This window comes from Lysobacter sp. A289, assembly GCF_054072675.1.
In genome coordinates this window covers 226,500-339,014 of record NZ_JBSVRN010000001.1, presented here as the reverse complement: position 1 = coordinate 339,014, position 112,515 = coordinate 226,500, and the positions used below count along the sequence as shown (strand labels likewise).

Below are 112,515 nucleotides of genomic sequence, written 5' to 3'. Positions count from 1 at the left end.
GCACACAGACAAACCACCTTCCCTTGCTCCTGCTCCACCAACACGGGCAAAACCATCCGCTCCAAACCGTATACGCTGGTTGCTTGCAGTGTTGGTGCTCGGGGTGACGGTAATAGCACTATCCGCAATCGTGAGGTTACGGATGATCTCGTCGGCAGGAGCATCCACCGCGCTGTTTCCATCCTCGTCCGCAAACACGATAAGTCGGCGCCAATCGTCGCCGGCGCAAATGGCGCCATCCGTACTCGGGCACAGCACGACACTCGAATTGCGCCGCACTGCTTCTATCTTCGCAAGCTGCATCGCCCCGACAACCTCGTTGGCGGATGCAGTCAGGCGGTTGGAATCTATCAGTCTGGAAAAGCTGGGGGCAGCCATGGTGACAACCACAGCCAACACGACCAAGGTAATCATCAATTCAATCAAGGTGAATCCAGCGCTGCCCGCACCAAGGTGACCACGCGACGGTAGTTGAGTCGGCTGATGTTGCCGGTCGAGAAACTGCATCGTCCCCTCCCCGGGGAAGCTACGGTTGCCTACATTAGGCAGGTATCCCGACAATCGCCAGCGAGTGCCGATAGGCGGCAGCGATAGCGTCGTGGACGGCTGTTCCGGCTGCCAGATCGCCGTTCAGCAGGCATGATGCAAGCTCCGTTGCCTGCCCTGCCAAACAATGCTCGATACCGACAAAGCCCCTCGCCCACTGGATGCGCTATGGCAGGCACCCGCGATTGTCTGGGTTTTGCTGGCTGGCGAGTGCCTGGCGGTGGTGCTCGCGCTGGCGCCGGGGGTGTCCGGTGACCGATGGATCCAGTTCGGTCTCGCCTCGATGGTGATCCAATGGATCGCGCTGCTGGCCTTGGGCACGTTGTACCTGTTCCGCCGGGTGTTGGAGCGAATACGGCCACAACGCCTGGCTTACATCACGTTGGGCCTGCTATTGGTCAACACTTGGCTGGTCGTGGGCCTTGCTTGGTTGTTTTTCGGTCCCGCCTGGCCAATGGGGGACTACGAATGGGCCGTATTGACCTCGCAGTTGACCGGCATCGTGCTGGCCGTCGGCCTCCTAGGCCTAGCCGCCTTCCAGAACCATTGGCGCGGCCGGCTCCACGCGGTCCGCGCCAAGCAATCCGAGTTGCAGGCCCTGCAAGCGCGCATCCGGCCGCACTTCCTGTTCAACACGCTCAACACCGGCGCGGCACTCGTGCATGAGCGGCCGGAGGAGGCGGAACGCTTGCTGCTGGACCTGGCCGACCTGTTCCGCGCGGCGCTGGCGGGGCCGCGGCAGATATCGCTGGAAGACGAGCTATCGCTGGCGCGGCGGTATCTGGAGATCGAGGCGCTGCGCTTTGGTGATCGCCTGACGATTGGCTGGCACTTGCCGCGCGAGTTGCCGGCGGTGACGGTACCGGCGCTGTCGATCCAGCCGCTGGTGGAGAACGCGATCCGGCACGGGGTGGAGCGGATGGCCAGCGGGGACATTGACGTCAACGTGAGCACCATGCCCGACACGGTTGTGGTGCGGATCAGCAACCCGCTGCCACCGGCGGGCGGGCTGTCGTTTGCCGGTCACCAAGTCGGGTTGAACGCCTCACAGGTTCGGATCGAGGCATTGACCGGCGGCCGCGGCAGCGTGCAGACGCAGGTCGAGGCCGGACGGTTTATCGCCACGGTGCGGTTGCCGGTCGAGGGGTGAGCGTCGAGGTTTTTCGGCGCTTGAATATCAAAGTCCATGGATCCCCGCCTTCGCGGGGATGACGGTCAAAAGGGGGGATGAGGATCAAAAGCCGAATTGCCCAGGCCTGCCTGGGCGGCAGGCAGCTCAGGCGACGACCCGATAACACGGCTTGTAATCCCCGGCAATCTTCATCCGGCGCTGCTCGACGAAGGCGCGCAGCAGGCCGTCCAGCGAAGCCATGATCTCGGGGTCGCCGTTGATCTCGAACGCGCCGTGCTCTTCGATCCGGCGCATGCCGTCTTCCTTGACGTTGCCAGCGACGATGCCGGAGAACGCGCGGCGCAGGTCGGCGGCCAGTTCATGCGGCTTGCGGCCGTGGTGCAGGTCCAGTGCGGCCATTGCTTCGTGGGTCGGGACAAACGGCCGCTGGAACTCCAACGGCACGTTGACCGACCAGTTGAAGAAAAACGAGTCGCGCTTCTCCAGGCGGTGGTCGCGCACCTTGTGCACGCCGTTGGCCATGCGCCGGGCTGTCGCGACCGGGTTGCCGGTGATGATCTCGTAGCGCTTGGTCGCCGCATCGCCCAGGGTCAGGCGAATGAACTTGTCGATCTGCTCGAAGTATGGCGCCGAGGCGGTCGGGCCGCTGAATACCAGCGGGAACGGTACGTCGGCGTTCTCCTCGCGCAGCAGGATGCCCAACAGGTACAGGATCTCCTCGGCGGTGCCGACGCCACCGGGGAACACGATGATGCCGTGGCCGATGCGGATGAAGGCCTCCAGCCGCTTCTCGATGTCCGGCATGATCACCAGGTGGTTGACGATCGGGTTGGGCGACTCGGCGGCGATGATTCCCGGCTCGGTCACGCCGATGTAGCGCATCCGGCGCTTGCGTTGCTTGGCGTGGGCGATGGTGGCGCCCTTCATCGGCCCCTTCATCGCGCCCGGGCCGCAGCCGGTGCAGATGTCGAGGCCGCGCAGGCCCAGGTGGTAGCCGACCTCCTTGGTGTAGAGGTACTCCTCGCGACTGATCGAGTGGCCGCCCCAGCACACCACCAGGTTGGGGTCGGCGGGCAGCAGCACGTGCGCGTTGCGCAGCAGGCCGAATACCGCATCGGTGATACCGCTGCTGCTGTCCAGGTCACGACCGGCATCCACGCCGAGGTCGATCGCGTGATAGGCCAGGTCGCGCACCACGGCGGCCAGCAGTTCGGCGACGCCGCGGATGATCTGGCCGTCGACGAAGGCCATCGCCGGGGCATGTTGCAGGTCGATGCGCACGCCGCGATCCTGCTGGTGGACCTGGATATCGAAGTCCGGGTACAGCTCCTGCGCGGCACGCGGGTCGTCCGAGGCGCTGCCGCTGGTGAGCACGGCCAGCGCACAACGGCGCAACAGGTCATGCATGCCGCCGGCCGACGCATCGGCAAGGCGCGCGACTTCCGCACGCGACAGCAGGTCCAGGCCACCGCGTGGATGGATGCGGGCATTGACAGTCGGCAGGGTCGCGTTGGTGGGGGCGGTCATTGGGTTCCCTTGATTATGGTTCTTATGGTGGACGACTTTAGCGCACACAAAAACGGCCGGGTTGCCCCGGCCGTTGGATTACTGCATTCCGAGTGTGATCAGAACTTGTACTTGAAGCTCAGCATCGCCGACCAGCGCGAGATACCCGGGTTGGAGCGGCCTGCACCGTCCTGGATGTTCTCGTTGTCGGTGGAGCCGCTGAAGTTGTAGATGTACTTGCCGGTGTCCGGATCGATACCGGCGTAATTGGCCACGCGGCGGGTCGCATAGAAGCCGTAGTCCTCGACCACACCCCAGTCCTTGTTGAGCAGGTTGCCGAAGTTCATGATGTCCAGCGCGATCTCGGCCTTGTGGCCCTTGAAGAACGCCGGAATCTCCTGACTGATGCGCACGTCGAAGGTGTTGACCCAGCTGGCCCGGAACTCGTTGGCCGGAGCCACCTGGCCACGGTAACGCTGCAGCTCGGGGGCGCTGGTCGCCATCCAGTCGAAGAACTCCTGCTCCATCTCGGCGCCACCGGTCCACATCACGTCACCCGGGCCCGACGGCACGTAGAACAGGTCGTTGGTCTCGGCACTGTCGCCGTTGACGTCGTTGTAGAAGATGTAGCTGTACGGACGACCCGCGCGGCCTTCATAGAACATGCCGACGCTGGTGGTGTTGTCGCCGAACAGGTCCTTCTGCCAGGTGACCGCACCGGTGAAGCGGTCGCGGATCGCGTAGCGCGAGTTGTAGCCAACCGGCTCGTTGGTGTTGAACACCAGTGAGTTGTTCCAGTTCGAGGAGTTCTGCGAGCTGGTGGCCGGGCTGAACTCGGTGGCGTCGGTGTGGGTATAGCCCACGCTCCAGCCCCAGTTCTCGACCATCGGCTTGGACAGCGAGAGCGTCAGCTGACGCGCCGAGCCCTTGTTGGTGTTGCGGATCACGATCGCCTGGTTGACACCCGGGTCCTTGTTGGCGCGGTCACCGGCGCCATTGAGTCCCGCATCGATGCCGAACCGGCCGGCATTGGCCGGGTCCAGGCCCGCCGCGTTCCAGTAGATCATGCGGCCGTCCTGGCCCTGGTAGGTGGCGCCGCCCACGTCGATGCGGTCAAACCACAGCGCGTCCTTGTTCTTGGTCACCAGCAACTCGGCCGAGCCGACCAGGCCGTACCACGGCAGTTCGTGGTCGATCGCCAGGTTGGCCTTCCAGATCGACGGCAGGGCCAGGCCCGGCGCCATGATGTCGGCGGTGATCAGCGGGGTGCCAATATCGCCACCGACGACCGTCGGCGGCAGGCTCGCGTCGAACCCCGGGGTGGCGTCTCCACGGAAGTCATAGGAGTCGAAGTTCAGGCCGGTGTTCTGGAACGGGCCGGCCAGCCAGACGTTGGGGTTGCCGCCCTGGAACAGGCCCACGCCGCCGCGCAGCTGGGTCGGACGCTCACTGTCGAAGGTGTAGTTGAACCCGAAGCGCGGCTGCACCAGCTTCTTGTCCAGGGTGACGGAGTTATCGTAGCCGTAGATCTCCTGGATGCGCGGGTTGTAGATCGGGCGGTTGCCGAACTCCGGCATGTCCAAGCGCACGCCGAACATCAGGCTCAGGTTGTAATTGACCGCCCAGTCGTCCTGGATGAACACACCGGTGTTCTTGAAGTTGTACGCCGCCGGGATGTCCGCGTAGCTGCCACCCGGACGCGGGGCGCGCACCTGGTAGCGCGAGGGGTTGTTGTTCTCGAAGTCCTCGATGCTGTCGAAGGTATAGACGCCGTTGATGTCGCGACCGTAGTAGTTGAGGACGTCGTTGTCCTCATAGTCGAAACCGAACTTGATGGCGTGGTCGCCGACATACCAGGTACCCGCGCCGAACAGGGTGGTCTGCTCGGTGTCGACCACGTTGGCGTGGCGGTTGCGCTCGGTGCCCAGGTTGATGGTGTTTTCACCGTCATCGATGATGATGCCGGGCAGGTTGGCGTAGTTGGACGCGATCGACGAGTAGTCGCGACGCGAGACCTTGAACTCGGTGGTGAAGTTGTCGCTCCAGTTGCTGAAGACCTCACCGACCACGCTCTCGAAGACCTTGTCCTGGTCGTACCAGTGGCTGCGCAGCGAGATGCCACCGCTGCCGAAACCCGGGATCTGCGGCACCGACTGCTCGAGCTTGCTGTAGCGCAGCGCGGCGCGGTGATCGTCGTTGATGTTCCAGTCCAGCTTGAGCGCGTATTCCTCGATATCGGTCTCGGCGCTGGCCGGCGGGGTCATGCCACCGGCGTCAAAGCCGTAGCCCTGGGCCGCAGCCTGCACGCGGGCGATGTCGGCGTCGGTGATCTCGCCACGGCCATACGGGGTACCCACCAGGCTGACGCCCGGGGCGGTACGGGTGAACTGCTCGTAGTTGGCGAAGAAGAACAACTTGTCCTTGATCAGCGGGCCACCCAGGGTGAAGCCGTAGGTCTCTTCCTTGTCGAAGCCCTGGAACTCCTCGCCCGCCAGGTCTTCGCGAACCCAGTCACCGTCACGCATGGCGAAGTAGGCGGAACCGTGGAACTCGTTGGTGCCGGACTTGGTGACCGCGTTGACGATCGCGCCGGTGCCGCCGGCGATGGTGGTGTCGTAGTTGGCCAGGTCGATGTTGATTTCTTCGATCGCATCCATCGAGACCGGCTGCCGCATGGTCGGCATGTTGTTGGCTTCAAGGCCGAACGGATCGCTGCTGTTGACGCCGTCGATCCGGATCACGTTGAAGCGCGAGTTCTGGCCGCCGGCCGAGATCGCGCCGTCACCCTTGTCGGTCTGCGCAATGCGCGGATCCAGGCGAATGTAGTCCTGGATGTTGCGACTGGCTGACGGCAACGAATCGATCTGCTCTTGGGTAACGTTGGTGCCGGTGCCCATCTTGGTGGCGCTGAATATCTCCGAGCCAACTCCGGTGGCAACCGCCTGCACCGTCGTCAGCGTGGTGACATCGTTGTCGAGTTGCACATTAACGGTGCCCACCTGGTTCAGGGCCAGGTACACGTCGTCCTCCGAAGAGGACCCCGCACCCGCCTTGTTGATGGTGACGGTGTACGGCCCACCCACGCGCAGGCCTCGCGCGGTATAGCGCCCGCTGGCGTCGGTGGTGACGCGACTGACCGTGCCCGATTCGTCATGCACGATGGTGACCTCCGCGCCGGCAACCGGCTGGCCGTCGGCACCAGACACCTGACCACCAAGACCGGCGGAAGTGCTCTGTGCGAATGCGGGAGCAGAAGCAAGGACTACGAGCAGTCCCAGGGTGAGCTTGGACAACCGGATGCGGCTGGGGTGGTTCATGACGAAGGGCCTCGAGGCGGTGGGTAACTGGACGTAACCATCGGTGGGGCGACGGCAGGGCTTTCTTGGGTGTTGACGCAAAAAAACTGGTGGTTGCCAGTTAACGTCATATTAACATGGCGACATACTAGAGCGGATGTTTTACAGAATTATGACCGTCTCCCCCACGGTCGCTGGATCATATACCCGCCCTGCGGACCCCCGGCAAGGCGTTGGTCAGGACGCGACCGCCAGGTATCCGACCAGCCCATCAAGGAACATCTGTACCGAGATCGCGACCAGCAACATGCCCATCAAGCGCTCCACTGCGCTGAGCACGCGCGAACCGAGCCACTTGTACAGATAGGTCGCCGAGAACAGGATCGCCGCGGTCAAGCCCCAGGCGATCAGCAGCGCCAGGCTCCACTCACCCAGGCGGTCGGGCTCGTTGCTGCCCATCAGCAGTACCGCGGCCATGCCGGACGGGCCGGCGATCAGTGGGATGGCCAGCGGCACGATGAAGGGCTCACCGTCAGGCAACGCGCCCATCAGCCCCTCCGGCGGCGGGAAGATCATCCGGATGCCGATCAGGAACAAGACGATACCGCCGGCGATCGCGACCGAGTCCTGGCGCAGGTGCATCACTTCCAGCGCGTACTTGCCGCCCCACAGGAACAGCATGAGCACGACCAGGGCGATCAACAGTTCGCGCGCCAACACGAAGCGTTGCCGCTCCGGTGGCAGCGTGCGCAACAGGCTCAGGAAGATCGGGATATTGCCCAACGGATCCAGGATCAGGAACAGCAGCAGCGCAGCGGAGGCGATAGTCATGCGGCGACGCTCACGGCTTGGGTGCCCAGACCTGGCCGCGATGGATCGCGCCGGCGCTCGACAGCAGGGTCACGCAGGATTGCGCATAGGCCTGGGGATCATCGGCCAGGTGCATGGTTTCCTCGACATAGGCCTTGGCCCGCAGCGGCGTACGCATCGGCCCGGGTTGCAGCCCGCTGACGCGTACCGGCGAGTTGGCCAGTTCCGCATGCAGCATGCCGACCAGGCTGGCAAGGCCATGCTGGGCGATTCCATAACCGCCCCAGAACGCCTTGCCGACCCTGGCCAGGTCGTCGATGGCGAACACCAGCGCCGCATCTTCGGCTTTTTCCAGCAATGGCAGGCACGCCTGGCTGAGCCACCACGGTGCGGTCAGGTTGACGTGGATCGCGCGCGCGAACGCGGCCGGATCGGTATGCAGCAACGGAGTCAATCCGGAAAAGTCGGCGGCACAATGCAACACGCCGTCGAGGCGTCCAAGCTCGGCGCCGATGCGCGTGGCCATCTCGGCGTAATCATCCGGCGATGCGCCTACAAGATCCAACGGATACAGCAATGCAGCGGCGCCGTCGGCAACGATCGCATCATGGACCCGGTTCAACCCGGGCAGCTTGCGGCCCAGCAGCACCACGGTCGCGCCCGCGCGCGCGCAAGCCTTGGCCGCAACACTGCCCAAACCACCATGGGCACCGGTGACCAGAATCACGCGGTCGCGCAAGTCCGACGTGGCGGCAGCAGCCGTGCCCGGATCAGGAGTGCCTACCACCGAGTTCACTGGGCCTGGGTCTCGCTGATCATCCGCGCCAGCTCCCCCGACTCCTGCAGCTCGACAGTGATGTCGCAGCCGCCGATCAGCTCACCATGGATAAACAGCTGCGGGAAGGTCGGCCAGTTGGAATAACGCGGCAGGTTGGCGCGGACCTCCGGGTCCTCCAGCACGTTGAAGGTATGCAGCCGGGTAGCGCCGGCGGCGTGCAACGCCTGCACCGCGCGACTGGAGAAGCCGCACATCGGGAACTCCGCCGTGCCCTTCATGAACAACACGACCGGGTGGCTCTCGACCTGGGCCTGGATCCGCTCGATCACCGACATTGGCGCGCTCCTGGGTTGGCTTGCCGTGACCATTGACGGCCACGCAACATGGGGTGGGGATAGAATGGAGATTGTAATCTTTTGCTGTTCCCCAGAGTTACCTTCATCAGGAGCCCGCCAATGGCCATCGAACTGCCTCCCCTGCCCTACGACAAGAACGCGCTTGAGCCGCACATCTCGGCAGAGACGCTGGACTACCACTACGGCAAGCATCACAAGGCGTACGTCGACAACCTCAACAAGATGATCGAGGGCACCGAGTTCGCCGACATGCCGCTGGAAGACATCATCCGCAAGTCTCAGGGCGGCATGTTCAACAACGCCGCGCAGGTCTGGAACCACACCTTCTACTGGAACTGCCTGTCACCCAACGGCGGCGGCGAGCCGACCGGCAAGGTGCTGGACGCCATCAACAAGGCATTTGGTGATTTCGCCAAGTTCAAGCAGCAGTTCAGCGACACCGCGATCAAGACTTTCGGTTCCGGCTGGGGCTGGCTGGTACAGCGCGCCGATGGTTCGCTGGCACTGGTCAGCACCGCCAACGCCAACACCCCGCTGACCGGCAGCGACACCGCGTTGCTGACCTGCGACGTGTGGGAGCACGCCTACTACATCGACTACCGCAATGCGCGGCCGAAGTACGTGGAGTCGTTCTGGAACCTGGTCAACTGGGAGTTCGTTGCTTCGAACATGAAGTAACCGGACGGTTGATGCGCAACACGAGCGGCCGGGGCGACCCGGCCGTTTTTTTATTTTTGCAGATCTCCCTGCAACCTGGCGATTACCGGTGAGACTTGAGCCTCGCGCCCCAGCGCTGCGCCGACCCTCTCCAATGCGTTGACCAGCTCGTCGGTGGAGTCGGCCCGCAAGGTGGCATGGCCAACCTTGCGCCCGTCCCGCGCGGACTTGCCGTAGTCATGCCAATGACCCGACGGCTCGGCCAGTATAGGGTTGGCCTCGGGCATCGCGCCGATCCAGTTGAGCATGCAGGCGTGACCGAGCATCCGCGTGGAACCCAACGGTCGGCCGAGCACTGCACGCAGGTGGTTCTCGAACTGGCTCGTCTCCGCACCCTCAATGGTCCAGTGCCCGGAGTTGTGCACCCGCGGCGCGAGCTCGTTCGCCAGCAGTTCACCGTCCCGGCAGAACAGCTCCAGCGCCAGCACGCCGACATAGTCCAGCGCATCGGCCAGCTTGCGTGCATAGGCAAACGCACGCTCGGCCAGCGCATCGTCGACGCTCGCCGGTGCCAGGCTGGCCGACAGCACACCGTCGACGTGCCAGTTTTCGGTCAGCGGCCAGGTGCGGAACTCGCCATCACGTCCGCGCACGGCGACCACGCTCAACTCACGCTGGAAGTGGACAAAGCCTTCCAGGATCAGGCCGACCTTCGCCGCCTGCGCGCCCAGTGCCGTCCAGGCCGCGTCGGCGTCGCCCGCGGTCTTGATCCGGAACTGGCCCTTGCCGTCATAGCCCAGACGCCGGGTTTTCAGGATGCACGGCAGCCCGACGCTGGCGATCGCCTGGTCGAGCTGTCCGCGGGTATCGACCACGGCGAAGTCGGGCACCGGGATGCCGAGCTCGCGGAACAGGGTCTTCTCGGCCAGCCGATCCTGGGCGGTACCCAGCGCGCGCGGGTTGGGGAATACCGGAACCCGATCGACCAGCCATTTGGCCGACTCGGCCGGCACGTTCTCGAAATCAAACGTAGCTACGTCGATGCGGGACGCAAACTCGCCCAATGCCTCCTGGTCCACGTAATCGCCCACCACCATCGGCGCGAACTGGCCGGCGCAGGCATCGGCAGCGGTGTCCATGACCAGGAAACGCAACCCCAGCGGAGCACCCGCCAAGGCCATCATCCGGGCCAGCTGGCCACCACCGAGAATGCCGACCGTGCTCATCGACGTGGGTCGTCGTTGCGGGCGACGTCGTTGGTTTGCCGTTCCCGGAACTGGGCCAATGCCTCGCCGACCGCCGGATACTCGACCGCCAGCATGGCCGCCGCGAACAGTGCCGCATTGGCCGCGCCCGCATCACCAATGGCGAAAGTGGCCACCGGGACACCGGCGGGCATCTGCACGATCGACAGCAGCGAGTCCATGCCGTTGAGCGCCTTGCTCTGCACCGGCACGCCCAGCACCGGCACCGTGGTCTTGGACGCCAGCATGCCCGGCAGGTGCGCCGCGCCGCCGGCACCAGCGATGATGGCGCGCAGGCCGCGACCGGCCGCACTGGCGGCATAGTCGAACAGCGCATCGGGCGTGCGGTGCGCGGAAACCACTCGCACCTCGTGGGCAACACCCAGCGCTTCCAGTCGTGCGACGGCGTGCTGCATCGTCTCCCAGTCGGAGCGCGAACCCATCACGATGCCGACCAGCGGCCTCGGTGCGGTGTCTGTCATGGTTGGACCCTGCGGCAAAACGGTATTCTACCGGGCATGCACGCAAGCGCCATGCGTGTGAACATCCCGAATGAACTGGAGACTCCCACCCCATGGACCGCAAGTTGCTCGATCTGCTCGTCTGCCCGATCACCCGCCAGCCATTGGCCATGCTCGAGGGACGTGGGTTGCAAGTACTGAATGACGCGATCGCCGGCACCACGGTATCCCGGGACGACGGCAGCCCCCAGGTTGAGCCGCTGCGCGAGGCCCTGGTGACCGCTGACCGCAAACGCGTCTACCGGGTCGACGACGGCATTCCGGTGTTGCTGGGCGACGAGGCGATCATGACCGCGCAGGTCGATGGATTTCCGTCGGCATGACGGCCGACTTCCACCCGCCCCAGCGTGCGGTTGACGCCGACGTCGCCAATGCGTTGGCCGAAGACCTTGGTAGCGGCGACGTCACTGCCGCGCTACTACCCGATACCGCCGACACTGCCTACCTGCTGTGCAAGGAGGACGCCGTGGTGTGCGGGCGGCCGTGGTTCGATACCTGCCACCGCGCGCTGGACCCGCAGGTCCGGATCGACTGGAAGGTAAACGAAGGCGACCACGTGACCGCCGGCACCGTATTGGCAACACTGGACGGCCGTGCCCGCGCGCTGGTCAGCGCCGAGCGCACGTCATTGAATTTCATGCAGACCCTGTCGGCGACCGCCACCACCACCGCGAGCTACGTCGCGGCGGTAAGCGGCACCCGGGCAAAGATCCTCGACACCCGCAAGACCATCCCCGGTTTGCGCCAGGCGCAGAAGTACGCCGTGCGCGTCGGCGGCGGCACCAACCACCGCATGGGCCTGTTCGACGCGGTGATGCTGAAGGAGAACCACGTGCGCGCGTCCGGCTCGCTGACCGCGGCGATCAATGCGGCGCGCTCAGCACAACCGTCGTTGCCGCTGATCGTCGAAGTCGAGACCCTGGCCGAACTGCGCGAGGCGCTGGAGGTCGGCTGCGACCGCATCCTGATCGACAACTTCGATGCTCCCACCCGGCGCGAGGCCGTCCGGATCAACGCAGCGCACGCGCGCCGGGTGCCGTTGGAAGTCTCCGGCGGTGTCGACCTGCCCGGACTTCGCGCCATCGCCGAGGACGGCGTCGACTGCATCTCCATCGGCGGGCTGACCAAGCATGTGCAGGCGATCGACCTGTCGCTCAAGCTCGGCTCGCCGCCCGCGACGGGCTGACCATGCCGACCCTGCTGATCATCATGCTGGTCGCCGGCGCCGGCTTCGCGTTCTGGAGCGCAGGACGTGGCGCGGCCGAGCGCGCCGAAGAGGTGGGGCGCGACGCCTGCAATGCAGCGGGGGTCCAGTGGCTGGACCAGAGCGTGCATGCCATTGGTCTACGACTGTGCCGTGGCCATGATGGTTGGCTGGGATGGGAACGTACGTTCCGCTTCGACTATTCCCGCGACGGGGAGGATCGACACGTCGGCCGGCTGGTATTGCGCGGCAACCGTCTGGTGTCGTTTATCGGACCGGTCAGCCCGCCTACTTGACCACCCTCAGGTGTCCGCCACGGCGCGGCCCGGGACCGTCCGAACCATCATCGGGACCATCATCACGATCGCCATCGGCAGGCGATGCTGCGGCCGGGTCGCTGGGCACCGCACTCAGGGACGGGCGAGCGGACTCGGCAGCGCCATCATCGGTGCCGGGCCGGGCAGCACTGGCCGAGTCGATACCGGCACCATCCGCAGCGCCCGCCTCCACACCGACATCATCGGGCAAGGCCATGCCGTGCCCGGTCTCACGTGCGTAGATCGCCAGCACCGCACCCACCGGCACCGAAATTGACTGGCTGACACCGCCAAAACGGGCGCTGAAACGAATGGATTCGTTGCTCATTTCCAGCGCGGACACGGCGCGGTCGGCGATATTGAGCACGATCCGGCCGTCGCTTACTGCGCTGGCCGGCACCCGGACACCCGGCGCTTTGGCATCGACCAGCAAGTGCGGCGTCATGCCGTTGTCGGCGATCCATTCGTACAGTGCCCGCAGCAAGTAGGGGCGATGACTGGTCATCGGGAGGCTTTGTTCACTCATGTGGGCAGTTTAAGCCAACCGGCCCGGCCAGGGCACCCGGATCGATGCCCATTTCCGGAGCGATTTCCCGGATCAGCCCGGCAGCTCGTTCAGCCGCCGCTCTTGCTCGGTCAGGCTGCGTGCAAAGCCCGGGTTACGGAAAATCCGGCTACCGTAATCCTCGATGGACTTGCCGTCCCTCGGCAACGCCACGCCCAGTGACGGCAGCCGCCAGATGATCGGCGCCATCGCGCAATCGGCCAGGCTCATCTCGGCATTGAGGAAAAACTTGAACGCCTTGAACAAGGGCACCGACGCAACCAGAAGCTCTTTCAGCCGCTTGCGGCCGGCATCGGCCTGGGTCTTGGTGCCCAGCTGGATCGCTTGCACCTGTGGCACCCAGTCGATTTCCAGGCGCAACGTGGCCAGGCGCAATCGGGCCCGTGACAGCGGGTCCACGGGCATCAACGGCGGGTGCGGATAACGCTCATCGAGGTACTCGCTGACCACGCTTGCCGCGTAGAGCACCAGGTCGCGTTCCACCAGCGTCGGCACGGAATGGTACGGGTTGAGATCGATCAGGTCTTCCGGTGGATCCTGGGGGTCGACCGGAATCAAATCGTACGTGACACCCTTGGCTGCCAGCACCAGCCTTACCCGGTGGCACAACACGCAATCGTTCGCGGAAAACAGGGTAAGGGCATTACGCATACGTGGGCTCGCCGCCATTGTCGACCTCTCCAGCATCCGGAATCCGCCGGATACAAGACGCTGCCCACCCAGCGCGGGCAGTCGTCACGGCCTCGAGCAACGCACCCCCACAGCCAGCAACAATCGCCGGCTGCTCATGGACAGGTGCGTCTGACTAGTCCACGTCCCGCCAATACTCTTTGTTCAAGAGCCAGGCGAACAGCGTGAACACCGCCAGGAACAAGATGACCCACACACCCAGGCTCTGGCGCTTGAGGGCAGCAGGTTCACCCGCGTACTCGAGGAATGCAGTGATATCACGTACCGACCGATCAAACGCGGCCGGGTCCAGTGTCCCGGCCTGGGTGATGGTGAGTCCATTGACCACCTTGTCACCAGTGACCGGGTCGGGATCGCCGTACTCGGCGTGCTGCAGTCCTTGCAGCTTCCACAACGGGTTGGGCATCGCTACGTCCGGGAACAACTTGTTGTTCCAGCCCAGCGCTGCGGATTCGTCCAGGTAAAACGACTTCAGATAGGTATACACCCAATCGCTGCCGCGGGAGCGGGAGATCAGGCTCAGGTCCGGCGGCATCTTGCCGAACCAGGCGGTCGCCCCGGCCTCGGGCATCGCCACTTCGATATGGTCACCAAACTTGGCGTCGGTAAAGACCAGGTTGGACATCACCTGCTCTTCGGTCAGGCCCAGGTCGGAGGCCAACCGCGAGTACCGCAGGTACTTCAGCGAATGGCAAGCCGAGCAGTAGTTCATGTACAGCTGGGCACCGCGCTGCAGAGAGCCTTCGTCGTTGAGATTGGTCCCAGCCTGCAACAGGCCGCCGCCGCTGGCCGCAAACGCTGCGGCCGAGACCAGCATGCCTGCGACAAAAACAGTAATTCGGCCAAACATGGACTTATTCATGCATCGTTACCCGTTCCGGTACCGGCTTGGTCTTGTCGAGCTTGCTCCATAGCGGCATCGTGATGAAGAAAGCGAAGTAGAGGAAGGTCAGCACGCGGCCGATATGGGTCTCGATCGGGTCGGTTCCCGGACCCGAGCCGATCTTGCCCAGCCAGACGAAGCAGACCACCAGCATCGCCAGCATCGCCTTGGTGATCCAGCCCTTGTAACGGATCGACCTGACCTTGCTGCGATCCAGCCAGGGCACCGCGAACAGGATCGCAATCGCACCAAACATCACCATTACGCCGCCCAGCTTGTCGGGGATCACCCGCAACATCGCGTAGAACGGGGTGTAGTACCAGACCGGCTTGATGTGCTCCGGAGTGACCAGGCGGTTGGCTTCCACGAAGTTGTCATGCTCCAGGAACCAGCCACCAAACGCGGGCGCAAAGAAGATGATGAACGCGGCAATCATCAGGAACACGCCGATCCCGACCAGGTCGTGCACGGTGTAGTACGGGTGGAACGGGATGCCGTCGGCCGGCTTGTTCGCGTCCCAGCGGTTGCCCTTCGGACCCTTCTTGATCTCGACGCCGTCGGGGTTGTTGGAACCCACCTCGTGCAGCGCACCGATGTGCAGCACCACCAGCAACAGCAACACCAGCGGCAACGCAATCACGTGCAGGGCGAAAAACCGGCCCAGCGTCGCGTCGGAAGGCAGGTAGTCGCCCATGATCCATTCGGTCAGGCCCGAACCAATCACCGGGATCGCGCCGAACAGCGAGATGATCACCTTCGCGCCCCAGAACGACATCTGGCCCCACGGCAATACGTAGCCCATGAAGGCTTCGGCCATCAGCACCAGGTAGATCAGCATGCCCAGGATCCACACCAGCTCACGCGGCTTCTGGTAACTGCCGTACATCAGCCCGCGGAACATGTGTATGTACACCACGACGAAGAACAGCGATGCGCCGGTGGAGTGCATGTAGCGGATCAGCCAGCCCCACTCCACGTCACGCATGATGTACTCGACCGAAGCGAACGCCTCCGCCGAGCTGGGCTTGTAGTGCATGGTCAGGAAGATGCCGGTGAAGATCTGGTTGACCAGCACCACCATCGCCAACACGCCGAAGTAGTACCAGACGTTGAAGTTCTTCGGGGCGTAATACTCGGTCATGTGCTTGCGATAGACCGGCATCATGCCCGGCGCGCGCTCGTTGACCCAATCCATCACGCCATTGGCGCTACGGGTGAAGATGTTCGCCATGACTCAGGCTGCTCCCTGGTTGGAAGACGGGGGATCGAGGCCGACCACGATGGTGGCGTCGTCCTTGTAGTAATGCGGCGGCACAACCAGGTTGGTTGGCGCCGGCACCCCCTCGTACACGCGTCCGGCCATGTCGAATTTCGACTTGTGGCAGGGGCAGAAGTAGCCGCCTTTCCAGTTCGGGTCGAACGGCTCGGGCCGGATCTCGGCCTTCATCTCCGGCGAGCAGCCCAGGTGAGTGCAGATGCCGACCAGAACCGAGACCGCCGGCTTGATCGAGCGCAATTCCGGATGCTCGGCAATCACATACGCCGGCTGCTGTTCCGGATTCTCCGACATCGGGTCGCGCAGGTGGTCGTCCAGGGTGGGCAACGCCTGCAGGATCGCCTCGGAACGACGCACGACCCAGATCGGCTGGCCACGCCACTCGCGCATCAGGCGCTGACCCACTTCGAGTGCGCTGATGTCGACGGTGATCGGCGCACCGGCCTGCTTGGCCCGCTCGCTCGGGTTCCACGACTTGATGAACGGCACCGCCAGGAAACCGGCGCCCACCGCACCCACCACGCTGGTGGTCGCCGTCAGGAACCGGCGGCGCCCCAGGTCAGCGGGCTTGCTGACCGGGTTACTGACGGATCCACTGGCAGGATCGTGATGAGGATCATTGATCCCTGGATTGGCCATCCGGCACTCCGTAAAGCTGGTAATCGACGTTCCGCCACACGACCGACCCGATTGGTGACGGCTGGCGGCTCATAAAGGCAGGAAGTGTAACGGAAGGATGAACAGCTCGACAATCGCCGCGGCGTTTTGACACGCCCTATTGTGCTGCCCGGTACCGGTCGGCGAGCACCCCGACGCGTTTCACATAGCGCTGGGTCTCGCTGTACGGCGGCACCCCCTTGTACTTGTCCACCGCGCCTTCACCGGCGTTGTATCCCGCCGCCGCCAAGGTCAGGTTGCCGTCGAAGCGCTTCAACAGCCACGCCAGGTATTCCACCCCGCCGAGGATGTTCTGGCCCGCATCGAAGGCATTGCCTACCTTGAAGCGCCGCGCGGTGGCGGGCATCAGTTGCATCAACCCCTGGGCGCCGACCCGCGACAGCGCGTTGGGGTTGAACGAGGACTCGGCATGGATGATCGCGCGCACGATTGCCTCATCGACCCCATGTTTGCGCGCCGCCGCAGCGATCTCCGCGCGGTAGGCATCGGTATTGAGCCGGACATTGCCAAAGTTGACGCCCGAAGCGGTGCCGCACGCGAAACAGGTTTCCAGGAAGCTGTACTTGATCGTGCGCACCGGCCCCGCGCGTGCCACCCCCTGGGGACGCGCGCTGGTGTAGTGACGCACGCCATCCTTGATGTAGGAATACACCTGTCCTTGGACTCGCCGGGCGCCTTTCGACCCCGGCGTGACCGAGCTGACCGGCGCGGCGTTGGTCATCAGGCCGCCCTCGGCGCCGGTGGATGCGCCCGTGCTGATGGTGGCTGGCGGGCCTTCGGCGGAATGGGCCGCCGTGGCGCTGCCGACCGTCGCCGGCGCGCTGGGTGTTTCCGGGGCACTGACCGACGAAACGCCCGCCCCGGAAGTCGCGCCGCCGGTATAGCGGCTTATCGGGCTGCACTTGGCGCCCGAAATGCGCTTGCTGACATAGCTGCGGACCCCGTCATCACTGTCGCAGCGATATACGGTACCGGCGACCACGGGCGTGGCAGCCAGCAGGCAGGCGATCCCCAACAGTGCGATACCCCCCCTCATGTCGCGAGTCTCTCCTTTCACGCTGGCGTTGCCAAGCACCTCACCCCAGAAACGGGACGAACGCCCCGATGCGGCCGCCTCAGCGGCTAGACTATCCGGTTCCAGCCACCTCCGGCGCGGATTAACCGCCGCCCCTCCCGGAACCCGCCATGACCGATACCCCTGCCCGCGGCAAGCTTTTCATCCAGACCCACGGCTGCCAGATGAATGAATACGACTCGGCCAAAATGGCCGACGTCCTGGCCGCCAGCGACGGACTGGAACTGACCACCGACATTGAAGAAGCCGACGTGATCCTGGTCAATACCTGCTCGATCCGTGAGCGGGCGCAGGACAAGGTGTTCAGCCAACTGGGCCGTTGGAAGGCCCTCAAGGACGGCGACCGGCCGGTACTGATCGGTGTCGGCGGCTGCGTGGCCAGTCAGGAAGGCTCGGCAATCATCAAGCGGGCGCCCTATGTGGATCTCGTGTTCGGCCCGCAAACGCTGCATCGGCTGCCGGAACTGATCCGCGAGCGTCGCCAGACCGGGCAGCCGCAGGTCGACATCAGCTTCCCCGAGATCGAGAAGTTCGACCGCCTGCCGACGCCACGCGCCGATGGGCCCAGCGCCTTCGTCTCGATCATGGAAGGCTGCAGCAAGTACTGCAGTTTCTGCGTGGTGCCCTACACCCGTGGCGAGGAGGTGAGCCGGCCGTTCGAGGATGTGCTGGTCGAGGTCGCCCAGTTGGCCGCGCAAGGCGTACGCGAGGTCAACCTGCTGGGACAGAACGTGAACGCCTACCGCGGCCCTTATGGTGTGGAAGCCGATTCGAACGCGGAGCCATTGGTCGCTGATCTCGGCCTGTTGATCCGTACCATTGCCCGGATCGACGGCATCGACCGGATCCGTTTCACCACCTCACACCCGCTGGAGTTCTCCGACTCGCTGGTGGAGGCGTACCGCGACGTGGCGGAACTGGCCAACTACCTGCACCTGCCCGTGCAGGCGGGCAGCGACCGGGTGCTGGCGGCAATGAAGCGCGGCTACACCACGCTGGAGTTCAAGCAGAAGATCCGCAAGCTGCGGGCGGTGCGGCCCGGCATCTCGATCTCCTCGGACTTCATTGTCGGCTTCCCCGGCGAGACCGAGGCGGACTTCGAGAAAACCATCAAGCTGATCGAGGATGTCGGCTTCGACCAGTCCTACTCGTTCATCTATTCACGCCGTCCCGGCACCCCGGCCGCCGACCTGGAAGACCACACCAGCGATGCCGACAAGCGCGCCCGGCTGGCGCGGCTGCAGGCGCTGGTCAATGCCAACGCAAAGACCATCAGCGAGGCAATGGTGGGCAGCATCCAGCGGGTACTGGTCGAAGGGCCTTCACGGCGGGATGCGAACGAATTGACCGGCAAGACCGAAAACATGCGCTCGGTGAACTTTGCCGGTCATCGGCGGCTGGTCGGGCAGTTCGTGGATGTCGTGATTACCGATGCGATGAGCAATTCGTTGCGCGGGCGCGTTGCTGTAACCAGCAGGGACAGCGGGGCAACCATCCTTCACCGGCCATCCATGTAACGTCGATTACACTAGCCGGACGCTATCAAGGCGCCCATCCCTTCATCCACGTGAGGACATCCCATGTTGCGCACACTCATCATCGCCGTTGCCCTGTCCCTGGCCGCTCCGGCCGCATTTGCCGCCACCTGCTCGGTGGATCTGGAAGGCAACGATGCCATGCAGTTCAACAAGAAGGAGATCGACGTCAGCAAGAGCTGCAAGACGTTCACGATCAACCTGAAGCACACCGGTCAGCTGGCCAAAAACGTGATGGGCCACAACGTCGTCATCGCCAAGACCGCCGACATGAAGGGGATCGACGCAGACGGCATTAAAGCCGGCCTGGACGCCGATTACATCAAGGCTGGCGATACCCGCGTGATCGCCCATTCGAAGGTGATCGGTGGTGGCGAGAGCACCTCGATCAGCTTCGATCCGGCCAAGCTGAGCGCCGATCCGAACTCGTTCTTCTGCAGCTTCCCCGGCCACTCGGCAATGATGAAGGGCACGCTCAACCTGGTGCCGTGATTCCAGCCGCATGTTCCCTCGACGGCCGCCTTTGTCCAAAGGCGGCCGTTTTGTTGCCACGTATCATTCGTCCATGACCGTTCCAGCCAAACCCCATGCCAGGGGCATCCGCAAATCGCCGGCACTGCCCAAGCTGAAGGCCCGCCCGGCAGCCAAACTGCGCAAGCGCGGCGAGGAACGGGTCGACCGTTTCCTGGAAGCGGCGACCCAGGTCTTTCTCGAAAAAGGCTATCGCCATGCACGCCTGAGCGAGATCGTCAGCCGTGCCGGTGGTTCGCTGGCCACCTTGTATCGCGTGTTCGGTGACAAGGAGGGCCTGGCGCACGCGATCATCGAGCGGCAGGCGGAAAAATTCACCCTCGTGTTCCACGACCTCTGCCTGTCGGCCTTGCCGCCTGAAGAAGGCCTGCACCTGCTGGCCCGGCGCTTCGTGGAAACCATGGTGTCGATGGAGTCCCAGGTACTGCACCGCACCATCATCGGCGAGGGGCACGCTTTCCCCGAATTGCGCGACTGGTACTTCGAACACGCCATCGGTGCCACCAATCACATCCTGGCCGAGTACCTGTTGCAACAGGAGACTGCGGGCCGGCTGGTGCTGCCCCAAGGGCCCGAACTGGCCGCGATCCAACTGGCTATGCTGATGGTCGGCGACCTGGTGTTGCGCGTGTCCAGCGGTCATCTGGTGACGCCGGATGCAACGACCGCCACACAGGCTGCACGCGCTGGCGTGGATGCTTTCCTGCAGGGTGCCCTGCCGCGCTGAAGCCAAGGCAGAAACTCGTACCAGTTTCCACTTGACTCAGGCTGAATGTCACCTTTATGGTCGGCATGTAATTCCGATTACGCCAGCCAGCAAAGAAGGTGAGGTTCAATGCGTATTCTCCTGGGTCTGGGTCTGGCGGCAGCCGCCGCTGCCGTACTTGTCGTCGCCGGTTGGCAGGCACCCGTGGCCGCGCAAAGTACCGCTCCGACGGACAATCCATACAACCTACCCAGCACGCACTTCGGCAGCGAAGGTCCGGTCGCCGGCCACGGCTTCGATGTGCCGCCCGGTTTCGCGCATGCGCGTGTGGCGAAAAATCCGCTGGCGGCCGACGCCACGCCGATCGGCGAGCAGACCTGCAATTCCTGCCATGCCCGCGAAGAACAGAATTTCGCCCATACCAGCCATGCCCTGGGAATGAAGGTCGCGCTGGCAGCCAACCCCGAAACGCCGACCTGCGAGGCCTGTCATGGCCCGGGTTCCAAACACATGGAGAACCCCGCGGCCAAGGGCGCGATCATCGCCTTCACCAAGGACGGCGGCACGCCGGTCCCCACCCAGACCGAGACCTGCATGGGCTGCCACTCCGGCGGTCCGCGCGATCAGTGGGTAGGCTCGGTCCACCAGCGCAATGACCTGTCGTGCAGCGATTGCCACAATCCGATGGCACGCCTCTCCGCAGAAGGGCTGATGGCCAAGCCGTCGATCAACGAGACCTGTGCGACCTGCCACAAGGACATCCGCCAGCAGTTCAACCGTCGCTCGCACATGCCACTGCCGGAAGGGCAGATGGCCTGCGTGGATTGCCACAACCCGCACGGCGGCTTCAACACTGCATTGCTCAAGACCGACACCGTCAACGAGACCTGCTACCAGTGCCACGCGGAGAAGCGCGGGCCGTTCCTGTTCGAGCACGCGCCGGTACGCGACAACTGCCTGAACTGCCACATGCCGCACGGCTCCAACCAGCACGCCCTGCTGGTGGCCCCGATTCCGATGCTGTGCCAGCAGTGCCACTCCCACGTCCGCCATCCCAATGACCTGCTGACCAGCCAGTCGCTGGGCATCGGGGCCGCGCCGGACGAGCGGCTGATGGGCCGTGGCTGCATCAGTTGCCATTCGCAGATCCACGGTTCCAACAACCCCTCCGGACCGCGACTTCACAAGTAAAGGGAGTGCCGAGCCATGCACGGACATCCACGACTGCTGCCGTTATCCCTGGCAGCCCTGTCGTTGTCGCTTGCCCTCGCTCCCCTTGCCCATGCACAGGACAGCGGCACCGGCGTCGACCTGCAGTTTGGCACCGCGCTGGACCCGGCCGGCCTGTCCGCACGCAGTTGCGACCCCGATGGCATGAGCTGGTTGGCCGGCGATGCCAAACGAACGCCGACCGGCTATCTGTATGGCTGCACGCCCACCCCATACGGCCTGAACTCGACTGCCACGCTGGACGACACCTGGCTCGGGGGCGGAACGCTGTCGGTCGGCTACCTGCATCTCACGGGCGACCAGGACAACACCCAATGGCGTCGGTTCACGAACTGGGACGACGGCTTCGTGCTCAGCGCCGACTTCCGCCTGGTGCGTCCCGACCAGGGCCGCTACATCGACTTGCGCGCCACCCGTATCAACGAGGACAGCCAGTTCTATCGCGCCGTATTCGGCCAGGCCGGAAAGTACCGCGTGCAGGCGTTCGTGCGCTCGCAACCCAACATCCTCAGCGGCAACGCCCGCTCGATATGGGATGGCGTGGGCAGCCAGCACCTGACCCTGAAGGACGGCCTCACCGTCAACGGCAGCACCGTCGACCAGGTCTCGGCGGTGTCGGCAGCGCAACCTCTGCAGACCCTGAAGGTAGTGCGCGACAAGCAGGGACTGGGAATCCAGTACCTGCTCAACAAGCAGTGGACGGCCACGTTCAACGCCAGCCACGAATCGCGTGATGGCGCGCGCCCGTTTGGCGGGCCGTTCTTCTTCAACTATCCGTTCCCGGACAACGGCGGCATCTACGAGATCCCCCGGCCGATCGACGACAGCACCGTCAACGTGAATGCCGGTCTGCGCTTTGTCGGCAACGACTGGCGCATGCAGTTCGACTATTCCGGCTCGTTCTTCCGCAACGCGTACACCGGTTTCGACTACGAGATTCCGTACACCACCTGGTCGGTTACCGGTGTGCCCACCCCGCAGGTTCCGCTGGGCCAGTACTCCTACGAACCCGACAACGACTACCACCACGTCTCCGGCACCTTCAGCCGGCGGATCAAGTGGAATGGCGATTTTTCGGTAAAGGCCGCGTTTGGCACCTCGCGCCAGAACGACAGCCTGCTGCCGCCGACCAACTGCCAGGGTCAGGTCGGCATCCCGATTCCCGGCTTCCTGTATGACTGCGCGGACTGGAACACCACCGCCTCGCTATCGCGCCAGCGCGCCGACCTGGCCATCAACACCCAGCGGCTCGACTTGCGGGTGGTGCTGCAACCGGCCACCGGCCTGAGCTGGCGCTCCACCGCCAAGTTCCACCGCGAGGACTATTCGGGCACCTACTGGGCCTACAACCCGCTGACCGGGCAATACGGGTACATCGCCGAGAACGGCGCGATGGGAAGCGTGGTGCCGGGCGAGATGGGCGTGTGGGACCCGGGTGCCAATGCCTCGGTGCCGACGCGGGTACGCAACCTGCCGCTGGACAAGGAAACCTGGGAAGCATCCACCGGCGTCAACTGGCGGATGAACACCAAGAACACCCTCGGCGCGGGCTACACCTTCACCCGCACCGAACGCACCAATCGCGAGTTCGCCACTGTCCAGGACAACGAGCTCAAGCTCAACTGGACCAACCGCTCGATCGAGTGGCTGAACTTCCGCGCCAATTACACCTTCCTCGACCGCTCGGGCAACGACTACAACTCCAATCCCTACCGGTTCACCCTCTCGCACGACATGCCCGGCTATGTCCCGCCACCGGGCGGCACGCCTGCGCATACGATCGCCGAACTGCGCAAATACGACGTGGGCGAGCGCGAGCAGCACAAGATCGACCTGATGGCCACGGCGACGCTGCCCAACAACATGACCGTCAGCGCCTCGATCCGCGGTGACTGGAACGATTACGACGCCCAGGCCGGCCGGCAGCAGTTCGATACCCTCGGCACCAGCCTGCAATGGGAGTGGCAGCCCGTCCCGGGCCGGGTCGCCGGTGCGTGGTACGGCTATGACGAGTCGGACCTGGTGTTCGCCAACGCCAACGACGTGGCGATCACGCCCGACCCGAACCTCGGTGGCGCGACCTATCAGGACGGTGGCCGTTGGAGCACCAACGACCGGCAGCGCAACCATTACGCAGGCGCGAACTGGTCGCAGCGTTTCGGCAAGGCCACCTTTGATGCATCGTGGAACTGGACCTACACACGCGGCATGACCCGCTACGATTTCGCCTCGGCCGACGCGATGGCGTACCCGCAGCTGGTCGCCAGTGCCAACGGCGCGTTCCCGCCGATGATCTACCGCTCCAACTCGCTCAGCCTGTCGCTGTCGTTCCCGATCAACGACCGCATCGGGGTCCGCCTGTTCAACACCTACGAACGCGCGCGACTGTCCGACTGGCACTACCTGGGTTTTGACCAGAGCCTGGTCTACGACCACCGCGTCTACACCGATGGCGGCCCGATGGATTACAGCGTCAACATGTTCGGCGCGATGCTGGAGGTCCAGCTATGAAACTTGCAGTCCCCGTCTCCACCCTGCTGGCGGTACTGCTGGGCTCGGCCGTGGCGCAGGCTCAGGAGTCGCCAACGAGTGATTCGGCACCGGCCGAAATACCTGCAGAGGCGGAAGCCCCGCCGCTGGATTATCTCGACTTGCGTCGCGTCGCCACCATCAGTGGCGATGCCGCTGCGGGCCAGGCAAAGAGTGAGTTGTGTGCCGCATGCCATGGCCCACAAGGCATCTCGATCGCGCCGAGCTTTCCGAATATTGCCGGCCAATCGGCCGACTTCATGTATTGGCAACTGGTCGAATACAAGCGCGGCGTGAATCCCTCGCCGATGACCCCACTGGTGGCGGACCTGTCGGATCAGGACATGCGCGACCTGTCGGTGTATTACGCGGCCATGCCGGCCGATGGGGCGCCTTCAACCGGACAGGAAGCACTGGCCTCTGCAGCCGATCCGGCCCAGTTGCAGTTGGGTGAGCAGTTGTATCTGTCCGGCGATCCGGGCAAAGGTATTCCGTCGTGCCAGGGCTGTCATGGTGCCGATGCCCGCGGCCCGGCGGCGGCTGACCAGGTAAATCGCAGCGGTCATCACCCGTATGCCGGCTACCCCGCCCTGCGCGGACAGCAAGCCGTATATCTGCAGACCAAGCTGGGCGAATATCGCGACGGCGACATGGGCGATTCCACCTCCGACTTCGTCATGACCGGGGTCGCCAAGCAGCTGGATGAAGCCTCGATCCAGGCACTGTCGACCTGGTTGTCGAGCCTGCCGGAAACCGGTCAATAGCGGTCAACCGCACGACCGCTCCAAACCCGGTCGCCCGCATGTCGAGCACGACAGCGAGGGCGACAAGAGCACGCCTCCGAAAGAGCGACAGACGGCGGAATCAGGGCCCGGCCGCGCGGTAGACCACCTCGCCGTCGACATACGTGCCCAACACCGTCAGTTCACGCAACTGCGACGGATCGATCGCCAGCGGATCCTGCGCCAGCACCACGAAGTCGGCGCGCTTGCCGACCTCCAGGCTACCCACTTCATCCTCGTTGAAGCCGGCATACGCCGCGTCCAGGGTGAATCCGCGCAGCGCCTCGTAGGCCGTCAGCTTCTCCTCCGGCTGCCAGCCGCCGACCGGCAGGCCTTCGGCATCGGTGCGCGTGGTCGCCGAGTACAGGCCCAGCCGTGGATCAACCGACTCGACCGGGAAGTCCGAGCCCAAGGCAAGCCGCGCTCCGCTGTCGCGCAACTCGCGCCACGCATACGCTCCCTGGAGCCGCTGCGGGCCAATGCGATCCTCGGCCCAGGGCATGTCGCTGGTGGCGTGGGTGGGTTGCATCGATGCGATCACCTGCAGGCGTGCCAGCCGTGGCAGATCCCCGGACGAGAGGATCTGCGCATGCTCGATACGCCAGCGATGGTCGCCACTGTCGTCCTTGCCAAGTACCCGCTCATACGCCTCAAGGACCACGTGGTTGCCACGGTCGCCGATCGCATGGGTAGCAACCTGGATGCCACAACGCTTGGCTTTTTCCGTCACCTCCGCCAATTTATCCGGCTTGACCATCAACAACCCCCGGTTGCCTGGATCGTCACTGTAGTCGGCCAGCAACGCCGCACCGCGACTGCCCAGCGCGCCGTCGGCAAACAACTTCACCGAGCGCATCTGCAAACGACCCGACGGGTGCCGGTAGGCTCCGTCACGGCACAACATCGCCAGTGCATCGCCGTCACCGGCCGCCATCGCGTTGATGCGCAATGGCATCTCGCCGCGGTCCGCCAGCTGCTGGTAATGCTTCAGCCCGGCCAGAGAGACGCCCGCGTCGTGCACGCCGGTCAAGCCATGCTCGACTGCGGCTTGCATCCCCAACGCCAAGGCATGTTCCTGCGTGGCGGCATCGGGCTCGGGTTCCTGCGCGTCGATCAGTGCCATTGCCCCATCGACGAACACGCCGCTTGGCTGGCCATTCGCATCGCGCTCGATCTTGCCACCCTCGGGCTGCCAGTCGCCGGCCAGATCACGCTCCACCAGAGCCATCGCGGCACTGTTTGCCCAGCCCGCATGACCGTCGATCCGCCGCAGCCACACCGGGCGATCCGGGAACAGCGCGTCAAGGTCGGCGGCGGTCGGGAATCGCTTCTCCGGCCAGTCGTTCTGATCCCAGCCCCGTCCCAGCAACCAGGCGCCATCGGGCAGTTCGTCGGCAAAATCGCGCAGCCGTTGCAGCGCCTCCTCCTTGCTGGCGGCATCGACCAGGTCCGCCTGCAGTTCATTGAACCCCAGCCCCGCCACGTGGCCATGGGCGTCGATCAGACCCGGCACCACGGTGGCCTTGCCGACATCCAGGCGGTGGGCATCCGGATAGTCCCGCAGCAGCGCATCGCGGTCGCCAAGCGCCACAATCGCGCCCGTGTCGTCGAATGCCAACGCCTCCACACGGGGCTGCGCGGTGTCCATCGTATGGATGCGTGCCGCCGTCAGTACGGTGACTTCGGCGGCCAGCACCGGGGCGGCCAGCGGCATGACCGCGGCAAGCAACGCTGTCTTCAGCAGGGTATTCCGGATCTTGCGCGTCGCCTGCATTGCCATGCCCCTTATGAGTGAGTTCCGCCACTTTGCGAAAACCTGGCGCCGGGTGCAAGCTGACATGCCAATGGAAGACAGTTTGCCGATGGCCCCACGCACGATTCACGAGTTCACGCTGGACCCACCCGATGCCCAGCGCCTGGCCAACCTCAACGGCCCGTTCGATGCCCATATGCGGATCATTGAGCTGCGTACCGGGGTTGAAATCTCCAACCGCGGCAACGTGTTCCGCCTGGCCGGCGCGAAGGCGATGGTGCGCAAGGCCGAAAAGGTTCTGCGCGAACTATGGGAAGAAGCCGACGGCCCGATCCTGGACGAGCATGCGATCCATCTTGCCCTGATCGGGCTGGACGTCGCGCATGCGGTGGAGCAGGACATCCAGCCGCAGGAAGTCGTGATCCGGGTCAAAAGCGGAACCATCCGTGGTCGCGGCGCCAACCAGGCCCGGTACCTGCACGCCATCGCCACCAACGACATCAATTTCGGCATCGGCCCGGCCGGTACAGGCAAGACCTTCCTGGCCGTTGCCAGCGCGGTGGAGGCGCTCAACGAATCGCGGGTGCAGCGATTGGTGCTGGTTCGCCCGGCGGTGGAGGCCGGCGAGAAGCTCGGGTTCCTGCCCGGCGACCTGTCGCAGAAGGTCGACCCCTACCTTCGCCCCTTGTACGACGCGCTGTACGAGATGCTAGGGGTGGAGAAAGTACTCAAGCTGCTGGAGCGCAGCGTCATCGAGATCGCACCACTGGCCTACATGCGCGGGCGTACCCTCAACGATGCTTACGTGATCCTCGATGAGGCGCAGAACACCACGATCGAGCAGATGAAGATGTTCCTGACCCGGATCGGCTACGGCAGCACCGCCGTAGTCACCGGGGACCTGACCCAGAACGATCTGCCCAAGCACCAGAAATCCGGTTTGCAGGATGCGCTGGACGTGCTGCGCGAGGTCGACGGCCTGTCTTTCACCTTCTTCGAATCCGGAGACGTCGTGCGTCACCCGCTGGTAGCCCGTATCGTCAACGCCTACGAGGCGCGCGATACGAAGGACGTCCAGACCGGTCAGTCCAGCTGAACCACATGAGGCCCAACCCATGACCCTCGGTCCCACCGTACTCGACGTGTCAGTCAGCTACGGCCTGCCGCGCGCCGGCATCCCGGCCGCGGTCAGCTTCCGGCGCTGGGTCGCCGCCGCACTGGACGGCCGGATCCGCCAGGCCGACCTGGCGATCCGCCTGGTCGACGACAAGGAAGGCCGTGCGTTCAACCGCCACTATCGCGGCAAGGACTACGCCACCAACGTGCTGAGCTTTCCGGCGGATTTGCCCGAAGGAGTCACCCTGCCACTGCTGGGCGACTTGCTGATCTGCGTTCCGGTGGTCGTCAGGGAGGCACGCGAACAGGGCAAGCGGCTCAACGAGCACTATGCCCATTTGACCGTCCACGGCGCCCTGCACCTGTTGGGCTGGGACCACGAGGACGAGCGCGAAGCGGAATGCATGGAGCAACTGGAACGCGAGATCCTCGCCACCCTTGGCATCTCCGACCCGTACCTGATACTCGATTGATGCCCAGCCGCCCCCATTTGATGCGCTAAACTCCCCCCGACGCCCATCCCCCGGGCGTATTCATGAAACTGATCAATGTCCGAGGACGATAGTAGTACCCCCACCCATCCATCCGCGCCCGATGCGCCGGAGCGGAACGACAAACGCCGTTCCTGGTTTGACCGGATCAGCTCGGCGCTGTCGGGCGAGCCGACCTCCCGCGAGGATCTGGTGGAGCTGTTGCGCGATTGCCAGACCGACGGGCTGATCGAGTCCGACACCCTGACCATGATGGAAGGCGCGATCGCGATCTCGGACTTGAGCGTGGGCGATGTGATGGTCCCGCGCTCGCAGATGATCATGCTGCCGGCGAACGGGTCTTTCATGGACTTGATGAAGCAGGTGGTCGAGTCCGGCCATTCGCGCTTCCCGGTTCACGGCGAGGACAAGGACGAGATCATCGGCATCCTGCTCGCCAAGGACCTGCTGCTGGGAGTGGTCACCGATAACGGCCCGGCCACCATCCACCAGCTGATACGACCGGCGGTGCTGATACCCGAGTCCAAGCGGCTGAACATCCTGCTGCGCGAGTTCCGCCAGTCGCGCAACCACATGGCAATCGTGATCGATGAGCACGGCGGCGTCGCCGGCCTGCTGACCATCGAGGACGTGCTGGAGCAGATCGTCGGCGAGATCGATGATGAGCACGATGACGCCGAGGATCCGGACGCACTGATTGCCGCCCAGGCCGATGGCCAGTACGTGGTCGATGCGCTGGCCCCGATCGAGGACTTCAACGAGCATTTCAGTGCCGATTTCGACGATGACGAGTACGACACCATCGGCGGACTGGTGATCGCGGCGATCGGTCACTTGCCGGAAGCCGGTGAGGAGCTGATTCTCGGACGGTTCGTATTCCGGGTGTCCAGTGCGGACGCGCGGCGGGTGCATGCCTTCCATGTAGGCGTGCTCGGGGATGTTTGACCGGCGCGGGGGTGAACGGCGCGGAACGAGCCATGGTGTATTGATCCGACTGTGCCTGTTGGCGTTGTTGTGGTCGTGCGCATTCGCCGCCGCCGCCACGCCGCGCATTGGCGTGATCACCATGCAGCCGGGCGAGATTTTCTTCGAGCGTTTCGGCCATAACGCCGTGCTGGTTGCCGACCCAGCCGCCGGTACGGAAATTTCATACAACTTCGGCTTCTTCGACCCGACCGAGGACGACTTCATCGCCCGCTTCGTACGCGGTGACATGCGCTACCGCTTGGTGGCCCTGCCGTTGCAACAGGATCTGGCCTACTACCGCCAGGTCGGGCGTGGGGTCAGCCTGCAATGGCTGGACCTCGACCCGGCGGCCGCACAAGCGGTTGCCGACGCGCTGGAGCAAAACGCACGTCCGGAGAATGCGGCCTACAGCTACGATTATTTCCTGGACAACTGCTCCACCCGGGTGCGCGACATACTCGACCAGGCGCTGGGCGGTGACCTGCGTCGCCAGATGGGTGGCTCGCGCGGCAGCACGTTCCGCAGCGAGGCGACGCGCCTGGCATCACCGGATTTCTGGATGTGGCTGGGCTTCGACGTTGGCCTGGGACCTGCGGCCGACCGGCCACTGGCGTTCTGGGCCGAGGCATTCATTCCGATGCGACTCGCCGATGCCTTGCGCGATGCCCGCAATGGTCATGACGAACCCCTGGTCATCGAGGAGGTCGAACTGCTGCCACACCGGCTTGCGCCGGCGCCGCGCGACTTGCCGCGACCCTGGTGGCCGTGGCTGTTGGCCGGAATCGTGACCGGTGCCGGCCTGGCCTGGCTCGGCCGCCATCGACCCCGCCTGGTGGCCGGGATCGCACTGCCGTTCTGGACGGTGTCGGGACTGGTGGGCGCCCTGTTGCTGTTTATCTGGTTCGGCACCGCGCACCAGTTCGGCTGGGCCAACCAGAACCTGTTGCTGGCCAGTCCGCTGGCGTGGCTACTGCTCCCCGGCGGTTGGCGAATCGCCCGTGGCCGCAAGGGCGGACGTTGGTTCGGCTACCTGTTGACGGCGATGGTGGCGCTGGCGGTGCTGGCATTGTTCAGCCATTGGATGCAGTTGCTGCCGCAGCGCAACCTGCACTGGATCCTGCTGCTGCTGCCCATCCACCTGGGCCTGCTGAGGGCGCTGAAGCGTCGTTGAGGTGCTTGCCGGCATCCCTGTTAACGGGTCAGGATGGCACTGATGGAGACTTCAACCAGCCAGCCGCGTGATCCCAGCCTGCCGGCGAGCGTCGTCAACTGCGCCGCCTACGACCGCCACGGGGTACGCCGCGACATCGGCCTGGATGCCATCAGTGACGTGTTGGCGGTCGACGACGGCAGCTTTGTCTGGGTCGGCTTGTACGAGCCTGATGATGCGATCCTCGACAAACTGCGCGAGGAGTTCGACCTGCACAGCCTGGCCGTTGAAGATGCGACCAACGCCCACCAGCGACCGAAGCTGGAAGCCTACGACCGCTCCTTGTTCATAGCGCTGCACACGGCGCAAACCGTCGACGGGCATATCCGCTTCGGCGAGACCCACCTGTTTGTCGGCGCGCGCTACCTGGTCAGCGTGCGCCACGGTGCATCCAGCAGCTATGCGGCCGCACGGGCACGGATGGAGCGCGAACCTGAAATGCTCAAACACGGTCCGGCGGCTGCGCTGTATGCCGTGCTCGACATGGTGGTCGACCACTTGGTGCCGATCGTCGACGAGTTCGGCAATGCCTTGAACGCGTTGGAAAAAGACATCTTCGCCGACGACTTCCACAAACACACGGTCAGGAAACTGTACGACCTGAAACGCGAACTGACCCGGCTGCGGCTGGCGGTAGCACCATTGCAGGACATCCTGGGACATCTGGCGCGTCCGCGCGGTGAGCTTATCGATGAGGAGATGCAGCTGTACTTCCGTGATGTCCTGGACCATGCGGTCCGGATCAATGACCACACCGACACGCTGCGCGAGATGCTCACCGCCGCGGTCAATGTCAACCTGTCGTTGGTGACCGTGCGCCAGGGCGAGATGGTCAAACGCCTGGGCGCCTGGGCCGCGCTGCTGGCCGCGCCAACCTTGATCACCAGCTGGTACGGGATGAACTTCGTCTCGATGCCCGAGTTCAATGCCCGGTGGGGCTATGCCGTGCTGATCGGCGTGGTAGCCGTGGCGATGGGAGTGCTGTACTGGCGGTTCAAGCGCTCAGGCTGGTTGTGATGGGCTTGTTGTGACGAATCAACCGGCCATCAGCTGTAGCCCGAGCCCGGTGATATACGCGCAGTAAGTGCCCAACGCGTAACCGAGTACCGCCAGCAATACCCCGACCGGCGCCAGCGAGGGGTGGAATGCGCTGGCGACCACCGGCGCGGACGCGGCGCCACCGACGTTGGCTTGCGAGCCGACCGCCAGGAAGAACAGCGGTGCCCGGATCAACTTCGCCACCACCAGTAGCAGCAACGCGTGGACGCTGATCCAGATCACGCCCAGCAACAGCAGCATCGGCCGCTCCGCCAATGACTTCAGGTCCATTTGCATGCCGATGGTGGCAATCAGCACGTACAACATCACCGAGCCGATGTTGGACGCACCCGCGCCTTCCAGCCGGCGCGCGCGGGTGAAACTGAGCAACACCCCGAACGTGGTGGCCAACACCACGATCCAGAAGAATTTCGAATCCAGGCTGTAGTCCTGCAGCCGCCACTCCGCCGGCAGGGACTGCACCCAGGTGATCAACGGGTCGGCGAGGAAATGCGACAGCCCGGTCACCCCCAGTGCAACCGCCAGGATCAGCATGAAATCGGCCATGCTGGGGATGCGCGCGTGCTCGCTCTGGTAGCTCGCGATGTGCACCTTGAGCTCCTCGATCGCGGAGGTGTCGGCGCCGGTCCAACGGTCGAATTTCTCGGCGCGCGGCGCCAGGAACAGCAGGATCGCCATCCAGAAATACGCCACGATCACGTCGATCGCAACGAACTGGCCAAACAGCGTCGCATCGACCTCGAATACTTCCTTCATCGCGGCCTGGTTGGCGCCACCGCCGATCCAGCTGCCGGCGATGGTGGTCAGGCCACGCCAGGTTTCGCCGGCCACGGCTTGCGGATAGATCCAGCCCATTGCCCAGAACGCCACGAACGCGCCCAGCATGACCCCCACGGTACCGGTGAAGAACATGATCAGCGCCTTCGGCCCCAACCGCATGACCGCGCCGATATCCATCGCCACGCAGAACAGCACCAGCGCACTGGGCAGCAGGTAGTCACGCGCCATCGGGTACAGCCCCGACGCGGGTCCATCGATCAGACCGACGCTGTTGTAGATCGCCGGCACCAGGTAGCAGATCAGCAGCGCCGGCACGACGCCGTAGAACTTCTGCCAGAAGCCGGTGGGCCGCGACGCGGTCCAGAACACGGCGCCAAGGGTAATCGCGAGCAATCCGAGGATCGCCGCATCACCGGTGATCACGGCGGTGGTGGGTGCAGCAATCATGCAGACTCCGGTATGGAAGCAAGAACAGGACGGCCCGGCTGCATCAGCGTGCGGGTCGGCTCAGGTCAATTGACGGTTTACTGGCCCAGGTGCTGCTCGAGCCAGCCGTTGACGGTGGCGTGCCACTGCACCGAGTTGTGCGGCTTGAGCACCCAGTGGTTCTCGTCGGGGAAGTAAAGGAACTTCGACTCGATCCCCTGGCGCTGCAGCGCAGTGAACGCTCCCAGGCCCTGGCTGACGGGAATCCGGAAGTCCTGCTGACCGTGGACGACGAGCATCGGCACGCGCCAGTCGGCGACATGGCGACTGGGGTTGAAGGTCTCGTAATCGGCGTCCTTGTCCCACGGGCTGCCGCCGTTTTCCCACTCGGTGAACCACAGTTCCTCGGTAACAAAACCCATCATGCGGGTATCGAATACACCGTCGTGGTTGACCAGGCACTTCCAGGGTTCGTTCCAGTTGCCGGCAATCCAGTTGACCATGTAACCGCCGTAGCTGGCGCCCAGTGCGCAGGCATTGTCACCATCGAGGAACGCATACTTGTCCTGCGCCGCTTTCCAGCCCTTCTGCAGGTCCTCCAGCGGGCGATCGCCCCAGTGCTGGCTGATGGCATCGGTAAACGCCTGGCCATAGCCGACCGAGCCGTGGAAGTCGATCATCACCACCGCATAGCCTTGGCCGGCGTAGGTCTGCGGGTTCCAGCGGGTGCTCCAGCCATTGCCGAAGCTGCCTTGCGGGCCACCGTGGATCAAAAAGGCGACCGGGTACTGCTGGCCTTCCTGGTAGTTCCAGGGCTTGAGCACATAGCCGTGAACGGTGTCGTTGTTCCAGCCAGTGAAGGTGAACTGCTCGAACTCGCCGAAGGTCACCTCAGGCAGCATCTGGCCGGCGCTGGGAGTGAGCGCGCGCTCCGCCGCGCCGTTGATGCCGCCGACGAAAACCTGGGCGCCACTGTCCAGGCTGGCCCGGGTGAAGGCCAGCGTGCCACCGGTCAGTTGTACCGAGCCGATGCTGCCGTCGCCGGCGATCCGGGTGACACCACCACTATCGACGTGGACGGCAAACAATGGATGCTCGCCAGTGTCCTGAGCGGTCACGTAGAGGGTCTTTCCGTCCGCGGACACCGCGATGCTATCGGCGGAACGATCCCACTGCGGTGCGATCTCCCGGCGAGCGTTGGTGACAAGGTTCAACTCCATCAGCCGATAACGGTCGGCTTCGAAACCCGGGCGCGTCATGGCCCGGTAGAACAAGCTGCGACCGTCGGCGCTGAATACCGCACCGGTGTCCGTGGCAAGGTTGGCAGCAGTCAGGTTCTTCGAAGCACCGCGACCATCGGCGCTGACCTGGTACAGATCGAAATTGGTCGACCATGGCTCGCTGCGGTCGCTTTTGCGGGCGCTCATCACCAGCCACTGGCCGTCCGGCGACCAGGTGTAGTCGCTGCTGTCGCCAAACGGTCGCGCCGGGACGTCGCCAATGACATCGGTGGCAACCGCCGTAGCAGTGGTCGTCAATGCCTTGTCATCCGGCAGTGTCGCCACGAACACGCGATTCAGGCGGCCATCGCTCCAGGCATCCCAGTGACGGACGAACATTTGATCGTAGACCACCCCGGTTTCAGGGCTGGCTTCGCGTTCTTCCAGACGCTGCTTGCTGCACGCAAGGTCGCTGCCGCAATCAACGAAGGCCTCGACGTTGAACGCCACTTGTTGCCCATCGGGTGACAACTGGTAGCCGCCGACATCCAGGGCGAAGTCGGTCAATTGCCGGGCTTTGCCGCCCTCGGTCGTGACCGCATACAGCTGCGAGCTGCCCGATTGGCTGCTCAGGAAATATACGCGCTTGCCATCGGCGGAGAACGCGGGGGAATTGACGCTCCAACCTTCCGGGGTCAACCGCACCGGCGGCGCCGAGTCGCGGGTAACCAGGTTCTCGATCCACAGCGAGGACGACGCCTTGTTGGCGTCGTAGTCGGTCACGGCCTTGGCAAATACCACCAGCCGGCCATCGGGAGATACCACCGGTGAGGAAAAGCGGTCCAGCGTCGCCAGGTCGATCGGCTGCAGGCCACGAGTCTCCGCATGGGCCGGTTGAGCGATCGTGGGCAACGCGACAGCGATCAGCAATGGCAGGACGGCGTGGCTCAAACGCATGGACAGTTCCCCTTTTTTTTCAGATCCCGATGGTAGGCCCGGCAGCGCAACCGCCGCAACCGCATCAATTGGTGGCCGAAGGATCGGCTTTGGCCCCGGCGCGATAAAGCAGCCAACCCACCAACGCCAGTACCGCCAGACCCACCCATTGGCCGAAATTCAACGCATCCGGCAAGGCCAGCACGTCGGCGCGTCCCGACACCACGATGGGTATCGCGATGGCAATGCCCATCAATGCCTCACCGGTAATCAGCCCGGCCGAGAACAACACGCCGGGCCGGTGGATGCGGTCCTTACCATCCTCATCGTCGGCGGCCAGCTTGTGCCTGCGCTCCACGAAGTGCGCCAACAGGCCACCCAGGAAGATCGGCACCATCAGTTCCAGCGGCAGGTAGATGCCGATCGCGGCGGCCAGTACCGGCACCCGGAACTTCGAGCCGCGTTTCTTCAGCCATTCGTCAAGCGCGATGACCAGCGCGCCAATCGCCGCGCCCAGCCCAATCATGAACCACGGCAGCTTGCCGCCGAACATGCCCTTGGCCACCGATGCCATCAGCATCGCCTGTGGCGCCGGCAGTGGGTTGGGATGCGCGTCGGTCGGCGTGCCTATGCCATAGGCGGCCGAGAGCAGGTTAAGCACCGGCGCCATTATCAGCGCGCAGGAAAATGCACCGATGGCCAGCATCAGCTGCTGCTTCCACGGCGTCGCGCCGACCAGGTAGCCGGCCTTGAGGTCCTGCAGGTTATCGCCGCCTACTGCCGCAGCGCAGCACACCACTGCACCGATCATGATCGCGGCGACGGCGCCGATCGGCGAGTCGCGTCCGAGCAGGAAGACCAGTACCAGTGAGGCAAAAAGTATGGTGGCGATGGTGATGCCTGAAACCGGGTTGTTGGACGAGCCCACCAGTCCAGCCAGGTAGGCCGACACCGAGACGAACAGGAAGCCGGCGACGATCATGATGATGGTCATCGGGATGCTGACCAGCCATTGCCCGACGATCGCCTGGTACAGCGCACCCAGCGGGATCACGAACGCCACCAGCGCCACCAGCATCCACTTCATCGGCAGGTCGCGCTCGGTCTCTGCCACCACCTCGCCGCTACCCTTGCGCGCGGCCGCGATACCACTCTTGATCCCCGATACCAGCGACTTGCGCAGCGAGAACAGGGTCCATATCCCGCCAATCAGCATCGCGCCGACGCCGAGATAGCGGATTTTTGCGTTCCAGATCGTGAACGCCGCCTCGGCCGCGCCCTGCCCGGCCAGCTCCGCGGCCAGCACCGGGTCGGCGCTGGCGAAGAAGGCGTAATACAGGGGGATCGCGATATGCCACGACAACACCGCACCCGACACCACCACGATGCCGACGTTCAGGCCGACGATGTAGCCCACGCCCAGCAATGCCGGCGACAAGCCGGTACCCAGGTAGGCCAGGACCTTGCCGTTGCCCAGCAGGCCCGCCTGCACCCAGGCGTCGGGAATGACCCGCAGGCCGCTGCTCGCGGCGAGCTTGACCACCGATCCCACCACCGCGGACAAGGCCAGGATCTTCAACCCGGGACCCGGGCTGTCACCGGCCTTGAGGACTTCCGCCGCCGCCTTGCCCTCGGGGAACGGCAACGGATCCTCGACGATCATCGACCGTCGCAGCGGCACCGAGAACAACACACCCAGCAATCCACCCAGGCCGGCAATCGCCAGTACCCAGGAATAACGGAAGTCGTCCCAGTAGCCCAGGATGATCAACGCCGGAATGGTGAAGATCACGCCCGCGGCAATCGACGAGCCTGCCGATGCACCGGTCTGGACGATGTTGTTTTCCAGGATGCTGCCACCGCCGAGCAGGCGCAGCACGCCCATCGAGACCACGGCGGCAGGAATCGCGGTAGCGATGGTCAGGCCGGCAAACAGGCCCAGGTAGGCATTGGCTGCAGCCAGCACCACCGCCAGGATAATCGCCAGTACGACGGCGCGGAAGGTCAGTTGCGGTGGTGATGCCGTGGTACTCATCGAACGCTCCATTGCTACGTCGGCCGGGCCGGTGCGGAAAACACCGTCCTGAAAAAATGAAAGCTACCGAGGATAGCCGAGAACCCGCAGCCAGCACGCGTACCGATCGTCAGCCGACGGCCGGCACCAGACACCGCCGGAGCCCGGCTATTCGGCCTCCCCGGCACCGGCCCCGTTACCGGTGCCGCCACCCAGGCTCCGCGACAGGAAGGCCAATAGCCGGACGTAATACTCCCGGCGGTGCGACTGGAGATAGAAGCCATGGCCCTCGGTGTCGTAGTAGAGGGTTTCCACCGGCACCCCGGCGGCGCGCAGCGCACGTTCCATCATCTTGCTGTGCTCGATTGGCGCACGCTGGTCTTCGCCACCGGCGGCCAGGAAAACCGGCACCTTGATCCGGTCAGCCAGATTGTTGGGAGAGACGGCGGCAAGCTGGCTGCGATCACCAATCCACTCACGCAGGTAGGTCTCACCTGAGCCGCGCTGCTGGATATCGCCGTGGGTGTGCATCGTCGGCAGGTCGTAAACGCCGACGTAGCCCACGGCGCATTGGTACAACGATGGCTCCCGGGCGACTCCCATCAACGCGGCATAGGCACCGTAACTGGCGCCATAGATGCAGATCCGCCCCGGGTCCGCGATGCCCTGGTCGATTGCCCAGCGGGTCGCATCGGTGAGATCGTCCTGCATCGCCTTGCCCCACTGTTGCGCGCCGGCCCCGGTAAAGCTCTTGCCGTAGCCGCCGGAGCCGCGGAAGTTCAGCCGCAACACCGCATAGCCGGCGTCGGCCAGCAATTGCACCTCACTGTCAAAGCCCCAAGTGTCGCGGACGCCAAAAGGACCGCCATGCGGCAACACCACCATCGGTTCCGATTTGCCGTCCGACCCGTTGGGCAGCGTCAGGTAGCCGTGCAACGGCAGGCCATCGCGGGCGTTCAATTCAATCGGCCGGGTCGCTGCCATCTGCCTGGGATCGAACCAGTCAGCCCGGCTCAACAGCAGTTCTGCGCTCTTGGCCTGCTTGTCGAACAGATAGAAGTCGCCCGGGTTGCGGTCACTCCAGGTCTCCACCAAGGCGATGTTGCCGTCCGCGGTCTGGGAGTTGATCAACACCGGCTGGTTGCCGAAGGCCGCCTCCAGGCTGCGATACAACCTTGCCTCGTCCGAGTCCTCGTCGAAAAATGCGGTGCGCGGCTTGCCATCGTCCAGCAACACGCCCACCGGAACCGCACTGCCATTGCGATAGATGACCTGGGCCGGGTCAGCGTTGTCGTCGCGCTGAACCAGCTTGCGGGTCTGTCCGGCGATGTCGAACGCGATGATCGCGTTGGGACCGCTGGTTTGCTCGGCTTCCAGATAGGCGATCCGGTCGTCGGCGTCAAAACCGATCGGCCACTGTCTCAAGCCGGTTTCATCCGCGTCGTTGAGCAACTGCCAATCCGCGCCATTAGCGGTGCGGTAGTACAGCCGCTCCCGGTTGTCGGTGTCCATCCCGACGGCAAACCGGACGACACCCTGGTTGTCGGCCACGAACCGCGCGTTGCGCACCGGCGCACTGGCGACCTGCACACGGCGACCACTGTAGACGTCCATCAGCTCGGCGCGGGTGTACGGGTCACTGTTGAATGGACTGACCGAAATAATCACTTTCCGATCATCATTGGGCAGATCATCGACCAGGAACGCGGCGACGCGTTCAACTTTTTTCGCCTGGATCCGCGTGCCCGGCCCCGCACCCTGGACGCGCTGACCCACCAGGAACTCGACCTGGCTGCCATCGGCATTGATGGCATACAACTCACCGGTAGCCTGGGGCTGGTCGAGCGCACCCAACTTCTCGGCCATGCTGATCAGTACCCGCTCGGGGTTGACCCAGGCGAAGCCGGCAACGTGCGTGTTTGCCCCCAACACGAACGTCGCGCCGATCGAGTGGTCGCTGCGTCGCGTAATCACCAGTGCCGTGCGCTCGCCATCATCCAGCGCCACGGTGGCGGCATAGTAATCCCCGCGCGGCGAGATCTTGATCGCGTTGAAACTGTCGGTCCTGACAAAGCGCTCGACATCAACGGTTGCAGTGGTTTTTCCAACTGCAACGGCGGTCGCTTCATCGGCAGCTACGGCGGACATCGAGAACAACGCAACCGCCAACAACACAGTACTGACCATGACTTTCAATGTAGATCTCCTTTCTATCGCTTATCCAGCGGTCAACAGTGGCCGCCCCACGGCGATCAAGACCGGGAGCAGTTGATTGGCGGATAGCCGCAACGGGCACGGCGACACTCAACGGACAGGCAACGTCATGCCGCCGCCTGCTGTCCGCGAAAATTCCCGTTGACCCTGATGAAACCCCTGACTAGCGCGCCCCTGCAGGCAAGAGTACTGCATCCACCGCCGTCCGCTCTACTCGCGCGAGGCCGGCCCCAGTGTGGTGGCGAGCGCTTGCCGCCAGTCCGGAAGTTCGACCCGGTACTCGTCCCGGAGACGGTGGGTATCGAGCACCGACCACGACGGACGGGCCGCACGCGTCGGGAACTCGGCGGTGGTGATCGGTAGCACCCGTGGTGGCCGATCGATCATCCCACGAGCATCCGCCTCGGCAAATATCGCCTCGGCGAAGCCGTGCCAGTTGGTTTGACCGGCACTGACCAGATGACGCACGCCGGACTCGACGAGCCCCTGCTCCAGCACGGCCGCGGTAACGTCGGCAATCAACCAGGCCGGCGTTGGTGAGCCGATCTGGTCAGCGACCACGCGCAACTCATCGCGCTCGGCGCCCAGGCGCAACATCGTGCGCAGGAAATTGCCGCCATGCAGGCCATACACCCACGCAGTGCGCAGGATCAGGTGACGGGCGCCGGTGGCGGCAATGGCCTGCTCGCCGGCGAGTTTGCTGGCGCCATAGACGCCCAATGGGGAGGTCGGGTCGTCTTCGCGGTACGGACGCTCTGCGCTGCCATCGAATACATAGTCGGTCGAATAGTGGATCAGGCTCGCACCGACCTGCTCGCAGGCGGCGGCCATGCGTCCGGGAGCCTCGGCGTTGCTGCGGAATGCCAGTTCCGGCTCGTCCTCGGCACGGTCCACCGCGGTGTAGGCGGTTGCGTTGACCACGACGTCGGGCGCATTGCGCTGGATCAACCCGTCGATCGCTTCCGGATCGGACAGATCCAGCGCCTCACACCGGCCACCATCGGACAAGCGGCCATCGCGGGTACTGACCACCAGTTCTCCCAGTGGCACCAGGCTGCGGCGCAATTCATGGCCGACCTGGCCGTTACCACCCATCAACAGGATCTTCAACGGTTCACTCCGGTGGCTCAAACGTTGGCAGGCAACCGTCGGCAATGTCTTCCAGCAGCGGCGCTTTCATGTCCTTTGCCGACAGCACCGGTGCGCTGACCGGCCAATCAATCGCCAAGCGCGGATCATCCCAGCGCAAGCTGCGATCGGCCTGGGCGTCGTAGGTCGCGGTACACAGATAGGTGAACACCGCCTGCTCGCTGAGGGTCACGAACCCGTGGGCAAAGCCTTCGGGAATCCAGAGCTGGCGCTTGTTATGCGCGCTCAACACCACTGCAGTCCAACGACCGAAATGAGGCGATCCGCGGCGGATGTCGACCGCGACGTCCCAGACCTCCCCCTCCAGCACGGAGAGGTACTTGCCTTGCGGATTGGGCCACTGGTAATGCAGGCCACGCAGTACGCCGCGGGCGGAACATGAAACGTTGCCCTGCACGAACACCGGCTGCAGCCCGCTCTCGCGCATTCTGTCGTGGTTGAACGACTCGTAGAAAAAACCACGCTCGTCATTGAGCACCCGCGGCTCGATGACCACGCACCCGGGCAGGTCGGTCTGGATCAACTTCAATGGCAAGCCCTTCAGGCGATGATGGTCGAGACCGATACCGGGCAGACACCTACCCGGTCATGGACGGCCCGGCAGGTTCCTAGAACGGGATGTCGTCATCGGCGAAGTCCGCGCCAAAGTCGTTCGACTTGGCCGGCCCAGCCTCGCGGCGGGGCGCTTCCGGATTTGCCGCCGGTCGGGACGGACGCTCGCTGCGGTCGCCACCGCCACCACCGCCGCCTTCACCACGGCCACCGAGCATCTGCATCTCGTCGGCGATGATTTCGGTGAAGTATTTTTCCACACCGTCCTGGCCGGTGTACTTGTCGTAACGGATGGAGCCTTCGATATAGACCTGGCTGCCCTTGCGCAGGTACTCACCGGCGATCTCGCCGAGCTTGCCGAAGAAGGTCACCCGGTGCCAGTCGGTGCGCTCGATCTGCTGGCCGTCCTTGTCCTTGCGGGAGCTGCTGGTGGCCAGGCTGATCTTGGTGATCGCCATGCCGCCTTGGGTGTACTTGGTCTCTGGGTCGTTGCCCAGGTTGCCGACCAGAATCGCCTTGTTGATGCCACGTGCCATGGGTGCGGTCCTTTTGGGTCGCCACGGGCGGCGACGGGCAGTCAAGTATACCGATCCATCCCGGGCTCGCCGTCGGTAAAACCCGAACCCGCCGGTAGGGTTTGCGCGCGTGCGGTTGTGAACCCGGGCCTCGGCCAGCGTCGCAGCGGAACATCTATAATTGCTGGTCCATCGCTTCCGGTTCCCTCATGCACGCCGCCGCCAGCAACCCCGTTGTTCCCGGTCTTCCCGACATCCAGGCCCTCGCCCACGCGGACATGACCGCCGTCGATGCGCTGATCCGGCGCCGGCTGGCCTCGGACGTGGTGCTGATCAACCAGGTCGCCGAGTACATCATCGGCGCCGGTGGCAAGCGGCTGCGACCGATGCTGCTGCTGCTGGCCGCCGGCGCGCTCACCCCATCGGGCAAGGGTATCGGCGCCGAGGTTCACCAATTGGCGGCGGTGGTTGAATTCATCCACACCTCCACCCTGCTGCACGACGACGTGGTCGACGAGTCCGACTTGCGCCGGGGACGCCGGACCGCCAACGCGGTGTGGGGCAACGCGGCCAGCGTGCTGGTCGGCGACTTCCTGTATTCGCGCAGTTTCCAGCTGATGGTCGAGCTGGACAGCATGCCGGTACAGCGAATCCTGGCCGACACCACCAACCTGATCGCCGAGGGCGAGGTTCTGCAGTTGTTGCACGTGCGCAACCCGGACACCGACGAAGCCGCGTACCTGCGCGTGATCGAGCGCAAGACCGCGGTACTGTTCGCGGCCGCGACACGCCTGGGCGCCCTGCTGGCCGGCGCCGACGAGGCCACCCAGCAGCGCCTGCACGACTGCGGCCTCAACCTCGGCTACGCGTTCCAGATCGCCGACGACGTGCTCGACTATGCATCCGATGCGCAGACGCTGGGCAAGAACCTCGGTGACGACCTCGCCGAGGGCAAGGCGACGCTGCCGTTGATCCATGCAATCAGGCACTCCGATGCCGACACCGCCGCCAGGTTGCGAGCGGCCATCGAGCATGGCGATGCCGATTCATTGCCCGAAGTGCTGGCGGCGATCCACGCCACCGGCGGCCTAGAATACAGTCGCGAGCGTGCGCGCGATTACGCGAAGCTCGCCGAGCGGGCGCTGGACGGGCTGGAAGAGAACCGTCACGTGAGCGCGCTGCGTGGCCTGATCGCGTACGCGGTCAACCGCGACCATTGAGGGCTGTGTTGGATTTCATCAACTCACGCCGAGTCCAGGAATCGTACTAATCGCGTTTGGATCGAAGCCTGCCAGGGAGGCGAAATGGCGGCCGCGGGCGACATAGTCGCGATACGCGCCGAAGCTGGGGGCACCGGGGGAAAGCAGGACCACGCCCCCGCCACCTAGCGCGTGCTCGGCCTGCCGGACCGCTTCAGGCAGATCGGGCGCGGCCGCAAGCCGGAAGCGGCCGCGCGCAGCCAGCGGTTCAAGCAGCTCGTGGATCCGTGGACCGTTGGCGCCCATGGTGACAACCGCAGCCGGTGCATGATCCGCCATCGCCGCGGCAAAGCCGGACCAGTCGACACCGCGGTCATGGCCGCCGACCAGGATCGCAACCCGGCGGCCGCCGAAACACTCCAGCGCGGCCAGGCTGGCGTGCGGCGTGGTGCTGATCGAATCGTTGACGTAACTGACCCCGCCGTGCGTACCAAGCATCTGTAACCGGTGCGGCAGCGGCTGGAACCCCATCGCGTGATCGGCCAGCGCCACCGCATCCAGTCCAAGAGCCTCCAGCACGGTCAGCACCGCGCACAGGTTGCCACGATTGTGACGGCCGGGAAGCGGCAGCGCGGCGGTATCCATGACCCGTTGATCACCGCGATACAACGTGTCCTCGCGCAGGTGCCAGCCATCATCGCGTCCGAACCAATGCACGTCGCTGTCGGGCAGTGACAGCGCCGCCAGGGTGGAGTCATTGGCATTGAGCACCGCGATTGGTGGCCGCGCGTCCGTCAGCAGCCGCAGCTTGTCCTCGATATAGCGTGACTGAGATCCGTGCCAATCCAGGTGCTCGGGAAACAGGTTGAGCACGGCGGCTATCTGCGGCCGTGCACCGCTGTCGGCCACGTCGCCGGTCTGGTAGCTCGACAGCTCGATCGCCCAGTAATCCGGTCGCTGCGGGGGATCACGCGGCGCCTGCGGCCAGTCCAACAACTCCAGCAGCGGCAAGCCGATATTGCCGGCCAGCGCGGTGCGGTGGCCGGCGGCACGCAATAGATGGGCGAGCAACGCGGTGGTGGTGCTCTTGCCCTTGGTGCCGGTCACGCAAACGGCATTGCCGACTACATCGTCCGGGCCAGCCAGCTCGCCAAACCAAAGTGCGGTGCCGCCGATGAATCGGGTGCCCTGCCCGGCTGCGGCAACCGCCTCGTTGCGATATGGACTGATACCGGGCGACTTGACCACGATGTCGAAGCTCGACAAGCGCCCGGCGCTGGCATCGGTTTCCACCGCCAGCCGGGCATCTCCCAGGGCCGCTGCGTCGGCAACTTCATCATCCTGACAAAGCAGCGTCAGCGACAATTCCGGCAATCGCGAGCGGATCGCACGGTAAGCGGCGTGGCCTTCACGGCCCCAACCCCACAACGCGACGCGCTGGCCGTCAAGTTGCGAGATGCGCACGCAAGCGTTCCCACAGTCGCGGCGGAATCCGTTGCTCGTCGTCGAGCACCAGCAACGGCTCGATCCGCAGTTCGTCGGCGTCCAACTGCGGCAGGATCTCGTGGACGAAGCGTTTGACCAGCGCATCCTCTCGCCACTCGGGACGCTCGGCCAGTGCGGCCATCGCGGCGCGCGACTCGCGACCTTCACCGACGCACTCGAACGGCTTGTGGTCGCGGTACTCCAGCAAGGCGTCATAACCGGCCGCCTGGGCGGTGTCGTCCAGCAGGTTACGGCCGAGGATGCCCACCAGCCGTGGCTTGCTCATGAATGGCGCCAGCGCGAGAAACACGAAATGGCACTTCGGGCAGACCCCGCACCAGCGGTTGGTCGGGCGCTCGCCGAGAATATGGAAGTTGCGGTTGCAGCTGGAAAAATGCGCGTCGTAGTGATCGGTGCGGGTGAACTGGCGCGCAACCGCCAGCTCGCTCAACGGGCGCAGCAGCGAGTAATAGTGCAGATCGGCGGCAACGTGCTTCTCGACGTAGTCGCCAAACGCCGACTCGAAAGCCCAGCCCTTCGACCACTGGTGGTTCACCTCAGTGGTGACCGTGCCGTCATCGGTGGTGATCAACGAGCCGTAGCTGGCCGAACGCTCGTTGGAGAACACCACCTGCCCGGCCCCTTGCAACAGCGCAGCCAGCACCAGGATCGCGGAGTTCACCGCCGTCACCGGAATGTGGCCGTTCCAGGCGCCCTCGCGGTTGTAATCGAACAGTTGCGAGGCCAACGCGCGACCGACGTTCAGTGTCGGCAAGCCGGTACGTTCCGCGCAGGCCTTGATCAGCTGCGAGCCGCCGATCCAGCTGACCGTCTGCTCGACCCCGAGCGCGCGCAACGCCTCGATGCTGACCAGCGAATCCTTGCCACCGCCAATGGCCACCAGCGCGTGCTCGCCCAGACCCACCGCGGGAGCAAGGCTGGAAGCGGGCTGCGTCCCGCTCGGGAAGCGGATCCGGCCATGCAGATCCAGGCCATTGCGATACGCAAACTCACCCAGGCCATTGAGATAAACGATCTCCAGCAAGGCCGCCGTGTCGCTGTCAATGGCATACGAGTCGATCCGGATCTGCTCCGGCACCGCCGCTTTGTAATAGCTCACCCCGGCGATCAGGTGCAGCAGTTGCAGCGCCTTCTTCACCGCGGCGGCACGCGCGTCGTCCAGCAGGAATGGCGCACCCGGCACGGTGATCGTCTCCACCATTTCCGGACCGTCGTCAAACGCATAGACCAGCTGCGCCACCCCATTGGCGGGGTCGAAACTGCAGCGGACGAAACGGAACGCGTCGATCGCGTCACGCTGGAACTTCCAGTTACTCATTGCCTGTTACTCATGCCGTGTCTCATTCAATGATGTCCTCTGCCGGCAGCGCCCGCAGGTTGTAGGTGTTGGCCATCGCCATGCCGTAGGCGCCAGTATCGGCGACCAGCACCACGTCGTCCTCGGCGGTGGCGACCGGCAGCAGCCGGGCGCGGCCCAGCACGTCGCCGGTCTCGCAGATGGGCCCGACCACCTCGAAGGTTGCCGTCGCGGGGTCGTCCAGGCGACTGAGGTTGTGGATGCCATGCCAGGCGTCGTACATCGCCGGCCGCATCAGTGCGTTCATGCCGGCATCGCAGCCTATCCGGTGCACGCCATCCTTCTCGACCACCTGGGTTACCGACAGCAGCAGAACGCCACACTCGGCGGCCAGATAGCGGCCCGGTTCGACCACCAGCCGGTAGCGCGGGTAGCTGGCCTTGATCTCGTCCAGGCCAGCGCCCCATGCGACGAGGTCGAAGTCATGGGCGTCGGGCGTGTATGCCACCGGCAGCCCACCACCGATATCGATGCTTTCCACGCTGGCGGCGGTGTCTGCCAGTGCGACCAGCTCGGCATACACCTCGCGCCAGAACCGCGGATCGTCGATGCCGCTGCCCAGGTGCGCGTGCAAGCCGCTGATACGGATATCCAGCTCGCGGGCACGAGCGAGGAAGTCATCGAACTTCGCCAATGGCAGGCCGAACTTGGCGTTGACGCCACCGGTGCGGACCTTCTCGTGGTGGCCGTCGCCGCGGCCCAGGTCCAGCCGGAGCCAGATGGTGCGGCCACGGAACACTTCCGGCCAGTTCTGCAGCGCTTCCAGATTATCCAGGGTGACGGTCACGCCAAGCGCAAACGCCGCCTCGTACTCCCGGCGCGGCGCAAAACTGGGGGTGAACAACACCCGCTGCGGGGACAGTCCGGGGACATGCTGGAACACGTGTTCGAGTTCTGCCGCCGACACACATTCCAACCCGAACCCCTCGGTCGCCAGCACGCGCAAGACAGCCGGATGCGGGTTGGCCTTGATCGCGTAAAAACAACCGTCGACGGCGGTGGCTGCCGCCACTTCGCGCGCGCGCCTGCGCACTGTGTCCAGGTCGTACACATAACGCGGCGTTCCGGCGCGCGCACGTTCCAGCAAGTCCTGACGCGCACCCAGCCACCAAGGTGTCCGCCGCCGGGTCTTGCCGTGGACGATCTCCCGCCAACTGGGACCAAATACCTCCGCATCCAGGATCGGCATGGCGCCACTGCGGATCAGCTCGGCGTGCAGCACCGGCAACAGGCCATCGGCGTCCGCCTCGTCGATCACGAAGGTCAGGTTGAGGTCGTTGGAGGATTGGCTGATCAGGTGCACGCGCTCGCGCCCGAATGTCGCCCATACGTCCGACAACCGGTGCAGCAGCGAACGCATGCCGCGGCCGACCAGGGTGATCGACGTGCAAGGCACGATCACCTTGACCCGGCACACCAGAGCCAGATCGGTAGCGAGCGCCTCGATCACGTTGCTGGTGACCAGATTCTCGCTGGGGTCCAGGGAAATGGTGACGTTGGTCTCCGACGAGCCGATCAGGTCTACCGACAGGCCGTGATGCTTGAACAGGTCGAAGATGTCGGACAGGAAGCCGACCTGTTGCCACATGCCGATGCTCTCCATCGACACCAGCACCACCCCGTCGCGGCGACTGATCGCCTTCACTCCGGGCACGGTCGCGATGGCGCCTTCGATCCGCGTACCCGGCAGTTCGGGGCGTTGGGTATCCAGGATCGTCATCGGCACTCCGGCGCGGCGGCAGGGACCGATCGAACGCGGGTGCAGGACCTTGGCACCTGTGGTCGCGATTTCCTGGGCCTCGGCGTAGTCCAGTCGCACCAGCAACCGGGCCTCCGGGACTTCGCGCGGATTGGCGCTGAACATGCCCGGCACGTCGGTCCATATCTCGACCCGCTCGGCGTTCAACAGCACGCCAAAACACGCCGCCGATGTATCCGAGCCGCCACGGCCAAACAATGCGGTGCCGCCGTCGGCATGACGGGCGATGAACCCCTGGGTCAGCAGCATCGGCGCCGGTTGGGCGGCAAAGCGCTGGCCAAAGCCTGGTTCGGCCTCGCGCTTGCAGTTCACCGACAGCCGGCCTGCCCACGGGCTCTGGTTGGGCAGCTCGGCCGCTTCCAGCCATTCGCGCGCGTCGCACCAGCCGACATCCACGCCTTGGCTACGCAGATAGGCCGCGCCAAGCGTGGAGGACAGCAGCTCGCCCTGGGCCAGCATCTCGGCTTGCCAGGATAGCGACCGCTCTGCCGCACACGGCGAGCGCAACAATGCCAGCAGCCCGGCCAGCCGCGTGCCCAGCACCAACTCGGGATCCAGCCCCAACTCGACGCAAAACGCACGATGCCGGTCGATCAGCGCCCGGCCCCGGGCGTCGGCATCATCGCCGCTGCAGATCGCCTGCAGCTCATTGGTCACGCCCGACAGCGCCGAGACCACCACCAACACACGCACGCCACTGTCCGCCATGCGTTTGCAGGCCAGGCGTCCGATGGTGTCCCACCGCTCACGTTGCGATACCGAGGTACCGCCAAATTTCAACACCGCCCATCTTTGCGCTTGCGCCACCAATATGTCCTCGACTGAACCGGTAGCGCACGCCGGCCTGGGTGAATAAAACGGGTTCCCATCCTAATCCGATGCCTGCGTCGCAAGCACAGGGTGCAACCGGCGACAATCCGATGCACATGGGAATGCTGCTTGACCCACCGTCTCGACACAACCCTTTAGAATCCAGCGTCCTCCGGTTGCCCGGTTGACGCGCTGTCAGCCATTGCGCCGGCAACACCCACAGGATGCCTCACCGCAATGACGTTGCGCCGCTACTTGCAATTGGATGTGTTCGCCGACCGACCGGGCGCGGGCAATCCGCTGGCCGTGATCCTGGATACCGATGGCCTTGATGATGCGGCAATGCAGGCCATTGCCCGCTGGTCAAATCGTCCCGAGACGACGTTCGCATTTGCCCCCACGGTGCCGGGCGCGGATTACCGGATACGGATATTCAGCCCGCAGCGCGAAGTCCCGTTCGCCGGCCATCCCAGCGTGGGAACGGCGTTTGCAGTGCTGGACGCCGGCATGGCGACCGCAAAGGAAGGCCGGGTCGTGCAGGAAGGCATCGGCGGCGTGCTGCCGCTCGCCGTCCACGGCGAAGGCAGGCAACAGACGATCGCGGTGCGTACGCCGCGGGCAAAGGTGGTCGAGGTCGCTGCAGTCGACGACCCTCGGCTGACGGCCGCCCTGAGCGGCTTGGCAGCGGGCCGCCTACCCCCGGCGCTGATGGACGGAGGACGCCGCTGGTGGCTGGTCGAAGTCGCCGATGAGGCGCACCTGCGTGCCGCCACCCCCGATTGGCTTGCGATCGCCAAGCTGGCCGCCGCCACGGAAAGCATGGGGATTTGCGCGTTCGCGCGCGCCGATGACGGCCGCGATTACGATCTGGCGGTGCGCGCCTTCGTCGGCGCGGGGGCGCCGTTCGAGGACGCCGCTTCCGGCGCCGCCAATGCGACGATCGCCGCCTGGCTGGCCCACAACCAGCACCTGCCCGGCCGCGACGGCCGCTACGTGGCCAGCCAGGGACGCGAAGTTGGATTCGATGCGCGGCTGCAATTGCACGTGGACCAGGACGGTGAGGTCTGGTCCGGCGGCCGGGTATGCCCGATCGTGCGCGGCACCCTTCACTGGTAGGGCCGGTACGGGTCAGGCTTTCAGCGTCGCTTTCATCGAGATCGGCACGGCGCTCAGCGCCTTCGATACCGGGCAGTTTTCCTTGGCATCCTCGGCAATCGACTGGAAACTGGCCTCGTCGATCCCCGGCACCCGGGCCTCAACCGTCAACCGGATCTGCGATAGCGACGGCCCGCCCTCCATCGACAAGTCGACCTCCGCACGCGTGTCCAGGCTGTCGGGTGGATGGCCGGCTTCGGTCAGCTTGGCCGACAACGCCATGGTGAAGCAGCCCGCGTGGGCGGCGGCGATCAGTTCTTCGGGGTTGGTACCGCGGCTTTCATCGGTATCGCCGTCGCCGAAGCGGCTGTTGAAGCCATAACGGGTCTTGTCCATCAGGCCGCTCTGGGTGCTGAGCTGACCCTTGCCGGTCTTGAAGTCGCCTTCCCAATGTGCGGTGGCGTGGCGTGAAATGCCCATGTGCGGTTTCCTTTGGAGTGTCGGGGGAAACCACAGACTAGCGGCGGGAGTGTTAGCGCAACATGCCGACGGGACTTCCGCGCCGCCTATTGACTCGCCCGCGTGGCGGCGCGAGGCTGCAAGTCCGGCCCCGTGCCGGCCCCCCGCCATGACCGCCCGCCGAGCGCAGCCCGCTCGGACGCGCTGCGCGGACAGCCATGACGGCCTTCCACCCTTGACTGCAGGGAGAAGTCCGCTCATGTCCCATCGCACCCAGGATATCCGCAACGTGGCGCTCGCAGGCCACCCCGCCGCCGGCAAAACCACCTTGTTTGAAGCCCTGCTGCTCGCCGGCGGCGCCATCCAGACGGCAGGCAGCGTCGAACACGGCAATACCGTGTCCGACTTTGATCCGGTCGAGAAGCAACGCGGCCACTCGCTCGACATCGCGATGGCCGGCATCGACCACGACGGCATCCACCTGAACCTGATCGACACCGCCGGCTATCCGGACTTCCGCGGCCCCACGCTGTCCGCATTGGCCGCGATCGAGACCGTCGCGATAGTGCTCGACGCCAGCAACGGGGTCGACTACGGTGCGCGGCGGATGATGGCCCGGGCCAAGGCACGCGGTTTGTGTCTGGTCATCGTCATCAACAAGATCGACCACGACGGCGCCGATCCATCGCGGGTGCTGGATGAGGTCCGGCAGCAATTCGGCTCCGAATGCCTGCCCTTGAACCTGCCTGTGGCCGGTGCGACGGCGGTGATCGACTGCCTCGGCGGTACCGACACCGGCGGCCCGAATGGAAGCAGCGACCTCGGTCCGGTCGCCGACTGGCACCAGAAGATCCTCGACCAGGTGGTCGAGATCAACGAGCCCGTGATGGAGCACTACCTCGACCGGGGTGAAAGCGGCCTGTCTGCTGACGAGTTGCACGCGGCGTTCGAGCAGTGCCTGCGCGAGGGACACCTGGTACCGGTAGTGTTCTGCTCGGCGCGCACCGGCGTGGGCGTCACGGAACTGCTGGGCGTCACCAGCAAATGGCTGCCCAGCCCGACCGAAACCAATCCGCCTCCGTTCGAGAAAGTCCAACCCGGCGCGGCGCACCAACGCATCAAGACCGTGCCCGATCCCGACGCGCCGATAATCGCCCACGTGTTCAAGATCATCAACGACCCGTTTGTCGGCAAGCTTGCGGTGTTCCGGGTCCACCAGGGCACCGTGCGCCGGGACAGCCAGCTGTTCATCGACGACGGCAAGAAGCCGTTCAAGGTCGGCCACCTGTATGCGTTGCAAGGCAAGGACCGTTTCGAGATCGACCGCGCGATACCCGGCGACATTGCCGCGCTGGCGAAGGTCGAGGACGCGCATTTCGATGCCGTGCTGCATGACGACGTTGACCAGGCCCACATCCGCCTGATGCCACTGGACTTTCCGCGGCCGATGTTCGGCCTGGCGATCGACGCGGCCAGCAAGGGCCAGGAACAGAAACTCGCCGGCGCGCTGCACAGGTTGGCCGAGGAGGACCCGTGTTTCCATGTCGAACACGAGGCCGAGACCAACGAAACCGTCATCCGCGGCCTGTCCGAGCTGCACCTTCGGATCAACCTGGACCGGCTGCGCGACAAGCACGGCATCGAGGTCAACTCGCACCCGCCGCGCATCGCCTATCGCGAAACCATCAGCGGCAAGGCCGAGGGCCACCATCGCCACAAGAAGCAGACCGGCGGCGCCGGCCAGTTCGGCGAGGTGCTGCTGCGGGTGGAACCGCTGCCGCGCGGCGGCGGTTTCGAGTTTATCGACCAGGTCAAGGGCGGCACGATCCCGGGCCAGTTCCTGCCGGCGATCGAGAAAGGCGTGCAACTGGTCCTGCACAGCGGCGCGATCGCCGGCTATCCGATCCAGGATGTGCGGGTCGTGGTGCTGGATGGCAAGCACCACAACGTCGACAGCAAGGAGGTCGCCTTCGTCGCCGCTGGCAGGAAGGCCTTTCTCGATGCGATCGGCAAGGCATCGCCGCAAGTGCTCGAACCCATCGTCGACCTGGAGGTCAACGCGCCCGAGCAACATATGGGCGACATCAGCAGTGGCCTGGCCAGCAAGCGTGCACGCATCAATGGCACCGACCTGCTGCGCGGCAACGAGATCGTGGTGAAGGCGCAGGTGCCGCTGTCGGAACTGGAGGGTTACGCGGCGGAGCTGAAGTCGGTGACCGCCGGGCGCGGGCGCTACTCGCTCGACTTCAGCCACTACGAGCCAGTCCCCGGGGCGGTGCAACGCCGGTTGATCGAGGCCTACAGGCCCAGACACGAGGAGGACTAGGCACCGCTCCTGCAACGGCCGGCCATTGCGACTACACGACCACTCGACTACCGGGAACCACTTCGCGCTAGCATCGACACGCCTGTCACAGGCGTCGTCACGCTAACCCGCCATTCACGGTCGCCACGTAACGTGCGAACGAAACCTGCAAGGATCGATCATGCGCAAACCGGTTGCCTGCAAGTCTGTTGTCCGTACCTGCATCGCCATCTCGGCATTCGCCTTGATATGCCTGTTGTCCGCCGGCTGTTCCACCCTCAACACGCTTGGCATGATGCTGGGCAGCCAGGTCACGTTTACCCAGCCCCAGTTGCAGCAATCACTCAACCGCAACTTCCCGAAGCAGTACGAGCGCCTTGGTGGCCTGGTGTCGCTGCGGCTGACCAATCCGAGCCTGTCGATTCCGCATGACAACACCCGCCTGCGCCTGAGTTTCAACATCCGCTTGTCGGCAATGGACAGCACCAGCATGACCACCCTCGGGCATTTCACGCTTAGCAGTGGCCTTCGCTTCGACCAGGACACCCTGGGCCTTCACCTGCGGGACCCGGTAATAGAATCGGTCGACCTGCCGGGGCTGGGCGGCGTAATGAATACCACCTCGCGCGAGCTGCTCAGCGCCTGGCTGTCCGATTACGCCCGCGAGGAGCCGGTCTACCGGCTCGACAGCAGCCTGCTGGAGCGCATCAGCGCGCGCCGGATCGAGTCGACCGACATCGAGCGCGGTCTGGTCGTGGTCAAGCTCGACGAATGACGGAGTACCGACCGCATGACTGGTTTGCGCACGACGATTGGCCTGGGTGTTTTGCTGGCCTTGACCAGTTGCCTGGCTGGCTGCGGTGAACGCTCGACACCGGTGAGCCACGACACCGCCGCCACCGAAGCCTTGCCCGAACCCGGACCTGCCGGCGACAGCGTCACCGGCATGCCCGCACAGCCGGGACCGGGACAGATCGGGTCGCCCCCGCCGTTGAGCCAGGCCCCGGTCGACACCGCGATCGGCAGCAATGGCAGGCCCGATGATGACGGCGGATTACCGCTGTCGGCGCCGATGTCTCCCGGCACATCGCCGGGTCGGGAATCGCGGCCCGACGAGTCCGGCCCGGACCAGGCGGTCGCGGTGGTACGTGCGTATTACGAGGCAATCAACACCGGCCATCATGACCAGGCCTATCGGCTATGGTCCGATCACGGCAAAGCAAGCGGGCAATCGCCGTTGCAGTTTGCGGATGGCTTCGACGATACCGTCCGGATCTCGGTCGAAGTGATGGCGCCGGGTCGGGTCGACCCCGCCGCCGGCTCGCGCTACATCGAGGTTCCGATCGCGCTGCGTGCTACCCATCGCGATGGCAGCATCCACCAGTATGTGGGCGCCTACACGTTGCGCCGGGCCGTCGTCGACGGCGCTACCGAGGAGCAGCGCGCATGGCGAATCGCCTCGGCCGACATCCGTGAAATCCGGCCGTGACGGGACCGCCTCCATCACCGCGCATCGTGCTGGACACCAATGTCTGCCTCGACCTGTTGCTGTTCGACGATCCGCGCGTGACTGCGCTGAAGGCGGCGTTGCGGGCCGGTGAGGTGATCGCGGTCGGCAACCACGAATGCCGCGCCGAATGGCTGCGGGTGCTGCGCTACCCGGTGCTGAAGCTGGATGAGGAACGCTGCACCGCGATGATCGAGGCCTTCGATGCGCTGATGCGGCCGCTGCGTGGGATGGAAGCGGAACCCGGCTCGTGGCCCGACGTAGCCCTGCCCCGCTGCAGCGATCCCGACGACCAGAAGTTCCTGCAACTCGCGTGCGACTCGGGTGCCCGCTGGCTGCTCAGCCGCGACCGTCACCTGCTGTCGCTGGCGCGGCGTTGCAAGCGCGAAGGCCTGTTCGAGATCACCACCCCCGAACAGTGGATCGCCCCAGACAACCTCGTGCAGGAGCGACCGGTCCGCGCCCTTACAACTCGAACCGGTACGACAGCTTGACCAGCAGCTGCTCGCTGTCGCGCAGGCTGAAGCTGTCGCGCAACTGATCCCGCGGCCCGACCGAGAACTCGTCGAGCATGTAGCCGCCGCGTCCGTAGACTACATACAGGTCCGACAGCGGCGCGAGCATGTAGCGGTAGCGGACCTGGAACCCGAGGTTGCGCAGGCTGAAGTCGTCGACCTGGTTGTCCGCCAACGTGGGATCGACCGCCACCGCGTGGCCATCCGCACCGACCCGAACGGCCTCGGTGAGCCGCGCGTCCAGCCCGATCGCCTGCAACTTCAATCGCAGCTCCTGACGCTGGCCGATGCTCCAGTCCAGCCCGGCGTTGAACTGCAGCGAGCGCTCATCGAAGCGGCCAACCAGGTTGTCGTGCTGCCACACCAGCCAGTCCGGCGTGTACTCGGCGTAACCGCCGACGAATGCGCTGAGGGCATCGCTGAAGTAGTAGGTCGGGGCGAACTCGAGGCTGTAGCCGATCTCGCCATTGCCTGCCAGGCCGCCACCGCCTACCCAGGCATCGAGTTCCCACGACCAGCGCCCCTTGCGCGGCCGATCGCGCTCCCACGACAGGCTGAAATTGCCCGGTTTACGCAACGGATGGTTGCCGCGGGTCAGCAGGTCGTCGTAGTGCGGCGTGTTGACGTTGAGCTGCAGGTATTCGTTGCCGCCATCGCGACGCTCGCTGGAGCGGATCAGGCGCAGTTGCCGCTGCAACCGCAGGCCATGGTCGTTGTCCATGCCGATGATGCGGCCGCGGTAGTCGTGCGAGGCGTAAGCCGAATCCTGCGACAGCCCGGTCAGGCGGCGACTGACCTGCCAGTGCCCGTAGTTGAGGTTGTTGCGACCGAGGTAGCCGAAATCGTTGACCTCGAGGTCAACGCCGAAGTGCATCGCCAGCCATTGCTGGCGCCACCCGTTGCCCATTTCATACTCGACCACGGTGGTGGCGCCGCTGCCACGGATCGTCTGGCCGGCTTCCTCGATGTCGCTGCCGACCACGTTGCTGGTGATGGTGATCGCATCGGTCGGCTGCCAGCGGTGGTCGACGCCGAGCACGCGCGCCTCGCGGTCCAGGAACGGCCGCAGCACCTGGGTTGCCAGCAGGCCGACGTTCTGGCGCTCGAAGTCGTGGTTGAGCCGCAGCGCGCGGAACGAACGGCCGGCCTCGCCGTTCTCCTCGGCCGCCATCAATCCATAGTTGGTCCCGCCGAGGCTGCCGTTGAGCTTGACCGCCGCGCCGATATCGCCGGGGCCGCTGCCGTCATCGGCGGGTCCGCCGACGCGACGGGTGTAGATCAACTGGCTGTTGTCGATCAACAGGCCGAAATTGAAGATGCCCTGGTTCTCGGTGAAAAACGGCCGCTTGTCGCTGAAGAAAGTCTCCTCGGCGCCGAAGTTGACCACCAGGTCGTCGCTCTCGACCTGGCCGAAGTCGGGGTTGATGGTCGCTGTCAGCTGGGTCTGGCCATTGGGCTTCCAGAAGATGTCGGCGCCGGCGTCGAAGTCACTGCTGCCACCAACGTTGTCGTACACCCCAACCGCGTACGGCGTGATTGCCAGCAGCGACTGACTGTAGGCCGGCAACTCGACCTTGCGGAAATCGGACAAAAACCGCGGTCGCTGGAAGCTCGCGCCCGGAGCGGCGACGCGTTCGCCGGTCGAGCCGATCACCCGGTCCAGGTACAGGCCGACCGTGCGGGTACCGCCGTCGGCCTTGCGCATCGGCGCGATGTACCACGGAATCAGCATCTCGACGTTCCAGCCGGCCTCGTCCTCGCTGACCGCGTGTTGCCAGCTGCCGTCCCAGTCGCTGCTGTAGCTGCTTTCGTTGGTGATCACCTCATCGCCGATGCCACCGGCCAGCGTGACCATGAAGTTGTAGCCGGTACGCCCATCGCCATCGAAGTCGATCGCGACATTGACCCGGTCCACCTGTGCATCCTCGTCGCGACGGGTGCGGGTGCGCACGCGCGGCACGTCGGCCGCCTGCAGGCTGCGGAAAGCGATCGCCAACCCGTCCGGCGTGGCCAGCACCCAGGCTTCGGTGGGGTACGGCGATGGCTGTAGCGACAGCGGCTGGGTCAGCACGAAGTCATTGAAGTGGCGGGCACCGCGCCATTCGACCGGGTCGATCCTGCCATCCAGCTCGATGGCGCCAGGCTCGACCGCCCCGGATTCCGCTGTCGCGGCTATGGCTGCCTTGAACGGCAGCGTCAGCGCAACGAGGATGGACAGCATCGGGAGGAAGCGCATGCAAGGTCCACGAAAAGCAAGATCGGGGCAAATCTTACCCGGGTTTTCCGGTTCCACCGCCTGTCAAACGTCACCCCGACCATGCGGCTATGCCGCCACGGCGGCCATCGCCCCAGCCCCGCTGGATTGAGCCAGCGCGCTCCGTCAGCGCCGGAGACAGCCGCGCGCGACGCGGCCTACTGCATGTACCAGCCGTGGCTGACCACCAGGCTTTGCCCGGTCAATGCGGCGCTGGGGAATTCGGCGAGAAAACGCACCGTCTTGGCGACGTCCTCGACCGTGGTGAAGATGCCATCGACGGTCTGTCCCAGCATCACGTCGCGGATCACTTCCTCCTCGCTGATGCCGAGCTCTTTCGACTGTTCCGGGATCTGCTTGTCCACCAGCGGCGTGCGGACAAAGCCCGGGCAGACCACGTGGCTGCGCACGCCGCGCTCGCCGCCTTCCTTGGCCAACACCCGCGCCAGGCCCAGCAGGCCATGTTTGGCGGTGACATACGGCGCCTTCAGCTTCGACGCTTCATGGGAATGCACCGAGCCCATGTAGATGACCACGCCGCCGCGGTTCGCCTTGCCGCTGCCATCGTCCCGGTACATGTGCGGCAATACCGCCTTGGTGGTCAGGAACGCGCCATCAAGGTGGATGGCGAGCATCTTCTTCCAGTCGGCGAAGCTGTAATTCTCGATCGGATTGACGATCTGGATGCCGGCGTTGGACACCAGAATATCGACCGCGCCCCACTGATCCACGACCTGTTGGGTAGCGGCATTGACCGCCGCCTCGTCGGTGACGTCCATCGCGATGCCAATGGCCTTGCCGCCGGCCTGCTCGATCTCATCGGCAACCGCCCTGGCGCCGTCGAGATTGATGTCGGCAATGGCAATGAACGCGCCGGCACGCGACAACTCGAACGCGATTTCCTTGCCGATGCCGCTGGCCGCGCCGGTGACGATGGCAACCTTGCCCTGGATCGAACTCATGCGCACGCTCCTGCTGTGGTGGGGATGGCGCGATATTAACGAATGGGTTCAGTCCTTGCGCTTGTTCTTGCGCTTGGGTTGCAACATGGTGCCGGTGCAGCTGCCCGCGCCGCAGCGGCATGTCCAGATGCGCTTCATCCGCGCGGTGTGGGCCTCGACCAGGGTAATGCCGTAGTTGTAGACCAGCTCCTCGCCCGCCGCGATGTCGTTGATCGCCTCGATGAACACCCGATCCTTGCTGCGGTCATCACCGTCGTGTTCTTCCAGCAACGCCTCGCAATTTGGCTCGCAGCTGTGGTTGATCCAGCGCGCGACTCCGCCACGGTAATTGGCATCGATCACGTACTCATCGTTCAACGTGAACAGGAAGGTGTGGCCCGAGTCCGGATCGCCTGTATCGCCGGCATCTACTTCCTGGTGGGTACGACGCAACCCTTTGTATTCGACAATACGCTCGCCCTTGGCGATGGGCGCGACGGCAAACACACCGTTGCCGTGGATGGCGGAGTGGCGGGCGATGATCTTTCGCGGCATACGGTCTTCCGGGGGTAGAAAAGGGAGTGAACCGACAAATGTACTTGGCCCCCGCCCCGATAATCCGTACAATAACGGTACTGATTGAGGGTCCAGCCATGTTGCGTGTCACCCGACTCACCGATTACGCCACCGTCGTGCTCACGGTGCTGGCCGCCGATCCATTGGTCGTGCTGAGCGCGCCCGAGCTCGCCGACCGTGCCGGGCTGGAAACGCCAACGGTGAGCAAGCTGCTCAAGCCGCTGGCCCAGGCTGGCCTGGTGGAAGGCTTTCGTGGCGCCAACGGCGGCTACCGGCTGGCCCGGCCGGCCGGCGCGATCACCCTGATCGAAATCGTCGAGGCGATGGAAGGCCCGTTGGCAATGACCGAATGCAGCATCCACGAAGGCAATTGCGAGATCGAGGATTCATGCAACGTGCGCGCCAACTGGCGCTACATCAACGATGTCGTGGCCGATGCGCTGCGTGCGGTAAGCCTGGCCCAGATGCTGACGCCGCTCACGCCCCCTGCGCCACCTCACCTTTCCGACTCGAAGCGCATTGACCTTCGCCTCTCCAACGCATGACCGACAGTAGGCAGCCCATGGCCACCGAAACCATTGAAAACCCGACTTCACACACGCCTCCAGACGCGGCGACCGCGCAGCAGGCGGACATGCCCAACCGTGAAATCCATGAACAGCTCGGCCGCAAGTACGAGGCCGGCTTCATCACCGAAATTGAAACCGACAGCCTGCCGCCAGGCCTGAACGAGGGCATCATCCGCCAGCTCTCCGCGATCAAGGAAGAGCCCGAGTGGATGACCGAGTGGCGGCTGGAGGCCTATCGCCACTTCCTGACGATGCCGATGCCTGACTGGGCCAAGCTGAACATCGCGCCGATCGACCTGCAGGCGCTCAGCTACTACTCCGCACCCAAGGGGCCGAAGTACAAGTCACTGGACGAGGTGCCGCAGGAACTGATCGACACCTACGACAAGCTTGGCATCCCGTTGCACGAGCGCGCCAAACTGGCCGGCGTGGCGGTGGACGTGGTGTTCGACTCGGTCTCGGTCGGCACCACCGTGCACAAGGAGCTGACCGACAAGGGCATCATCTTCTGCTCGATGTCGGAGGCGATCAAGAACCACCCGGAACTGGTCAGGAAGTACCTGGGTACGGTGGTGCCGACCGGTGACAACTACTTCGCCGCGTTGAATTCGGCGGTGTTTTCCGACGGCAGCTTCGTGTTCATCCCGGCCGGGGTGAAGTGCCCGATGGAGCTGAGCACCTATTTCCGCATCAATGCCGGCCACACCGGGCAGTTCGAGCGCACCCTGATCATCTGCGAAGACCGCGCCAAGGTGTCCTACCTGGAAGGCTGCACCGCGCCGATGCGCGACGAGAACCAACTGCATGCGGCGGTGGTCGAGCTGGTCGCGCTGGAAGAAGCCGACATCAAGTATTCCACCGTGCAGAACTGGTACCCGGGCGACGAGAACGGCGTCGGCGGCATCTACAACTTCGTGACCAAGCGCGGCGAGTGCCGCGGCGCGCGCAGCCGGATCCACTGGACCCAGGTCGAGACCGGTTCGGCGATCACCTGGAAGTACCCGTCATGTGTGCTGATCGGCGATGACTCGTCCGGCGAGTTCCACTCCGTCGCCCTGACCCACCACCGCCAGCAGGCCGACACCGGCACCAAGATGATCCACATCGGCAAGCGCACCAAGAGCACGATCATCAGCAAGGGCATCAGCGCCGGCCACGGGCAGAACACCTACCGTGGTCTGGTCAAGATCGCCTCGTCGGCGGAAGGCGCACGCAACTACACCGAGTGCGACTCGCTGCTGATCGGCAAGCACTGTGGCGCACACACCTTCCCGTATATCGAGGTGCGCAACCCGACCGCGACCGTGGAGCACGAGGCCACCACCTCCAAGATCAGCGACGACCAGATGTTCTATTGCCGCAGCCGCGGCATTGGCCAGGAAGACGCGGTGTCGATGATCGTCGACGGCTTCTGCAAGCAGGTTTTCCGCGAGTTGCCGATGGAGTTCGCGGTGGAAGCCAAGGCGTTGCTGGAAGTGAGCCTCGAAGGCTCGGTCGGCTGAGCCGAATTTCAAGAAACATCACGAGAACACAATCATGTTGAAGATCGAAAACCTCCATGTCCGCATCGGTGACAAGGAAATCCTCAAGGGCCTCAGCCTGGAACTGCAGCCCGGCCAGGTCCACGCCATCATGGGCCCCAACGGCTCGGGCAAGTCGACCCTGGGCAACGTCATCGCCGGTCGCGAAGGCTATGAGATCACCGAAGGCTCGGTGACGTTCAAGGGCCGCGACCTATTGGCGCTGGAGCCGGAGGAGCGCGCCGCCGCCGGGGTGTTCCTCGCGTTCCAGTACCCGGTCGAGATCCCGGGGGTGAACAACACCTATTTCCTGCGCACGGCACTCAACGCGCAGCGCAAGGCGCGCGGCGAGGACGAGGTCGACTCGATGCAGTTCCTGAAGCTGGTGCGCGAGAAGCTCGCAGTGCTGCACCTGAAGGACGAACTGCTGCACCGCGGCGTCAACGAGGGCTTCTCGGGTGGCGAGAAAAAACGCAACGAGGTCTTCCAGCTCGCCTTGCTGGAGCCGACGCTGGCAATCCTGGACGAGACCGACTCGGGCCTGGACATCGACGCGCTCAAGACCGTCGCCGCCGGCGTCAATGCGCTGCGCTCGCCCGACCGGATGTTCATGGTGATCACCCACTACCAGCGTCTTCTGGACTACATCAAGCCGGATGCGGTGCATGTGCTGGCCGATGGCCGGATCGTGGAGAGCGGCGGGCCGGAACTGGCACTGGAACTGGAAGCGCACGGTTACGAATGGATCAAGGACCGGATTGAACCAAGCACGGCCGCGCCGGAGGCGGTTGCCTGATGAGCGCCCTGCTCGACTCGCTTGCCTCATCTTTCGACACCCTGCCCGCCCGCGATGCCGGTGGCCTCGGTGACCATCGCCGTGCCGCGCTCGACGCGGCCCTGCGCGATGGCCTGCCGCACTCGCGCGTCGAGAGCTGGAAGTACACCCCGTTGCGGGCGTTGGAGCGTCGTGCGTTCGCACCCTCCGCGGGCACCACCTCGTTTGATCGCGAACTGCTGGCCACCATCCCCGCGCCGCGAATCGTATTCGTCAACGGTCGCTTTGATGCGGCCGGATCCGACCTGGCCGAACTGCCGGTCGGGGTGAGCGTGCAGCCACTGTCGCAGGTCCTGGACAACGGCGACGCCCGCCAGACCAGCTTCCTGGCGCGCAAGTTCGAACGTGGCGACGAGGTGTTCGCCAAGGTCAACGCGGCGCTCGCCACCGAAGGCATGGTCCTGCGTGCCGAAGCCAATACCCGCGCGACCGCACCGGTGCACCTGGTATTCATCGGCGCTGCGGCCGAAGGCGATCAAGCCTGGCATCTGCGCCATTTGATCGAGCTGTCCGATGGCGCCGAGTTGGGCGTGGTGGAACACCAGTTGGCGGGCGCCGAGCACCGCCACTTCGCCAACACCTTGATGCATGTCCATGTCGGCGTCGGCGCCCGGTTGTCCCATGCCCGGGTGCAGGCCGAAGCCCCCGGCGCGACGCTGATCAGCCGCACCGATGCGGTGCTCGCCGAGCGCGCCGAATACCGACGACTGGACCTGGAGTTGGGTGCGGGCCTGTCGCGCCACGAGCTCAACGTGCTCCTGCAAGGCAACGCGTCCAGGCTGCATGCCAACGGCGTGTTGCTCGGTGCCGGTCGCCGGCACGTGGACACACGTTTGTCGATCGACCATGCCGGCCGCGACACCAGCTGCGAACTGACCTGGCGCGGCATCGGCGCCGACCGGGCCCGGGTGGTGTTCCACGGCGGCATCGAGATCCGCGAGGGTGCCGATGGCACCAATGCGATGCTGTCCAACAAGAACCTGCTGCTCAGCGAAGGCGCGGAAATCGACACCCAGCCGGTACTGGTGATCAACGCCGACGAAGTACAGGCCGCGCATGGCGCAACGGTTGGCCAACTGGACCCGACGGCGATGTTCTACATGCGCTCGCGTGGGCTGCCGGTCGAACAGGCGCGTGCGCTGCTGACCGCCGCATTCTGTCGTGAAACCCTGACGGTGTTCGAAGACACTGGCACGCGCGAGGCGGCTTCGGTGCGGCTGGATCAGGCGCTGGCGGAAACGGTGGCAATGGCATGAACGCGGAGATCGGCATGCCCAAGGCAGGAGGACTCATCGACCGGCGTGTCCATGAGCCCGCATCGGGTGACTACACCGGCGAGGTTGTCACGCCGATCGACTGGGCCCGTGTGCGTGCCGACTTTCCGTTGCTGTCCCGTCAGGTCCATGGCAAGCCACTGGTTTACCTGGACTCGGCCAACACAGGCCAGAAGCCTGCCGTAGTGATCGAGGCGGTGGATGACTTCTATCGTCGCCACAACGCCAACGTCAGCCGCGCCGTCCACGCGCTGGGCTCCGAGGCAACCGACGCCTACGAGGGCGCCCGCGACAAGCTGGCAAGATTCCTCAACGTGCGCGCGAACGAACTGGTGTTGTGCAGCGGCACCACGTTCGCGATCAACCTGGTCGCCTGGAGCTGGGCATTGCCGCGCTTGCGACCTGGCGATGCCATCGTCCTGTCCCGGATGGAGCACCACGCCAACATCGTGCCGTGGCAACTGGTCGCCGAGCGCACCGGAGCGACCTTGAAGGTCGCCGAGCTGGACGAGCATGGCGATCTCGACCTTGCCCAGTTGTATGGCCTGCTCACTGCCGAGGTGAAGCTGCTCGCATTGACCCACGTCTCCAACGTGCTGGGCACGGTCAATCCGGTGCGCGAGATCTGCAGGCAGGCGCGCAAGCGCGGCATCGTCACCGTCGTCGATGGCTCCCAGGCCGCGCCGCATCGTGCGCTCGACATCGCGTCCATCGGCTGCGACTTCTACGCCATCACCGGCCACAAGATGGCCGGACCGACCGGCACCGGCGTGCTGTGGGCACGCCGCGAGCATCTCGAGTCGATGCCCCCGTTCCTGGGTGGCGGCGAGATGATCAAGGAGGTGCGTTTTGAAGGCACCGTGTACAACGACGCGCCGCACAAGTTCGAGGCCGGCACGCCGAACATCTCCGGCTTCATTGGCCTGGGCGCTGCGGTGGACTACCTTTCCGCCATCGGCATGGGCAACATCGAGGCACGGGAGCAGGAGTTGCTGGCGTATGCGACCGACAAGCTGTCGCAAGTGGAGGGCCTGCGCATCTTCGGCCATGCGCGCGAGAAGGCGGCCGTGATCAGCTTCCTGATCGAAGGCGCACACGCCCACGACCTGGCGACCCTGCTCGACCTGGAAGGCGTGGCGGTGCGCTCGGGCCATCACTGCGCACACCCGCTGATGCAGCACTTCGGCGTGCCGGCGACGTGCCGCGCGTCATTCGCGTTCTACAACACGTTTGAGGAGATCGATGTGTTCGTGGCCGCGCTCGTGAAGGTTCGCAAGCTGCTCCTGTAGCCAGGCCGCCCATGCCCGAAGCCATCTTCCGCAACGCCACCACTGCTGATGTCGACTCGTTGGTGGCCTTTGTCACCGCCGCCTACCGCGGCGACAGCAGCCGCCAGGGCTGGACCACCGAGGCCGACGTGCTCGACGGCAACCGGGTCGATGCACAGGTGCTGGTCGACGATATCCAGCGCGACCGCAGCCGGATCCTGCTGTTCGAGCGCGGTGGCGAGTTACTGTCCTGCGCGCATGTCTGCGAAGACACCGGCGCCGGCTACTTCGGCATGTTCGCGGTCAAGCCGAACCTGCAAAGCGGCGGTATCGGCAAACGGGTCATGGACGAGGCCGAACGTGTGGTGCGCGACGACTGGCAGCTGCCCATGATGCGGATGACCGTGATCGACGTGCGCGTCGAGTTGATCGCATTCTATGAGCGCCGCGGATATCGCCGTACCGGGGTGTTCAAGCCATTTCCCTACGGCGACGAGCGCTTCGGTCTCCCGCGGCGGGATGACTTGCGGTTCGAGGTGCTGGAAAAACCCCTTCGCGGGACGACGGCGCCATGACCGGCTGGACCCGCGTGTGTACCACCGCCGAGCTGTTACCGGGGGAGTCCACGGTCGCCTGGGATGGCGACACGCCAATCATGGTGGTCAATTTCGATGGCACCTACTACGCCTTCGAGGATCGTTGTTCGCACGAAGACTTCGAACTGTCGGCCGGCCGCTTCGACGGCAAGGAGGCGACCGTGGAATGCGTCCTGCACGGCGCCAAGTTCGATGTCCGCGACGGCCGCGCACTGTGTCCGCCCGCCTACGAGCCGGTGGTGAATTTCCCGGTCAAGGTCGACGACGGCGTCGTCTGGACCCGCGACGACCGCTGAGCAAGTGCGGCAACACCAACCCTGATCCAGCTAGCGAATGCATGCCGCGCGTGCGTTTTCATGGGCGCAACATCAGGCAGTGATTGCGAATCATTCTCAATTGCGTTTAAATGGCGCCCTCGAAACCGTCATTGACTTGCGTAGTCATGCGCCGCCCTCCGAGCGCAACGCGACCCCATACAAGGCATGGAAATGAGCCACATCAAAAGCCGCAAGCATTCGTCCCCGTTCGCGGCATCATCGCAATCGCTGACCGCAGCCTCACTCATCACCGGCCTGGCGCTGGCGGCACCGATGACCGCCTCGGCACAGAACCTTGGCGGCCCCGCCGCCGACGTGGTCCAGACCACCGAGCTGGACGAGATCAACGTCCACGGCAAGCGCGGCAAGGTCTACTCATCGGGCAATCTGTCGTCGCCGAAATTCAGCCAGCCATTGGTCGACACCACCCAGACGATCAATATCATCGGCAAGGACCTGTTCAACGAGCAGGGCGCGACGACGCTGACCGAGGCCTTGCGCAACAGCCCCGGCGTCGGCACGTTCTACGCCGGCGAGAACGGCAACACCACCACCGGCGACGCGGTCTACCTGCGCGGTTTTGATACCTCCGGCAGTATTTTCGTGGACGGCGTGCGCGACCTTGGGTCGATCTCCCGCGACGTGTTCAACATCGAGCAGATCGAAGTCGCCAAGGGCCCGGCGGGCACCGACAACGGCCGCACCGCCCCCACCGGCGCCATCAACCTGGTGACCAAGCAACCGTTCGGACGCAACAAGTCATCAGTAACCGCGTCCTACGGCAGCGCCGATCAGAAGCGGGTCACCGCGGACTGGAACCAGACCTTCAGCGATGCCAATGCATTCCGCCTCAATGTCATGGCACAGGACAGCGGCGTCCCCGGCCGCGATACCATCGAGAACAAGCGTTGGGCGATCGCGCCGTCGCTGGCCTTCGGGCTGCATTCGGCGACCCGGGTGTACGTGAACCTGCTCCACGTACAACAGAACAACCTGCCCGACGGCGGCGTGCCGACCATTGGCCTGCCCGGCTACAGCTCGCCCGATCCCACCCGTCCGGAGCTGGCGACCGCGCCGCCGGTGGATCCGCGCAATTTCTACGGCACCTTGTCGGACTACGACGATGTCACCGCCGACATGGCCACCTTGCGGATCGTGCACGATCTGTCCGATGACACCCGGCTGACCAACACCACCCGTTGGGGGCGGACCCGGCAGGACTACATGCTGACGGCGTTCATGGGCTCGACCGCCAACCTGGTCACCCCGGATATCACCGACCCGGGCAGTTGGACCATCGCCCGCTCGCTGCCGACCTTCAAGGACCAGAGCAGCCGGATCATCACCAACCAGACCAGCCTGGCCACGCGTTTCACCTCCGGCAGCGTGCAGCATGAACTCAGCACCGGCCTGGAACTGATCCGCGAGAACCTGGCCACCCGCGGCGTCGACGAGCTTGCCGGCACGGCATGGCCGGCGGCCAACATCTATGCTCCCGATCCCGACGTCGGTGGGCTGGCGTGGGAGCACAACGGCGCTCGCGGCGATGGCCAGACCGACACCGTCGCGCTGTATGCGTTCGACACCATCACCTTCAACCCGCAGTGGGAGCTCAACGGCGGGATCCGGCTGGATCACTACAAGACGGCCTTCAGCAGCCTGGTCCCGTGCGGCGGGCGCCGCGGGCCGGACTGCGGGGCCCTTGCCGACGGATCGATCGTGCCCGGCGTGGATGCCGAGACCTCCGACACCCTGGTCAACTGGAAGCTGGGTGCGTTGTACAAGCCGGCGTCCCATGCCAGCGTCTATGCCAACTACGCCATCGCCCAGCAACCCCCGGGCGGCGGCAACCTGGAATTGAGCTCATCGGCCAGCAGCGCCGACAATCCGGCCCTGGACCCGCAGAAAGCAAAGACCGCCGAGATCGGTACCAAGTGGAACCTGCTCGACAAGCGACTGTTGCTGACGGCCGCGTTGTACGACACCCGCATCAGCAACGAAGTCGTGCGCGACCCGGTCGACCAGCAGTACTACCAGAGCGGTCGCAAGCGCGTGCGTGGACTGGAGTTGAGCGCGGTTGGCAAGATCAGCGACGCCTGGTCGGTCTCAACCGGCTTTACCACCATGGATGCCGAGGTGCTGGAAGGCCCAACCGTCTCCACCGACGGGTCGCATGACCTCGCCTACACACCCAGGCGCGCGTTCACCGCCTGGTCGACCTACCAGTTGCCCATCGGCCTGACCATCGGCGGCGGCGTGCGTTACTCCGGCGAGCTCAAGCGCGGCAACGATGGCGCCGTCGGCACCCCCTCCTATACCGAGGACTACTGGGTGGTCGACGCGGTCACCAGCTACGCGGTCAACGACCATCTCGACCTGCGGCTGAACCTCTACAACCTGCTGGACGAAAGTTACGTGGCGGCCATCAACAAAAGCGGCTACCGCTACACGCCCGGTATGCCGCGCTCGGTCATGTTGACCGCCAACTTCCACTTCTGAGCGAGCCACGCCATGTTGTTGCACGTCCCGGGAATCCTTGATCGCGACCAGCTTGCCCGGTTCCGCCAGGCACTCGATGGCGCGCAGTGGACTGACGGCAAGGAAACCGTCGGTCCGCAGGGGGCGCAGGTAAAGCGCAATCTCCAGCTCCCCGATGCCTCGCCGCTGCGCCAGCAACTGGGCCAGGTGGTCTCGGCGGCGCTGGCGGCCAGTCCGCTGTATTTCGCCGCCGTGTTGCCGCTGCGTACCCTGCCGCCGCGCTTCAATCGTTATGAAGGTGGTGGGCAATACGGCTTCCACGTCGACGGAGCGGTGATGACCCCGGCCGCTCCGCCAGGACAGCTCGCCGCCACCCTGCGCACCGACGTGTCCTGCTCGCTGTTCCTGTGCGAGCCAGACGAATACGACGGTGGCGAGCTGGTGATCCACGACACTTATGGCGAGCACGAGGTCAAACTGCCGGCCGGCGATTTGATCATCTATCCCTCCAGCAGCTTGCACAAGGTGCAGCCGGTGACCCGCGGCGCGCGCCTGGCGGCGTTCTTCTGGGCCCAAAGCCTGGTGCGCGACGACGGCCAGCGCCGGCTGCTGTTCGAACTGGACACGTCCATCCAGGCCCTGACCCGCTCCGGCGCCGACGCCGATGCGTTGCTGCAGCTGACCGGCGTCTACCACAACCTGCTGCGCCGCTGGGCGGAGACCTGAGCCACGACTCAACACAGCATCGCACCGCGCCAAACCCCATTCGCCGTTGCCAGCAGGCTCCCGTCTGCTGCCTTTTGCGCGCCTGCCCGACCGGCAGCCCGTGTTTTCCATGACTCCCGTGACCCTTATGACCCTTGTGACCCCAACCCACTCCCGTGTTCTGCCCCGGGCGACCCTCGCCGTCGCACTGCTGGCTGCCCTGGCCCAGCCCGCGTTGGCCGAAGGTGCAAGTGCCGCCGCCGGCCCGACCGACCTGGATGCGGTGGTAGTCACTGCCTCGGGGTTTGAGCAGATGGTGCGCGAGGCTCCCGCCAGCATCACCGTAATCACTCATGAAGATCTGGAACAAAGGCCCATCCACAGCCTTGCCGATGCGTTGGTGCACGTGGAAGGCGTGGACGTCGGCGTGGGCGTGGACAAGACCGGCGCTCCGCAGATCAGCATGCGGGGCATGCCTGCCGAGTACACCCTGGTGCTGATCAACGGCCGCCGCCAGAACACCTCCGGCAACGTCGGCCCGAACAATTTCGGCAATACCGCCAACAACTTCATACCGCCGATGTCGGCGATCGAGCGCATCGAGATCATTCGTGGCCCCATGTCGACCCTGTATGGCTCCGACGCGATGGGCGGCGTGGTCAACATCATCACCCGCAAGGTCGGTACCCAGTGGGCCGGTTCGGTGGGGATACAGACCACCCGGCAGGAGCACGCGCAGTTCGGCGATTCGCATGGCACCAACTTCTATCTCGACGGCCCGCTGGCAGACGACCTGCTGGGCCTGTCATTGCAGGGCGGGTATTTCAAGCGCGACCAGGCCCGAACCACCTATCGCGATGTCAATGGCAACCAGATCGAACCGTGGATGGGAGCCAACCCGGTCAGCTACGACAACCACAATGTCGGCGCGCGCCTGGTGCTGACACCATCCGACAACCACGACCTGTGGCTGGAGCTGTCCGGCAACCGCCAGAAGTACGACAACAGCGAAGGCCAGATGGGCACCCTGGGCGGTCGTGGCTACGCGGAGGCCCTGCGCTTCAACCGCGACCAGGCGACGCTGGCGTGGGATGCGCGGCTCGCCTTTGGCACCCTGGAAACCAGCCTGCAGCAAAGCACGACCGAGACCATCGGGCGGCTGCTTCCCGCCGGCACTGCGGATGCAGACGGTCCGCGCGAACTGGAAAACACCAACCGCGTCTTCGATACGAAACTGATCACCGACATCGGCCCGAACAAACTCATCATCGGCGGTCAGTACCTGGATGCCGAGCTGGTCGATGGCATCGCCTCGGCGCCGTTCGGGTTCCATCAATGGGCCTTGTTTGCTGAAAACGAGTGGCGGATCAACGACACGCTCAACCTGACCCTCGGCGCACGCCGCGATGACCACAGCACCTTCGGCAGCCATCTCAGTCCACGTGCCTACCTGGTCTGGAACGCGAGCTCCAACTGGGTAATCAAGGGCGGCTACAGCGAAGGATTCCGCTCGCCGAACGTCGAGGATCTCACCGCTGGCATCAAGGGTTTTGGCGGCCAGGGCACGATTCCACTGATCGGTACGCCGAGCCTGCAGCCGGAAACCAGCGCGACCACCGAGCTGGGCGCGTACTACGCCACCGCCAACGGTTTCAGCGCCAGCTTGACCGTGTTCAACAACGACTTCGACGACAAGATCGCGCGTGGAACGCCGGTCACCAACTGCGCCTATGGCTTGAGCCAGGCCGAGTACGACAGCGCCGACTTCCCTGTCGCAAGCTGCGTCGACGTGGGCTATTTCCCACGCTCGGCGACGCTCGGCCAAACGGTCAACATCGACAGTGCGGTAACCCGTGGCGCCGAGTTCGCCATGCAACTGCCCCTGGCGGAGCGCTTGAAGCTGCTGCTCAACTACACCCATATCGACAGCGAGCAGAAGACCGGGCCAGCCAAGGGCGAGCCGCTGACCAACACACCCAGGCACCTGCTCAACGCCAGCCTCAACTGGCAGGCGGGCGATGCATTGGATATGTACCTGCGCGCCGAGTACCGCAGCTCGCGCTATCGCGGCGCCGACAGCGCGGTTCAGGAACAACTTGGCGATTACAAGCCGTACTCGCAGTTCCACCTCGGCGGGCGCTACCAGCTCACCGACGCCGTCAGCCTCAATGCCGCTGTCTACAACCTGTTCGACAAGGATTTCGTTGATTACCTGCCGTATGACGACAACGGCAGCGTCGCCTATGCCAACAGCCGCAGCACCAGCGAAGCCGGACGTCGCCTGTGGTTGTCGCTCAATGTGGACTTCTGAGGAATCGGCGTGGCCGTCCAATTGCGAGTGATTCTCATTGATAGTAAGCTGGTCTGAATGTCTGCTGCCTCCCCCAAAACTCCTGGAAACACCGCCACCCGTGGCTGGTGGCTGAAGACATTGCATCGTTGGCACTGGATGAGTGCCGCATTCAGTTTGTTTGCGTTGCTGGCATTTTCGGTCACCGGGTTCACCCTGAACCACGCCGCCCAGATCGAATCCACGCCGACGGTCACCAATCTTGTCGACACCCTGCCGCCGAGCGTCCTGCGTAGCCTGGCGGGAGATTTCGATGACGCCGCGCCGCTGCCACCCAGCGTGAGTCAGTGGTTGGCGGGCGAGATGGACGTACGCGTTGCCGGTCGGCCGGTGGAGTGGTCCGACAGTGAGGTCTACATCTCGCTGCCGCGCCCCGGCGGCGATGCCTGGCTGGCGATTGATCGCGCCAGTGGCGACCTGGAGTACGAACGCACCGAACGCGGGGTGATCGCCTGGCTCAACGACCTCCACAAGGGCCGCAATACCGGTACGGCGTGGCGCTGGTTCATCGACCTCTTCGCCGTTGCCTGCCTGCTGTTCGCACTGACCGGTTTATGGCTGTTGCAGATGCACTCGCGCCAGCGCGGCAAGACCTGGCCGATGGTCGCTCTGGGCGTGGTCGTGCCGACGCTGTTGATCCTCCTATTCATGCACTGACAAGACAGGTATTCCGAATGCGCCCGCCCTCACCTTCCGTGACCCGATTGTTTGCGTCCAGATGCTTCCGGCCGCTGGTACTGGCCATCGTGCTGGTGCTTCCGGCCGCGTTGCCTGCCGCCGAACTCAACCTGACCGTGGAGATTCCACGGATGAACGTGGCCGAGTACCACCGGCCCTACGTCGCGGTGTGGATCGAGCGACCGGATCACACCGTGGCCGCCAATCTTTCCGTCTGGTACGACCATGACATGAAGGGCGACGAAGGCAGCAAGTGGCTCAAGGACATGCGCCAGTGGTGGCGCCGCAGCGGCCGCTCGCTGTCGATGCCGGTCGACGGCGTCAGCGGTGCCACCCGTCCGGCAGGCCAGCAGCAACTTCGCTTCGACGACTCCCGGGCGCCACTGAAAGGGCTTGCCCCGGGAAAGTACGAGCTGATCGTCGAGGCCGCGCGCGAGGTCGGCGGGCGCGAGGTTGTCAGCATTCCTTTCCAGTGGCCGGTGCAGGCACCGCAGCAGATGCAGGCCGAAGGCGACAGCGAGCTGGGCCAGGTCCGGCTGTCGCTGGAGCCCTGAGCCGCGCTCCGGGACAGTCACCGACTGCACAACGATCAAACCACCTCAATCTCAATCAACAAGGACTCCCATGATGAACCTGCGCACCATCGCCATCGCCGTCTCGCTAAGCCTTTGCTTCGCCCCCAGCGCATTCGCCCACAAGGCCTGGTTGCGCCCCTCCGCCACCGTGTTCTCGGACGTGGGCAGCTGGGTGACCGTGGACGCGGCGGTCTCCAACGACCTGTTTTATTTCAACCACGTGCCGCTGCGCCTGGACGGGCTGCAGATCACCGCGCCCGATGGCAGCCAGTTGCAGCCAGCGAACCCGGCGACCGGCAAGTACCGCAGTGTTTTCGACCTGGAACTCACCCAGCCTGGCACCTACAAGCTGGCCGTGGTCAACGACGGCCTGATGGGGCGCTACCAACTCAATGGCGAGGCCAAGCGCTGGCGCGGCGGTCCGGAGGCAATACCGGACGGTGCCACCGACGTGCAGGTTTCCCAGCGTCTTGGACGCGTGGAGACCTTCGCCACGGTCGGCTCGCCGACCACCACCGTGCTCCAGCCCACCGGCAACGGACTGGAACTGGTACCGGTCACCCATCCCAACGATCTCTACGCCGGTGAAACTGCGACCTTCCAACTGCTGATCGATGGCAAGCCGGCGTCGGGGCTGGAGATCGAGGTCGTCCCCGGCGGCACCCGCTATCGTGACCAGCAGAACCAGATCAACCTGGTCAGCGACGCGGACGGCAAGTTCGAGGTGACCTGGCCGGAAGCCGGCATGTACTGGCTGGAGACCACCAGCACCGACCAGCACACCTCGGTGCCGGAAGCCAGTGAGCGCCGCCTCAGCTACGTGGCGACCCTCGAAGTGTTGCCGCTGTAACCGATGCACGTCGCTCCCACGCGCATCGGTGCCCTGGCAGCCAGCCTGATGCTGGGGTGGCTGCTGTGGCCGTTGGCGGCGATCGCCATGCCACTGCAGACACTCGCCGGGCAGACGATGGGCACGACCTGGACGGTGACGCTGCAGGCTGGCCCAAGCGAGTTGCCGGCACTTCGGCGTGGTATCCAGGCCGAGCTGGATCGGGTGGTCGCGCAGATGAGCACCTGGGAAGCCGACTCCGACCTCAGTCGTTTCAACAACGCGGTCGCTGGCGCCAGCGTCATGCTGCCGTCGCAACTGCACGAAGTGGTCGACGCGGCGCTGGAGCTGGCCGCGGAAACCCGCGGCGCGTTCGATCCGACGGTCGGGCCGCTGGTCAACCTCTGGGGTTTTGGCCCCGGCAACAGCGGACAGGGGAACGATCGTCAGCGCCCGCCCGCGCCGGAGGCACTGGCCGCAGCGCGCAGGCGGGTCGGATGGAGCCACCTCTCGGTCAACGCCGATGGCACCACCACCCAGCCCGGCGGTGTCTATGTCGACCTGTCCGGCATTGCCAAAGGCTATGGCGTCGACCAGGTCGCACGGTTCCTGCTCGGGCAACAGGTGGAGGCGTTCCTGGTCGAGGTCGGCGGTGAGCTCCGTGGCCATGGACGCAAGGCCGACGGCAGCGATTGGCGGATCGCGGTGGAGCGTCCGGCCCCCGACGATACGGTCGATAACGACATCCAGCGGGTAGTTGCGCTGGACGGGCTTGCGATGGCGACATCGGGCGACTACCGCCACTACTTCGACGAAGCGGGTCAACGCTACTCGCACACCATCGATCCACGCACCGGGTTCCCGGTGACACACGGCCTAGCGTCGGTCACCGTACTGCACGAGAGCTGCATGCAGGCCGATGCCCTGGCCACCGCGTTGACCGTGATGGGCCCGCAGCGGGGCTGGGACTATGCCCAGCGCCGCGGTTTGGCAGTACTGCTGACCTGGCACGAAGGTGACGGTTTTTCCAGCCGGATGACGCCTGCCTTCGCGAGCCACGTGCAATCGCAATGAGCACAATCGTCACCATGCACCCCAATGCGGCTGCCGTTCCGGGTCGACGCGGCAACCTGCTATTGGCGCTGATGCTGGTCGTGCTGGCCATCGCGCTGGCGGGTTGGCAGGTCGAGCCATGGCAATGGATCGATCCGGGCCGGCCAAGGCTGTTGATGGCAGCTGCGGTGGTGCTGGCCTATCTGGGATTCATCGCATTGCTGGGCGAGACGCCTCGGCGTGCGACGGCGGATATCGCCACCCAGCCAATGCTCGACCCCGACAGCGCCAGCCAAGGCTGGCTGGTGGCCTACGCCAGCCAGTTCGGCCAAGCCGAAGATCTGGCGCGACGGACCGCGGAGTCATTGCAGCAGGCTGGCCAACAGGCGGCTGTCGTCGCGCTGGAAACACTGGACGACGGCCAGTTGCAGAACGCCCGACGCGCCCTGTTTGTCGCCAGCACCACCGGAGAAGGCGATGCCCCCGATCCCGCGGCCGCTTTCGTGGAGCGGATCATGGCCCGGACCGACCTGGGTCTGGAGCACCTCAGCTACGGCGTGCTTGCGCTGGGTGACAGCGACTACGGTCAATTCTGTGCTTTCGGCCACCGGCTGGACGCCTGGCTGCGGGATGCCGGCGCGCAGCCGCTGTTCGACCTGATCGAGGTCGATGACTGCGATCCCGGCGCGCTTCGTCATTGGCAATACCACCTGGGCCAGTTGGGGGGTGACAGCGACCAACCCGACTGGAGCCGTCCCAGCTACCGCGCCTGGTCACTGCAAGAGCGCCAACTGCTCAACCCCGGCAGTCCGGGCGGTCCCGTGTTTGACCTGACATTGCTGCCGCACGAGCCTGACGAGCTGACCTGGCAAGCCGGCGACATCGCCGAAGTCGGCCCACGTCACGGCGCCGCCACGATCCAGGCCTGGCTCGACCGCGTCGCGCTCGCCGGCGACACCATGGTGAAGGACGGCGCCGGCCCGGTCGCGCTGGCCGAACTGGTGGCTCGTAGCCGGCTGTTGGCACCCGAATCGGTCCACGGCAATGCCGCCCAGGCGATTGCGGACCAACTGCAACCACTGCCCCACCGTGCCTACTCGATTGCCTCCATCCCAGCGGAAGGCAAGTTGCGGTTGCTGGTACGACAGGTCTGGCACCCGGATAACACGCCAGGCATTGGTAGCGGTTGGCTGACCGCGCACGCTGACCCGGGCACGCGGATCGACCTGCGGATCCGCCGCAAGGAGTCGTTCCATCGTCCCGCCGACGATCGCCCGTTGGTGCTGATCGGCAACGGCACCGGCCTGGCCGGGTTGCGGGCGTTGCTGTGCGAGCGCGTTCAGGCAGGCCACCATCGCAACTGGGTCCTGTTTGGCGAACGCACGCACCAGCACGATTTCCATTACCGCGATGAGTTCGAGCACTGGCATCGCGAAGGCCGGATCGAGCGCCTTGACCTGGCGTTCTCGCGCGATCAGGAGCAGCGCCACTACGTGCAACACCTGGTACAGGCCCGGGCCGAGGAACTGCGCTCGTGGTGTGAACAGGGCGCAGCAATCTACGTTTGTGGCAGCCTCCAAGGCATGGCACCGGCCGTGGATGAGGTGCTTACCCAGATCGTCGGCCGCCCTGCGCTGGAAGCGATGACGGCCGATGGACGCTACCGCCGCGACGTTTATTGAGGGGGCGAGCGCGGGCTGATCCGCATCACCAGAACCTCGCCGGCACCCTCAAGAACGTAGCGCACACGCGCCTCGGAGGCGGCAAGGATGGCGGTATCGGCGGTCTGCATCGGCGCCAGCCCCGAATCGGCCGCGAAGCGCGCGTCGCCCGCGAGCACATGGACAATCCAGGTCGTGTCCGGCTCACCGAAGATAACCATCGGGCCCACCAGGGGCCGGTGCCACGACTCGGCTTCGACACGGTCGCGGCGCCACATCAGGTTGAAGTCCTGGGTGGGCCCATCCAGCAGCTCCCCGGTGACACCACATTCGCCGGAGAAGCGATGGCGCTCGTACGGGCGCTGCAGGGTCACTGCGTCGCCATCGTCGAAGCGCAGCCGCACGCCATTGCCGGACAGCAGCACCAGCTCACGATCAACGCCGGGAAACGGCGAGAAGGCGGCATCACGTTCGATCTCGGCAATCGACAGCCGCCAGTCCCAGTCATCTGCCGGCCCGTGCCGAAGGATCTCGCGGGTCCAGCCGAGCTGGTTGCGCCAGCGTTCGCGCCGGTACTGGCTTGCCGGGATAACACCTGACCCAATAGCACGCGAATCCATGACTGCAGCTCGTGAAACGGGCGTCCAGTCTATCTACGCACCACGGCCGCGCCAACGACGCCACACCAACGACGGCGGCTGGCAAGCTGCCGCCCGCCGCAGATCCTTCTGCGGCGGGCGGCGTACATCCCTGTCCAGGGTTTCCCCCTGACTCCACGGGCAATCCGTGCCCACGTCGACTCGACGGCGACCTACTTCTTGGAACTGCCCACGGTGATGCGGTCGCGGTTTTTCTCGATCGTCTTCAGACCGATGCCCTTGACCATCGCCAGTTGCTCGGCGCTTTGGAACGCACCATTGGTTTCACGGTAATCGACGATGGCCTGGGCCTTGGACGGACCGACGTTGAGCAGCACGCGATCAATGGTGGCCGCGTCGGCGGTGTTGACGTTGACGGTTTCTGCGGCAAGGGCCGTGCCCGCCAACAGCAGCGAGAGGACCAACGACTTGGCAATGAGTGCGAGGCTTTTCATGACGAGACTCCTGTTGCGAAAATTGGGGTTTCCGTTCCTGCCGGCAGCTGTGTTGCCGGTGGATACAGTCTCCGTCTCGTCCAACAACACCGCTATCGCCAAAGCCGCCATCACAATCAGGGTGCAAGCCCCACCACCGGGTAGGAAAAGTCCTATTCGTGGCACCGGCGGTACAATGACGGTTCACTAGAAATCCGGGTGCCCCCATGGCCGCCAGCAAGATCGACACCGCCGTAGCCGAACGTTTCATCGCCGGCAAATGGGACGACGAGATCGTCCCCCAGCTGATCGAATACATCCGCATCCCCAACAAGTCACCGATGTTCGACGAGAAATGGGTCGAACACGGTTACATGGACCAGGCGGTGGCGTTGATGGAAACGTGGGCCAGGGCACAGGCGATCCCCGGCATGCAGTTGGAGGTCGTCCGGCTGGAAGGTCGCACGCCACTGATCTTCATCGAGATCCCGGCGGCCAATGGCGGCAGCGATGAGGACTGCGTCCTGTTGTACGGCCATCTGGACAAGCAGCCGGAGATGACCGGCTGGGATGACGATCTCGGCCCCTGGAAGCCGGTGATCAAGGGCGACAAGCTCTATGGCCGTGGCGGCGCCGACGATGGTTACGCGATCTACGGCTCGCTGACCGCGGTGATGGCGCTGCATGAACAAGGCGTGCCGCATGCGCGCTGCGTGATCGTGATCGAGGCGTGCGAGGAATCGGGCAGTTACGACCTGCCGGCCTACGTCGACCACCTCGCCGAGCGCATCGGCAAGCCCTCGCTGGTGGTCTGCCTGGATTCGGGCTGCGGCAACTATGAGCAGTTGTGGTGCACCACGTCGCTGCGCGGGCTGGCGGGCGGCAATTTCACCGTCAAGGTGCTTGACGAGGGTGTGCATTCCGGCGACGCGTCGGGCGTGGTGCCATCGAGCTTCCGGTTGCTGCGGCAGTTGCTGTCGCGACTCGAGGACGAGAGCACCGGCCGGATCGTGGTCGAGGGGCTGCACGTGGAGGTTCCCGCCGAGCGACTGGAGCAGGCCCACAAGTGTGCGCAGGTGCTGGGGTCGGCGGTCTACGACAAATTTCCGCTGCTCGACGGGATGACGCCGATGAGTGACGAGCTGGACGAACTGGTGCTCAACCGCACCTGGCGGCCGGCGTTGTCGGTGACCGGTATCGATGGCATGCCGTCACTGGATTCCGCCGGCAACGTGTTGCGTCCCCACACCGCGGTCAAGCTGTCGCTGCGCCTGCCGCCGACCCTGGATGGAAAGCAGGCTGGCGAGCTGCTCAAGCAGGTGCTGCTGGACAACCCGCCCAATGGCGCGCAGGTCTCGCTTGAGCTGGAGAAGTCATCGACCGGCTGGAACGCACCGGCGCAATCACCGTGGCTGACCCAGGCCATCGAGGATGCCAGCCAGGCGTTCTTCGGCAAGCCCTCGATGTACATGGGTGAAGGCGGCTCGATCCCGTTCATGGGCATGTTGGGCGAGAAATTCCCCGGCGCCCAGTTCATGATCACCGGCGTGCTGGGTCCCCACTCCAACGCACACGGCCCCAACGAGTTTCTGCACATTCCGATGGGCAAACGCGTCACCGCCAGCGTCGCCCAGGTGATCGCCGCCCACCACCTGGCCGGCGAGCGCGGCGAGACCACCGGCGTGGCCGCCGCGGCCACCACCCTGGAACGCGGTGAGCACGGTTGTTGCTGAGTCGTCCGGCAACCCACCGTCGGCCGCCGGAGCGCGCATGACCGTACCTGTTATTGCCGAGTGCTCTGAGCGCGCGGCCGTGCGCCTGGCCTGGGCGCGCGCTGCCAGCGGCCACCCGGGCCTGGTGCTGGATCGCGCGTCCATGGATGCCGGTTTCCGCAGCTACTGGCGCGCGACCAACACGGTCGGCAGTGGCGATTCCGGCACCTGGATCGTGATGGACTCCCCGCCCGACAGGGAGGACGTGCGGCCGTGGCTGCACGTGCGCGAGCTGCTGGAACGCGGTGGCGTGCGCGTGCCGCACGTGCTCGCGCAGGACATCGATGCCGGCTTCCTGATGCTGGAGGACCTGGGCATCAACACCTACCTGCAGGTGATCGGAGCCGACAACGCGGACCAACTGTTTGATGCGGCCATCGCACAGCTATTGCGGTTGCAGGCACTGCCCTGCCCTGCCGACCTGCCGGCTTTCGATGAACCGATGCTGGCGCGCGAACTGCATCTGTTCGACCAGTGGTATCTCGGCCAACACCTGGGCATCGTCCTGGATGATGGGGAACTGGCGACGCTCGAACACGTCTATCGCCAGCTGACCGATGCAGCGCTCGCCCAGCCGCAGGTGTTCGTGCATCGCGACTTCATGCCCCGCAACCTGATGCCGGTGCCCGACGATGGGGCGCGGCAGGGCACGGGACCGGCAGTGCTGGATTTCCAGGACGCCGTGCGCGGCCCGATCGCCTACGACGTCATCAGCCTGTTCAAGGATGCCTTCCTGAGCTGGCCGGAAGCGCAAGTGGATGCGTGGATCGGCCGCTACCATGCGCGCGCGCTGCAAGCCGGGCTGCCGGTTCCGGCACTGGAGCGATTCCGCCGCGATGCCGACCTGATCGGCGTGCAGCGGCACCTGAAGATCATCGGCATCTTCGCCCGGCTGTGGCATCGCGACGGCAAGCCCAAGTACCTCGCTGACGTGCCGCGGTTCGTGAACTATCTGGAGGTAGTACTGCCGCGCTACCCCGAGCTTGCGCCGTTGGCGGCGATCCTGCAGCGGCACGTGATCCCCGCGCTGGTATCACATCCGTTCAAGATCCCCGTCGCGTGAAAGCGCTCATCCTCGCCGCCGGTCTGGGCGAGCGCATGCGCCCGCTGACCGCCCACACTCCCAAACCGCTGCTTGCGGCAGCGGGCAAGCCGTTGATCGTCTGGCACCTGGAGAAGCTTGCCGCGCTGGGCGTGCGCGAGGTGGTGATCAACACCAGCTGGCTGGCCGCCCAGTTTCCGCAGGTATTGGGCAACGGCGATCGTTGGAACCTGCGCCTGCATTACTGTTTTGAAGGTCCGGTGCCGCTGGAAACCGGCGGCGGCATGTGGAACGCGCTGGATCTGCTGGGTCATGAAGCACCCTTCATCGCCATCAACGGTGATATCTGGACCGATCATGACCTTGCCGACTTGCCGCGCGAACCCACCGGCCACGCGCACTTGGTGCTGGTCGACAACCCCGCGCACAACCCGGACGGCGATTTCGCCCTGGATGAGCGGGAGCTGCTGCACAGCGACGGCGAGAACCGGTTGACCTTCTCTGGTATCGGCATCTACCAGCCGGCGCTGTTTGATGGCTGGCAGGCGGTGATCGGTGACGCCCCCGGCGCGCGCGAGCAACCACCACGATTCAAGCTCGCACCCGTGCTGCGTGCCGCCATGGCACGCGGCATGGTCACCGGCGTCCACCACCGGGGCCGCTGGACCGACGTCGGGACTCCGCCACGATTGGCCGAACTGGATGCCGAGCTCAGAGCCCCAGCGTTTCGCGCAGGAACGGGACGGTGATACGCCGCTGAGCGGCCAGCGACGCCCGATCCAGGCGATCCAGCAACACAGCCAGCCCGGCCAGGTCGCGGTCGACACGCTTGAGCAACCAATCCAGCGCGGCGTCCTCCAGCAACCAGCCGCGACGTCGTGCGCGTTGTCGCAGCACTTCACGGCGGCCTTCTTCACTCAACGGTTGCAGCCCGATCCGGCTGCATTGCGACAGCCGTGAGCGCAGGTCTGGCAGCGCCAGCCCCAGGGCATCGGGATTGGCGCGCGCGGCGTAGATGATCCGGGTACCGGCCGCGCGGGCACGGTTGTGGGCATCGAACAACGCCACCTCGTCACCGCGCTGGCCGACGATCGCTTCCAGCCCGTCCAGTGCCAGCACATCGTTGCCTTCCAGTGCGTCCAGCGCATCGGCCAATCGCCCAACGGCGGCGACCAACGGCAAATAGGCAGCGCGCCCACCCGCCGCCTCGGTGGCGGCGCAGCTCGCCAACAACAGGTGGGTCTTGCCAACGCCGGCCGGCCCGGCCAGGTACAACCAATCGCCAGTTTTACCCTCGGCCAGCGCACGCAATTGCGCCAGTGCCCCGGGCGGCGCGCCAACAAAGGTATCGAGCCGCTGGTCAGCCGGATAACGCAGCGCAAGCGGCAACTGCGGCACGGGGCGCGCGGGCTTCACTCGTCCTCCGGCTCCAGCGGATACGGCCGCACGGGCGGGTAGCCCTCGCGGGTCACGATGGTCGGTGAATCGCCGGCGTACAGCCGGCTATGGGTGTAGCGCTCCTCGGCATAACGCAGCAGCACATTGGCTACCGCGGCGCATGGCAACGCAATCAGCATGCCCAGGAAGCCGAACAACTGGCCGCCGGCGAGCACCGCGAATATCACCACCACCGGGTGCAGTCCAATGCGGTCACCCACCAACTTCGGTGTCAGCCAATAGCTCTCGATCAACTGGCCGATGCCAAATACCGCCAACACCCCGGCGACATGCTGCCAGTCCCCATACTGGACGAGCGCCGCGACACAGCCCAGCACCAGCACGGTAGCCGGCCCGACATAGGGCACGAACGTGAGTATGCCGCCGATGATGCCGATCAGGATGCCCAGGTCCAGCCCAACCCCCCACAGGCCGACCGCGTACATCACGCCGAGGATCAACATCACCAGGAATTGGCCGCGCAGGAACCCGCCCAGCACGTCGCTGGACTGCGTCGCCAACCTGGTCACTGTCTCCAGCTGGTCGCGCGGAATCAGCGCGGCAACCCGCGCCACCAGCCGGTCCCAGTCGCGTAGCGCGAAGAACGTCACCACCGGCAACAGCACGATATTGGTCGCCATTCCTATCAGTGCGAATCCGGAACGCGACATGTAGCCCAGCACGGTGCTGGCAACGCCGCCGGCACTTTCCCAGTTACTGCGGATCAGTTCGATCACGTGGTTCAGGTCGAACCAACCGGTAAGCTCCATCCCGGTCCTGGCTTCCAGCCAGGGCATGGCCGTGGCGACAACCCAGTGCTGGTAGCGCGGAATCGACAGCACCAGCGTCCGGATCTGATCCTGGATCATCGGCACCAGCAACAACAGCACCAGCGCTACCAGCAGGATCATCGCGCTGAACACCAGCACCACCGCAACGTTGCGCGACCTGCCGGCGCGCTCCAGGCGGTCGACCAGCGGATCGCCCAGCCAGCCCAGCAACGCGCCCAGCACGAACGGCGTCAGAACCGGCGCCAGCAGCCACAACAGCCAGCACAGAAACAAGCCCAGCGCCGCCCATTGCAGCCGGCGCAGGAAGCGGGCGATGTCTTGCAGCGCGTTGGTATCGTCCATCACAGCAACCGGTATACCGCGGTGCGGCGTGGGGTCTGGACCGGATCTTCGATCGGCGCACCATCGATGGCGTCGGTATCACTGCCAATCGGGATCGAACGGTCCGCTGGCAAGTCGGCGCCAGCCAGCACTCCATCACCATCGACCATCAGCTCGAATCCTGCCAGCCCCGATACCAGTTCCAGGTTGAACTCCATCTGCTGCGCGCTGGCGCGTAGCGGAGCCATCGCACTGACCACCGGAAGCTGCTGCAGGTAACCCGCCAGGCGCAGGTAATCATCGGCGCTGTCCAGGCCGGTGAATGCCACCTGGTAGGTTCCGGCAGGGCCGGTCTGGCTGCGTTTGGCATACCGTTTCATCAGTGCATCGGCGGCACCGTCGGCTCCAGTGGCCATGAGCTGGCGCGCGTTCGCGTCGGACTCGGACCAGCGCGACAGCACCTTGCCCTTGTCGACGAAGATCCAATCCGCCTTCCAGGCGCCGCCATCGCGGTACAACTTGCCGATCAACTGCATCGGCGGGCTGTAGCGTGCCGACCCCCGCGCCACCACGCCGCTATCGCCGCGCCAGATCGCGCCAACCAGTGCCTGCTCGGCCGCGCTGCCGTTGGGCAAGCCGAGACGGTAACCACGTTGTTGGGCACGATCGAGCACCGAACGCGCCGCATCCGCCCTCGACAGGTCGACCAGCCTTGGCCCGCTCCCGTCGTCAATGGCCAGCCACAACACCGGTTTGGGTCGCGGTTGCGGCCACACCGGCAACCCGAGTGCGGCTGTCAGTGCGTCGACTTTCTCCTCGTCGAAGCGGACCACCAGGGTCGTCTTGAAGCTGGGCGCACCGCTGGATGACAAGCCTTCGTCCTGTCGGTAGTCATAGCCCAGCACATACTTGTCGGCCTGGCGCAGTTCCCGGTTGACGGCGGGCTCTGAGCCCACGTCGCGGTCGCCTGACAGCTTCCCCAGAACTTGGGCCAGGCCGCGGGAGAAGCCGATATCGCGCTCGGACTCGCCTTGGCCGTTGACCTCGACCTCGGCGGAATAGACCCCACGCGCCGCCGCCCGGTCGCCCTCGACGCGCTGCGCGGCCGCGCCAAAACTGCACAGCAACAATGCGGCGGTGCTGACCCACCACAGCAGCCAGCCGGTGGCCACGCGACCGCGTTTGCGGGGCTGTATCCGGCCGTATCCGTCGTTTGCCACACCCGTTGCGCACGCCATGGTCGTTCCCGTGTACTGGTTATCGTGCTGAAATGGTGCCGTACGGGGACCGGCACGTCCATCAAAGCCGGTTGCCGGCGGCCGCGGCTGCTAAAATCGCCGCTTTCCCGTGCCGTCGAGCCTGCCGTGACCGTTCCCACCGCGCCCCCCAACACTCCCATGACCTATCGCGATGCCGGCGTCGATATCGACGCGGGCAATGAACTGGTCGAACGCATCAAACCGCTGGTCAAGCGCAGCTTCCGGCCCGAGGTGATGGGCGGACTGGGCGGGTTTGGTGCCCTGTTCGATCTGTCCGGCAAATACAGGGAGCCGGTGCTGGTCTCAGGCACCGACGGCGTCGGCACCAAGCTCAAGCTCGCCCAGCAACTGGGGCGCCACGACACCATCGGTATCGACCTGGTCGGGATGTGCGTCAACGACGTATTGGTGCAAGGGGCCGAGCCGCTGTTCTTCCTGGACTACTTCGCCACCGGCAAGCTCGATATCGAGACCACCGTGGCCGTGGTCGGCGGCATCGCCAAGGGCTGCGAGTTGTCCGGCTGCGCACTGATCGGCGGCGAGACGGCCGAGATGCCGGATATGTATGCCCCAGGCGAGTACGACCTGGCCGGCTTTACGGTCGGCGCAGTCGAGAAGTCACAGTTGCGTGATGGCGCGCGGGTCGAGGCCGGGGACGTGTTGATCGGCATCGCCTCGTCGGGCCCGCATTCCAATGGCTACTCGCTGATCCGTCGGATCTTCGACCGTGCCGGCCGTCCGGACGACGTCGAGGTCGACGGGGTCAAGCTGGTCGACGCGCTGATGGAGCCGACCGCGCTGTACGTCAAACCGGTATTGGCGCTGCTGCACGGTGAACACGGCGATGCCGTGCATGCGATGGCACACATCACCGGCGGTGGCCTGTCGGAGAACATCATCCGGGTGATCCCGGAGGAACTGGGTGTCCAGATCGAGGCGTCGGCGATCGTGCTGCCGCCGGTATTCGACTGGCTGCAACGCGAAGGCAACGTAGCCGACGCGGAAATGTGGCGGACCTTCAACTGCGGCATCGGATTCGTGCTGGTGGTACCGCAAGGCTCGGTTGCCGCCGTCGAGTCGGAACTCGACCGGGTGTCACTGGCGCATCACCGGATCGGCGAGGTCGTAAAACCCGGCAACCGCCAACGCATGCAGATCAGCTGACGTTCCCATCCACGTCCCAGACCGTGACCCGCAAGCATGTCCCATCCACCGTGACGCCCGGCCCTTTCCGCATCGCCGTGCTGGTGTCCGGGCGCGGCAGCAACCTGCAGGCGATCATCGACGCCATCGCCGGGCAGCACCTTCACGCAGACCTGGCCGGGGTGTTTTCCGACCGACCCCTTGCGCCCGCATTGGAGCGCGCGCGAGCGGCCGGCATACCGACCGTCGCGCTCAGGCCGCGCGACTTCCCCGACCGGGCCGGCTACGACCAGGCATTGTTCGAACGCATCGACCAGGTTGGCGCCGACCTGGTCGTGTGTGCCGGTTACATGCGCCTGCTCAGTGCACCCGTGGTCCGTGCACGCCCCGGCCGGATCATCAATATCCACCCCTCATTGCTGCCCGCCTTCAAGGGCTTGCACACCCACCAGCAGGCACTGGACGCGGGCACCGATCAACATGGTGCCAGCGTGCACTTCGTTTCTGCCCAGCTCGATGGTGGCCCGGTGATCTCCCAGGCCCGGGTGCCCGTCCGGCCAGGTGACGATGTCGAGCAACTGACCCAGCGGGTCCTGGCCCGTGAGCACCCGTTGCTGCTGGCGACGCTGGAACTTCTCGCCAGTGCACGGGTCGCACTGACCGATGGCCGGGTGTGCCTGGACGGGTTGCCGCTGGACGCACCGCTGCAGCTGGATTCAGGTAACCAGTTGCACATTACCGACCACATTACCGGTTGACCCACTGCGTCAAACCATCGCGCCAACCCACTACGTCAACCCATTACGGCGAGCCCATGCCCCGACCACTACTCATTCCCCTGCTGATCTTGCTGGCTGCATTGTCATTCCAGGCCCCGGCCCAGGCACCTGTTGCGGAGCCGTCCGCCATCAAGGCGAGCGCCACCACGATCGAGTCCGAGCCTGTGCTGGAGTCGTTCGTCGCCAGCTACCTGGTCTACAAGGGCGGCAAGCAGCTGGGCGAGGCGACCATGCAACTGGTGCCACAACAAGGCTCGCGCTGGCGGGTCGACCTGGTGATGCGGGGCACCCGTGGACTGATCGGCATCGCCGGTATCAACGCCGAGCAGAGCACGGTGTTCGATCTGGCCGGCGAAACTTACCGCCCGCTGAGCCAGGCCACCGTCAACAAGAGCCTGTTCACGCGCAAGCAAACCGTGGGCATCTACGATTGGGCTTCTGGTACGGCCCGGTGGCAAGGCGACGTCAAGGACACCCGCCGCCGCCCGATAGACCTGCGTCCCGGCGACATGACCGGCCTGTTGATCAACTTGGCGGTAATCCGCGATGCCGCGCCGGGCAAGCAATTGGAGTATCGATTCGTCGACGACGGCCGTACGCGCGATCATCGTTACCTGGTCGCCGACGAGTACGAAAGCATCACCGTTGGCGACCTCCCGTACAAGGCGATGAAGGTCAGCCGGCTCGAGGATGGCGGCGACGAGACCATCATCTGGGTGGTCCGGAACGTACCGACCCCGATCCGCATGCTGCAACGGGAAAATGGCGAAGACACCTATGACCTGCGCCTGGTCGAATACAAAGGAGTTGACTAGATGCGGTATACCAACCTGCCCATGATTCCGACCTCAGCCAAGCTGCGCGGGCTCTTCGCCGCCGCCGCACTGCTGATTGCCAGCGCTCCGGCGATGGCGATCGAGCCGTTCACCGCCAATTACCAGGCCAGTTACATGGGCATGCAGGCCGACGGCAAGATGACCCTGGCACCGGCTGGCGACAACCGCTGGCGCTATAGCCTGGACATCAGCAATGCGCTCGCCAACCTGAGCCAGGTCACCGTGTTCGAAGAGCACGCCGGCCACTGGCGCCCGATCAGCAGCGAGGATTCATCCAAGGTGTTGGTGAAGAAGTCCGACAAGAGCGCAACCTACGACTGGAGCAAGGGTGTCGCCAACTGGAGCGGCGACGTCAAACCCGACCGGGCGGGCCCGATCAAGCTCAAGGCCGGCGACATGGATGCGTTGTTGATCAACCTTGCGTTGGTGCGCGACCAGGCGGCAGGCGAGCCGCTGAAGTACCGGCTGGTGGATGACGGCCGGGTCAAGCAACTCAGCTACAAGGTTGCGGGCAAGGACACCATCACGGTTGGCGGAAAGGAGCGTCAGGCAACCAAGGTGGTCAATACCGATGGCGACAAGCAGACCGTTGTCTGGCTGGTGGAAGGCATGCCGATCCCGGCCCGGATACTGCAGCGCAAGGATGGCAAGGACACGATCGACTTGCGGGTGAAGTCGGTGCAGTGACCTTCGGGTCTTCAATCGGTCGGCGCATTGTTAATGCGCCCTACGGGCACGGATCCGGGAAAACGTAGGGCGCATTAACAATGCGCCGACTTGGTAACGCGCCGGATACGTCACGCGTCACCCGGTCAACCGACACGGCGAATTTTCGCGCCCAGGCCGGACAGCTTCTCTTCGATGTTCTCGTAGCCGCGGTCGAGGTGGTAGATACGGCTGATGGTGGTCTCGCCGCTGGCGACCAGCCCGGCCAGGATCAGTGACGCCGAAGCGCGCAGGTCGGTGGCCATCACCGGGGCCCCACTGAGCTGCTCGACCCCGCGTACCACCGCCATATGCCCGTCGACGCGGATATCCGCGCCCAACCTCATCAGTTCGTTGACGTGCATGAAGCGGTTCTCGAAGATCGTCTCGGTCACCACTCCGACCCCATCGGCGATGCAGTTCATTGCCATGAATTGCGCCTGCATGTCGGTGGGAAACGCCGGATGCGGCGCGGTGGTCAAATCAACCGCCTTAGGCCGGCGGCCCTGCATGTCCAGGGTGATGCGGTCTCCGGCACAGTCGATCAACGCGCCGGCTTCCACCAATTTGTCGAGCACGGCCTCCATCGTGTCCGGCCGCGCATGGTGCGCGGTAATACGGCCCCCGGTCATCGCCGCGGCCACCAGGAACGTCCCGGTCTCGATCCGGTCGGGTACCACCGAATGCGCGCCGCCGTGCAGCCGTTCGACACCATGGATCACGATCCGGCCAGTTGCCTCGCCCTCGATCCGCGCGCCCATCGCACGCAGGCACTCGGCCAGGTCGACGATCTCCGGCTCCATCGCCGCGTTCTCCAGCACCGTGGTGCCTTCGGCCAGCGTCGCCGCCATCATCACGTTCTCGGTCGCACCGACGCTGATCATCTCGAACACGTGCCGTGCGCCCTTCAGCCGTGAAGCGCGCGCGTTGATGAAGCCGTTTTCCACCGTGATCTGCGCGCCCAGCGCCTGCAGACCCTTGATGTGCAAGTCGACCGGACGCGAGCCGATCGCGCAGCCACCAGGCAGCGATACTTCCGCGTGGCCGTACCTGGCCAGCAGTGGCCCCAGCACCAGCACCGAGGCGCGCATGGTGCGGACCAGCTCGTAGGGCGCCACCTGACTGTGCACCGTGGTCGGATCCACGGTGATGCCCCCGCTTCCGCCGAACGCGCGCTCGTCAATGCTGATGCCCGCGCCGATCTCGGCCAGCAGCTTGGCGCTGGTCACCACGTCGTGCAGGTGCGGGACGTTGCTGATCGCCACCGGCGCATCGGCCAGCAGGGTCGCAAACAGAATCGGCAGCACGGCGTTCTTGGCGCCGGAGATCCGCACCTCGCCGTTCAGGACGTTGCCACCTTCCACGACGATCTGTTGCATGCTCAGCCCTGCCCGGCTTCAGCGGGCGTCAATGTTTTCAGTGCCAGGGCGTGAATCTCCCCGCCCATGCGGTCGCCCAGGGTTGCGTAGACCAGGCGGTGGCGGGCCAGCGGCAGCTTGCCGGCAAATGCGTCGCTGACCACGGTGGCCTCGAAGTGCACGCCATCCTCGCCGGATACGTCAGCGCTGGCGCCCGGCAAGCCGAGCTCGATCAGGGTTTTTATGGTGTCAGGATTCACGGTTTCGGGTCTCGACGAAAGCGGCGAAATTGACTCGCCGGATGGAAGCAGGAATCGATCCGGATCGGACCACCCGCATGCATCCATCGCTCCACGGTGGGGACGGGTTCAGCGGATGGGGTACGCAGCCGGACAAACTGGGTAAAATCAACCCTCCCAGCCTAGCGGAAAGCCCCCTGCTCCGAAATGGCAACATCTCCCAGCCCCGTCCATGACTCCCCTGGAACCGACTTCGCCGGCAGCGGTCGGCGCGTATTCGATATCGAAGCCACGGCCCTGGCCGCGGTGGCTGCCCGGCTGGATGGCGAGTTCAGCGCCGCCTGCCGTTTGATGCTGGACGTGCGCGGCCGCGTGGTCACCACCGGCATGGGCAAGTCCGGCCACATCGCGCGCAAGATCGCCGCCACCCTGGCCTCCACCGGCACGCCCGCGTTCTACGTGCACCCCGGTGAAGCCGGCCACGGCGACCTGGGGATGATTACCGATGCCGACGTGGTCCTGGCGCTGTCCTACTCGGGCGAGAGCGATGAGGTGGCGATGCTGTTGCCCGGCCTGAAGCGCCAGGGCAACCGGTTGATCTCGATGACCGGTCGCAGCAACTCCACGCTGGCGCTCGCGTCCGATGTCCATCTTGACGTCAGCGTCCCGGCCGAAGCCTGCCCGCTGCACCTGACGCCCACTTCCAGCACCACAGCCTCGTTGGCGATGGGCGATGCCCTTGCCGTCGCCTTGCTGGAAGCGCGCGGCTTCACCGCCGACGACTTCGCCCGCTCGCATCCGGCCGGCGCACTCGGCCGGCGCCTGCTGCTGCACATCGCCGACATCATGCACGGCGGCGACCAGATCCCCCGCGTCAAGGCCGATGCCAGCGTCAGCGAGGCGCTGGTGGAGATGAGCCGCAAGCGGCTGGGCATGACCGCGATCATCGATGACACCGGCAAGCTGTTGGGGCTGTATACCGACGGCGACCTGCGACGCAGCCTGGACGACAGCGAAGTCGACCTGCGAAGCACCCCGATTGCCCAGGTGATGACCAGGTCACCCCGCACGATCGGTTCGGGCGCGCTCGCGGTGGAGGCGGCGCAACTGATGGAAGCGCACAAGATCAGCGGATTGCTGGTGGTCGATCCGGACAACCACGTGGTCGGTGCGCTCAACATTCACGATCTGTTGCGCGCCCGGGTGGTGTAGAGACCTATGTCCGACAATTACCTGGACGACACTCCTGCGGCGATTATCGAGCGCGCCAAGCGCGTGCGACTGGCCTGTTTCGACATTGACGGCACGCTGACCGATGGCCGCTTGCTGTTTGACAGCGAAGGCGGCGAGCTCAAGGCGTTCCATGTGCACGACGGCCTCGGCCTGGTGCTGTTACGCAAAGCCGGGGTCGAAGTGGCGTTCGTCACCGCGCGCGCGAGCACGATTGTCGAGCGGCGCGGTGCCGAGCTCGGGCTCACCGAGGTCCACACCGCGGTCAAGGACAAGCTGGCGCGGGTGGGTGAGATCGCGGCAAGACTGGGCGTCGGTCTGGACCAGGTGTCGTTCATGGGCGATGACCTGCCCGACCTGCCGACGATGCAGCAGGTCGGCTTTGCAGTTGCGCCGACCACCGCCCATCCGTGGGTACGCGATCGCGCACACTGGTGCACCACCCTCGCGGCAGGTGCGGGTGCAGCTCGCGAGTTCTGCGACCTGGTGCTGGCCGCCCAAGGCCGGCTCCCGGCCGTGCTCGACGAGGGTCATGCCGACCAGGGTCATGCCGACGCGCGTTCCACCGGCTCGGTCCCGACCATCGCCGCACGGGACAACGCGTGAACTGGCGCGTGGCCATCACCATGGTGCTGCTTGCTGGCGCTGCGATCAGTGGCTGGTCGCTGTGGACCAAGTGGGGCGACAACACCCCCGCTTTGACGGAGGCCGCCGGTGCCCGCCCCGACTACGTGCTCAACGACTTCGAGCTGGTGGCGTTGAATGACCAGGGCCAGGAGTCGTTCACGCTGCGCGCGCCCCTGCTGACTCGCGATCCGGGTACCGAAGCGATGGAAATTGCCACACCCCTGTTCCTGATCCCGCCACAGGCGGGCAGCGATGGCGATGCTTGGCAGGTCCGGTCAAAAACCGGCTGGATCAGCGGCGACGGTGACGAGCTGCGCCTGCGCGGCGCGGTCAAAGCCACCAGCGAGGGCGGCAACGATGCTCCGGTCACCATCACCACCGAGCAGCTGAATGTATTCCCCGAGAAAGACCTGGTGACATCCGCGGTCGCGGTCACGATTAATCAGCCGGGCTCTATACTTCGCGGCAATGGGCTGGAGGTGGATCTGGCCAGCAAGCAATACACGCTCAAATCCAAGGTCAATTCCCGCTATGTCCCGTAACCATTCGATGTCATCCGTCCGCTGGCTACTGCTGGCGATGCTGGTCGCTTGCGGCTCGTCGGCCTTCGCGCGCCAGTCCGACCGCAACCAGCCGATGGATATCAACGCCGGCAAACAGGTCGGCAGCCTGGACGACAGCACCCCCACGGTCTTGTCCGGCAATGTCACCATCGATCAGGGCAGCCTGCACGCTGAAGCGGCGCGAGCGGAAATACAGACCAGCAATGGCGACATCGCGCGCGTGGTGCTGACCGGCTCGCCCGCGACCCTCCAGCAGCAGATGGACGACGGCACCCGCATGTCCGCCGTCGCCAGCAAGATCGACTACAACGTCACCACCGACAACGTGGTGTTCACCGGCAAGGTCAACATCAAGCAGCCACGCGGCACGCTGAGCGGCGAGCGCGTGGTGTACAACATGACCAGCGGCCAGGTCACCAGCGGCGGTGAAGGCAATGGTCGGGTGAAGATGCGGATCATGCCCAAGACCACCGGCAGCAAACAACCCGCTGCGGACTCCGGCGCAACGCCGACGCAAGCCCAGCCGGTCGAGAGCGACGGCAGCGACGCCGACAGCCCCGTGGAGGGCGGCTGATGCTGGTCGCCAAGGGACTGCGCAAGTCCTATCGTTCGCGCGAGGTCGTACGCGATTTCGGCCTGACCCTGGATGCCGGCGAAGTGGTCGGCCTGCTCGGTCCCAACGGCGCGGGAAAGACCACCTGTTTCTACATGATCGTCGGGCTGGTTCCTGCCGATGCCGGCCAGATCATGCTCGATGGCAAGGACATCACCGGCGAGCCGATGTATGCGCGCGCCAGATACGGCGTGGGCTACCTGCCACAGGAACCGTCGGTGTTCCGCAAGCTGACCGTCGCCGACAACCTGCGCGTGGTGCTGGAGCTGCGCGATGATCTCGACAAGGCCGGGCGCGAGCGCGAACTGGCCGCATTGATGGACGAGCTGCAGGTCAGCCACGTCGCCGAGCAACTGGGGGCGAGCCTGTCGGGTGGCGAACGTCGCCGGGTGGAGATCGCCCGCGCACTGGCCGGCAATCCGCGTTTGATGTTGCTGGACGAACCGTTCGCCGGCGTCGACCCGATCTCGGTCGGCGAGATCCAGCGCATCGTGCGCCACCTCAAGAACCGCGGCATCGGCGTGCTGATCACCGACCACAACGTGCGCGAGACCTTGGGAATTTGTGACCGGGCGTATATCCTCAACGATGGTGGCGTGCTCGCGCAGGGGGCTCCGGACGCGCTGCTGGCCAATCCCGACGTCCGTCGCGTCTATCTGGGCGACGCCTTCCGCTTGTAGCCGGAAGGCTTGTACCCCGGTGCAGTCCATACCGGGCATGATGCATGTGTAGCGGCCGTCTCCACTATCGGGTCGCGTTGCCTTTTGATCATGAAGCCCCAACTACAAATCTCGCTCGGCCAACATCTGGTGATGACGCCGCAATTGCAGCAGGCGATTCGCCTGTTGCAACTGTCGGCAGTCGAACTGGACGCCGAACTGGTCACCGCGGTCGAAAGCAATCCGCTGCTGGACTGGGCCGAGACCATGGTTGCGGACGGCCCGGCGGACCCGCCCGCCGGTGCCGGCGACCAGGAATCCATCGGCCGCGATACGCCCGCACCGACGGAAGCGGAATGGAGCGGCGGCGATGGCGAGACCTGGTACCAACGCTCCGGTCCACGCGACCCCGACGATGATGATCAATCGTCCGACCAGGTAGCCGAGCCCGACAGCCTGCAAGACCACCTGTTGTGGCAATTGCATCTCAGCCCATTGTCGCCACGCGACCGCCACATCGCGGTGAGGTTGATCGAGGCGATCGACGATGACGGCTACTTCCGCGAATCACTGGAATCCATCGCCGCCGCGCTCGCCCCGGAACTGCAGGTGGACGACGGGGAAATCTGCACCGCGTTGTGCCAGATCCAGCGCTTCGACCCGGTCGGGGTCGGCGCACGCGACCTGGGCGAGTGTCTGCGCCTGCAGCTGGAGCCGCTGTGCGGGGACACCCCGGGCAAGGCCTTGGCACTGCAACTGACCGATGGTCCGCTGGAGCGCTTGCCGCGCATTGGTATCGCCGGGCTCGCCGCGCAGATGAAGCTGGCGGTCGAACAGGTCGAGACTGCGGTGCAACTGCTGCGCACGCTGGATCCGCGTCCCGGAGCCAGCATCGGCGCCATCGCCCATGACACCTACGTCTCCCCGGACGTGGTGATCTGGCGCCAGCATGGCCTGTGGCACGTTGCGCTATCGGAAAGCATGCGTCCACGGGTCAGTATCCACCGCGGTTACGAAGGCATGATCGGCAAAGCCAGCAGCGCCGACGCCAGTTACCTCAAGGGCCACCTGCAGGAAGCTCGCTGGCTGCTCAAGAGTCTGGAGGCGCGCGGTGAAACGATGCTCAAGGTGGCCCGCTGCCTGATCAGCCAGCAGGCCGGATTCCTGGAGTTCGGTGACAGCGCGCTGCGGCCATTGACCTTGCGTGAAGTGGCCGCCGAGATCGGCATGCATGAATCCACCGTATCGCGCGCCGTATCGCGCAAATATGCGCGCACCCCGCGCGGCACCATACCGTTGCGCAATTTCTTCGCCTCCGGCATCGATACCGGCGGCGGCGGCGAAGCGTCCAGCACCGCCATCCAGTCGATGATCCGCAAGCTGGTCGACGCCGAGAATCCGCGCAAGCCCCTCTCCGATGCGCGGCTGGCCGATGCCCTGAAACAGGCAGGCATTCCGGTCGCCCGCCGTACCGTGGCCAAGTACCGCGAAGCCATGGGCATTTACCCGTCCAAGGACCGGGTGCGAATCGCCTGATCTGGACCGCCAACCGGCCGCTGGCTGGGCTATGCTGAACTCCCGTCGCGACGTTAGAGGAGTCCTCCCATGCGTATCGAAGTCTACGGCCAGCAGATCGACATCACCGCCGCCCTCCAGGATCACGTGGAAACCAAGCTCGCGCGCCTGCAGCGCCACTTTGAGCAGCCGTTCGAAGTGCGGGTTCAGCTGGGCCTGGACAAGCCCGACCAACGTGCCGAGGCCACCATCACCTGCGCCGGGAGGACCTTTCATGCCGTCGCGGCGGCGGCTGACATGTACGCTGCCGTCGACCTGCTGACCGACAAGCTGGACCGGCTGCTGATCAAGCACAAGGACAAACAGGTCGACCAGCACCGCCGTGCCGAGAGCTTGGCGCGTATCACCGAACCCGGCTAGTCCCAATGCCCCTGCACCAACTGCTCGACGGCGACCGCATCGCGATCGTCCCTGGATCCCACACCCGCGCGACGGTGATCGACACCGCCGCGCGGATGCTGGCGACCCAGGACGACTACCCATCGATCCGCGACAGCCTGCGCTCACGCGAGCGCCTGGCCAGCACCGCGATCGGCCACGGGGTGGCGATTCCACACGGCCGGACCGGTTTGGTCGGGCACACCCGCGGGGCATTCCTGCACCTGCTCAAGCCGGTGGACTTCGGCGCCCTCGACGGCCAGCCGGTCGACCTGGTGCTGGCAATGGTGGTGCCCGAGCACTTCGTGCATGAGCACCTGGAACAGTTGGCCGAGCTGGCCGAACAATTCTCCGTTACCGGTTTTTGCGCCCATCTGCGCCAGGCCGGCAACGTCGATGAACTGCGCCGCCGCCTGTTGCAACCGCTCGCACACCCCCAGGTGGCGTGATGCCGATATCGAGCGCGCGCATCAGTGCCAACGAACTGTTCGACCAGCAGCGTGAGCGCCTCAAGCTGCGTTGGTTTGCCGGCCAGGCGGGCGGCGATCGCATGCTGGAAGCGGTGGAAACCGTGGCCCGGCGGCCGTCGCTGGCCGGTTACCTGAACGCGATCTACCCCAACAAAGTGCAGATACTGGGCACCGAGGAATTGACCTGGCTGGATTCGCTGGACTCGCGCCACCGCTGGGAGACGATCGAGAAGATCATCCAGTTCCGGCCGCTGGCGCTGGTGATCACCAAGGGCCAAGACTGTCCCACCGACCTGATCGAAGCCGCCGAGGAATCGCTGACTCCGCTGTGGGGCTCACCCGCACGCGGGCACGAGTTGCTCAACCACCTGCAATACCACCTGGCTCGTGCCCTGGCGCCACGAATCACCCTGCATGGGGTATTCATGGAGATCTATTCGATCGGCGTGCTGATTACCGGCGATGCCGGCGCCGGCAAAAGCGAGCTCGCACTGGAGCTGGTAAGCCGTGGCCACCGACTGGTCGCCGACGATGCACCGGAGTTCACCCAGATCGCGCCGGACGTGCTTGACGGTACCTGTCCCGAGCTGCTCCAGGATCTGTTGGAAGTCCGCGGCCTGGGGGTGCTGAACATCCGCCAGATGTTTGGCGACACCGCCGTCAAGACCAATAAATACCTGCGCCTGATTATCCATCTAACCCGTCCCAGCGAGACCAGCGAGCTCGATGGGATGGCACGGTTGACCGGCGATAACCAGACCCGCCGGGTGCACGACCTGGACGTACCGATGAGCTCGCTGCCGGTGATGCCGGGACGCAACCTGGCGGTATTGGCCGAGGCCGCGACCCGCCTGCACAGCTTGCGCATGAAAGGCATGGACCCGGCGGCGGCATTCATCGCCCGGCACAACAACTTCCTCGAACGTGGCACCAGCTGATGGCCAACAACCTGCCCACTTCCTCGCCCTCCTCGCCGGAGCCGACCCGCACCAGATCCGCGGACACCCGTGCGGGCACCGACGCGCTGGTCATCGTCAGCGGCATGTCGGGTTCCGGCAAGTCGGTGGCGTTGAAGACCTTCGAGGACCTGGGCTACTACTGCGTGGACAACCTGCCGGCCGAGTTGCTGCCCGCGTTCGTACGCAGCGCCACCGGGGGCTCGACCACGGCCAAGCTTGCGGTCGGTATCGACGTGCGCAACAGCCACAGCGACCTGAGCAACATCCCGACCTGGCTGTCGGAGGTTGGAAAGCTCGGCCTGGATCCGCGACTGGTGTTCTTCGAGTGTCGCGACGACATCCTGCTCAAGCGCTACGCCGATACCCGTCGACGCCATCCACTGAGCCATCTGGGCCTGTCACTTCCCGACGCGATTGCGCTGGAGCGCCAGGTACTGCGGCCGCTGCGACAGCTGGCCGATGTCGACCTCGATACCAGCGACCTGAACGTCCACCAGTTGCGGCGCCACGTCATCACCGAGTTCGCCCTGGGCAACGACAGCGCGGTGTCACTGTTGTTCGAATCGTTCGCCTACCGCCATGGCGTGCCGAAGGACGCGGATTTCGTGTTCGACGCCCGTTGCCTACCCAACCCGCACTGGGACCCGATCCTGCGGCCGTTGTCGGGACGCGATGGTGCGGTTGGCGATTATTTCGCCGCCCAGCCACTGGTCAACCAGTTCGTCGAACAAGTCAGTGGTTTCCTGGATACCTGGTTGCCGCGACTGCACGAAGACACCAGCCGCAGCTACATCACCGTGGCGTTCGGCTGTACCGGCGGGCGACACCGCTCGGTTTATCTGGCCGAACGCATGGCCCGGCACGCACGTGAGCAGGGATGGGACGAGGTCGCGGTCCACCATCGCGAGATCGACTGAGCCATGGCCGTTGGCATACTCCTCATTACCCACGAAGGCATCGGTAGCGCCGTGCTGGCGGTCGCCTCACGACTGCTGAACCCGTTGCCACTGCGGGCCGAGGCCCTGGAGGTGCCGTTTGACGGCGACCCCGACCAGCTCTTGCCCGGCGCCAGCGCCGCGTTGCGCCGGGTGGATGGCGGCGACGGCGTGCTGGTGCTGACGGACCTGTACGGTTCCACGCCCAGCAACCTGGCTGCCAAGCTGGCCGCGCTGGGCACCCCGGTCAGGCGGGTTTCCGCGTTGAGCTTGCCGATGCTGTTGCGGGTGATGAACTACGCCGAGCTGGACCTGGACCAATTGCCGGCCGTGGCTGGGGCTGGCGCGCGTAACGGTGTGCGGCTGGATGACAGCTGATCATGGCGCTGGCACCGATGCAATGCCCCTCACTGTTGACTACAGCCCCGTGACTACCGTTTTTGGAACCCTGCCATGATCGAACGCGAATTGACCGTCTCCAACCGTTTGGGCCTGCATGCCCGCGCCACCGCCAAACTGGTGCAGCTGCTATCGGGTTACCAGTGCAGCGCGACGCTGATTGCCAAAGGTCGCGAGGTCAACGCCAAGAGCATCATGGGGGTGATGTTGCTGGCCGCCGGCCAAGGTACCCAGGTCCGGTTGCGGGTCGATGGCGACGATGAATCGGCCGTCGCGGAGGCAGTCAGCGCGTTGTTCGAACGTTGCTTTGACGAGGACCAGTAGGATCAAGCGGATACGACAGGAGCTTCGCGGACAACCGGCCTCACGCGGCAACGCACTGGGCCGTGCCCGCGTGCGCCTGCCGCATGTGCTGGACGTGATCGAGGAGCGCATCGCGCCCGATGCCGTTGACGCCGAGCTGGAACGACTGCACAGCGCAATCGATCGCGTACGCAACGACATGCACGGACTGCGCGATCAGTTGCAAGGGGCGCTGGCGCACGAGGTCGGCGAGTTCCTGGACCTGCACGCCCTGCTTCTGGACGATCCGGAGCTGCTCAAGGGGCTGGACGAGCTGATACGCAGCGATCGCTACAGCGCCGACTATGCACTGCGCCTGCAACGCGATCGCATCGCCGCGGTGTTCAACACCATGGACGATGACTACTTCCGCAGCCGGCTGGACGATATCGACCAGGTGATCGGCCGCGTCCACGCCGCATTGCACCGTCGCACCAGCGGGATGAAAGGCGTCGCTGGCGATATCCTGGTCAGCGACAACGTCGCCCCGGCCGAGCTGGCCCAGTTGCAAGCCCAGGGAGTGGTCGCGATCGTGACCGCCAGTGGCAGCCCGTTGTCGCATAGCGCCATCCTGGCCCGCAGCCTGCACCTGCCGCTGGTGGTTGGCGTGGCCAGCGTGCTGCAGCGAATCAACGATGGCGACGCGCTGATCGTCGATGGCGGCACCGGGACGGTGATCCTGGAACCGGCACCCGCGGATCTGCGCCGCCACCGCACCGCGCAACGCGGCTACGTGCGCGAACGACGCGAGCTCAATCGCCTGCGTCGCGAGCCCAACCGCACCCGCGACGATACCGAGATCGAGCTGTACGCCAACGCGGAATCGCGCGCAGACGTCGCCGAGGCGCACGCATTGGGCGCCACCGGGATCGGCCTGTATCGGACCGAATTCCTGTTTCTGCAACGCAATGAACTGCCGGACGAGCAGGAGCAATTCCAGGCCTATCGCGATGTGATCCTGGGGATGAGCGGACGTCCGGTGACCATCCGCACCCTCGACGTCGGCGCCGACAAGGCGGACCGCACCGACCTTGCCCTGCGCGACGAATCAAACCCCGCGCTGGGCCTGCGTGGGATACGGTTGTCGCTGGCGCGCGCCGACTTGCTGGAGACCCAGTTGCGCGCCCTGCTGCGTGCATCGGGCTACGGGCCGCTGCGGATCCTGCTGCCAATGATCACCAGCCGTGATGAAGTGCGCCAGGCGCGTCAGCACATCAAGCGCATTGCTCGCGACCTGCACGGCGAAGGCCATGAGATGGCCGGCCATGTCGCGGTGGGCGCGATGATCGAGGTTCCGGCGGCGGCGATCTCACTGGCGGATTTCATTGGTGAGACGGACTTCCTGTCCATCGGCACCAATGACCTGATCCAGTACCTGCTCGCCGCCGACCGCAACAACGAGGCACTGGGCGAGCTGTACACCTTGCTGCACCCGGCCGTGCTGCGGGTGTTGCGCGATGTGATCCGGGTGGCAAAACGGCGCCAGGTGCCGATTGCGCTATGCGGCGAGGTTGCCGGCGATGCCCGTTTTGCCCCGCTGCTGCTGGCGCTGGGGCTGGAGCAATTCAGCATGCATCCGACCAGCCTGCTAGAGGTGCGCCGCACCATCCGCGACTGCGACCTGGCCCGGCTGCGCGCCCATGCACCGGCATTGATGCGCGCGCGCGACCGCGGCGAGATTGAGCGTTGGCTGGACAACCAGCTCGGTCATTGACCAGCGGTTGTCCCGGCGGCGGCCTCACAACGACCCGGACCGGCAGCGACCGCGGCCAGCAGCATGTCGGTATCACGATCGACCAAAATGAACACCATGCCGTCGGAGGTCCACACGTCGGTCTGTTCGGTACCCATGGACTCGTCGCTGCGAGCAAAGACCTGGCGCTCGTCCGCGCCAATCTGGATCTCGATCTTCGAGCTCATCGACAACGGCACATCCCAGTTGACCGCACTGCGATACGTGCCGTCCGGTGCACAACCCGGGCCAGCCGGGGTCACGGTGAACGTCACCCCGGGCTCCGCGAACGGCAGCTGCGTGGGCACCTCGGGTGCGCTGCAAGCGGCAAGCATCAAACCGGTGGCAAGGGCAATCGCCGAGTGGCGGACAAGTCTGGGTGTCGGATAGCGCATGTTGAAAACCGGGTCGGAAATAATGGCGTATCAATACCACGAAGTCGCCGGCATCGACCCTTATCGCTGGGCACAAACGCCGGGAGCAGGGATAATCCTTCGATGACCACATGAAGCTGGTCGCATCCGGCGCGGGTGCGGCTTCCTGACCAGGAGCACGCATGGCCGAAGCCGTCCGCCACGACAAGACCTCGCATCAATTGCGGATGCTCTCCGACGCCCTCGACAGCGGGCGCCTGGGCCCGGTACGACGGCTGGTCAATACCCTTTCCCCTGCCGAGATCGGCAACCTGCTGGAATCGCTGCCGCTGGGCAAGCGGGTCATCGTCTGGGGGCTGGTGGATCCCGAGGACGACGGTGAGGTCCTGGTCCACGTCGGCGATGAGGTGCGCGAAAGCCTGCTGGCGGACATGGACCCCGACGAGATCATCGCCGCGGTCGGCGACCTCGACATCGATGACCTTGCCGACCTGGTCGAAGACCTGCCCGACACCGTCATCGATGAAGTGCTCAAGTCGATGGACCGGGAAAACCGCGAGCGCCTCGAGCAGGTGCTTTCCTACCCCGAAGGCACCGCCGGGCGCCTGATGAACCCCGACGTGGTGACCGTGCGCGCCGATACCACCGTCGACGTGGTGCTGCGCTTCCTGCGCCTGCGCGGCGAGCTGCCCGAACACACCGACCACCTCTACGTGGTCAGTCGGCGCCATCAGTACCGCGGCCGGATCGCCCTGGCCGCATTGCTGACCCACGAACCATCCACGCCGATCAACCGCCTGCTCGACGACGAACAGCCGGCATTCGACGTGGACGAATCGGCCAACGAGGTGGCCCGCCAGTTCTCCGATCACGACTGGCTGAGCGCACCGGTGGTCGATGACACCCACACCTTGCTGGGCCGCATCACCGTCGATGACGTGGTCGACATCATCCGCGAACAAGCCGAGCACCAAGCCTTGAGCGCGGCAGGCCTGGACGAGGACGAAGACATGTTCAGCCCGGCCCGGCGCGCCTTCCGGCGCCGGTTGATCTGGCTCGGTGTAAACCTGTGCACGGCGTTCCTGGCGGCCGGCGTGATTGGTCGTTTCGAAGGCTCGATCGAGAAGATCGTCGCGCTGGCGATCCTGATGCCGATCGTGGCGGGGATGGGTGGCAATGCCGGCACCCAGGTACTTGCGCTGATGATCCGGGGACTGGCCCTGGGCCAGATCGGCGCCTCCAACGTCGGCGAGCTGCTGCGCAAGGAGCTTGCCGTCGCCCTGATCAACGGCCTGTGCCTGGGCATCGGATTAGGAGTTATCGTACTGCTGTGGTTCCGCGACCCGATGTTGTCGCTGGTGATCGGCGTCGCCCTGACCATCAACCTGCTGACCGCCGCCGCCGGCGGTGTACTGGTGCCACTGAGCCTGAAGCGGATGGGATTCGACCCGGCATTGGCCGGCGGGGTTCTGCTGACCACGATCACCGACGTGATGGGGTTCCTGAGTTTCCTGGGGCTGGCGACCCTGGTGTTGCTGAACTGAGCTCCGAATCGCTGCGCACGCACATTCAATCGCGATCCAACGGGCTGAGCACCCCGCCCGCTCCGCGACCCAACACGTGGGTATAGATCTGCGTGGTCGCCACGTCCTTGTGGCCAAGCAGCTCCTGCACCGTGCGGATGTCGTGCCCGTCCTCCAGCAGATGGGTGGCGAACGAATGGCGCAGCGTATGGCAGGTCGCCGGCTTGTCGATCCCGGCGCGTGCCCGCGCGGTCTTGACCGCACGTTGCAGCACGCCCTCGTCGACATGGTGGCGCCGCTTGCTGCCGTCGCGCGGATCCAGCGAATGGCGCACCGACGGAAACACGAATTGCCAACCGAGTTCGCGGCCGGCATTGGCATACTTGCGCGCCAGCGCATGCGGCAAGCTGACCACACCGAGACCCTGCAACAGGTCCTGCGCGTGTATCACCCGCACCCGCTCGACCTGCTCCCGCAACCGCTCGCGCAACTTGCGCGGCAAAGGCACCCGCCGATCCTTGCCACCCTTGCCATTGCGCACGCAGATCTCGTTGCGGCCGAAGTCCACGTCCTTGACCCGCAGCCGCACGCACTCCATTAGCCGCATCCCGGCGCCATACAACAGCGCCGCCATCAGCCACACCTGGCCATCGAGCAACGCAAGCAACCGGATCACCTCATCGCGCGACAGAACCACCGGAATCCGCTGCGGTCGCTTGGCCCGGACCACCGACTCCATCCATGGCAACTCGATGCCGAGCACCTGCCTGTACAGAAACAACAACGCCGACAGCGCCTGGTTCTGGGTGCTCGCCGCCACGTTGTCGCGCGTCGCCAGCGACGACAGGAACGCCTCCACCTCCACCACCCCCATGTCGCGCGGGTGCCGCTTGCGATTGGCCAGGATGAAACGCTTGATCCAGTACAGATAGACCCGTTCGGTGCGCAGGCTGTAATGCTTCAACCGGCACCGAGCCCGCACCTGCTCCAGCAAGCGCGGCGGACGAGCAGGCAAAGCCTCGCTGCCAGATAACACCGCGATTTCGGGACGATAAGACATGACACCCCACAAAAGCCGCTTTCCCCAGCCAGCTTTCACTCCAAGCGACTGTGGTGTAAGTGGATAAGTCGCTGATGTAGGGTAGGATTTCCCTGATTGACGGCGCCCCAGATTAAAGGCGCCGATCCGATAACCCCCCACTTTGGGGATCTACTAAGCGTTAGGCCGCATGGAAGACTCGATCGCACGCTTGCTAGATCAATACGGAACCGTCGCGGATGGGTCGAGCGCGCTGCTGCGGGCAGACCTTCTTGCTCTGTGCCAAGAGCACTCCGCTTCGGAGACCGCGTTCTGCGATGCTTTCGCTCTGGAACTCGTGCGTCGTTACGCAACTGGAGACCTGGACGCAGATGGCGCTGCATTTGCAGCAGACGACCTCCACGAGGCCGCGGACTTTGCACTGCCACCGTTCGCTAGGCGCGTGTTTGATCTCTTGGAGTATCGTGAGGCGTCGCCAGCTGATGCTCGGCAGTTTCTAGAGGGGCGCGGCCATGGCACTGCGGCCTAATAAGCGTTAGGCCCCATGAGAAAGTTCGTCCTCCTCTTGCTTGCTCTTGGATTGCTAGCGGCTTGTGGTCAAACCACTCCAGCTGACGCGCGTTCCATTGCTTATGAGCGCTTGTCCGCACTCTCGGATCGCCCGTCGCTACAAGGAGAGACGCTTGTCAAGGCGCTCCAAGTCACTGAGCAAAGCGGTGGTACGTACCTCGTTGAGGCAAGGGATGAACCACGCAATCTTCTTTGGGCAGTCATTGTTCATCCGTCAGGAGAGTCGGAGATCACTCGGATGGCAATTGATGGGTAGATCCCGCTGGGGCCTAACAATTCGTTCAAGCCGAACTTGCTTCGCTCCACCAACAACATGGCAGGAAAAGCTTGCCATGTTGTTGCCTCCGCTACGCAAATCGGCTTAACTCAGGCGTTAGACCTGCTATGAAACCACTCGTAATCCCACCAGCAGCACAGCGAGATGAGAAGGCCATCCAGATGCTCAGCGCTTGGATTGCTGAGCAAGGGCAGCACTGCACTATCAAGGTTGGCTTGTGGCAGGACAACGGCCGCGACGAGGCTCCCGCTTGGGGCATCTTTCTTGCGGACACAATTCGTCACATCGCCAATGCGCTTCAAGAGCAATATGGTCAATCTGCCCCTGATTCCATCGCGGCCATCCTTGAGTCCCTTCACAACGAGCTCGGTGACCCCACTTCACCTGTCCAAGGCGGGTTCAGTCATGGTCACGGGTAGCAGGTCTAACAATTCATTCAAGCCAAACCCGCTTCGCGGGTCGGCTTAATTCAGGCGTTAGGCCGCTCGGAAACCGGTTGTATACTTCACTTGAACAACACTGATCGTGCGGCGGCCCCGTTGTTCACACCTTCGTCCGCACCTTCCTTGACTTGGCCGTTAGCCGGGTGCATGTTGAGGAGCGGCTATTCGGGTCGGCTCAACCGGAGGAAAAGCGATGAAGATCAAGCTAATCGTTGGAGTGGCGTTGCTCGCCACTGCGTTCAGTGCTTGGGCAGCGGCAGGTTGCCCGCTCGGCTGCTGCTGATAGCAAACCCAGATGTGTAGAGTGCCCCGCCTCAAGCGGGGCATTTTTTTACTCTGCTGCAAGAGCCACGTCGCCAGCTGCACGCGCTCGCAATCCATGCCTCGGCAAAAGCCTGGGGTATGCTCGGCCTGCGGTCGCACCAGCTGTCGGGCGCGGCCTAACAATTCGTTCAAGCCGAACCTACTTCGCTACACCAACAACATGGCAGGTAAAGCTTGCCATGTTGCCGGCTCCGCTACGCAGGTCGGCTTAACTCAGGCGTTAGGCCCCACACATACCTTATGCACTCACCCAAAGCTCATGATAGCGATCAACTTGAAACTGCCGCTGCCGCGGTAGTTGGTCAGATCATTTTTGTGTTTTCGAGCCTTGAGACCAATGTTGGCCTCTATCTACGCAACGCTGTTGGTGGCAACGACGTGGAGGCTGTAAATCCCCTTATTGTCCGTCTCTCCTTCAAGAGCAAGGTTGATGCGCTTCGCGAGGTCATAGAACACAAGTCCGCGTTAAGCCCGCCCTGCATGCAGGAGTTCCGGCAATGGCACACTGCAATTGACAGGTATCGCTCAAAGCGCAACTCTTTTGTACATGGTGCTTGGGCTATGCATCACTTCCGTCAGCAAGTCATTAACGTTGCGCCTGGCCTGCCAAGCGGCAAGCCGCGCAAAGAGACTCGCTATACCATTGAAGAGCTGGGCTCGGAGTTGGCTGCAGCGAAGCAGATTGCTGCAGCGTTCTATGACTGGAGTGAAAAATGGCCTGCCTAGTGGGGCCTAACAATTCATTCAAGCCGAACCCGCTTCGCGGGTCGGCTTAATTCAGGCGTTAGGCACCACAGGCATGATCTCGAAATCTGATGCAGTCACGTCAATCTTCGGCTACTGGCCGGAGTTCGCAGACGCCCGCTTGATCTCCTTCAGCTACTCGGCTGATAGCAGTGTCACGCTCGAGCTCTTCTACATCGACGTGTCTGCCGGTAAGGGCGCTGTGGTCAGCCTGTTATTCGCTGGCGTCCGAGATATCGAGCTCAATGACTTGGCATCGGACAACGTACTGGACCGCTTGGCGATCGCTGAGGGAAGTCCACTGCTCGTCACCCTCGAGCCTTGTATTGGCTTGGGTGGTAGCTTCACGTGCACGGCGGCCACAGTTACGGGAGTGGTGCCTAACAATTCATTCAAGCCGAAGCCGCTTCGCGGCTCGGCTTAATTCAGGCGTTAGAGCTCACAAGGAGTTTTTATGCGATCTATCGAAGAATCACCGCTTGAAGTTTACGTGGATTACACAGTTCTTCCTGCGAATCAAGCGGCTGTACTGCTATTGAGCCTGGAGAACTTGTATCAACTTGTCGCATCGGGTCGTGACAAAAGCGCCATAAGACTTCCTTATCGAGCCGAACAGATCGCTCAGCTTGGATACCCAACCGACAATGAAAGCGCTTTAAGCCTTGAGAGCTCAAATACCGGGAACTCAATTACTTTCCGTTTTGCTGGTCGTCGTCAGCCGAGCAGAATTCGCTGGGACGGATCGGATCTAAATTTCGTACTTCCTCGCTGGTCAGCGTCGGCCGTTGCCGTCGGCGCGCTCGTAATGGGCTCAATGCTTACTTATGACAAGTGGCTGGACATACAAGTTAAACAACTTGACGTTCAACAGGGCGCGCTTGAGATGGACAGACAGCATGCTGAGATTGAAAAGCTCAGAGCGGAAACAAGTGAAATAGTGCGTAGACTGAGAGAGCCGACTCAAGACGACTATTACCCTGAACGCCGCCGTCCTGATAGACACCTAGATGCAATTTCAAAAAACATTCAGGCCTTTCACTCCGTTGCTAGCCAGCCAAATATTAAAGTAGTGAAAATTAACGGAGAAAGCTTGAAGTGAGCTCTAACAATTCATTCAAGCCGAACTCACTTCGTGAGTCGGCTTAATTCAGGCGTTAGGTCCCACATGAGATTTTCCCGCTGGCTCAATTGGCGATTGGTGCTGCTCTTCGCCGTCCTGGGGCCTTTGTTCGGCGCCATGCCTCTGCTTTTGAGCGTCGCGCTGAGCGGAGAAGCCTCAGCCAACCTGGATCTTTTCGGTCTCTTTGTGGCTTGGGCCTATTTCTTCGGCACTCTGCCGGCCGCCCTCACTGGCTTGCTTGTTCCTGTCGTTGTCGGCTTGCTGCCACACCGGCACCGGGAAGCTGTTTGGGCTCAGCTACTAGCTGCCTCAACTGTCGCACTAGCAGTCAGCTGGCTCCTGTTCGCTACTCTTACCCCCTTCAGTGCGGAAAAATTGGCGGCACTGGGAGCTCTCAGTGGTCTGGCGTGCATGATCGTGGGCATAGCCCTCCGGGTGGGCCCTAACAATTCATTCAAGCCGAACCCGCTTCGCGGGTCGGCTTAATTCAGGCGTTAGGCGTCAACCCAATCAACGTAGCAGTTGGAGATCCAATGAACCAAGCTAATGAGATCAACGACCAGGTCGCTGGCATCCGGCTGTTAGCGCATCAAGCACTTTTGCAAATCCTCTATCGCAGCTGGGGTGCTCCGGCGTCGGAGCTAATGGCGGCTCTCCGCCATGCCAAAGAGGTAATGATTGCGGACTCCCTTCCGAAGCCGGTGACCGATTTGCAGATTCATTGGATCAACCATGAGTTCTCACTCATGGAAACATCGCTACAGGCAAGAATTGACGGGCGGTAGCTCATTCACCCGGGCATTGACGCCTAACAATTCGTTCAAGCCGAACCTACTTCGCTACACCAACAACATGGCAGGTTAAGCTTGCCATGTTGCCGGCTGCGCTACGCAGGTCGGCTTAACTCAGGCGTTAGGCGCGCTCTAGCAAGGCGCCCGCCCGGGGGCTCTAATGATCTGGACATTGCTGGCTGCACTCGTCGTCGTGACCCACGTTGTCGCAATAGTCTTGGGCCGGCCCACCCAGGATCGGTTTCAGCGCATTGCGTTTGGCTCAGAACTCGCCGGGCTGTTTAGCTTTCCGGTCGTGTTCTACTTCGCGATCAAGAGTTTCTGCATTGCCGGTGCATGTCGGCACGTCGACACTACCGGTCTCTATCTATCACTTGCAGTATTCGCGCTGCTTGCAACGGTTTCGCTGCTTTCTGCTGCAGGACTCGTGGTGCGTCGGTTGCGCGCCTAACAATTCATTCAAGCCGAAACCGCTTCGCGGTTCGGCTTAATTCAGGCGTTAGGCCTACTTGGAACCACTCATCACCCCTGATGGTCGCTACCTCGTGGTTCGCGGCCGTCTGTGGCGAGCTGCCAACCCGAGCCTCGCGCCCGACGTTCGTTCTAAGCTCGTAGGCGAGCTCATGAATGCACGCCGAGAAGTCAAAGCTGCCGGTCGAGCCCGAGATCAAGAGCGGCTCGCTGTGGCTCGTATCGCAGTGAATTCAGCCAAGATCTCCCTGGGCGAGCGCGGTCCAGTTTGGTGGGCCGACGGAACCAAGGACTTCAATCGGCACTTGGTCAAAAATACACCGTACGCAAGCTGGTACTTAGAAGTTGAGGTACGGTAGGCCTAACAATTCGTTCAAGCCGAACTTGCTTCGCTACACCAACAACATGGCAGGAAAAGCTTGCCATGTTGTCGGCTTCGCTACGCAAGTCGGCTTAACTCAGGCGTTAGGCCTCATGGACAGAGATGCGATTGCCGTGATTGAGATCGATGGAGCGGGCCAGCTCCACGTCGTTCCATCATCCCGCAAATTCCCTTTCATTTATCGCGAGGCCATGGAGGTTCAATGGGACACCTCGCGCTGCTCATTGCACTCTCCGGCACCGCGTGACTGGCCCTACGCTCGCTGGTTCCAGCAAGTTCTTGCAGCTGCACGCGAGCAAGGCTGTGAGTTGTACCCTACTGAAAGCACTCGGTGGCTCAACGTCGGGCCGGACACAAAAGCAGAGCTCTTGCAGGTCGTCGCCAAGGAGGCCTAACAATTCATTCAAGCCGAACCCGCTTCGCGGCTTCGGCAACACCGTCGCATCGGCAAGCGCGCCGCTCTCCTGTTCTTCGCGCTGCGGGTCGGCTTAATTCAGGCGTTAGGTGGTTGCTGTTGATAGTTCTGCATCGCTTCGGTCTTCGGGAATAACATCGCAACGTGCCGGCTGACTCCGGCAGCTTTCAGCGGCGATCGCGCTATCAGCGCGCCTTCATTGAACCCGGCTCCGGTGGTTCGGTCTTCGGACACATCCTCGGGTGCGTTCGCCCGGTTGGCGTCGCTTCGGTCGCTTGCCTCGTCTGTAGTTCCTGGCCGCCTTCACTCTCGTCCTTCGGCGGCATCCAAAGCATCGCATCTGGTACTGTTTCGGCTAGCGGCAGTGTTGTGGGGTCGGTTACTGGAAGCTCGTCCAGAACCCGGGCAGCACCGCCTAACAATTCGTTCAAGCCGAACCTGCTTCGCTACACCAACAACATGGCAGAAAAAGCTTGCCATGTTGTTGGCTCCGCTACGCAGGTCGGCTTAACTCAGGCGTTAGGCCGCTATGACAGACAGTCGCATTTCTAGTTCGCTGTCCACTGTGGCTGGCCTTCTCGCGGGCGTCGGCATTTTGCTGCTCGTCGTATCTGTTGGGTTCTCGGCGCTTCTTCTCTGGCATCAGGAAATTGCGGGCAGTGGCGCCAGGCGGGTTTTTGCACCGCTTTGGCTGCCCGCAACGTTCGCTGTCTGCTCCGCGCTGGTCGTTTCTGGTTCGGTTGCTCTGCGCCGCAAGCTCCCATACCACGCAAAGAGTTCTGCTCGTCGGCTGGCCGGTGCAGCCATGTTGCTCACGGTTGCCGCGTGGGCCATCTGTGGCATCGTATGGGTGGCCGCAGGCTCGTGAGCAGCGGCCTAACAATTCGTTCAAGCCGAACTTGCTTCGCTACACCAACAACATGGCAGATAAAGCTTGCCATGTTGTTGGCTCCACTACGCAAGTCGGCTTAACTCAGGCGTTAGGTGGCAGAGCAACATGACCGCTACTGCAAGAAAAACGCTTCGCGATCTTCAAGTGGCCCACGGGCTGCTTGAGGTGGAGGAAAGCACTGAACGTTTCAGAGTGCTTTGGGTAGCCTCAGTTGCGCTTTCTCGCGCAGTCGGTCATGTGCTGCAGAAGGTAGATTCAAACACTTCGCCGCAGCTCAAAGCCGCCATTTCGCAAGCGTATGCATCGTGGAAAGCCGAGCCGGAAGCGCATCAGATTTTCTTCGAGTTCATCGAGGAAGAGCGCAACTCAGTTCTAAAAGAGTATGAGTTTGGCTTCATGTCTGGGCCAGTAGATGTTCTAATATTGCCAGGCGGCTCTTCGGCTACCCTTGCAGACAACTTGTTCTGTCCTTTGAGTGACGGTCGCTTTGCAGGCGAAGACTGCCGGGATGTTCTGGGACTTGCAATCAATTGGTGGCAAACGCAGCTGGGGCTCATCGATCGTGCAGCTGCCACCTAACAATTCGTTCAAGCCGAACTTGCTTCGCTCCACCAACAACATGGCAGGTAAAGCTTGCCACGTTGTCGGCTCCGCTACGCAAGTCGGCTTAACTCAGGCGTTAGCGCCGCGGGGGAGATTCGATGCGTGCAATTGTCAGCATTGCTATTGGCATAGCAGCGTGGCTGCTGCTGGACTGGCTGGTCTTTCGCCAGTCGGATACCGTGAGGGTTCTCCCGCTCCAAGTGATCCACTTCTTAAAGGTAGTTCAGCCCAATTTTCTCGGCGCCTTGCTGCACATAGTTCCGTGGATGCTTACAGGACTCATAGCAGTCCGGCGCCCAGTTCTGTGTGGAGCAGTTGCTGCGGCTATCGCGAGCTGTATAAATAGTGCTGAGCTAGTGGCTCACGTACCGGATGGCTATCTGACGCAACTATTTGTCAGTTCACTTGCGCTTGCTACGGTGTGGTCACTGTACGGCGCAGCCGGTGCTGCACTCGGCAATGCGATGAGCGGCTCTAACAATTCATTCAAGCCGAACCCGCTTCGCGGGCCGGCTTAATTCAGGCGTTAGCTTGTTATGGCAACCTCTTCGCTACTGACATTCACTGACCTAGTAGCCGCCCTGGGCGGCTACACAATTGTTGTGGGAGCTCTCTCGGGATTTCTCGGTCGCATCTGGGTTCTGCGCGTCGTTGAACGGGAGAAATTCCAACTTCAACGCCAACTCGATCAGACCAATCGAATGCTTCAAGCTGATCTCGACCACCGCCTGCACATCAGCAAGACTCAGTTCGACTCGGAGTTCGCCAACTACAAGGAGATATGGTCCTTGCTAGTCGATCTCCGCATGAAGACTCTGCGACTGAGACCCATGCTTGACTACATTGATCCCGGCGAGACACAGCAAGAGAGACTAACAAAGCGGCTCAAAGAGTTTGGGCCGACCTTTACAGCCCTTCGCGACACTGTCGAAAAGAATAAGCCTTTCTACTCAGAGCAGGTGTACCAGCGCCTTTCTGAAGTAGTTGGCCTGTGCCACGATGAAGCAATAGACGCTGAGTATCATGAGCGGCCGCACAGCGAGTACTGGAAGGAAGCGAGAGCCAACCGGGAGAAGATATCCGGTGCAATCGACACTACTTGCGAAGAGATACGAAAGCGAGTCAATTCAGTCGTAGTAACAAGCTAACAATTCATTCAAGCCGAACCCGCTTCGCGGGTCGGCTTAATTCAGGCGTTAGGCCGCTAGGAGAGCTTCTCGTGACGTGGGAAATTAATCCAGACTTCGCACAACTTCCGGCAATCTCTGTTGGTGACATCGTTCACTTGAAGCACAGCGATGGATTCACCTACGTTGTCAAAGCCATCGTGTCTCGCGCATCCGCAGACCAAATTGACGCTAAAGTTGAAGCACTATTCGACAGTTTTGGTCAAGGACAGCTAACTGCTGGGGAGCCGCTTGAGCTTGTAGGTACAACCTTAACGTTCCCGCCAAAGGCCGTGCACAAAGTGATTTCGCGCGGTGGCGCGGCCTAACAATTCATTCAAGCCGAACCCGCTTCGCGGGTCGGCTTAATTCAGGCGTTAGATGCCAGGGGAGACATCGGTGATACCTGAAGCTTGGCGCTTTCCCATCCTTATCATCGTGTCGTTGGTCGTCTTCGCGGTGATCCTGCGATTCGTTACTCGGCGACGCTCCATCAAGCCAACTCCTGCTTCGGTGCTGTCGGTTTCCGCAGTAGTTGTTGTTGGCGGCATGCTCTTCGCCAAATTTGCTCAAAACGCTGGCTGGCCTTGGTGGATCTACTACACCGTTCCAGCGCTCGTTACCCTTGTTCTTCCGCCAGCCGTCTTCCGCCTCTCGGGGCAGGAGCTTTGGCGCTATCTGGTGCTAGCATTCCTATCAGCGCCAGCCATTCATGTGGCCTTTTCTCTGCTGCTTGGCTGGCACGACTACATGCCATTCCTGCCAGTTCCCTCGTTGCAAGAGCTGCTGGGCCATGGCGGGGCTGGCATCTAACAATTCGTTCAACCCGAACCCGCTTCGTTCCACCAACAACATGGCAGATAGAGCTTGCCATGTTGTTGGCTCTACTACGCAGGTCGGGTTAACTCAAGCGTTAGGCGTCAGATCACTTCTATCGCAACGGGAAAGAGCCATGACAAAGCTTGAGGAGTCCTTTGAGGCCAAAGTGCGATCAGCAGTTGCTGAGTGCCGTAGCCTCGGATACAGCCCGAACGATTTTCAGCAAATGCTAGATTCTTCTAGCGCTGTCCATCTGGCACAAAGGCTCGTAACTTCCGGTGACATTCAGTCCGGGCTCAAGCGTCTGTCTGGTCTCGGCCGCCCTGATCTTGCCATTGAGTCCATCATGCTCGAATCCGAGTTCCATTCATTGTTCCCACAGCCCATCCTAGAGGCTGCTCGCTGGCGTCTTGACCAGGTACAGCCCGGCTGACGCCTAACAATTCGTTCAAGCCGAACCTGCTTCGCTACACCAACAACATGGCAGAAAGAGCTTGCCATGTTGTCGGCTCCGCTACGCAGGTCGGCTTAACTCAGGCGTTAGACATCATATGAAACTTCTGCCTGCTCTTATAGTTCTCACTGCGCTATTCCTTCACCCGCGTGTCTCTCACGCAACGGCCCAAATTCCAGACGAAATAATCATGAATGGCCAGACATTCATGACCCACTCTCAGCCTCTCGCTAAAGTTTTAACACTTGAGCCGCAGGAAGGCGGCATCCGGCTCGACAGACCCTTTGGAGAGTGCACTGCATCTTGGCGTGGGTACCGCGCGACATGGGAGCTTAGAGAGCAGAAGTTGTACTTAAAAAGAATACTAATTAACCCCTGTGCTGACCACCCAAAAGAAGTAAATATAGCGGAACTTATGGCTGGGAGGACGAATCCGATCTTCGCCGACTGGTTCACAGGAGTCTTGGTCGTACCTCAAGGTAAGCTCCTGAGCACTGTGCATATGGGCCATCACACCCAATACGAAAGTTACGTTGTGATGATTTTCAAGAAAGGCGTTGTGGTTTCGAGAGTTGAGCTAGACGAACTGCAATGATGTCTAACAATTCATTCAAGCCGAACCCGCTTCGCGGCTTCGGCAACACCGTCGCATCGGCAAGCGCGCCGCTCTCCTGTTTTTCGCGCTGCGGGTCGGCTTAATTCAGGCGTTAGGCCGCTAAGGGGAGAGCGTCGTGATCATCCTGCGCACACATCCGGAGCACGTTCCAAAGGTTGTGGAGCGCTCCATGCACGCACTCGCACGGTCGCCAACCATTTCACCTGGCGACCTGATCCTTATTTCCTTGGCCGTTGCAAAGACCACCGATGGTCTTCCACCTATTCGGTACGTCATGGAGTTCGTAAAGATCCGGGCTGACCGAACAGGTGACACATCACGGGAGATCTGGGGCAAAAAGTGGCCCTACATCCTCTACGGCCAAGGCTGTCGTCCGCTTGCCAACCCCTTCGACATCCGAGACCATCAGGTGTCGGGTCACAACTATGGTCAAGGTGGCCCATTTGTGTACGTTGATCCAAATGATGAGGCTGTTGTCTGGCAACGCGGGCTTTTGGCGTAACCGGTGCGCGGCCTAACAATTCGTTCAAGCCGAACTTGCTTCGTTACACCAAACACATGGCAGAAAGAGCTTGCCATGTGTTTGGCTCCACTACGCAAGTCGGCTTAACTCAGGCGTTAGGCGGCTTTGAAGGGGCACTACAATGGCTGAGTTCGCAAAGCAAAAGAACGAGCTTCATGCTTTTCTTCAGCTTGTCGAAATCGCTCGACTTGACGCCGACGTTTCATCTATTCGCCAGCTGAGCCCTCCCAACCCAGACATCATCTGCTGGGTCTCAGGCGCCGACCGCGGCTTCGAGCTGACAGCTGTAACCGATCCAGTCATTGAAAGAAAATTTGGCACGGGGCAATTTCATCCCTCAAACTATCGAGTAGATATCGCAGATGCCGTCGAGTGCATCACGCGCAAAGAGCACAAGAGGTACTCTATGCAGCGAATCGAACTCGTTGTCCACGAGGGGGCCACGCCCATTGACGACCTTTGGATATGGGATCAGTCGGAGCTAAATAGGGCGATCCAATTGGCAACGGACAAGTCATCATTTTCAAGGGTATGGCTCCTCGACATCAGCAATAGGAAAGCTCGCGCATATGTTTCTGGTGCAGTTCCCGCCTAGCTAACTGGCAGAGCCGCCTAACAATTCGTTCAAGCCGAACCTGCTTCGTTACAGCACCGTCGTGGCAAAAAAAGCTTGCCACGCCGTTGCCTCCACTGCGCAGGTCGGCTTAACTCAGGCGTTAGCCCGCACCGAGCATCACGTGCTGGGCTTGGGCTGCAGCAACTTGCCGCCTGTCGCGCCACCGGTTCTTTTGGGCATCGCAACCGTAGCGGCCTCGCCTTTCGGCCGGTTGTCGCGAAGGTTCGTTCCGGCCTGCGCGGCCGGGTTCTCGCCAGGCTGGCTCACGGCGGCTGACAGTTCGTGGCGGTGCAGGTTCTCGGCGCGCAGGTACGGTTCCAGCCGCAACATCGTGCAGGGGGTTCGTCGCACTCCACCGTCATCGGCTAAAGTGCGGCCTAACAAGTCATTCAAGCCGAACCCGCTTCATCGCCTCGCTCGAGTGTGTCGTTGGCGGTGTTGCATCGGCTCCCGGTCTGCACGGTGCGGGTCGGCTTAATTCCAGCGTTAGGTCGCTCAGGGAGGATGCGCGCATGTTCCGTAGAAAGCTATGGCTGGGCCTCGCAACGTTGGTCGCCGTCCAGATCGTCATGAGTAATCTTGCCGACGCAATCGGAGCCGACGATCTCAGCTACATCACGTCGCGGTCAGTGTTGATCGCGTTCACAGCGGCGTTCGCAGGCGGCATAGTCGCGCGCAAAGGGTTCGTGGTACCCGCGTTAGGTATGTGGCTCATCATTTGGGCTGCTATCGCATACGTCCTCTACCAAATCGCAGAGCCATTTGGCCAAGCTCCATTCGCGTCCATCCTCCAGCACAACTGGGTGGCCTTCCTGCTCTCTGGTGCGGCAACCGCTGTGGGTGCATTTCTCGGCCAGGCGCTTGCTGTTAGGCTCTAT

The 112,515-nt window shown here is 64.0% G+C and carries 115 protein-coding genes (2 of these 115 running past the window's edge); 76 read left to right on the top strand and 39 right to left on the bottom strand.

The window, feature by feature from the left end; genetic code table 11:
- A protein-coding gene (locus ACW5DN_RS01680) for a GspH/FimT family pseudopilin (RefSeq protein WP_456961031.1) crosses the window boundary here: on the bottom strand, window positions 1–507 show its 5' portion. Its footprint begins 111 nt before the window's first position; the window shows 507 of its 618 coding nt (coding positions 1–507); the start codon lies at window positions 505–507; the stop codon falls past the left edge of the window.
- A gap of 166 nt (window positions 508–673) precedes the next feature.
- Between ACW5DN_RS01680 and ACW5DN_RS01675 the strand changes: the two genes are divergently transcribed.
- On the top strand, window positions 674–1,696 hold the full coding sequence (locus tag ACW5DN_RS01675; RefSeq protein ID WP_456961030.1) for a sensor histidine kinase: 1,023 nt from the start codon (window positions 674–676) through the stop codon (window positions 1,694–1,696).
- 126 nt (window positions 1,697–1,822) lie between these two features.
- Here ACW5DN_RS01675 and ppnN read toward each other — a convergent pair whose 3' ends face one another.
- From ppnN to grxD, 5 genes are all read right to left on the bottom strand, one after another.
- Window positions 1,823–3,205: a nucleotide 5'-monophosphate nucleosidase PpnN gene (ppnN, locus tag ACW5DN_RS01670; protein ID WP_456961029.1), complete on the bottom strand. Its 1,383-nt coding sequence runs from the start codon at window positions 3,203–3,205 to the stop codon at window positions 1,823–1,825.
- Between the two features lie 98 nt (window positions 3,206–3,303).
- The gene (locus ACW5DN_RS01665; protein WP_456961028.1) at window positions 3,304–6,501 is read right to left on the bottom strand and encodes a TonB-dependent receptor; all 3,198 of its coding nucleotides are present in this window, start codon (window positions 6,499–6,501) and stop codon (window positions 3,304–3,306) included.
- Window positions 6,502–6,717: 216 nt separating this feature from the next.
- Window positions 6,718–7,311, bottom strand: coding sequence for a MarC family protein (locus ACW5DN_RS01660; RefSeq protein WP_456961027.1), 594 nt, complete (start codon window positions 7,309–7,311; stop codon window positions 6,718–6,720).
- A 10-nt stretch (window positions 7,312–7,321) separates the two neighbouring features.
- The gene (locus tag ACW5DN_RS01655) at window positions 7,322–8,077 is read right to left on the bottom strand and encodes an SDR family NAD(P)-dependent oxidoreductase (RefSeq protein WP_456962928.1); all 756 of its coding nucleotides are present in this window, start codon (window positions 8,075–8,077) and stop codon (window positions 7,322–7,324) included.
- 5 nt (window positions 8,078–8,082) lie between these two features.
- Complete coding sequence (grxD, locus tag ACW5DN_RS01650) at window positions 8,083–8,403, bottom strand: Grx4 family monothiol glutaredoxin (RefSeq protein ID WP_456961026.1); 321 nt, start codon at window positions 8,401–8,403, stop codon at window positions 8,083–8,085.
- 120 nt (window positions 8,404–8,523) lie between these two features.
- On the opposite strand from grxD, the gene sodB reads away from it, so the two are divergent.
- Window positions 8,524–9,102, top strand: a complete 579-nt coding sequence (gene sodB / locus ACW5DN_RS01645) for a superoxide dismutase [Fe] (RefSeq protein WP_456961025.1) — start codon at window positions 8,524–8,526, stop codon at window positions 9,100–9,102.
- Between the two features lie 50 nt (window positions 9,103–9,152).
- Here sodB and ACW5DN_RS01640 read toward each other — a convergent pair whose 3' ends face one another.
- On the bottom strand, window positions 9,153–10,307 hold the full coding sequence (locus ACW5DN_RS01640) for a 5-(carboxyamino)imidazole ribonucleotide synthase (RefSeq protein WP_456961024.1): 1,155 nt from the start codon (window positions 10,305–10,307) through the stop codon (window positions 9,153–9,155).
- Window positions 10,304–10,807, bottom strand: a complete 504-nt coding sequence (gene purE / locus ACW5DN_RS01635; protein WP_456961023.1) for a 5-(carboxyamino)imidazole ribonucleotide mutase — start codon at window positions 10,805–10,807, stop codon at window positions 10,304–10,306. Before purE ends, ACW5DN_RS01640 begins: the two co-directional genes overlap by 4 nt.
- A 92-nt stretch (window positions 10,808–10,899) precedes the next feature.
- Here purE and ACW5DN_RS01630 point away from each other — a divergent pair, with 92 nt between their 5' ends.
- From ACW5DN_RS01630 to ACW5DN_RS01620, 3 genes are read left to right on the top strand one after another with little or no spacing between them, the layout of a single operon-like run.
- Complete coding sequence (locus tag ACW5DN_RS01630) at window positions 10,900–11,169, top strand: Trm112 family protein (protein WP_456961022.1); 270 nt, start codon at window positions 10,900–10,902, stop codon at window positions 11,167–11,169.
- Window positions 11,166–12,032: a carboxylating nicotinate-nucleotide diphosphorylase gene (gene nadC / locus ACW5DN_RS01625; protein WP_456961021.1), complete on the top strand. Its 867-nt coding sequence runs from the start codon at window positions 11,166–11,168 to the stop codon at window positions 12,030–12,032. Before ACW5DN_RS01630 ends, nadC begins: the two co-directional genes overlap by 4 nt.
- A gap of 2 nt (window positions 12,033–12,034) precedes the next feature.
- Window positions 12,035–12,346: a DUF3301 domain-containing protein gene (locus tag ACW5DN_RS01620; RefSeq protein ID WP_456961020.1), complete on the top strand. Its 312-nt coding sequence runs from the start codon at window positions 12,035–12,037 to the stop codon at window positions 12,344–12,346.
- Here the strand turns inward: ACW5DN_RS01620 and ACW5DN_RS01615 are convergent.
- The 6 genes from ACW5DN_RS01615 to ACW5DN_RS01590 all read right to left on the bottom strand — a co-directional run bounded on the left by ACW5DN_RS01615 (window position 12,339) and on the right by ACW5DN_RS01590 (window position 17,495).
- Complete coding sequence (locus ACW5DN_RS01615) at window positions 12,339–12,893, bottom strand: ClpXP protease specificity-enhancing factor (RefSeq protein WP_456961019.1); 555 nt, start codon at window positions 12,891–12,893, stop codon at window positions 12,339–12,341. The genes ACW5DN_RS01620 and ACW5DN_RS01615 overlap by 8 nt on opposite strands.
- A 72-nt stretch (window positions 12,894–12,965) precedes the next feature.
- Window positions 12,966–13,601 carry a glutathione S-transferase N-terminal domain-containing protein gene (locus ACW5DN_RS01610; protein ID WP_456961018.1) on the bottom strand — a complete coding sequence of 212 codons (636 nt, stop codon included), beginning with the start codon at window positions 13,599–13,601 and terminating at the stop codon, window positions 12,966–12,968.
- Window positions 13,602–13,737: 136 nt separating this feature from the next.
- A complete protein-coding gene (locus ACW5DN_RS01605) occupies window positions 13,738–14,484 on the bottom strand; it encodes a cytochrome c1 (protein WP_456961017.1) in 747 nt (248 codons plus the stop codon).
- Entirely contained in the window at window positions 14,477–15,736 is a 1,260-nt protein-coding gene (locus ACW5DN_RS01600) for a cytochrome b (RefSeq protein ID WP_456961016.1), read from the bottom strand. Before ACW5DN_RS01600 ends, ACW5DN_RS01605 begins: the two co-directional genes overlap by 8 nt.
- 3 nt (window positions 15,737–15,739) lie before the next feature.
- Window positions 15,740–16,420 (bottom strand): ubiquinol-cytochrome c reductase iron-sulfur subunit, encoded by a 681-nt coding sequence (gene petA / locus ACW5DN_RS01595; RefSeq protein ID WP_456961015.1) that lies wholly within the window; start codon window positions 16,418–16,420, stop codon window positions 15,740–15,742.
- A gap of 136 nt (window positions 16,421–16,556) precedes the next feature.
- On the bottom strand, window positions 16,557–17,495 hold the full coding sequence (locus ACW5DN_RS01590) for a lytic transglycosylase domain-containing protein (RefSeq protein WP_456961014.1): 939 nt from the start codon (window positions 17,493–17,495) through the stop codon (window positions 16,557–16,559).
- Window positions 17,496–17,644: 149 nt separating this feature from the next.
- Here ACW5DN_RS01590 and miaB point away from each other — a divergent pair, with 149 nt between their 5' ends.
- The 6 genes from miaB (at window position 17,645) to ACW5DN_RS01560 (ending at window position 24,829) form a co-directional block, all read left to right on the top strand.
- The gene (gene miaB, locus ACW5DN_RS01585) at window positions 17,645–19,051 is read left to right on the top strand and encodes a tRNA (N6-isopentenyl adenosine(37)-C2)-methylthiotransferase MiaB (protein WP_456961013.1); all 1,407 of its coding nucleotides are present in this window, start codon (window positions 17,645–17,647) and stop codon (window positions 19,049–19,051) included.
- A gap of 63 nt (window positions 19,052–19,114) precedes the next feature.
- Window positions 19,115–19,561 (top strand): azurin, encoded by a 447-nt coding sequence (gene azu, locus ACW5DN_RS01580; protein ID WP_456961012.1) that lies wholly within the window; start codon window positions 19,115–19,117, stop codon window positions 19,559–19,561.
- A gap of 73 nt (window positions 19,562–19,634) precedes the next feature.
- Window positions 19,635–20,327 carry a TetR/AcrR family transcriptional regulator gene (locus ACW5DN_RS01575; RefSeq protein ID WP_456961011.1) on the top strand — a complete coding sequence of 231 codons (693 nt, stop codon included), beginning with the start codon at window positions 19,635–19,637 and terminating at the stop codon, window positions 20,325–20,327.
- 108 nt (window positions 20,328–20,435) lie between these two features.
- Window positions 20,436–21,497 carry a DmsE family decaheme c-type cytochrome gene (locus ACW5DN_RS01570; protein ID WP_456961010.1) on the top strand — a complete coding sequence of 354 codons (1,062 nt, stop codon included), beginning with the start codon at window positions 20,436–20,438 and terminating at the stop codon, window positions 21,495–21,497.
- A gap of 15 nt (window positions 21,498–21,512) precedes the next feature.
- Window positions 21,513–24,047 carry an MtrB/PioB family outer membrane beta-barrel protein gene (locus ACW5DN_RS01565; RefSeq protein WP_456961009.1) on the top strand — a complete coding sequence of 845 codons (2,535 nt, stop codon included), beginning with the start codon at window positions 21,513–21,515 and terminating at the stop codon, window positions 24,045–24,047.
- The gene (locus tag ACW5DN_RS01560) at window positions 24,044–24,829 is read left to right on the top strand and encodes a c-type cytochrome (protein WP_456961008.1); all 786 of its coding nucleotides are present in this window, start codon (window positions 24,044–24,046) and stop codon (window positions 24,827–24,829) included. The genes ACW5DN_RS01565 and ACW5DN_RS01560 overlap by 4 nt, the downstream gene beginning before the upstream one ends.
- A 100-nt stretch (window positions 24,830–24,929) precedes the next feature.
- Here ACW5DN_RS01560 and ACW5DN_RS01555 read toward each other — a convergent pair whose 3' ends face one another.
- Window positions 24,930–26,621, bottom strand: coding sequence for an amidohydrolase (locus tag ACW5DN_RS01555; protein WP_456961007.1), 1,692 nt, complete (start codon window positions 26,619–26,621; stop codon window positions 24,930–24,932).
- A gap of 70 nt (window positions 26,622–26,691) precedes the next feature.
- Here ACW5DN_RS01555 and ACW5DN_RS01550 point away from each other — a divergent pair, with 70 nt between their 5' ends.
- From ACW5DN_RS01550 to corA, 5 genes are all read left to right on the top strand, one after another.
- The gene (locus tag ACW5DN_RS01550) at window positions 26,692–27,696 is read left to right on the top strand and encodes a PhoH family protein (protein WP_456961006.1); all 1,005 of its coding nucleotides are present in this window, start codon (window positions 26,692–26,694) and stop codon (window positions 27,694–27,696) included.
- A gap of 19 nt (window positions 27,697–27,715) precedes the next feature.
- Entirely contained in the window at window positions 27,716–28,189 is a 474-nt protein-coding gene (gene ybeY, locus ACW5DN_RS01545; protein WP_456961005.1) for an rRNA maturation RNase YbeY, read from the top strand.
- Between the two features lie 75 nt (window positions 28,190–28,264).
- The gene (locus ACW5DN_RS01540) at window positions 28,265–29,152 is read left to right on the top strand and encodes an HlyC/CorC family transporter (RefSeq protein WP_456961004.1); all 888 of its coding nucleotides are present in this window, start codon (window positions 28,265–28,267) and stop codon (window positions 29,150–29,152) included.
- Window positions 29,145–30,344 (top strand): lipoprotein N-acyltransferase Lnb domain-containing protein, encoded by a 1,200-nt coding sequence (locus tag ACW5DN_RS01535; protein ID WP_456961003.1) that lies wholly within the window; start codon window positions 29,145–29,147, stop codon window positions 30,342–30,344. Before ACW5DN_RS01540 ends, ACW5DN_RS01535 begins: the two co-directional genes overlap by 8 nt.
- Window positions 30,345–30,386: 42 nt before the next feature.
- Window positions 30,387–31,400 carry a magnesium/cobalt transporter CorA gene (gene corA, locus ACW5DN_RS01530; protein WP_456961002.1) on the top strand — a complete coding sequence of 338 codons (1,014 nt, stop codon included), beginning with the start codon at window positions 30,387–30,389 and terminating at the stop codon, window positions 31,398–31,400.
- 18 nt (window positions 31,401–31,418) lie between these two features.
- On the opposite strand, the gene ACW5DN_RS01525 is transcribed toward corA, so the two are convergent.
- From ACW5DN_RS01525 to ssb, 7 genes are all read right to left on the bottom strand, one after another.
- The gene (locus ACW5DN_RS01525) at window positions 31,419–32,666 is read right to left on the bottom strand and encodes a DUF819 family protein (protein ID WP_456962927.1); all 1,248 of its coding nucleotides are present in this window, start codon (window positions 32,664–32,666) and stop codon (window positions 31,419–31,421) included.
- Window positions 32,667–32,746: 80 nt separating this feature from the next.
- Window positions 32,747–34,825 (bottom strand): prolyl oligopeptidase family serine peptidase, encoded by a 2,079-nt coding sequence (locus tag ACW5DN_RS01520; RefSeq protein WP_456961001.1) that lies wholly within the window; start codon window positions 34,823–34,825, stop codon window positions 32,747–32,749.
- 64 nt (window positions 34,826–34,889) lie between these two features.
- Entirely contained in the window at window positions 34,890–36,839 is a 1,950-nt protein-coding gene (locus ACW5DN_RS01515) for an OPT family oligopeptide transporter (RefSeq protein WP_456961000.1), read from the bottom strand.
- Window positions 36,840–36,986: 147 nt separating this feature from the next.
- A complete protein-coding gene (locus ACW5DN_RS01510; protein WP_456962926.1) occupies window positions 36,987–38,966 on the bottom strand; it encodes an alpha/beta hydrolase family protein in 1,980 nt (659 codons plus the stop codon).
- Between the two features lie 276 nt (window positions 38,967–39,242).
- Window positions 39,243–40,142, bottom strand: a complete 900-nt coding sequence (gene rfbD / locus ACW5DN_RS01505) for a dTDP-4-dehydrorhamnose reductase (RefSeq protein WP_456960999.1) — start codon at window positions 40,140–40,142, stop codon at window positions 39,243–39,245.
- Between the two features lie 4 nt (window positions 40,143–40,146).
- A complete protein-coding gene (gene rfbC, locus ACW5DN_RS01500) occupies window positions 40,147–40,710 on the bottom strand; it encodes a dTDP-4-dehydrorhamnose 3,5-epimerase (RefSeq protein WP_456960998.1) in 564 nt (187 codons plus the stop codon).
- A 79-nt stretch (window positions 40,711–40,789) separates the two neighbouring features.
- Complete coding sequence (gene ssb / locus ACW5DN_RS01495; protein WP_456960997.1) at window positions 40,790–41,269, bottom strand: single-stranded DNA-binding protein; 480 nt, start codon at window positions 41,267–41,269, stop codon at window positions 40,790–40,792.
- Between the two features lie 188 nt (window positions 41,270–41,457).
- Here ssb and ACW5DN_RS01490 point away from each other — a divergent pair, with 188 nt between their 5' ends.
- Window positions 41,458–42,468: a polyprenyl synthetase family protein gene (locus ACW5DN_RS01490; protein WP_456960996.1), complete on the top strand. Its 1,011-nt coding sequence runs from the start codon at window positions 41,458–41,460 to the stop codon at window positions 42,466–42,468.
- 18 nt (window positions 42,469–42,486) lie between these two features.
- Here the strand turns inward: ACW5DN_RS01490 and murD are convergent, their stop codons facing one another.
- The 3 genes from murD to ACW5DN_RS01475 are packed head-to-tail and all read right to left on the bottom strand — an operon-like array spanning window position 42,487 to window position 47,876.
- Window positions 42,487–43,911, bottom strand: coding sequence for a UDP-N-acetylmuramoyl-L-alanine--D-glutamate ligase (gene murD / locus ACW5DN_RS01485; protein WP_456960995.1), 1,425 nt, complete (start codon window positions 43,909–43,911; stop codon window positions 42,487–42,489).
- A complete protein-coding gene (gene murL / locus ACW5DN_RS01480) occupies window positions 43,892–45,271 on the bottom strand; it encodes a UDP-N-acetyl-alpha-D-muramoyl-L-alanyl-L-glutamate epimerase (RefSeq protein WP_456960994.1) in 1,380 nt (459 codons plus the stop codon). The genes murD and murL overlap by 20 nt, the downstream gene beginning before the upstream one ends.
- A 22-nt stretch (window positions 45,272–45,293) precedes the next feature.
- Window positions 45,294–47,876, bottom strand: coding sequence for a bifunctional aspartate kinase/diaminopimelate decarboxylase (locus tag ACW5DN_RS01475; protein ID WP_456960993.1), 2,583 nt, complete (start codon window positions 47,874–47,876; stop codon window positions 45,294–45,296).
- Between the two features lie 240 nt (window positions 47,877–48,116).
- On the opposite strand from ACW5DN_RS01475, the gene ACW5DN_RS01470 reads away from it, so the two are divergent.
- Window positions 48,117–48,995 carry a PhzF family phenazine biosynthesis protein gene (locus ACW5DN_RS01470; RefSeq protein ID WP_456960992.1) on the top strand — a complete coding sequence of 293 codons (879 nt, stop codon included), beginning with the start codon at window positions 48,117–48,119 and terminating at the stop codon, window positions 48,993–48,995.
- Window positions 48,996–49,007: 12 nt separating this feature from the next.
- Here ACW5DN_RS01470 and ACW5DN_RS01465 read toward each other — a convergent pair whose 3' ends face one another.
- Window positions 49,008–49,454: an OsmC family protein gene (locus tag ACW5DN_RS01465; RefSeq protein ID WP_456960991.1), complete on the bottom strand. Its 447-nt coding sequence runs from the start codon at window positions 49,452–49,454 to the stop codon at window positions 49,008–49,010.
- Between the two features lie 238 nt (window positions 49,455–49,692).
- On the opposite strand from ACW5DN_RS01465, the gene fusA reads away from it, so the two are divergent.
- The 4 genes from fusA (at window position 49,693) to ACW5DN_RS01445 (ending at window position 53,739) form a co-directional block, all read left to right on the top strand.
- Window positions 49,693–51,759 carry an elongation factor G gene (gene fusA / locus ACW5DN_RS01460; protein WP_456960990.1) on the top strand — a complete coding sequence of 689 codons (2,067 nt, stop codon included), beginning with the start codon at window positions 49,693–49,695 and terminating at the stop codon, window positions 51,757–51,759.
- A gap of 160 nt (window positions 51,760–51,919) precedes the next feature.
- Window positions 51,920–52,513 carry a DUF1439 domain-containing protein gene (locus tag ACW5DN_RS01455; RefSeq protein ID WP_456960989.1) on the top strand — a complete coding sequence of 198 codons (594 nt, stop codon included), beginning with the start codon at window positions 51,920–51,922 and terminating at the stop codon, window positions 52,511–52,513.
- A gap of 15 nt (window positions 52,514–52,528) precedes the next feature.
- A complete protein-coding gene (locus ACW5DN_RS01450; RefSeq protein WP_456960988.1) occupies window positions 52,529–53,227 on the top strand; it encodes a hypothetical protein in 699 nt (232 codons plus the stop codon).
- A gap of 26 nt (window positions 53,228–53,253) precedes the next feature.
- Entirely contained in the window at window positions 53,254–53,739 is a 486-nt protein-coding gene (locus ACW5DN_RS01445; protein ID WP_456960987.1) for a PIN domain-containing protein, read from the top strand.
- Here the strand turns inward: ACW5DN_RS01445 and ACW5DN_RS01440 are convergent.
- From ACW5DN_RS01440 to ACW5DN_RS01430, 3 genes are all read right to left on the bottom strand, one after another.
- On the bottom strand, window positions 53,711–55,996 hold the full coding sequence (locus ACW5DN_RS01440) for a DUF5916 domain-containing protein (protein WP_456960986.1): 2,286 nt from the start codon (window positions 55,994–55,996) through the stop codon (window positions 53,711–53,713). The two genes, ACW5DN_RS01445 and ACW5DN_RS01440, sit on opposite strands and share 29 nt — an antisense overlap.
- 176 nt (window positions 55,997–56,172) lie before the next feature.
- Window positions 56,173–56,976 carry a 3-hydroxybutyrate dehydrogenase gene (locus tag ACW5DN_RS01435; protein ID WP_456960985.1) on the bottom strand — a complete coding sequence of 268 codons (804 nt, stop codon included), beginning with the start codon at window positions 56,974–56,976 and terminating at the stop codon, window positions 56,173–56,175.
- 48 nt (window positions 56,977–57,024) lie between these two features.
- On the bottom strand, window positions 57,025–57,510 hold the full coding sequence (locus tag ACW5DN_RS01430; RefSeq protein WP_456960984.1) for an SET domain-containing protein: 486 nt from the start codon (window positions 57,508–57,510) through the stop codon (window positions 57,025–57,027).
- Between the two features lie 98 nt (window positions 57,511–57,608).
- Between ACW5DN_RS01430 and ACW5DN_RS01425 the strand changes: the two genes are divergently transcribed.
- The 15 genes from ACW5DN_RS01425 to ACW5DN_RS01355 all read left to right on the top strand — a co-directional run bounded on the left by ACW5DN_RS01425 (window position 57,609) and on the right by ACW5DN_RS01355 (window position 74,260).
- A complete protein-coding gene (locus tag ACW5DN_RS01425; protein WP_456960983.1) occupies window positions 57,609–58,076 on the top strand; it encodes an SUF system Fe-S cluster assembly regulator in 468 nt (155 codons plus the stop codon).
- Window positions 58,077–58,165: 89 nt separating this feature from the next.
- Complete coding sequence (sufB, locus tag ACW5DN_RS01420) at window positions 58,166–59,602, top strand: Fe-S cluster assembly protein SufB (RefSeq protein ID WP_456962925.1); 1,437 nt, start codon at window positions 58,166–58,168, stop codon at window positions 59,600–59,602.
- 34 nt (window positions 59,603–59,636) lie between these two features.
- Window positions 59,637–60,416, top strand: coding sequence for a Fe-S cluster assembly ATPase SufC (sufC, locus tag ACW5DN_RS01415; protein ID WP_456960982.1), 780 nt, complete (start codon window positions 59,637–59,639; stop codon window positions 60,414–60,416).
- On the top strand, window positions 60,416–61,711 hold the full coding sequence (gene sufD / locus ACW5DN_RS01410; protein ID WP_456960981.1) for a Fe-S cluster assembly protein SufD: 1,296 nt from the start codon (window positions 60,416–60,418) through the stop codon (window positions 61,709–61,711). Before sufC ends, sufD begins: the two co-directional genes overlap by 1 nt.
- A 14-nt stretch (window positions 61,712–61,725) precedes the next feature.
- Window positions 61,726–63,018, top strand: coding sequence for a cysteine desulfurase (locus tag ACW5DN_RS01405; RefSeq protein WP_456960980.1), 1,293 nt, complete (start codon window positions 61,726–61,728; stop codon window positions 63,016–63,018).
- A gap of 11 nt (window positions 63,019–63,029) precedes the next feature.
- Window positions 63,030–63,572, top strand: a complete 543-nt coding sequence (locus ACW5DN_RS01400; RefSeq protein WP_456960979.1) for a GNAT family N-acetyltransferase — start codon at window positions 63,030–63,032, stop codon at window positions 63,570–63,572.
- Window positions 63,569–63,889, top strand: a complete 321-nt coding sequence (locus ACW5DN_RS01395; protein ID WP_456960978.1) for a non-heme iron oxygenase ferredoxin subunit — start codon at window positions 63,569–63,571, stop codon at window positions 63,887–63,889. The genes ACW5DN_RS01400 and ACW5DN_RS01395 overlap by 4 nt, the downstream gene beginning before the upstream one ends.
- A 192-nt stretch (window positions 63,890–64,081) precedes the next feature.
- Window positions 64,082–66,409, top strand: coding sequence for a catecholate siderophore receptor Fiu (locus ACW5DN_RS01390; RefSeq protein WP_456960977.1), 2,328 nt, complete (start codon window positions 64,082–64,084; stop codon window positions 66,407–66,409).
- Between the two features lie 12 nt (window positions 66,410–66,421).
- Complete coding sequence (locus ACW5DN_RS01385) at window positions 66,422–67,114, top strand: Fe2+-dependent dioxygenase (protein ID WP_456960976.1); 693 nt, start codon at window positions 66,422–66,424, stop codon at window positions 67,112–67,114.
- A gap of 127 nt (window positions 67,115–67,241) precedes the next feature.
- Entirely contained in the window at window positions 67,242–69,404 is a 2,163-nt protein-coding gene (locus ACW5DN_RS01380; protein ID WP_456960975.1) for a TonB-dependent receptor domain-containing protein, read from the top strand.
- 57 nt (window positions 69,405–69,461) lie between these two features.
- Window positions 69,462–70,100: a PepSY-associated TM helix domain-containing protein gene (locus tag ACW5DN_RS01375; RefSeq protein WP_456960974.1), complete on the top strand. Its 639-nt coding sequence runs from the start codon at window positions 69,462–69,464 to the stop codon at window positions 70,098–70,100.
- 17 nt (window positions 70,101–70,117) lie between these two features.
- Window positions 70,118–70,675 carry a DUF2271 domain-containing protein gene (locus tag ACW5DN_RS01370; protein ID WP_456960973.1) on the top strand — a complete coding sequence of 186 codons (558 nt, stop codon included), beginning with the start codon at window positions 70,118–70,120 and terminating at the stop codon, window positions 70,673–70,675.
- A gap of 70 nt (window positions 70,676–70,745) precedes the next feature.
- A complete protein-coding gene (locus ACW5DN_RS01365) occupies window positions 70,746–71,546 on the top strand; it encodes a DUF4198 domain-containing protein (protein ID WP_456960972.1) in 801 nt (266 codons plus the stop codon).
- Window positions 71,547–71,633: 87 nt separating this feature from the next.
- Window positions 71,634–72,599 (top strand): FAD:protein FMN transferase, encoded by a 966-nt coding sequence (locus tag ACW5DN_RS01360; RefSeq protein ID WP_456962924.1) that lies wholly within the window; start codon window positions 71,634–71,636, stop codon window positions 72,597–72,599.
- Window positions 72,596–74,260, top strand: a complete 1,665-nt coding sequence (locus ACW5DN_RS01355; protein WP_456960971.1) for a sulfite reductase subunit alpha — start codon at window positions 72,596–72,598, stop codon at window positions 74,258–74,260. Before ACW5DN_RS01360 ends, ACW5DN_RS01355 begins: the two co-directional genes overlap by 4 nt.
- Here the strand turns inward: ACW5DN_RS01355 and ACW5DN_RS01350 are convergent.
- On the bottom strand, window positions 74,254–74,859 hold the full coding sequence (locus ACW5DN_RS01350; RefSeq protein WP_456960970.1) for a HutD/Ves family protein: 606 nt from the start codon (window positions 74,857–74,859) through the stop codon (window positions 74,254–74,256). The two genes, ACW5DN_RS01355 and ACW5DN_RS01350, sit on opposite strands and share 7 nt — an antisense overlap.
- A 191-nt stretch (window positions 74,860–75,050) precedes the next feature.
- Window positions 75,051–75,332, bottom strand: a complete 282-nt coding sequence (locus ACW5DN_RS01345) for a ComEA family DNA-binding protein (RefSeq protein ID WP_456960969.1) — start codon at window positions 75,330–75,332, stop codon at window positions 75,051–75,053.
- Window positions 75,333–75,538: 206 nt separating this feature from the next.
- Here ACW5DN_RS01345 and ACW5DN_RS01340 point away from each other — a divergent pair, with 206 nt between their 5' ends.
- The 3 genes from ACW5DN_RS01340 to murU are packed head-to-tail and all read left to right on the top strand — an operon-like array spanning window position 75,539 to window position 78,874.
- The gene (locus tag ACW5DN_RS01340; protein ID WP_456960968.1) at window positions 75,539–77,044 is read left to right on the top strand and encodes a M20 family metallopeptidase; all 1,506 of its coding nucleotides are present in this window, start codon (window positions 75,539–75,541) and stop codon (window positions 77,042–77,044) included.
- A 37-nt stretch (window positions 77,045–77,081) separates the two neighbouring features.
- On the top strand, window positions 77,082–78,146 hold the full coding sequence (locus ACW5DN_RS01335) for an aminoglycoside phosphotransferase family protein (RefSeq protein WP_456960967.1): 1,065 nt from the start codon (window positions 77,082–77,084) through the stop codon (window positions 78,144–78,146).
- On the top strand, window positions 78,143–78,874 hold the full coding sequence (murU, locus tag ACW5DN_RS01330) for an N-acetylmuramate alpha-1-phosphate uridylyltransferase MurU (RefSeq protein ID WP_456960966.1): 732 nt from the start codon (window positions 78,143–78,145) through the stop codon (window positions 78,872–78,874). Before ACW5DN_RS01335 ends, murU begins: the two co-directional genes overlap by 4 nt.
- Here the strand turns inward: murU and hda are convergent.
- Genes hda through ACW5DN_RS01315 form a run of 3 tightly spaced genes read right to left on the bottom strand, consistent with a single transcriptional unit; the run spans window position 78,837 to window position 81,912 of the window.
- On the bottom strand, window positions 78,837–79,541 hold the full coding sequence (gene hda / locus ACW5DN_RS01325; protein ID WP_456960965.1) for a DnaA regulatory inactivator Hda: 705 nt from the start codon (window positions 79,539–79,541) through the stop codon (window positions 78,837–78,839). The two genes, murU and hda, sit on opposite strands and share 38 nt — an antisense overlap.
- The gene (locus ACW5DN_RS01320; RefSeq protein WP_456960964.1) at window positions 79,538–80,695 is read right to left on the bottom strand and encodes an AI-2E family transporter; all 1,158 of its coding nucleotides are present in this window, start codon (window positions 80,693–80,695) and stop codon (window positions 79,538–79,540) included. Before ACW5DN_RS01320 ends, hda begins: the two co-directional genes overlap by 4 nt.
- On the bottom strand, window positions 80,695–81,912 hold the full coding sequence (locus ACW5DN_RS01315; protein ID WP_456960963.1) for a DUF2066 domain-containing protein: 1,218 nt from the start codon (window positions 81,910–81,912) through the stop codon (window positions 80,695–80,697). Before ACW5DN_RS01315 ends, ACW5DN_RS01320 begins: the two co-directional genes overlap by 1 nt.
- Before the next feature lie 159 nt (window positions 81,913–82,071).
- Here ACW5DN_RS01315 and purM point away from each other — a divergent pair, with 159 nt between their 5' ends.
- Genes purM through ACW5DN_RS01295 form a run of 4 tightly spaced genes read left to right on the top strand, consistent with a single transcriptional unit; the run spans window position 82,072 to window position 85,378 of the window.
- Window positions 82,072–83,097 (top strand): phosphoribosylformylglycinamidine cyclo-ligase, encoded by a 1,026-nt coding sequence (gene purM / locus ACW5DN_RS01310; RefSeq protein WP_456962923.1) that lies wholly within the window; start codon window positions 82,072–82,074, stop codon window positions 83,095–83,097.
- A gap of 23 nt (window positions 83,098–83,120) precedes the next feature.
- A complete protein-coding gene (gene purN, locus ACW5DN_RS01305; RefSeq protein ID WP_456960962.1) occupies window positions 83,121–83,834 on the top strand; it encodes a phosphoribosylglycinamide formyltransferase in 714 nt (237 codons plus the stop codon).
- 56 nt (window positions 83,835–83,890) lie between these two features.
- Window positions 83,891–84,670: a DUF3108 domain-containing protein gene (locus ACW5DN_RS01300; RefSeq protein WP_456960961.1), complete on the top strand. Its 780-nt coding sequence runs from the start codon at window positions 83,891–83,893 to the stop codon at window positions 84,668–84,670.
- Window positions 84,671–84,694: 24 nt separating this feature from the next.
- Window positions 84,695–85,378 (top strand): DUF3108 domain-containing protein, encoded by a 684-nt coding sequence (locus tag ACW5DN_RS01295; protein ID WP_456962922.1) that lies wholly within the window; start codon window positions 84,695–84,697, stop codon window positions 85,376–85,378.
- A gap of 125 nt (window positions 85,379–85,503) precedes the next feature.
- Here ACW5DN_RS01295 and murA read toward each other — a convergent pair whose 3' ends face one another.
- Window positions 85,504–86,775, bottom strand: coding sequence for a UDP-N-acetylglucosamine 1-carboxyvinyltransferase (gene murA / locus ACW5DN_RS01290; protein ID WP_456960960.1), 1,272 nt, complete (start codon window positions 86,773–86,775; stop codon window positions 85,504–85,506).
- A 2-nt stretch (window positions 86,776–86,777) separates the two neighbouring features.
- Complete coding sequence (locus tag ACW5DN_RS01285) at window positions 86,778–87,014, bottom strand: BolA family protein (protein WP_456960959.1); 237 nt, start codon at window positions 87,012–87,014, stop codon at window positions 86,778–86,780.
- A 186-nt stretch (window positions 87,015–87,200) separates the two neighbouring features.
- On the opposite strand from ACW5DN_RS01285, the gene ACW5DN_RS01280 reads away from it, so the two are divergent.
- The 13 genes from ACW5DN_RS01280 (at window position 87,201) to ptsP (ending at window position 97,457) form a co-directional block, all read left to right on the top strand.
- Window positions 87,201–88,205, top strand: coding sequence for a KpsF/GutQ family sugar-phosphate isomerase (locus ACW5DN_RS01280; protein WP_456960958.1), 1,005 nt, complete (start codon window positions 87,201–87,203; stop codon window positions 88,203–88,205).
- Window positions 88,206–88,211: 6 nt separating this feature from the next.
- Window positions 88,212–88,829 carry a KdsC family phosphatase gene (locus ACW5DN_RS01275; protein WP_456960957.1) on the top strand — a complete coding sequence of 206 codons (618 nt, stop codon included), beginning with the start codon at window positions 88,212–88,214 and terminating at the stop codon, window positions 88,827–88,829.
- Window positions 88,826–89,392: an LPS export ABC transporter periplasmic protein LptC gene (gene lptC / locus ACW5DN_RS01270; protein WP_456960956.1), complete on the top strand. Its 567-nt coding sequence runs from the start codon at window positions 88,826–88,828 to the stop codon at window positions 89,390–89,392. Before ACW5DN_RS01275 ends, lptC begins: the two co-directional genes overlap by 4 nt.
- 7 nt (window positions 89,393–89,399) lie before the next feature.
- A complete protein-coding gene (lptA, locus tag ACW5DN_RS01265; protein WP_456960955.1) occupies window positions 89,400–89,987 on the top strand; it encodes a lipopolysaccharide transport periplasmic protein LptA in 588 nt (195 codons plus the stop codon).
- Complete coding sequence (gene lptB / locus ACW5DN_RS01260) at window positions 89,987–90,706, top strand: LPS export ABC transporter ATP-binding protein (RefSeq protein ID WP_456960954.1); 720 nt, start codon at window positions 89,987–89,989, stop codon at window positions 90,704–90,706. Before lptA ends, lptB begins: the two co-directional genes overlap by 1 nt.
- 90 nt (window positions 90,707–90,796) lie before the next feature.
- Window positions 90,797–92,221, top strand: a complete 1,425-nt coding sequence (locus ACW5DN_RS01255) for an RNA polymerase factor sigma-54 (RefSeq protein WP_456960953.1) — start codon at window positions 90,797–90,799, stop codon at window positions 92,219–92,221.
- A 69-nt stretch (window positions 92,222–92,290) separates the two neighbouring features.
- Complete coding sequence (gene hpf, locus ACW5DN_RS01250) at window positions 92,291–92,620, top strand: ribosome hibernation-promoting factor, HPF/YfiA family (protein ID WP_456960952.1); 330 nt, start codon at window positions 92,291–92,293, stop codon at window positions 92,618–92,620.
- 5 nt (window positions 92,621–92,625) lie between these two features.
- Window positions 92,626–93,087, top strand: a complete 462-nt coding sequence (locus ACW5DN_RS01245) for a PTS sugar transporter subunit IIA (RefSeq protein ID WP_456960951.1) — start codon at window positions 92,626–92,628, stop codon at window positions 93,085–93,087.
- Window positions 93,087–94,046: an HPr(Ser) kinase/phosphatase gene (gene hprK / locus ACW5DN_RS01240; protein WP_456960950.1), complete on the top strand. Its 960-nt coding sequence runs from the start codon at window positions 93,087–93,089 to the stop codon at window positions 94,044–94,046. Before ACW5DN_RS01245 ends, hprK begins: the two co-directional genes overlap by 1 nt.
- Window positions 94,046–94,984, top strand: coding sequence for an RNase adapter RapZ (gene rapZ, locus ACW5DN_RS01235; RefSeq protein WP_456960949.1), 939 nt, complete (start codon window positions 94,046–94,048; stop codon window positions 94,982–94,984). The genes hprK and rapZ overlap by 1 nt, the downstream gene beginning before the upstream one ends.
- A 3-nt stretch (window positions 94,985–94,987) precedes the next feature.
- Window positions 94,988–95,380, top strand: a complete 393-nt coding sequence (locus ACW5DN_RS01230; protein WP_456960948.1) for a PTS sugar transporter subunit IIA — start codon at window positions 94,988–94,990, stop codon at window positions 95,378–95,380.
- A gap of 75 nt (window positions 95,381–95,455) precedes the next feature.
- The gene (locus tag ACW5DN_RS01225) at window positions 95,456–95,725 is read left to right on the top strand and encodes an HPr family phosphocarrier protein (RefSeq protein WP_456960947.1); all 270 of its coding nucleotides are present in this window, start codon (window positions 95,456–95,458) and stop codon (window positions 95,723–95,725) included.
- Between the two features lie 10 nt (window positions 95,726–95,735).
- A complete protein-coding gene (gene ptsP, locus ACW5DN_RS01220) occupies window positions 95,736–97,457 on the top strand; it encodes a phosphoenolpyruvate--protein phosphotransferase (RefSeq protein WP_456962921.1) in 1,722 nt (573 codons plus the stop codon).
- Here the strand turns inward: ptsP and ACW5DN_RS01215 are convergent.
- The gene (locus ACW5DN_RS01215; protein WP_456960946.1) at window positions 97,451–97,870 is read right to left on the bottom strand and encodes a hypothetical protein; all 420 of its coding nucleotides are present in this window, start codon (window positions 97,868–97,870) and stop codon (window positions 97,451–97,453) included. The genes ptsP and ACW5DN_RS01215 overlap by 7 nt on opposite strands.
- 161 nt (window positions 97,871–98,031) lie before the next feature.
- Here ACW5DN_RS01215 and mgtE point away from each other — a divergent pair, with 161 nt between their 5' ends.
- Window positions 98,032–99,393, top strand: coding sequence for a magnesium transporter (gene mgtE / locus ACW5DN_RS01210; RefSeq protein WP_456960945.1), 1,362 nt, complete (start codon window positions 98,032–98,034; stop codon window positions 99,391–99,393).
- 25 nt (window positions 99,394–99,418) lie between these two features.
- Here the strand turns inward: mgtE and ACW5DN_RS01205 are convergent, their stop codons facing one another.
- Entirely contained in the window at window positions 99,419–100,432 is a 1,014-nt protein-coding gene (locus ACW5DN_RS01205) for an integron integrase (protein WP_456960944.1), read from the bottom strand.
- Window positions 100,433–101,365: 933 nt separating this feature from the next.
- Between ACW5DN_RS01205 and ACW5DN_RS01200 the strand changes: the two genes are divergently transcribed.
- From ACW5DN_RS01200 to ACW5DN_RS01120, 17 genes are all read left to right on the top strand, one after another.
- A complete protein-coding gene (locus ACW5DN_RS01200) occupies window positions 101,366–101,677 on the top strand; it encodes a DUF5076 domain-containing protein (protein WP_456960943.1) in 312 nt (103 codons plus the stop codon).
- Between the two features lie 588 nt (window positions 101,678–102,265).
- Entirely contained in the window at window positions 102,266–102,751 is a 486-nt protein-coding gene (locus ACW5DN_RS01195; RefSeq protein ID WP_456960942.1) for a hypothetical protein, read from the top strand.
- A gap of 73 nt (window positions 102,752–102,824) precedes the next feature.
- Window positions 102,825–103,193, top strand: coding sequence for an Imm50 family immunity protein (locus ACW5DN_RS01190; RefSeq protein WP_456960941.1), 369 nt, complete (start codon window positions 102,825–102,827; stop codon window positions 103,191–103,193).
- A gap of 30 nt (window positions 103,194–103,223) precedes the next feature.
- Complete coding sequence (locus ACW5DN_RS01185; RefSeq protein WP_456960940.1) at window positions 103,224–103,868, top strand: hypothetical protein; 645 nt, start codon at window positions 103,224–103,226, stop codon at window positions 103,866–103,868.
- 554 nt (window positions 103,869–104,422) lie between these two features.
- A complete protein-coding gene (locus ACW5DN_RS01180; RefSeq protein ID WP_456960939.1) occupies window positions 104,423–104,674 on the top strand; it encodes a hypothetical protein in 252 nt (83 codons plus the stop codon).
- A gap of 166 nt (window positions 104,675–104,840) precedes the next feature.
- Entirely contained in the window at window positions 104,841–105,131 is a 291-nt protein-coding gene (locus ACW5DN_RS01175) for a hypothetical protein (protein ID WP_456960938.1), read from the top strand.
- Window positions 105,132–105,189: 58 nt separating this feature from the next.
- Window positions 105,190–105,510 (top strand): hypothetical protein, encoded by a 321-nt coding sequence (locus ACW5DN_RS01170; RefSeq protein ID WP_456960937.1) that lies wholly within the window; start codon window positions 105,190–105,192, stop codon window positions 105,508–105,510.
- A gap of 25 nt (window positions 105,511–105,535) precedes the next feature.
- A complete protein-coding gene (locus ACW5DN_RS01165; RefSeq protein WP_456960936.1) occupies window positions 105,536–105,928 on the top strand; it encodes a hypothetical protein in 393 nt (130 codons plus the stop codon).
- A 549-nt stretch (window positions 105,929–106,477) separates the two neighbouring features.
- A complete protein-coding gene (locus ACW5DN_RS01160; protein WP_456960935.1) occupies window positions 106,478–106,816 on the top strand; it encodes a hypothetical protein in 339 nt (112 codons plus the stop codon).
- A gap of 129 nt (window positions 106,817–106,945) precedes the next feature.
- Complete coding sequence (locus tag ACW5DN_RS01155) at window positions 106,946–107,419, top strand: hypothetical protein (protein ID WP_456960934.1); 474 nt, start codon at window positions 106,946–106,948, stop codon at window positions 107,417–107,419.
- A gap of 122 nt (window positions 107,420–107,541) precedes the next feature.
- Window positions 107,542–107,961 carry a hypothetical protein gene (locus ACW5DN_RS01150; RefSeq protein WP_456960933.1) on the top strand — a complete coding sequence of 140 codons (420 nt, stop codon included), beginning with the start codon at window positions 107,542–107,544 and terminating at the stop codon, window positions 107,959–107,961.
- An 18-nt stretch (window positions 107,962–107,979) separates the two neighbouring features.
- The gene (locus ACW5DN_RS01145) at window positions 107,980–108,591 is read left to right on the top strand and encodes a hypothetical protein (protein WP_456960932.1); all 612 of its coding nucleotides are present in this window, start codon (window positions 107,980–107,982) and stop codon (window positions 108,589–108,591) included.
- Between the two features lie 71 nt (window positions 108,592–108,662).
- Window positions 108,663–108,938, top strand: coding sequence for a hypothetical protein (locus ACW5DN_RS01140; RefSeq protein ID WP_456960931.1), 276 nt, complete (start codon window positions 108,663–108,665; stop codon window positions 108,936–108,938).
- A gap of 70 nt (window positions 108,939–109,008) precedes the next feature.
- A complete protein-coding gene (locus ACW5DN_RS01135) occupies window positions 109,009–109,422 on the top strand; it encodes a hypothetical protein (protein ID WP_456960930.1) in 414 nt (137 codons plus the stop codon).
- Between the two features lie 557 nt (window positions 109,423–109,979).
- Window positions 109,980–110,477 carry a hypothetical protein gene (locus ACW5DN_RS01130; RefSeq protein ID WP_456960929.1) on the top strand — a complete coding sequence of 166 codons (498 nt, stop codon included), beginning with the start codon at window positions 109,980–109,982 and terminating at the stop codon, window positions 110,475–110,477.
- A gap of 136 nt (window positions 110,478–110,613) precedes the next feature.
- The gene (locus tag ACW5DN_RS01125; protein WP_456960928.1) at window positions 110,614–111,000 is read left to right on the top strand and encodes a hypothetical protein; all 387 of its coding nucleotides are present in this window, start codon (window positions 110,614–110,616) and stop codon (window positions 110,998–111,000) included.
- A gap of 142 nt (window positions 111,001–111,142) precedes the next feature.
- Window positions 111,143–111,616 (top strand): hypothetical protein, encoded by a 474-nt coding sequence (locus ACW5DN_RS01120; protein ID WP_456960924.1) that lies wholly within the window; start codon window positions 111,143–111,145, stop codon window positions 111,614–111,616.
- A gap of 138 nt (window positions 111,617–111,754) precedes the next feature.
- Here the strand turns inward: ACW5DN_RS01120 and ACW5DN_RS01115 are convergent, their stop codons facing one another.
- Window positions 111,755–111,967, bottom strand: coding sequence for a hypothetical protein (locus ACW5DN_RS01115; RefSeq protein ID WP_456960927.1), 213 nt, complete (start codon window positions 111,965–111,967; stop codon window positions 111,755–111,757).
- Window positions 111,968–112,149: 182 nt separating this feature from the next.
- On the opposite strand from ACW5DN_RS01115, the gene ACW5DN_RS01110 reads away from it, so the two are divergent.
- Window positions 112,150–112,515 carry the 5' portion of a hypothetical protein gene (locus ACW5DN_RS01110; protein WP_456960926.1) on the top strand. It continues 21 nt past the right edge of the window, so the window shows 366 of its 387 coding nt (coding positions 1–366); its start codon is at window positions 112,150–112,152; its stop codon lies beyond the right edge, outside the window.

What these genes read in the sequence shown, in the direction of transcription:
- ACW5DN_RS01675 (WP_456961030.1), top strand. Translation starts at nt 674, where the DNA reads ATGCTCGATACCGACAAAGCCCCTCGCCCACTGGATGCGCTATGGCAG.
- ppnN (WP_456961029.1), bottom strand. Translation starts at nt 3,205, where the DNA reads ATGACCGCCCCCACCAACGCGACCCTGCCGACTGTCAATGCCCGCATC.
- ACW5DN_RS01665 (WP_456961028.1), bottom strand. Translation starts at nt 6,501, where the DNA reads ATGAACCACCCCAGCCGCATCCGGTTGTCCAAGCTCACCCTGGGACTG.
- ACW5DN_RS01660 (WP_456961027.1), bottom strand. Translation starts at nt 7,311, where the DNA reads ATGACTATCGCCTCCGCTGCGCTGCTGCTGTTCCTGATCCTGGATCCG.
- grxD (WP_456961026.1), bottom strand. Translation starts at nt 8,403, where the DNA reads ATGTCGGTGATCGAGCGGATCCAGGCCCAGGTCGAGAGCCACCCGGTC.
- sodB (WP_456961025.1), top strand. Translation starts at nt 8,524, where the DNA reads ATGGCCATCGAACTGCCTCCCCTGCCCTACGACAAGAACGCGCTTGAG.
- ACW5DN_RS01640 (WP_456961024.1), bottom strand. Translation starts at nt 10,307, where the DNA reads ATGAGCACGGTCGGCATTCTCGGTGGTGGCCAGCTGGCCCGGATGATG.
- purE (WP_456961023.1), bottom strand. Translation starts at nt 10,807, where the DNA reads ATGACAGACACCGCACCGAGGCCGCTGGTCGGCATCGTGATGGGTTCG.
- ACW5DN_RS01630 (WP_456961022.1), top strand. Translation starts at nt 10,900, where the DNA reads ATGGACCGCAAGTTGCTCGATCTGCTCGTCTGCCCGATCACCCGCCAG.
- nadC (WP_456961021.1), top strand. Translation starts at nt 11,166, where the DNA reads ATGACGGCCGACTTCCACCCGCCCCAGCGTGCGGTTGACGCCGACGTC.
- ACW5DN_RS01620 (WP_456961020.1), top strand. Translation starts at nt 12,035, where the DNA reads ATGCCGACCCTGCTGATCATCATGCTGGTCGCCGGCGCCGGCTTCGCG.
- ACW5DN_RS01615 (WP_456961019.1), bottom strand. Translation starts at nt 12,893, where the DNA reads ATGAGTGAACAAAGCCTCCCGATGACCAGTCATCGCCCCTACTTGCTG.
- ACW5DN_RS01610 (WP_456961018.1), bottom strand. Translation starts at nt 13,601, where the DNA reads ATGGCGGCGAGCCCACGTATGCGTAATGCCCTTACCCTGTTTTCCGCG.
- ACW5DN_RS01605 (WP_456961017.1), bottom strand. Translation starts at nt 14,484, where the DNA reads ATGAATAAGTCCATGTTTGGCCGAATTACTGTTTTTGTCGCAGGCATG.
- ACW5DN_RS01600 (WP_456961016.1), bottom strand. Translation starts at nt 15,736, where the DNA reads ATGGCGAACATCTTCACCCGTAGCGCCAATGGCGTGATGGATTGGGTC.
- petA (WP_456961015.1), bottom strand. Translation starts at nt 16,420, where the DNA reads ATGGCCAATCCAGGGATCAATGATCCTCATCACGATCCTGCCAGTGGA.
- ACW5DN_RS01590 (WP_456961014.1), bottom strand. Translation starts at nt 17,495, where the DNA reads ATGAGGGGGGGTATCGCACTGTTGGGGATCGCCTGCCTGCTGGCTGCC.
- miaB (WP_456961013.1), top strand. Translation starts at nt 17,645, where the DNA reads ATGACCGATACCCCTGCCCGCGGCAAGCTTTTCATCCAGACCCACGGC.
- azu (WP_456961012.1), top strand. Translation starts at nt 19,115, where the DNA reads ATGTTGCGCACACTCATCATCGCCGTTGCCCTGTCCCTGGCCGCTCCG.
- ACW5DN_RS01575 (WP_456961011.1), top strand. Translation starts at nt 19,635, where the DNA reads ATGACCGTTCCAGCCAAACCCCATGCCAGGGGCATCCGCAAATCGCCG.
- ACW5DN_RS01570 (WP_456961010.1), top strand. Translation starts at nt 20,436, where the DNA reads ATGCGTATTCTCCTGGGTCTGGGTCTGGCGGCAGCCGCCGCTGCCGTA.
- ACW5DN_RS01565 (WP_456961009.1), top strand. Translation starts at nt 21,513, where the DNA reads ATGCACGGACATCCACGACTGCTGCCGTTATCCCTGGCAGCCCTGTCG.
- ACW5DN_RS01560 (WP_456961008.1), top strand. Translation starts at nt 24,044, where the DNA reads ATGAAACTTGCAGTCCCCGTCTCCACCCTGCTGGCGGTACTGCTGGGC.
- ACW5DN_RS01555 (WP_456961007.1), bottom strand. Translation starts at nt 26,621, where the DNA reads ATGCAGGCGACGCGCAAGATCCGGAATACCCTGCTGAAGACAGCGTTG.
- ACW5DN_RS01550 (WP_456961006.1), top strand. Translation starts at nt 26,692, where the DNA reads ATGGAAGACAGTTTGCCGATGGCCCCACGCACGATTCACGAGTTCACG.
- ybeY (WP_456961005.1), top strand. Translation starts at nt 27,716, where the DNA reads ATGACCCTCGGTCCCACCGTACTCGACGTGTCAGTCAGCTACGGCCTG.
- ACW5DN_RS01540 (WP_456961004.1), top strand. Translation starts at nt 28,265, where the DNA reads ATGTCCGAGGACGATAGTAGTACCCCCACCCATCCATCCGCGCCCGAT.
- ACW5DN_RS01535 (WP_456961003.1), top strand. Translation starts at nt 29,145, where the DNA reads ATGTTTGACCGGCGCGGGGGTGAACGGCGCGGAACGAGCCATGGTGTA.
- corA (WP_456961002.1), top strand. Translation starts at nt 30,387, where the DNA reads ATGGAGACTTCAACCAGCCAGCCGCGTGATCCCAGCCTGCCGGCGAGC.
- ACW5DN_RS01520 (WP_456961001.1), bottom strand. Translation starts at nt 34,825, where the DNA reads ATGCGTTTGAGCCACGCCGTCCTGCCATTGCTGATCGCTGTCGCGTTG.
- ACW5DN_RS01515 (WP_456961000.1), bottom strand. Translation starts at nt 36,839, where the DNA reads ATGAGTACCACGGCATCACCACCGCAACTGACCTTCCGCGCCGTCGTA.
- ACW5DN_RS01510 (WP_456962926.1), bottom strand. Translation starts at nt 38,966, where the DNA reads ATGTCCGCCGTAGCTGCCGATGAAGCGACCGCCGTTGCAGTTGGAAAA.
- ssb (WP_456960997.1), bottom strand. Translation starts at nt 41,269, where the DNA reads ATGGCACGTGGCATCAACAAGGCGATTCTGGTCGGCAACCTGGGCAAC.
- ACW5DN_RS01490 (WP_456960996.1), top strand. Translation starts at nt 41,458, where the DNA reads ATGCACGCCGCCGCCAGCAACCCCGTTGTTCCCGGTCTTCCCGACATC.
- murL (WP_456960994.1), bottom strand. Translation starts at nt 45,271, where the DNA reads ATGAGTAACTGGAAGTTCCAGCGTGACGCGATCGACGCGTTCCGTTTC.
- ACW5DN_RS01470 (WP_456960992.1), top strand. Translation starts at nt 48,117, where the DNA reads ATGACGTTGCGCCGCTACTTGCAATTGGATGTGTTCGCCGACCGACCG.
- ACW5DN_RS01465 (WP_456960991.1), bottom strand. Translation starts at nt 49,454, where the DNA reads ATGGGCATTTCACGCCACGCCACCGCACATTGGGAAGGCGACTTCAAG.
- fusA (WP_456960990.1), top strand. Translation starts at nt 49,693, where the DNA reads ATGTCCCATCGCACCCAGGATATCCGCAACGTGGCGCTCGCAGGCCAC.
- ACW5DN_RS01455 (WP_456960989.1), top strand. Translation starts at nt 51,920, where the DNA reads ATGCGCAAACCGGTTGCCTGCAAGTCTGTTGTCCGTACCTGCATCGCC.
- ACW5DN_RS01450 (WP_456960988.1), top strand. Translation starts at nt 52,529, where the DNA reads ATGACTGGTTTGCGCACGACGATTGGCCTGGGTGTTTTGCTGGCCTTG.
- ACW5DN_RS01440 (WP_456960986.1), bottom strand. Translation starts at nt 55,996, where the DNA reads ATGCGCTTCCTCCCGATGCTGTCCATCCTCGTTGCGCTGACGCTGCCG.
- ACW5DN_RS01435 (WP_456960985.1), bottom strand. Translation starts at nt 56,976, where the DNA reads ATGAGTTCGATCCAGGGCAAGGTTGCCATCGTCACCGGCGCGGCCAGC.
- ACW5DN_RS01430 (WP_456960984.1), bottom strand. Translation starts at nt 57,510, where the DNA reads ATGCCGCGAAAGATCATCGCCCGCCACTCCGCCATCCACGGCAACGGT.
- ACW5DN_RS01425 (WP_456960983.1), top strand. Translation starts at nt 57,609, where the DNA reads ATGTTGCGTGTCACCCGACTCACCGATTACGCCACCGTCGTGCTCACG.
- sufB (WP_456962925.1), top strand. Translation starts at nt 58,166, where the DNA reads ATGCCCAACCGTGAAATCCATGAACAGCTCGGCCGCAAGTACGAGGCC.
- sufC (WP_456960982.1), top strand. Translation starts at nt 59,637, where the DNA reads ATGTTGAAGATCGAAAACCTCCATGTCCGCATCGGTGACAAGGAAATC.
- sufD (WP_456960981.1), top strand. Translation starts at nt 60,416, where the DNA reads ATGAGCGCCCTGCTCGACTCGCTTGCCTCATCTTTCGACACCCTGCCC.
- ACW5DN_RS01405 (WP_456960980.1), top strand. Translation starts at nt 61,726, where the DNA reads ATGCCCAAGGCAGGAGGACTCATCGACCGGCGTGTCCATGAGCCCGCA.
- ACW5DN_RS01400 (WP_456960979.1), top strand. Translation starts at nt 63,030, where the DNA reads ATGCCCGAAGCCATCTTCCGCAACGCCACCACTGCTGATGTCGACTCG.
- ACW5DN_RS01395 (WP_456960978.1), top strand. Translation starts at nt 63,569, where the DNA reads ATGACCGGCTGGACCCGCGTGTGTACCACCGCCGAGCTGTTACCGGGG.
- ACW5DN_RS01390 (WP_456960977.1), top strand. Translation starts at nt 64,082, where the DNA reads ATGAGCCACATCAAAAGCCGCAAGCATTCGTCCCCGTTCGCGGCATCA.
- ACW5DN_RS01385 (WP_456960976.1), top strand. Translation starts at nt 66,422, where the DNA reads ATGTTGTTGCACGTCCCGGGAATCCTTGATCGCGACCAGCTTGCCCGG.
- ACW5DN_RS01380 (WP_456960975.1), top strand. Translation starts at nt 67,242, where the DNA reads ATGACCCTTGTGACCCCAACCCACTCCCGTGTTCTGCCCCGGGCGACC.
- ACW5DN_RS01375 (WP_456960974.1), top strand. Translation starts at nt 69,462, where the DNA reads ATGTCTGCTGCCTCCCCCAAAACTCCTGGAAACACCGCCACCCGTGGC.
- ACW5DN_RS01370 (WP_456960973.1), top strand. Translation starts at nt 70,118, where the DNA reads ATGCGCCCGCCCTCACCTTCCGTGACCCGATTGTTTGCGTCCAGATGC.
- ACW5DN_RS01365 (WP_456960972.1), top strand. Translation starts at nt 70,746, where the DNA reads ATGATGAACCTGCGCACCATCGCCATCGCCGTCTCGCTAAGCCTTTGC.
- ACW5DN_RS01360 (WP_456962924.1), top strand. Translation starts at nt 71,634, where the DNA reads ATGCCACTGCAGACACTCGCCGGGCAGACGATGGGCACGACCTGGACG.
- ACW5DN_RS01355 (WP_456960971.1), top strand. Translation starts at nt 72,596, where the DNA reads ATGAGCACAATCGTCACCATGCACCCCAATGCGGCTGCCGTTCCGGGT.
- ACW5DN_RS01350 (WP_456960970.1), bottom strand. Translation starts at nt 74,859, where the DNA reads ATGGATTCGCGTGCTATTGGGTCAGGTGTTATCCCGGCAAGCCAGTAC.
- ACW5DN_RS01345 (WP_456960969.1), bottom strand. Translation starts at nt 75,332, where the DNA reads ATGAAAAGCCTCGCACTCATTGCCAAGTCGTTGGTCCTCTCGCTGCTG.
- ACW5DN_RS01340 (WP_456960968.1), top strand. Translation starts at nt 75,539, where the DNA reads ATGGCCGCCAGCAAGATCGACACCGCCGTAGCCGAACGTTTCATCGCC.
- ACW5DN_RS01335 (WP_456960967.1), top strand. Translation starts at nt 77,082, where the DNA reads ATGACCGTACCTGTTATTGCCGAGTGCTCTGAGCGCGCGGCCGTGCGC.
- ACW5DN_RS01320 (WP_456960964.1), bottom strand. Translation starts at nt 80,695, where the DNA reads ATGGACGATACCAACGCGCTGCAAGACATCGCCCGCTTCCTGCGCCGG.
- ACW5DN_RS01315 (WP_456960963.1), bottom strand. Translation starts at nt 81,912, where the DNA reads ATGGCGTGCGCAACGGGTGTGGCAAACGACGGATACGGCCGGATACAG.
- purM (WP_456962923.1), top strand. Translation starts at nt 82,072, where the DNA reads ATGACCTATCGCGATGCCGGCGTCGATATCGACGCGGGCAATGAACTG.
- ACW5DN_RS01300 (WP_456960961.1), top strand. Translation starts at nt 83,891, where the DNA reads ATGCCCCGACCACTACTCATTCCCCTGCTGATCTTGCTGGCTGCATTG.
- murA (WP_456960960.1), bottom strand. Translation starts at nt 86,775, where the DNA reads ATGCAACAGATCGTCGTGGAAGGTGGCAACGTCCTGAACGGCGAGGTG.
- ACW5DN_RS01280 (WP_456960958.1), top strand. Translation starts at nt 87,201, where the DNA reads ATGGCAACATCTCCCAGCCCCGTCCATGACTCCCCTGGAACCGACTTC.
- ACW5DN_RS01275 (WP_456960957.1), top strand. Translation starts at nt 88,212, where the DNA reads ATGTCCGACAATTACCTGGACGACACTCCTGCGGCGATTATCGAGCGC.
- lptA (WP_456960955.1), top strand. Translation starts at nt 89,400, where the DNA reads ATGTCATCCGTCCGCTGGCTACTGCTGGCGATGCTGGTCGCTTGCGGC.
- lptB (WP_456960954.1), top strand. Translation starts at nt 89,987, where the DNA reads ATGCTGGTCGCCAAGGGACTGCGCAAGTCCTATCGTTCGCGCGAGGTC.
- ACW5DN_RS01255 (WP_456960953.1), top strand. Translation starts at nt 90,797, where the DNA reads ATGAAGCCCCAACTACAAATCTCGCTCGGCCAACATCTGGTGATGACG.
- hpf (WP_456960952.1), top strand. Translation starts at nt 92,291, where the DNA reads ATGCGTATCGAAGTCTACGGCCAGCAGATCGACATCACCGCCGCCCTC.
- ACW5DN_RS01245 (WP_456960951.1), top strand. Translation starts at nt 92,626, where the DNA reads ATGCCCCTGCACCAACTGCTCGACGGCGACCGCATCGCGATCGTCCCT.
- hprK (WP_456960950.1), top strand. Translation starts at nt 93,087, where the DNA reads ATGCCGATATCGAGCGCGCGCATCAGTGCCAACGAACTGTTCGACCAG.
- rapZ (WP_456960949.1), top strand. Translation starts at nt 94,046, where the DNA reads ATGGCCAACAACCTGCCCACTTCCTCGCCCTCCTCGCCGGAGCCGACC.
- ACW5DN_RS01230 (WP_456960948.1), top strand. Translation starts at nt 94,988, where the DNA reads ATGGCCGTTGGCATACTCCTCATTACCCACGAAGGCATCGGTAGCGCC.
- ACW5DN_RS01225 (WP_456960947.1), top strand. Translation starts at nt 95,456, where the DNA reads ATGATCGAACGCGAATTGACCGTCTCCAACCGTTTGGGCCTGCATGCC.
- ACW5DN_RS01215 (WP_456960946.1), bottom strand. Translation starts at nt 97,870, where the DNA reads ATGCGCTATCCGACACCCAGACTTGTCCGCCACTCGGCGATTGCCCTT.
- mgtE (WP_456960945.1), top strand. Translation starts at nt 98,032, where the DNA reads ATGGCCGAAGCCGTCCGCCACGACAAGACCTCGCATCAATTGCGGATG.
- ACW5DN_RS01205 (WP_456960944.1), bottom strand. Translation starts at nt 100,432, where the DNA reads ATGTCTTATCGTCCCGAAATCGCGGTGTTATCTGGCAGCGAGGCTTTG.
- ACW5DN_RS01200 (WP_456960943.1), top strand. Translation starts at nt 101,366, where the DNA reads ATGAAACCACTCGTAATCCCACCAGCAGCACAGCGAGATGAGAAGGCC.
- ACW5DN_RS01195 (WP_456960942.1), top strand. Translation starts at nt 102,266, where the DNA reads ATGCACTCACCCAAAGCTCATGATAGCGATCAACTTGAAACTGCCGCT.
- ACW5DN_RS01190 (WP_456960941.1), top strand. Translation starts at nt 102,825, where the DNA reads ATGATCTCGAAATCTGATGCAGTCACGTCAATCTTCGGCTACTGGCCG.
- ACW5DN_RS01185 (WP_456960940.1), top strand. Translation starts at nt 103,224, where the DNA reads ATGCGATCTATCGAAGAATCACCGCTTGAAGTTTACGTGGATTACACA.
- ACW5DN_RS01180 (WP_456960939.1), top strand. Translation starts at nt 104,423, where the DNA reads ATGAACCAAGCTAATGAGATCAACGACCAGGTCGCTGGCATCCGGCTG.
- ACW5DN_RS01175 (WP_456960938.1), top strand. Translation starts at nt 104,841, where the DNA reads ATGATCTGGACATTGCTGGCTGCACTCGTCGTCGTGACCCACGTTGTC.
- ACW5DN_RS01160 (WP_456960935.1), top strand. Translation starts at nt 106,478, where the DNA reads ATGACAGACAGTCGCATTTCTAGTTCGCTGTCCACTGTGGCTGGCCTT.
- ACW5DN_RS01155 (WP_456960934.1), top strand. Translation starts at nt 106,946, where the DNA reads ATGACCGCTACTGCAAGAAAAACGCTTCGCGATCTTCAAGTGGCCCAC.
- ACW5DN_RS01150 (WP_456960933.1), top strand. Translation starts at nt 107,542, where the DNA reads ATGCGTGCAATTGTCAGCATTGCTATTGGCATAGCAGCGTGGCTGCTG.
- ACW5DN_RS01145 (WP_456960932.1), top strand. Translation starts at nt 107,980, where the DNA reads ATGGCAACCTCTTCGCTACTGACATTCACTGACCTAGTAGCCGCCCTG.
- ACW5DN_RS01130 (WP_456960929.1), top strand. Translation starts at nt 109,980, where the DNA reads ATGAAACTTCTGCCTGCTCTTATAGTTCTCACTGCGCTATTCCTTCAC.
- ACW5DN_RS01120 (WP_456960924.1), top strand. Translation starts at nt 111,143, where the DNA reads ATGGCTGAGTTCGCAAAGCAAAAGAACGAGCTTCATGCTTTTCTTCAG.
- ACW5DN_RS01115 (WP_456960927.1), bottom strand. Translation starts at nt 111,967, where the DNA reads ATGTTGCGGCTGGAACCGTACCTGCGCGCCGAGAACCTGCACCGCCAC.